This window comes from Allobosea sp. FW305-C-101 (assembly GCF_058783685.1).
The window spans coordinates 504658-616774 of the sequence record NZ_JBYSYT010000001.1; the positions used below are offsets into that span (position 1 = coordinate 504658).

At 66.6% G+C, this 112117-nt stretch carries 102 protein-coding genes, 3 tRNA genes, 1 pseudogene and 2 riboswitches (2 of these 108 running past the window's edge); of the genes and pseudogenes, 46 read left to right on the plus strand and 60 right to left on the minus strand.

Annotation, left to right across the window (positions count from 1 at the left end; genetic code table 11):
• Both AC3WMA_RS02375 and AC3WMA_RS02380 read left to right on the plus strand, forming a co-directional pair.
• A protein-coding gene (locus tag AC3WMA_RS02375; protein ID WP_492283802.1) for an ABC transporter ATP-binding protein crosses the window boundary here: on the plus strand, positions 1 to 316 show its 3' portion. 422 nt of this gene lie to the left of the window's left edge; 316 of the gene's 738 nt are visible here — the last part of the coding sequence; the start codon falls outside the window, past its left edge; its stop codon occupies positions 314 to 316.
• A 77-nt stretch (positions 317 to 393) separates the two neighbouring features.
• Positions 394 to 1518 carry a zinc-dependent alcohol dehydrogenase family protein gene (locus AC3WMA_RS02380; protein WP_492283803.1) on the plus strand — a complete coding sequence of 375 codons (1125 nt, stop codon included), beginning with the start codon at positions 394 to 396 and terminating at the stop codon, positions 1516 to 1518.
• On the opposite strand, the gene AC3WMA_RS02385 is transcribed toward AC3WMA_RS02380, so the two are convergent.
• Entirely contained in the window at positions 1508 to 2707 is a 1200-nt protein-coding gene (locus AC3WMA_RS02385) for an MFS transporter (RefSeq protein ID WP_492284727.1), read from the minus strand. The genes AC3WMA_RS02380 and AC3WMA_RS02385 overlap by 11 nt on opposite strands.
• 48 nt (positions 2708 to 2755) lie before the next feature.
• Between AC3WMA_RS02385 and AC3WMA_RS02390 the strand changes: the two genes are divergently transcribed.
• The 3 genes from AC3WMA_RS02390 (at position 2756) to AC3WMA_RS02400 (ending at position 5457) form a co-directional block, all read left to right on the plus strand.
• Positions 2756 to 3283: an Lrp/AsnC family transcriptional regulator gene (locus tag AC3WMA_RS02390; protein ID WP_492283804.1), complete on the plus strand. Its 528-nt coding sequence runs from the start codon at positions 2756 to 2758 to the stop codon at positions 3281 to 3283.
• Between the two features lie 177 nt (positions 3284 to 3460).
• Positions 3461 to 4606: a CaiB/BaiF CoA transferase family protein gene (locus tag AC3WMA_RS02395; protein ID WP_492283805.1), complete on the plus strand. Its 1146-nt coding sequence runs from the start codon at positions 3461 to 3463 to the stop codon at positions 4604 to 4606.
• Positions 4603 to 5457: an HTD2 family dehydratase gene (locus tag AC3WMA_RS02400; RefSeq protein ID WP_492283806.1), complete on the plus strand. Its 855-nt coding sequence runs from the start codon at positions 4603 to 4605 to the stop codon at positions 5455 to 5457. Before AC3WMA_RS02395 ends, AC3WMA_RS02400 begins: the two co-directional genes overlap by 4 nt.
• Before the next feature lie 4 nt (positions 5458 to 5461).
• Here AC3WMA_RS02400 and AC3WMA_RS02405 read toward each other — a convergent pair whose 3' ends face one another.
• On the minus strand, positions 5462 to 6088 hold the full coding sequence (locus tag AC3WMA_RS02405; protein WP_492283807.1) for a glutathione S-transferase family protein: 627 nt from the start codon (positions 6086 to 6088) through the stop codon (positions 5462 to 5464).
• 115 nt (positions 6089 to 6203) lie between these two features.
• Here AC3WMA_RS02405 and AC3WMA_RS02410 point away from each other — a divergent pair, with 115 nt between their 5' ends.
• The 4 genes from AC3WMA_RS02410 (at position 6204) to AC3WMA_RS02425 (ending at position 12224) form a co-directional block, all read left to right on the plus strand.
• Positions 6204 to 8159, plus strand: a complete 1956-nt coding sequence (locus AC3WMA_RS02410; RefSeq protein ID WP_492283808.1) for a bifunctional 2',3'-cyclic-nucleotide 2'-phosphodiesterase/3'-nucleotidase — start codon at positions 6204 to 6206, stop codon at positions 8157 to 8159.
• Positions 8160 to 8320: 161 nt separating this feature from the next.
• Entirely contained in the window at positions 8321 to 10231 is a 1911-nt protein-coding gene (locus AC3WMA_RS02415) for a putative bifunctional diguanylate cyclase/phosphodiesterase (protein WP_492283809.1), read from the plus strand.
• A gap of 50 nt (positions 10232 to 10281) precedes the next feature.
• Positions 10282 to 11322: an aspartate carbamoyltransferase gene (locus tag AC3WMA_RS02420; protein ID WP_492283810.1), complete on the plus strand. Its 1041-nt coding sequence runs from the start codon at positions 10282 to 10284 to the stop codon at positions 11320 to 11322.
• The gene (locus AC3WMA_RS02425; protein WP_492283811.1) at positions 11319 to 12224 is read left to right on the plus strand and encodes a DMT family transporter; all 906 of its coding nucleotides are present in this window, start codon (positions 11319 to 11321) and stop codon (positions 12222 to 12224) included. Before AC3WMA_RS02420 ends, AC3WMA_RS02425 begins: the two co-directional genes overlap by 4 nt.
• A 10-nt stretch (positions 12225 to 12234) precedes the next feature.
• Here the strand turns inward: AC3WMA_RS02425 and AC3WMA_RS02430 are convergent, their stop codons facing one another.
• Positions 12235 to 12972, minus strand: coding sequence for an SIMPL domain-containing protein (locus AC3WMA_RS02430; protein WP_492283812.1), 738 nt, complete (start codon positions 12970 to 12972; stop codon positions 12235 to 12237).
• Between the two features lie 287 nt (positions 12973 to 13259).
• Between AC3WMA_RS02430 and AC3WMA_RS02435 the strand changes: the two genes are divergently transcribed.
• Both AC3WMA_RS02435 and AC3WMA_RS02440 read left to right on the plus strand, forming a co-directional pair.
• A complete protein-coding gene (locus AC3WMA_RS02435) occupies positions 13260 to 13508 on the plus strand; it encodes a hypothetical protein (protein ID WP_492283813.1) in 249 nt (82 codons plus the stop codon).
• A 73-nt stretch (positions 13509 to 13581) separates the two neighbouring features.
• The gene (locus AC3WMA_RS02440) at positions 13582 to 13917 is read left to right on the plus strand and encodes a DUF6968 family protein (protein WP_492283814.1); all 336 of its coding nucleotides are present in this window, start codon (positions 13582 to 13584) and stop codon (positions 13915 to 13917) included.
• Between the two features lie 3 nt (positions 13918 to 13920).
• Here AC3WMA_RS02440 and AC3WMA_RS02445 read toward each other — a convergent pair whose 3' ends face one another.
• From AC3WMA_RS02445 to AC3WMA_RS02455, 3 genes are all read right to left on the minus strand, one after another.
• Positions 13921 to 15597 carry an acyl-CoA dehydrogenase family protein gene (locus AC3WMA_RS02445; RefSeq protein ID WP_492283815.1) on the minus strand — a complete coding sequence of 559 codons (1677 nt, stop codon included), beginning with the start codon at positions 15595 to 15597 and terminating at the stop codon, positions 13921 to 13923.
• Positions 15598 to 15677: 80 nt separating this feature from the next.
• Positions 15678 to 16559 carry a DMT family transporter gene (locus AC3WMA_RS02450; protein WP_492283816.1) on the minus strand — a complete coding sequence of 294 codons (882 nt, stop codon included), beginning with the start codon at positions 16557 to 16559 and terminating at the stop codon, positions 15678 to 15680.
• Between the two features lie 102 nt (positions 16560 to 16661).
• Positions 16662 to 17321: a glutathione S-transferase family protein gene (locus tag AC3WMA_RS02455; RefSeq protein ID WP_492283817.1), complete on the minus strand. Its 660-nt coding sequence runs from the start codon at positions 17319 to 17321 to the stop codon at positions 16662 to 16664.
• 218 nt (positions 17322 to 17539) lie between these two features.
• On the opposite strand from AC3WMA_RS02455, the gene AC3WMA_RS02460 reads away from it, so the two are divergent.
• Positions 17540 to 19087, plus strand: a complete 1548-nt coding sequence (locus AC3WMA_RS02460; protein WP_492283818.1) for a methyl-accepting chemotaxis protein — start codon at positions 17540 to 17542, stop codon at positions 19085 to 19087.
• Between the two features lie 15 nt (positions 19088 to 19102).
• Here the strand turns inward: AC3WMA_RS02460 and ccrA are convergent, their stop codons facing one another.
• A complete protein-coding gene (gene ccrA / locus AC3WMA_RS02465) occupies positions 19103 to 20374 on the minus strand; it encodes a crotonyl-CoA carboxylase/reductase (RefSeq protein WP_492283819.1) in 1272 nt (423 codons plus the stop codon).
• A 301-nt stretch (positions 20375 to 20675) separates the two neighbouring features.
• On the opposite strand from ccrA, the gene AC3WMA_RS02470 reads away from it, so the two are divergent.
• On the plus strand, positions 20676 to 20978 hold the full coding sequence (locus AC3WMA_RS02470) for a hypothetical protein (RefSeq protein WP_492283820.1): 303 nt from the start codon (positions 20676 to 20678) through the stop codon (positions 20976 to 20978).
• A 3-nt stretch (positions 20979 to 20981) separates the two neighbouring features.
• Here the strand turns inward: AC3WMA_RS02470 and AC3WMA_RS02475 are convergent, their stop codons facing one another.
• Positions 20982 to 21914 (minus strand): PLP-dependent cysteine synthase family protein, encoded by a 933-nt coding sequence (locus AC3WMA_RS02475; RefSeq protein WP_492283821.1) that lies wholly within the window; start codon positions 21912 to 21914, stop codon positions 20982 to 20984.
• Positions 21915 to 22018: 104 nt separating this feature from the next.
• Between AC3WMA_RS02475 and AC3WMA_RS02480 the strand changes: the two genes are divergently transcribed.
• On the plus strand, positions 22019 to 22438 hold the full coding sequence (locus AC3WMA_RS02480) for a MarR family winged helix-turn-helix transcriptional regulator (protein ID WP_492283822.1): 420 nt from the start codon (positions 22019 to 22021) through the stop codon (positions 22436 to 22438).
• Positions 22439 to 22441: 3 nt separating this feature from the next.
• On the opposite strand, the gene ubiG is transcribed toward AC3WMA_RS02480, so the two are convergent.
• The gene (gene ubiG / locus AC3WMA_RS02485) at positions 22442 to 23203 is read right to left on the minus strand and encodes a bifunctional 2-polyprenyl-6-hydroxyphenol methylase/3-demethylubiquinol 3-O-methyltransferase UbiG (RefSeq protein ID WP_492283823.1); all 762 of its coding nucleotides are present in this window, start codon (positions 23201 to 23203) and stop codon (positions 22442 to 22444) included.
• Between the two features lie 133 nt (positions 23204 to 23336).
• On the opposite strand from ubiG, the gene AC3WMA_RS02490 reads away from it, so the two are divergent.
• Positions 23337 to 24575, plus strand: coding sequence for an aspartate kinase (locus AC3WMA_RS02490; protein ID WP_492283824.1), 1239 nt, complete (start codon positions 23337 to 23339; stop codon positions 24573 to 24575).
• A 126-nt stretch (positions 24576 to 24701) separates the two neighbouring features.
• Here the strand turns inward: AC3WMA_RS02490 and AC3WMA_RS02495 are convergent, their stop codons facing one another.
• From AC3WMA_RS02495 to AC3WMA_RS02510, 4 genes are all read right to left on the minus strand, one after another.
• Complete coding sequence (locus AC3WMA_RS02495) at positions 24702 to 27836, minus strand: efflux RND transporter permease subunit (protein ID WP_492283825.1); 3135 nt, start codon at positions 27834 to 27836, stop codon at positions 24702 to 24704.
• Entirely contained in the window at positions 27833 to 29026 is a 1194-nt protein-coding gene (locus AC3WMA_RS02500; protein ID WP_492283826.1) for an efflux RND transporter periplasmic adaptor subunit, read from the minus strand. The genes AC3WMA_RS02495 and AC3WMA_RS02500 overlap by 4 nt, the downstream gene beginning before the upstream one ends.
• A gap of 15 nt (positions 29027 to 29041) precedes the next feature.
• On the minus strand, positions 29042 to 29512 hold the full coding sequence (locus AC3WMA_RS02505) for a MarR family winged helix-turn-helix transcriptional regulator (protein ID WP_492283827.1): 471 nt from the start codon (positions 29510 to 29512) through the stop codon (positions 29042 to 29044).
• 107 nt (positions 29513 to 29619) lie between these two features.
• Entirely contained in the window at positions 29620 to 30411 is a 792-nt protein-coding gene (locus AC3WMA_RS02510) for an enoyl-CoA hydratase/isomerase family protein (protein WP_492283828.1), read from the minus strand.
• 174 nt (positions 30412 to 30585) lie between these two features.
• Here AC3WMA_RS02510 and AC3WMA_RS02515 point away from each other — a divergent pair, with 174 nt between their 5' ends.
• The 3 genes from AC3WMA_RS02515 to AC3WMA_RS02525 all read left to right on the plus strand — a co-directional run bounded on the left by AC3WMA_RS02515 (position 30586) and on the right by AC3WMA_RS02525 (position 33722).
• Positions 30586 to 31677 carry an NADH:flavin oxidoreductase/NADH oxidase gene (locus AC3WMA_RS02515; protein ID WP_492283829.1) on the plus strand — a complete coding sequence of 364 codons (1092 nt, stop codon included), beginning with the start codon at positions 30586 to 30588 and terminating at the stop codon, positions 31675 to 31677.
• A gap of 102 nt (positions 31678 to 31779) precedes the next feature.
• Entirely contained in the window at positions 31780 to 33273 is a 1494-nt protein-coding gene (locus AC3WMA_RS02520; RefSeq protein WP_492283830.1) for a carboxypeptidase M32, read from the plus strand.
• Positions 33274 to 33407: 134 nt separating this feature from the next.
• Positions 33408 to 33722, plus strand: coding sequence for an Rdx family protein (locus AC3WMA_RS02525; RefSeq protein ID WP_492283831.1), 315 nt, complete (start codon positions 33408 to 33410; stop codon positions 33720 to 33722).
• Between the two features lie 165 nt (positions 33723 to 33887).
• Here AC3WMA_RS02525 and AC3WMA_RS02530 read toward each other — a convergent pair whose 3' ends face one another.
• From AC3WMA_RS02530 to thiO, 4 genes are read right to left on the minus strand one after another with little or no spacing between them, the layout of a single operon-like run.
• Entirely contained in the window at positions 33888 to 34496 is a 609-nt protein-coding gene (locus AC3WMA_RS02530; RefSeq protein ID WP_492283832.1) for a thiamine phosphate synthase, read from the minus strand.
• Between the two features lie 14 nt (positions 34497 to 34510).
• Complete coding sequence (locus tag AC3WMA_RS02535) at positions 34511 to 35281, minus strand: thiazole synthase (protein WP_492283833.1); 771 nt, start codon at positions 35279 to 35281, stop codon at positions 34511 to 34513.
• A 1-nt stretch (position 35282) separates the two neighbouring features.
• On the minus strand, positions 35283 to 35480 hold the full coding sequence (gene thiS, locus AC3WMA_RS02540) for a sulfur carrier protein ThiS (protein ID WP_492283834.1): 198 nt from the start codon (positions 35478 to 35480) through the stop codon (positions 35283 to 35285).
• Complete coding sequence (gene thiO / locus AC3WMA_RS02545; protein ID WP_492284728.1) at positions 35464 to 36459, minus strand: glycine oxidase ThiO; 996 nt, start codon at positions 36457 to 36459, stop codon at positions 35464 to 35466. Before thiO ends, thiS begins: the two co-directional genes overlap by 17 nt.
• Before the next feature lie 78 nt (positions 36460 to 36537).
• Positions 36538 to 36639: riboswitch (TPP riboswitch) on the minus strand.
• A 208-nt stretch (positions 36640 to 36847) separates the two neighbouring features.
• Here thiO and AC3WMA_RS02550 point away from each other — a divergent pair.
• Positions 36848 to 36938 (plus strand) — tRNA-Ser (locus AC3WMA_RS02550).
• A gap of 94 nt (positions 36939 to 37032) precedes the next feature.
• Here AC3WMA_RS02550 and AC3WMA_RS02555 read toward each other — a convergent pair.
• The 3 genes from AC3WMA_RS02555 to AC3WMA_RS02565 all read right to left on the minus strand — a co-directional run bounded on the left by AC3WMA_RS02555 (position 37033) and on the right by AC3WMA_RS02565 (position 39304).
• The gene (locus AC3WMA_RS02555; protein WP_492283835.1) at positions 37033 to 37380 is read right to left on the minus strand and encodes a hypothetical protein; all 348 of its coding nucleotides are present in this window, start codon (positions 37378 to 37380) and stop codon (positions 37033 to 37035) included.
• Between the two features lie 62 nt (positions 37381 to 37442).
• Positions 37443 to 37955, minus strand: coding sequence for an amino acid ABC transporter permease (locus tag AC3WMA_RS02560; protein ID WP_492283836.1), 513 nt, complete (start codon positions 37953 to 37955; stop codon positions 37443 to 37445).
• A gap of 59 nt (positions 37956 to 38014) precedes the next feature.
• A complete protein-coding gene (locus tag AC3WMA_RS02565; RefSeq protein WP_492283837.1) occupies positions 38015 to 39304 on the minus strand; it encodes a hypothetical protein in 1290 nt (429 codons plus the stop codon).
• Positions 39305 to 39484: 180 nt separating this feature from the next.
• Between AC3WMA_RS02565 and AC3WMA_RS02570 the strand changes: the two genes are divergently transcribed.
• The gene (locus tag AC3WMA_RS02570) at positions 39485 to 40366 is read left to right on the plus strand and encodes a LysR substrate-binding domain-containing protein (RefSeq protein ID WP_492283838.1); all 882 of its coding nucleotides are present in this window, start codon (positions 39485 to 39487) and stop codon (positions 40364 to 40366) included.
• Positions 40367 to 40382: 16 nt separating this feature from the next.
• Here the strand turns inward: AC3WMA_RS02570 and AC3WMA_RS02575 are convergent, their stop codons facing one another.
• From AC3WMA_RS02575 to AC3WMA_RS02590, 4 genes are read right to left on the minus strand one after another with little or no spacing between them, the layout of a single operon-like run.
• Positions 40383 to 41813: a S41 family peptidase gene (locus AC3WMA_RS02575; RefSeq protein ID WP_492283839.1), complete on the minus strand. Its 1431-nt coding sequence runs from the start codon at positions 41811 to 41813 to the stop codon at positions 40383 to 40385.
• A gap of 48 nt (positions 41814 to 41861) precedes the next feature.
• Complete coding sequence (locus AC3WMA_RS02580; protein WP_492283840.1) at positions 41862 to 42764, minus strand: ABC transporter permease; 903 nt, start codon at positions 42762 to 42764, stop codon at positions 41862 to 41864.
• Positions 42757 to 43683: an ABC transporter permease gene (locus AC3WMA_RS02585; RefSeq protein WP_492283841.1), complete on the minus strand. Its 927-nt coding sequence runs from the start codon at positions 43681 to 43683 to the stop codon at positions 42757 to 42759. Before AC3WMA_RS02585 ends, AC3WMA_RS02580 begins: the two co-directional genes overlap by 8 nt.
• A 40-nt stretch (positions 43684 to 43723) precedes the next feature.
• Complete coding sequence (locus AC3WMA_RS02590; protein WP_492283842.1) at positions 43724 to 45355, minus strand: peptide ABC transporter substrate-binding protein; 1632 nt, start codon at positions 45353 to 45355, stop codon at positions 43724 to 43726.
• Positions 45356 to 45648: 293 nt separating this feature from the next.
• On the opposite strand from AC3WMA_RS02590, the gene AC3WMA_RS02595 reads away from it, so the two are divergent.
• From AC3WMA_RS02595 to ltaE, 4 genes are all read left to right on the plus strand, one after another.
• Positions 45649 to 47121 carry a protein adenylyltransferase SelO gene (locus tag AC3WMA_RS02595; protein ID WP_492283843.1) on the plus strand — a complete coding sequence of 491 codons (1473 nt, stop codon included), beginning with the start codon at positions 45649 to 45651 and terminating at the stop codon, positions 47119 to 47121.
• Complete coding sequence (locus tag AC3WMA_RS02600; RefSeq protein WP_492284729.1) at positions 47118 to 47780, plus strand: alpha/beta hydrolase family protein; 663 nt, start codon at positions 47118 to 47120, stop codon at positions 47778 to 47780. The genes AC3WMA_RS02595 and AC3WMA_RS02600 overlap by 4 nt, the downstream gene beginning before the upstream one ends.
• Positions 47781 to 47885: 105 nt before the next feature.
• Entirely contained in the window at positions 47886 to 49265 is a 1380-nt protein-coding gene (locus AC3WMA_RS02605) for an L-serine ammonia-lyase (protein ID WP_492283844.1), read from the plus strand.
• Between the two features lie 79 nt (positions 49266 to 49344).
• Positions 49345 to 50376 (plus strand): low-specificity L-threonine aldolase, encoded by a 1032-nt coding sequence (ltaE, locus tag AC3WMA_RS02610; protein ID WP_492283845.1) that lies wholly within the window; start codon positions 49345 to 49347, stop codon positions 50374 to 50376.
• A 10-nt stretch (positions 50377 to 50386) separates the two neighbouring features.
• Here the strand turns inward: ltaE and AC3WMA_RS02615 are convergent, their stop codons facing one another.
• The 9 genes from AC3WMA_RS02615 to AC3WMA_RS02655 all read right to left on the minus strand — a co-directional run bounded on the left by AC3WMA_RS02615 (position 50387) and on the right by AC3WMA_RS02655 (position 61036).
• Positions 50387 to 51181 carry an ABC transporter ATP-binding protein gene (locus AC3WMA_RS02615; RefSeq protein ID WP_492283846.1) on the minus strand — a complete coding sequence of 265 codons (795 nt, stop codon included), beginning with the start codon at positions 51179 to 51181 and terminating at the stop codon, positions 50387 to 50389.
• On the minus strand, positions 51178 to 52221 hold the full coding sequence (locus AC3WMA_RS02620) for a FecCD family ABC transporter permease (RefSeq protein ID WP_492283847.1): 1044 nt from the start codon (positions 52219 to 52221) through the stop codon (positions 51178 to 51180). Before AC3WMA_RS02620 ends, AC3WMA_RS02615 begins: the two co-directional genes overlap by 4 nt.
• Positions 52218 to 53252: an ABC transporter substrate-binding protein gene (locus AC3WMA_RS02625; RefSeq protein WP_492284730.1), complete on the minus strand. Its 1035-nt coding sequence runs from the start codon at positions 53250 to 53252 to the stop codon at positions 52218 to 52220. Before AC3WMA_RS02625 ends, AC3WMA_RS02620 begins: the two co-directional genes overlap by 4 nt.
• Before the next feature lie 211 nt (positions 53253 to 53463).
• A riboswitch (cobalamin riboswitch) is annotated at positions 53464 to 53675 on the minus strand.
• 35 nt (positions 53676 to 53710) lie between these two features.
• Entirely contained in the window at positions 53711 to 54889 is a 1179-nt protein-coding gene (locus tag AC3WMA_RS02630; RefSeq protein ID WP_492283848.1) for a mandelate racemase/muconate lactonizing enzyme family protein, read from the minus strand.
• Between the two features lie 11 nt (positions 54890 to 54900).
• Positions 54901 to 56388: a M81 family metallopeptidase gene (locus AC3WMA_RS02635; RefSeq protein ID WP_492283849.1), complete on the minus strand. Its 1488-nt coding sequence runs from the start codon at positions 56386 to 56388 to the stop codon at positions 54901 to 54903.
• A 17-nt stretch (positions 56389 to 56405) separates the two neighbouring features.
• Entirely contained in the window at positions 56406 to 57254 is an 849-nt protein-coding gene (locus tag AC3WMA_RS02640; RefSeq protein WP_492283850.1) for an ABC transporter permease, read from the minus strand.
• A complete protein-coding gene (locus tag AC3WMA_RS02645) occupies positions 57254 to 58198 on the minus strand; it encodes an ABC transporter permease (RefSeq protein ID WP_492283851.1) in 945 nt (314 codons plus the stop codon). The genes AC3WMA_RS02640 and AC3WMA_RS02645 overlap by 1 nt, the downstream gene beginning before the upstream one ends.
• A 210-nt stretch (positions 58199 to 58408) precedes the next feature.
• On the minus strand, positions 58409 to 59947 hold the full coding sequence (locus AC3WMA_RS02650; RefSeq protein ID WP_492283852.1) for an ABC transporter substrate-binding protein: 1539 nt from the start codon (positions 59945 to 59947) through the stop codon (positions 58409 to 58411).
• 57 nt (positions 59948 to 60004) lie between these two features.
• Positions 60005 to 61036 carry a succinylglutamate desuccinylase/aspartoacylase family protein gene (locus AC3WMA_RS02655; RefSeq protein ID WP_492283853.1) on the minus strand — a complete coding sequence of 344 codons (1032 nt, stop codon included), beginning with the start codon at positions 61034 to 61036 and terminating at the stop codon, positions 60005 to 60007.
• 79 nt (positions 61037 to 61115) lie between these two features.
• Here AC3WMA_RS02655 and AC3WMA_RS02660 point away from each other — a divergent pair, with 79 nt between their 5' ends.
• Both AC3WMA_RS02660 and AC3WMA_RS02665 read left to right on the plus strand, forming a co-directional pair.
• The gene (locus AC3WMA_RS02660; RefSeq protein ID WP_492283854.1) at positions 61116 to 61874 is read left to right on the plus strand and encodes a GntR family transcriptional regulator; all 759 of its coding nucleotides are present in this window, start codon (positions 61116 to 61118) and stop codon (positions 61872 to 61874) included.
• The gene (locus tag AC3WMA_RS02665; protein ID WP_492283855.1) at positions 61871 to 63067 is read left to right on the plus strand and encodes a mandelate racemase/muconate lactonizing enzyme family protein; all 1197 of its coding nucleotides are present in this window, start codon (positions 61871 to 61873) and stop codon (positions 63065 to 63067) included. Before AC3WMA_RS02660 ends, AC3WMA_RS02665 begins: the two co-directional genes overlap by 4 nt.
• 7 nt (positions 63068 to 63074) lie before the next feature.
• Here the strand turns inward: AC3WMA_RS02665 and AC3WMA_RS02670 are convergent, their stop codons facing one another.
• Together AC3WMA_RS02670 and AC3WMA_RS02675 are read right to left on the minus strand one after the other, a co-directional pair.
• Complete coding sequence (locus AC3WMA_RS02670; RefSeq protein ID WP_492283856.1) at positions 63075 to 64442, minus strand: sigma-54-dependent transcriptional regulator; 1368 nt, start codon at positions 64440 to 64442, stop codon at positions 63075 to 63077.
• Entirely contained in the window at positions 64439 to 66259 is a 1821-nt protein-coding gene (locus tag AC3WMA_RS02675) for a sensor histidine kinase (RefSeq protein WP_492283857.1), read from the minus strand. The genes AC3WMA_RS02670 and AC3WMA_RS02675 overlap by 4 nt, the downstream gene beginning before the upstream one ends.
• A 216-nt stretch (positions 66260 to 66475) precedes the next feature.
• On the opposite strand from AC3WMA_RS02675, the gene AC3WMA_RS02680 reads away from it, so the two are divergent.
• Positions 66476 to 67801, plus strand: coding sequence for a dicarboxylate/amino acid:cation symporter (locus AC3WMA_RS02680; protein WP_492284731.1), 1326 nt, complete (start codon positions 66476 to 66478; stop codon positions 67799 to 67801).
• A 245-nt stretch (positions 67802 to 68046) separates the two neighbouring features.
• Here the strand turns inward: AC3WMA_RS02680 and AC3WMA_RS02685 are convergent, their stop codons facing one another.
• The 8 genes from AC3WMA_RS02685 to AC3WMA_RS02720 form a co-directional block, all read right to left on the minus strand.
• Positions 68047 to 69246: a mandelate racemase/muconate lactonizing enzyme family protein gene (locus AC3WMA_RS02685; RefSeq protein ID WP_492283858.1), complete on the minus strand. Its 1200-nt coding sequence runs from the start codon at positions 69244 to 69246 to the stop codon at positions 68047 to 68049.
• A 70-nt stretch (positions 69247 to 69316) separates the two neighbouring features.
• Complete coding sequence (locus AC3WMA_RS02690; protein ID WP_492283859.1) at positions 69317 to 70081, minus strand: SDR family oxidoreductase; 765 nt, start codon at positions 70079 to 70081, stop codon at positions 69317 to 69319.
• Between the two features lie 11 nt (positions 70082 to 70092).
• Complete coding sequence (locus AC3WMA_RS02695; RefSeq protein WP_492283860.1) at positions 70093 to 70842, minus strand: FadR/GntR family transcriptional regulator; 750 nt, start codon at positions 70840 to 70842, stop codon at positions 70093 to 70095.
• Positions 70843 to 71167: 325 nt separating this feature from the next.
• Positions 71168 to 73459, minus strand: a complete 2292-nt coding sequence (locus tag AC3WMA_RS02700) for a glycoside hydrolase family 31 protein (protein ID WP_492283861.1) — start codon at positions 73457 to 73459, stop codon at positions 71168 to 71170.
• 20 nt (positions 73460 to 73479) lie between these two features.
• The gene (locus tag AC3WMA_RS02705; protein ID WP_492283862.1) at positions 73480 to 74547 is read right to left on the minus strand and encodes an ABC transporter ATP-binding protein; all 1068 of its coding nucleotides are present in this window, start codon (positions 74545 to 74547) and stop codon (positions 73480 to 73482) included.
• Positions 74547 to 75599, minus strand: a complete 1053-nt coding sequence (locus tag AC3WMA_RS02710) for a carbohydrate ABC transporter permease (RefSeq protein WP_492283863.1) — start codon at positions 75597 to 75599, stop codon at positions 74547 to 74549. The genes AC3WMA_RS02705 and AC3WMA_RS02710 overlap by 1 nt, the downstream gene beginning before the upstream one ends.
• A complete protein-coding gene (locus tag AC3WMA_RS02715) occupies positions 75596 to 76618 on the minus strand; it encodes a carbohydrate ABC transporter permease (protein ID WP_492283864.1) in 1023 nt (340 codons plus the stop codon). Before AC3WMA_RS02715 ends, AC3WMA_RS02710 begins: the two co-directional genes overlap by 4 nt.
• Positions 76619 to 76623: 5 nt before the next feature.
• Positions 76624 to 77901 carry an ABC transporter substrate-binding protein gene (locus AC3WMA_RS02720; protein ID WP_492283865.1) on the minus strand — a complete coding sequence of 426 codons (1278 nt, stop codon included), beginning with the start codon at positions 77899 to 77901 and terminating at the stop codon, positions 76624 to 76626.
• A gap of 144 nt (positions 77902 to 78045) precedes the next feature.
• On the opposite strand from AC3WMA_RS02720, the gene AC3WMA_RS02725 reads away from it, so the two are divergent.
• The 11 genes and pseudogenes from AC3WMA_RS02725 to AC3WMA_RS02775 all read left to right on the plus strand — a co-directional run bounded on the left by AC3WMA_RS02725 (position 78046) and on the right by AC3WMA_RS02775 (position 89978).
• Entirely contained in the window at positions 78046 to 79107 is a 1062-nt protein-coding gene (locus tag AC3WMA_RS02725; protein WP_492283866.1) for a LacI family DNA-binding transcriptional regulator, read from the plus strand.
• A 158-nt stretch (positions 79108 to 79265) separates the two neighbouring features.
• Entirely contained in the window at positions 79266 to 82349 is a 3084-nt protein-coding gene (gene fdnG / locus AC3WMA_RS02730) for a formate dehydrogenase-N subunit alpha (RefSeq protein ID WP_492283867.1), read from the plus strand.
• A 10-nt stretch (positions 82350 to 82359) separates the two neighbouring features.
• Positions 82360 to 83280, plus strand: a complete 921-nt coding sequence (gene fdxH, locus AC3WMA_RS02735; protein ID WP_492283868.1) for a formate dehydrogenase subunit beta — start codon at positions 82360 to 82362, stop codon at positions 83278 to 83280.
• A complete protein-coding gene (locus tag AC3WMA_RS02740; protein ID WP_492283869.1) occupies positions 83264 to 83959 on the plus strand; it encodes a formate dehydrogenase subunit gamma in 696 nt (231 codons plus the stop codon). The genes fdxH and AC3WMA_RS02740 overlap by 17 nt, the downstream gene beginning before the upstream one ends.
• Positions 83960 to 84026: 67 nt before the next feature.
• Positions 84027 to 84947, plus strand: coding sequence for a formate dehydrogenase accessory protein FdhE (gene fdhE, locus AC3WMA_RS02745; protein WP_492283870.1), 921 nt, complete (start codon positions 84027 to 84029; stop codon positions 84945 to 84947).
• A 25-nt stretch (positions 84948 to 84972) separates the two neighbouring features.
• Entirely contained in the window at positions 84973 to 86379 is a 1407-nt protein-coding gene (gene selA / locus AC3WMA_RS02750) for an L-seryl-tRNA(Sec) selenium transferase (RefSeq protein WP_492283871.1), read from the plus strand.
• The gene (locus tag AC3WMA_RS02755) at positions 86366 to 87115 is read left to right on the plus strand and encodes a tetratricopeptide repeat protein (protein WP_492283872.1); all 750 of its coding nucleotides are present in this window, start codon (positions 86366 to 86368) and stop codon (positions 87113 to 87115) included. Before selA ends, AC3WMA_RS02755 begins: the two co-directional genes overlap by 14 nt.
• Positions 87112 to 88926 (plus strand): annotated as a pseudogene (selB, locus tag AC3WMA_RS02760) (selenocysteine-specific translation elongation factor); the annotation flags it as partial. The gene AC3WMA_RS02755 and the pseudogene selB, both read left to right, overlap by 4 nt.
• Before the next feature lie 105 nt (positions 88927 to 89031).
• A tRNA-Sec gene (locus AC3WMA_RS02765) sits at positions 89032 to 89127 on the plus strand.
• Between the two features lie 16 nt (positions 89128 to 89143).
• On the plus strand, positions 89144 to 89608 hold the full coding sequence (locus tag AC3WMA_RS02770) for a hypothetical protein (protein ID WP_492283873.1): 465 nt from the start codon (positions 89144 to 89146) through the stop codon (positions 89606 to 89608).
• Positions 89595 to 89978, plus strand: coding sequence for a hypothetical protein (locus tag AC3WMA_RS02775; RefSeq protein WP_492283874.1), 384 nt, complete (start codon positions 89595 to 89597; stop codon positions 89976 to 89978). The genes AC3WMA_RS02770 and AC3WMA_RS02775 overlap by 14 nt, the downstream gene beginning before the upstream one ends.
• Before the next feature lie 6 nt (positions 89979 to 89984).
• Here the strand turns inward: AC3WMA_RS02775 and selD are convergent, their stop codons facing one another.
• Complete coding sequence (selD, locus tag AC3WMA_RS02780) at positions 89985 to 91058, minus strand: selenide, water dikinase SelD (RefSeq protein ID WP_492283875.1); 1074 nt, start codon at positions 91056 to 91058, stop codon at positions 89985 to 89987.
• Between the two features lie 349 nt (positions 91059 to 91407).
• On the opposite strand from selD, the gene AC3WMA_RS02785 reads away from it, so the two are divergent.
• Entirely contained in the window at positions 91408 to 91734 is a 327-nt protein-coding gene (locus tag AC3WMA_RS02785) for a hypothetical protein (protein WP_492283876.1), read from the plus strand.
• 160 nt (positions 91735 to 91894) lie between these two features.
• A tRNA-Phe gene (locus AC3WMA_RS02790) sits at positions 91895 to 91970 on the plus strand.
• Between the two features lie 75 nt (positions 91971 to 92045).
• Here AC3WMA_RS02790 and AC3WMA_RS02795 read toward each other — a convergent pair.
• The 6 genes from AC3WMA_RS02795 to AC3WMA_RS02820 all read right to left on the minus strand — a co-directional run bounded on the left by AC3WMA_RS02795 (position 92046) and on the right by AC3WMA_RS02820 (position 97005).
• A complete protein-coding gene (locus AC3WMA_RS02795; protein WP_492283877.1) occupies positions 92046 to 93326 on the minus strand; it encodes an NAD(P)/FAD-dependent oxidoreductase in 1281 nt (426 codons plus the stop codon).
• Positions 93323 to 94129 carry a family 1 encapsulin nanocompartment shell protein gene (locus tag AC3WMA_RS02800; RefSeq protein WP_492283878.1) on the minus strand — a complete coding sequence of 269 codons (807 nt, stop codon included), beginning with the start codon at positions 94127 to 94129 and terminating at the stop codon, positions 93323 to 93325. The genes AC3WMA_RS02795 and AC3WMA_RS02800 overlap by 4 nt, the downstream gene beginning before the upstream one ends.
• Positions 94122 to 95174 carry a Dyp-type peroxidase gene (locus tag AC3WMA_RS02805; protein WP_492283879.1) on the minus strand — a complete coding sequence of 351 codons (1053 nt, stop codon included), beginning with the start codon at positions 95172 to 95174 and terminating at the stop codon, positions 94122 to 94124. The genes AC3WMA_RS02800 and AC3WMA_RS02805 overlap by 8 nt, the downstream gene beginning before the upstream one ends.
• A gap of 119 nt (positions 95175 to 95293) precedes the next feature.
• Positions 95294 to 95500, minus strand: coding sequence for a DNA gyrase inhibitor YacG (gene yacG, locus AC3WMA_RS02810; RefSeq protein ID WP_492283880.1), 207 nt, complete (start codon positions 95498 to 95500; stop codon positions 95294 to 95296).
• The gene (locus tag AC3WMA_RS02815) at positions 95493 to 96314 is read right to left on the minus strand and encodes an SDR family NAD(P)-dependent oxidoreductase (protein WP_492283881.1); all 822 of its coding nucleotides are present in this window, start codon (positions 96312 to 96314) and stop codon (positions 95493 to 95495) included. Before AC3WMA_RS02815 ends, yacG begins: the two co-directional genes overlap by 8 nt.
• An 82-nt stretch (positions 96315 to 96396) precedes the next feature.
• Positions 96397 to 97005, minus strand: coding sequence for a Maf-like protein (locus AC3WMA_RS02820; protein WP_492283882.1), 609 nt, complete (start codon positions 97003 to 97005; stop codon positions 96397 to 96399).
• Between the two features lie 297 nt (positions 97006 to 97302).
• Here AC3WMA_RS02820 and AC3WMA_RS02825 point away from each other — a divergent pair, with 297 nt between their 5' ends.
• Positions 97303 to 97686 carry a hypothetical protein gene (locus tag AC3WMA_RS02825; protein WP_492283883.1) on the plus strand — a complete coding sequence of 128 codons (384 nt, stop codon included), beginning with the start codon at positions 97303 to 97305 and terminating at the stop codon, positions 97684 to 97686.
• Between the two features lie 15 nt (positions 97687 to 97701).
• Here the strand turns inward: AC3WMA_RS02825 and AC3WMA_RS02830 are convergent, their stop codons facing one another.
• The 4 genes from AC3WMA_RS02830 to AC3WMA_RS02845 form a co-directional block, all read right to left on the minus strand.
• Positions 97702 to 98544 carry a CDP-alcohol phosphatidyltransferase family protein gene (locus AC3WMA_RS02830; RefSeq protein ID WP_492283884.1) on the minus strand — a complete coding sequence of 281 codons (843 nt, stop codon included), beginning with the start codon at positions 98542 to 98544 and terminating at the stop codon, positions 97702 to 97704.
• A gap of 246 nt (positions 98545 to 98790) precedes the next feature.
• Positions 98791 to 99540: a phosphatidylserine decarboxylase gene (locus tag AC3WMA_RS02835; RefSeq protein WP_492283885.1), complete on the minus strand. Its 750-nt coding sequence runs from the start codon at positions 99538 to 99540 to the stop codon at positions 98791 to 98793.
• A gap of 112 nt (positions 99541 to 99652) precedes the next feature.
• Positions 99653 to 100144, minus strand: coding sequence for a hypothetical protein (locus AC3WMA_RS02840; protein WP_492283886.1), 492 nt, complete (start codon positions 100142 to 100144; stop codon positions 99653 to 99655).
• 204 nt (positions 100145 to 100348) lie between these two features.
• On the minus strand, positions 100349 to 102298 hold the full coding sequence (locus AC3WMA_RS02845) for an ABCB family ABC transporter ATP-binding protein/permease (protein WP_492283887.1): 1950 nt from the start codon (positions 102296 to 102298) through the stop codon (positions 100349 to 100351).
• 137 nt (positions 102299 to 102435) lie between these two features.
• Here AC3WMA_RS02845 and AC3WMA_RS02850 point away from each other — a divergent pair, with 137 nt between their 5' ends.
• Positions 102436 to 102774, plus strand: coding sequence for a hypothetical protein (locus AC3WMA_RS02850; RefSeq protein ID WP_492283888.1), 339 nt, complete (start codon positions 102436 to 102438; stop codon positions 102772 to 102774).
• 131 nt (positions 102775 to 102905) lie between these two features.
• Here AC3WMA_RS02850 and cimA read toward each other — a convergent pair whose 3' ends face one another.
• A complete protein-coding gene (cimA, locus tag AC3WMA_RS02855; protein ID WP_492283889.1) occupies positions 102906 to 104504 on the minus strand; it encodes a citramalate synthase in 1599 nt (532 codons plus the stop codon).
• Between the two features lie 103 nt (positions 104505 to 104607).
• Entirely contained in the window at positions 104608 to 106152 is a 1545-nt protein-coding gene (gene cysS, locus AC3WMA_RS02860; protein WP_492283890.1) for a cysteine--tRNA ligase, read from the minus strand.
• A 329-nt stretch (positions 106153 to 106481) separates the two neighbouring features.
• Here cysS and AC3WMA_RS02865 point away from each other — a divergent pair, with 329 nt between their 5' ends.
• Positions 106482 to 106811, plus strand: a complete 330-nt coding sequence (locus AC3WMA_RS02865) for a hypothetical protein (protein ID WP_492283891.1) — start codon at positions 106482 to 106484, stop codon at positions 106809 to 106811.
• A 106-nt stretch (positions 106812 to 106917) separates the two neighbouring features.
• Here the strand turns inward: AC3WMA_RS02865 and AC3WMA_RS02870 are convergent, their stop codons facing one another.
• Positions 106918 to 107433, minus strand: coding sequence for a CreA family protein (locus tag AC3WMA_RS02870; protein ID WP_492283892.1), 516 nt, complete (start codon positions 107431 to 107433; stop codon positions 106918 to 106920).
• A 101-nt stretch (positions 107434 to 107534) separates the two neighbouring features.
• On the opposite strand from AC3WMA_RS02870, the gene AC3WMA_RS02875 reads away from it, so the two are divergent.
• Positions 107535 to 108107 (plus strand): GNAT family N-acetyltransferase, encoded by a 573-nt coding sequence (locus AC3WMA_RS02875; protein ID WP_492283893.1) that lies wholly within the window; start codon positions 107535 to 107537, stop codon positions 108105 to 108107.
• Here the strand turns inward: AC3WMA_RS02875 and AC3WMA_RS02880 are convergent.
• On the minus strand, positions 108088 to 108621 hold the full coding sequence (locus tag AC3WMA_RS02880) for a hypothetical protein (RefSeq protein WP_492283894.1): 534 nt from the start codon (positions 108619 to 108621) through the stop codon (positions 108088 to 108090). The two genes, AC3WMA_RS02875 and AC3WMA_RS02880, sit on opposite strands and share 20 nt — an antisense overlap.
• 95 nt (positions 108622 to 108716) lie before the next feature.
• On the minus strand, positions 108717 to 109727 hold the full coding sequence (locus AC3WMA_RS02885; RefSeq protein WP_492283895.1) for a fumarylacetoacetate hydrolase family protein: 1011 nt from the start codon (positions 109725 to 109727) through the stop codon (positions 108717 to 108719).
• Between the two features lie 70 nt (positions 109728 to 109797).
• Between AC3WMA_RS02885 and AC3WMA_RS02890 the strand changes: the two genes are divergently transcribed.
• Together AC3WMA_RS02890 and AC3WMA_RS02895 are read left to right on the plus strand one after the other, a co-directional pair.
• Positions 109798 to 110883: a TRAP transporter substrate-binding protein gene (locus tag AC3WMA_RS02890; RefSeq protein WP_492283896.1), complete on the plus strand. Its 1086-nt coding sequence runs from the start codon at positions 109798 to 109800 to the stop codon at positions 110881 to 110883.
• A gap of 20 nt (positions 110884 to 110903) precedes the next feature.
• Positions 110904 to 111401: a MarR family winged helix-turn-helix transcriptional regulator gene (locus AC3WMA_RS02895; RefSeq protein ID WP_492283897.1), complete on the plus strand. Its 498-nt coding sequence runs from the start codon at positions 110904 to 110906 to the stop codon at positions 111399 to 111401.
• Positions 111402 to 111532: 131 nt separating this feature from the next.
• Here the strand turns inward: AC3WMA_RS02895 and AC3WMA_RS02900 are convergent, their stop codons facing one another.
• Positions 111533 to 112117, minus strand: the 3' portion of a protein-coding gene (locus AC3WMA_RS02900) for a phosphoribosylaminoimidazolesuccinocarboxamide synthase (protein WP_492283898.1). Its footprint extends 366 nt past the window's final position; only the last 585 of its 951 coding nucleotides appear in the window; its start codon lies off the right edge, out of view; it ends in the stop codon at positions 111533 to 111535.

Below are 112117 nucleotides of genomic sequence, written 5' to 3' on the forward strand. Positions count from 1 at the left end.
CGGCGGCGAGCAGAAGCAGCTAGAAATCGTGCGCGGCCTGCTGCTCGACCCCAAGCTCGTGCTGATCGACGAACCCTCGATCGGTCTCTCGCCGCTGATGGTGCAGGAGACCTTCGGCATCCTGAAGGAGTTGCGCGCCAAGGGCGTCTCGATCCTGATGGTCGAGCAGAACGCGCGGTCGGCGCTGGAGATTTCCGACGAAGGGCTGGTGCTCGAACTCGGCCGCACCCGCATGCAGGGGCCGGCGGCAGAGATCCTCGCCGATCCGCGCATCGGCCAGCTCTTCCTCGGCGGCACGCTGACCGACGCGGCCTGACGGCGCACGCGTCAGGCTTTGACAGCGGCGCCCTCTCCTGTCGGGATAGCGGCGGATACCGAGACCGGAGCCCAGCCATGAAGATTCGCGCCGCCGTCCTGAACGCCAGCCCGGTTGCGGCGCCCTATGCGCAAAGCCGCCCACTGCGGATCGAGGAGCTGGAACTCGCCCCGCCCGGCCGCGACGAGGTTCTGGTCAGGGTCCGCGCCGCGGGCCTGTGCCATTCCGACCTCTCGGTGATCGACGGCAACCGCCCGCGCCCGGTGCCGATGGTGCTTGGGCACGAGGCGGCCGGCGAGGTCGTCGAGACCGGCGAAGGCGTCGACGATCTCAAGCCCGGCGACCGCGTGGTGATGGTGTTCGTGCCGTCCTGCGGCCATTGCGCGCCCTGCGCCGAGGGCCGCCCTGCCCTCTGCGAACCCGGCAATGCCGCCAACGGGCGCGGCGAGATGCTCGGCGGCGGGCGGCGGCTCTCCGTCCAGGGCCAGCCGGTGCATCATCATATCGGCGTCTCCGCCTTCGCCGAGCATGCGGTGATCTCCCGCCGTTCGCTGGTCAAGATCGAGGCCGATATTCCGCATGAGATCGCGGCCCTGTTCGGCTGCGCCGTGCTGACCGGCGTCGGTGCCGCCGTGAACACGGCGCGGATCAAGGCCGGCGAGACGGTCGCGGTGGTCGGGCTCGGTGGCGTTGGTCTCTCGGCCCTGCTCGGCGCGATCGCCTGCGGCGCTTCGCGCGTCATCGCCGTCGATCTCGCGCAGGACAAGCTCGACCTGGCGCTGGCGCTCGGCGCGACCGATGCCTTCAAGGCCGATACACCGGATGCAGTCGAGGCGATCAGGCAGGCGACCAAAGGCGGCGTCGATCACGGGCTTGAGATGGCGGGCTCAGTCAGGGCGCTCGACCTCGCCTACCAGATCACACGGCGCGGCGGCACGACGACGACGGCCGGCCTCGCCAACCCCGCCCATACGCTGTCGCTTTCGCCGGTCAGGCTGGTCGCCGAAGAGCGGACGCTGAAGGGCTCCTATGTCGGCTCCTGCGTGCCCTCGCGCGACATCCCGCGCTTCATCGAGCTCTACCAGCGTGGCCGGTTGGCGGTCGACAAGCTCTGGACCAGCTCCGGCAGCCTCGATGAGATCAACGAAGGCTTCGACGCGCTGCACGAAGGCCGCACAATCCGCCACATCGTCAGGATGTGACGCGGGGCGCGGTCCTCGGGCGGGCAAGGCTCGCCGAGAGCGCGGCCAGCAGCATCAACGCGGCCGCCGCGATTGGCAGGACGGCGAATTCGGTCGCCGTGTAGAGCGCGCCGAACGCGGCCGTGCCGGCGAAGAGCGCGAGATAGGTCACGCCGCTGTTGAGACCCATGACAGCGCCGCGACGAGCGGGATCGAGCGCGCCGAGGCGCATGATCAGCACGTTCAGCCCGAAATGATTGGCGAGACCCCAGAGGAAAACCGCAGCAAGCGTCAGGACATAGCTGCCGCTGGCGGCGCCCATGCCGAGATAGACGCAACCGACGGCGAGGAACATCGCCGGCAGGTAGCGCCCAGCATCGAAGCGGTCGATCAGGCCGTCGAGAAAGGCGGCCGCGCCGAAGCCGAGGCCATAGGTCAGTGCGAGCAGGCCGTTGGCGCTGAGCGGAAGGCCGAGCCCACGGTGCAGATGGTCGCCGATATAGGCGTAGACGCCATAGAATGAGGCCATGAAGCCAGCGCAGGCGATCAGGAGCGGCGCGACGCCCGGCACGCGCAACGCTGCCAGCGGCGATGAGCTTGTGGTTCTTGCTGGCGCGCCTTGCAACTTCATCACCTGCGCAACCAAAAGCGCGAGCGCGCTGGCGGCAGCGGCAAATCCGTAGACGAAGCGCCAGCCGATGCTGTCGGCCAGCACCGCCGAGAGCGAGACACCGGCGACCATGCTGAGCGTCCAGCCGGAGAGCACGATGCCGATCGTATCGCTCTCGCGCCCAGCCGGCGCGACGGCGGCAGCGAGCGTATAGATCGAGGGCAGCGCCACGCCCGCTGCAAGACCAGCCACGAACTGGGCGCCCACCAGCATCGGCAGAATGGGTGCAGCGGCACTCGCTGCGAGAGCCAAGGTGAAGAATGCCAGCGCCATGCGCAGCGTCGCACCCGCGCCGAAGCGGTCGATCAGGCGCCCGAGCAGGATCGCCGCGAGCGCCGTGCCGATGCCGAAGGCGCCCGAGGCCGTCATCACGGCCGGCGTGCCCCGACCGAAGCTTTCCGCGACCTGCGGCGCTATCGGCCCGAGCACCAGGGAATTCGAGCCGATGACACAGATGCACAGGCACAGCGCATAGGCTGCGGCCGGAATGCGGGCGGTCGGCAAGGCTGCAGCGGAAGAGGGTTGATTGATGTTCGGCATGAGGAAAGAATGGCCGAACATCATTCAGCTTCAACCGGATTCACGGCGATGGATCAAAAAACAGATGGCGTTCGGCGCGAACGCGCGGCGGAACGCTCGCTCGATGCGATGGACCGAAAGCTGTTAGGCGTTCTGGTCGAGGATGCGACGGAGAGCTATGCGCGGATCGGCGAGAAGGTCGGGCTCTCGCCGCCGGCCGCGCATGAGCGGATCAAGCGGCTCAAGCAATCCGGCGCGATCCGGCAGGTCGCGGCCCTGATCGAGCCGGCCGCCACCGGCAAGACCCTGCTTGCCTTCGTGCATGTCGACACCACCGGCTGGGGCAAGACGCCCGCTTTGATGGCGGTGAAGGAGCATCCGGAGGTCGAGGAAATCCACTCCGTCGCCGGCGATACCTGCATGCTGCTGAAGGTCAGGACCACGGATACGCATGCGCTCGAGGGCCTGCTCGGGCGGCTCTACGACACGCCCGGCGTCAAGGCGACGCGCAGCTATGTCGTGCTCTCGACCTATCTGGAGCGACCGGTGCAGCCCGGCATCACGGCAAGCTGGCCGAAGCCGGCTGCGGCGGGATAGCCCGATTGAATTTGATCCGTTCGGTCAAAGGCATAGCGCCCGCTCATCACATTTTGATTCAGGCGGCTTTCGCGGCTCTGGAATGGCACTCCACCTCCATCACGGGCGCATGGCAGCTGCGATTTGACTCGGCCGCGCCGGGGCGCTCTTCCTCTCCCGGCCATCTGGGGAATGCCGATGTCGAATGCGCTGGAAGGTATCGTCGTGGTCGCGCTGGAGCAGGCGGTGGCCGCTCCGGTCGCGAGCTGCAAGCTGGCCGATGCTGGCGCGCGCGTCATCAAGCTGGAGCGGCCGGAGGGTGACTTCGCGCGCGGCTATGACGGTTTCGCCAAGGGCCAGTCCTCCTATTTCGTCTGGATCAACCGGGGCAAGGAATCCTGCCGGGTCGACCTGCGCCAACCTGACGACCTCGCGCTGGTCGAGGCGATGATCGCGTCGGCGGATATCTTCATCCAGAACCTCGCGCCCGGCGCGGCCAACCGCCTTGGGCTCGGCAGCGCGACGCTCCGGCAACGCCATCCCCGCCTCATCACCTGCGACATTTCCGGCTATGCGCCGGGCACGCCGCATGAGCGGCGCAAGGCCTATGACCTGCTGATCCAAGCGGAATCGGGCCTCTCCGCCATCACCGGCACCGCGGATTCCGGCCCCTCGCGCATCGGCGTCTCGATCGCCGATATCGCCACCGGACAGGCGGCCTATGCCGCGATCCTCGAAGCGCTCTTGAGGCGGGCGCGTACCGGCGAGGGCTCGGCGATCGCGCTCTCGCTATTCGACACGCTCGCCGAGCTGATGAACGTGCCCTATCTGACGCGCCGTTATGGCGGCATCGAGCCGGCGCGGGTCGGGCTCGCCCACCCCTCGATCGCGCCTTATGGCGTGTTCTCGCTCCTCGACGGCGAGGTCCTGGTCTCGATCCAAAGCGAGCGAGAATGGCAGGTCTTCGCCCGCGACGTGCTGGAAAGCCCCGAACTGGCTGATGATCCGCGCTTTACCTCCAACGTATTGCGGATGAAGGAGCGCGCCCTGCTCGATGGCGAGGTGCAGGCGCGGCTCGGCCGGCGCCGCTTCGTCGACGTCGCGGCTGCGCTCGACCGGCACGCCATCGCCTATGGGACAGTCTCCACCGTCGGCGGGCTGATCGACCATCCGGCGGCGACCGCCCTGCCCGTCCCAACACCGAATGGTCCGGTCGAGGTGCTGGCACCTTCGGTCGTCGTCGATGGCCAACGCGTCGCGATGCGGCCCGTGCCAGCGCTCGGTCAGCACGACGCAGCTTTGCGCGCCGAATTCGCCCGCCAGACCGAGGAACGCCCATCATGAGCATCGACATCGCCAAGCTCGCGACCTGGACGGGCAGGACCGAAGAGGCGCAGGACATCGTCACGCCGCGGCTGGTGCAGAGCTTCGCCGCCACCTTCGGCCGCCACCTCGCGCCTCATGGCTCGGGAGAGGCACCGTTGGCACTGCACTGGTGCCTGGCCCCGCCGATCTCGGATATCGAGGCTTGCGGTCCGGATGGTCACGCCGCCAAGGGCGAGTTCCTGCCGCCGGTGCCCCTGCCGCGGCGGATGTGGGCTGGCGGGCGAATCGAGACGCTGGCGCCCCTGCGCGAGGGCGACCATGTCACGCGGCATTCCCGGATCGGTGACATCGCCTACAAGGAGGGGCGCAGCGGCCCGCTCTGCTTCGTTGCCGTGCATCATGAATACGCGACCGAGCGCGGCGTCGCGCTGCGCGAGCGGCACGACATCGTCTATCGTGAGGCGGCGCTGCCCAGCGCATCCCCAGCCGGAGCGCCGGGGCCCGCCGCCGATGGTGAGCCTGCCGATCTCGTCTGGGAGGTCGAAGGCAGTCCGCTGCTGCTGTTCCGCTATTCGGCGCTGACCTTCAACGGCCATCGCATCCACTACGATGTCCCCTATGCGACGGGGACGGAAGGCTATGCGGGCCTTGTGGTTCACGGACCAATCCAGGCGACATTGATCGCCAATATCATCGCGACGCTGACGGAAGGGGCGCCGATCCGGCTCGACTATCGGGGCCTGAGCCCGCTCATTGCCGGCGACATCTTCCGGGTGAAGGCGAAGCGGCAGGCCGATGGCGGCGTTCGGGGCTGGACGGAAGGCGTGGATGGCCGCATGCGCATGGAGGGCTTCCACCGCCCGGCGTGAGTCCTCAAGCCGGCGCAATGAAAGGCTGGGATATCTCGTCGAAGACAGCAAGCGCTTCCAACCCTGCGGCGTGAGCGGCAAGCGCCGGGATCGCAGCGGCATCGACCAGTCCCGGATGCGCCTCGGTGATGAAGCGCAGCGCCACCGCCGCCGCGATATCGGCATGGCCCAGCGTCTCGCCGAACCAATAGGGCGTGGTGCGGCCGGCGCGGTCACGTTCGAGCGCGGCGAGCGCCGACGATATCTGGCCGCGGCAGCGCTCCGCCCAGACTGCCGAGACCTGCTCGTGCAGCCGCAGTTCGTAGAACAGGCTGACCGCCTTCTCGGCCGCGCCCATCGCGAGCGCGAGGACGGAGAGGATCTGGCGCCGCAGCGGACCGCTGCGCGGGCAAAGCGCGCGTTCCGGCCCGACGAGATCGTCGAGCGCATCGATCATACCGGCGCTGTCGATGAGCACCTCGCCATCGTCGAGCACCAGGGTCGGCACCCGCATCAGCGGGTTGAAGGCGCGGACCTTCTCGCCATCGGAGAAAACGGACCACGGGCGATGCTCGAAAGGCAGGCCGTAGAGCGCGAGCGTGATGCCGACGCGGCGCACGAAGGGCGAATCATACTGGCCGATCAGGATCATCGCGCGCTCTCCGTTCACCATCTTCCGAATAGGCAGCAAGCAGACCATCTTCCCGGTGTCACGGCCGCGCCGCAATGCTAACGTCCTGTCCCGGCAAGGATAGTGGGAGCCGGGCATGGCACAGGATCATCGTCTCAACCGTCGCGAGACGCTCAAGGCCGGAGCCGCGATCGCCGCCTCTGCCGCACTCTCGGGAACGGCGGCCGCGCAAGCCCCGGCAAAGCTGAAGCTGCGCGTGCTCGAAACCACCGATCTTCACGTCCACGTCGTGCCCTACGACTATTTCCGCGACGGCGGCGACGACACGGTCGGCCTCGCCAAGACCGCGAGCCTGATCAAGGCGGCGCAGGCGGATGCGAAGAACAGCCTGCTCTTCGACAACGGCGACTTCCTGCAGGGCTCCTCACTCGGCGACTACATCGCCTACAAGAAGGGGCTGAAGGCCGGCGATACCCACCCGATGCTCGCCGCGATGAACGCCCTGCCCTATCTCTGCGGCACGCTCGGCAATCACGAGTTCAACTACGGACTGGAGTTCCTCGACCATGGCCTCGCCAAGGCGGAATTCCCGATGGTCTGCGCCAATGTCGAGCGCGTCGGCGGCGGCGCGCTGGTCGATGCCTGGCGGCTGTTCGAGCAGAGCTTCGAGGACGAGGCCGGCAACAGGCATGTGCTGCAGATCGGCATGATCGGCTTCGTGCCGCCGCAGATCATGCAGTGGGACAAGGGCAACCTCGAAGGCAAGATCGTCGCGACCGACATCGTCGATGCGGCCGAAAAGCACATGCCCGACCTGCGCGACGCCCAGCCCGACCTCGTCATCGCGCTCTGCCATTCGGGCATCGCGGGCGGCCAGCGGCGCGGCATGGAGGAGAACGCGGCGCTGCATCTCTCGAAGGTCGAGGGTATCGACGTCATCCTGACCGGCCACCAGCACCTGGTCTTTCCCGGCGGCAAATCCTTCGACGGCATTGCCGGCGTCGACAACGTCAAGGGCTCGCTGAACGGGAAGCCTGCCTGCCAGCCCGGCTTCTGGGGCTCGCATCTCGGCATCGTCGACCTCGAGCTGGAGAAGCGCGGCGATCGCTGGAAGATCGCCGATTTCAAGGTCGAGGCGAAGCCGATCTACGAACGCACGCCCGATCGCAAGATCGTGCCGAAAGCTGCCGCGGAACCTGCGATCCTGGCCGCTGTGAAGGCCGACCACGAGGCGACGCTCGCCTATATGCGCGAGCCGGTCGGCAGCACGGCCGCGCCGATCAATTCCTATTTCGCGCTGGTGGCGGACGATCCTTCCATCCAGATCGTCGCCGAGGCGCAGATCGCCTATGCCAAGCCGCTGATGGCGCAGACGCGCTGGAAGAACCTGCCGATCCTGTCGGCTGCCGCGCCCTTCAAGTCCGGCGGACGCTCCGGCCCGTCCTTCTACACCGACATTCCCGCCGGCCCGTTGGCGCTGAAGAACATCGCCGACATCTATCTCTACCCGAATACGGTGCAGATCGTGAAAGTCAGCGGCTCTGACGTAAAGGAATGGCTGGAGCGCGCCGCCGGCATCTTCAACCGTATCGACCCGACCAAGAGCGGCGAGCAGCCGCTGATCAACCCCGCCTTCCCTGCCTTCAATTTCGATGTGATCGACGGCGTGACTTACCGGATCGATGTCACTCAAGGATCTCGCTACGACAATGACGGCAGGCTGGTCGCCCCCGATGCGCACCGCATCCTCGACCTCGCCTTTGCCGGCGAGCCGATCGACGAAAAGGCGGAATTCCTCATCGTCACCAATAATTACCGCGCGTCCGGCGGCGGCAATTTCCCGGGCACGAAGACGACGGTGGTGCTGGAGGCGCCCGATCTCAACCGCGACGTGATCGTGCGCCATATCCTCGGCCAGAAGACGATCGACCCGAAGGCGGACGGCAATTGGGCGCTCGCGCCGTTGCCGGCCGGCGTCCATGCGACCTTCCTGACCTCGCCGGCAGCAACGGGCAAACTGCCCGAGGGACTGAAGGCCGAACCGGCCGGCGATGGCCCTGAAGGTTTCGCCAAGTACCGGCTGCGTGGCTGACTGCGCGGCATCGGCCGTGAATCATAATTTGTCGGCGAAACCTCCGAAGCGACATACAGTTCTTTAATAGATTTTTAGCGAGAATAGAGGGTACGCCGCGTAAATCAGACATAACGACGGGACGGCTGATGATCGTCGACGTTCACGAGAACGATACTTCGATGAAATCCGAGCTTGTGGCCGCGCTCTATGCCACGCCCGGGACGATCTTCATCGGCACCGTCACGGTTGCCGCGGTGCTGGCTGCGAGCGCGCTCCTGACGGGCGGCGACGTGGTTTTTTACGCGATGGCTGCGATCATGATCGCGATCGGCGTGTTCCGCTACCTGTCGCATCGCTACTACAAGGCCATCCATCTCGCTTCCGCCAGCGAGAGCCAGATCAGCACGCTGGAAAATCTCGCCATGGCCGGTGCCTGGTCGACCGCCGCCCTGATCTCGGCCTTCGGCAGCTATGCGATCCTGCGCTACACCTACGAGCCCGTCGCCGCTCTCGCGATCGCCCAGACGATCGGCTATCTCGCCGGCATCTCCGGGCGCAACAGCTCGCGGCCGGTGATCACCCGCGTGCAGGTGCTGGCAGCGGCGATGCCATTCACGCTGGCTCTGCTCTGGACGCGCGATCCCGCCTATCTGGTGATCGGCCTTTCGGTCCTGCTCACCACGGTCCTGACCTTCTCCAGCGCCCAGGTCATCCACCAGATCTTCCTCGCCCGGCTGCGCACGATGCGCGAGCTGGAGCATCTGGCCGTCAACGACACCATCACCAGCCTCTACAACCGCCGTGGCTTCATGCGCGAAATCCGGCAGATGGCCGCATCCGGCCGGGCGGTGACGCTGATCTCGATCGATATCGACCGCTTCAAGAGCATCAATGACAGCCTTGGCCACGATATCGGCGATGCGCTGCTGCAGGGCTTCAGCGAGACGCTGATCGCCGAGCTCGGCATCGGCGATATCGCGGCGCGCACCGGTGGCGACGAGTTCATGGTCGCGACATCGCGCGATGCCGAAGGCGCGAGCGCGCTTGCCGCCCGCCTCGTCATGATGCTCGCCGGCCAGCGCGTCATCGGCGGGCGCCACATCACCGCGACCGCCAGCATGGGCATCGCGCCCGCCGGCTGCGCCGCCTCGATCGACGAGGCCCTGAAATGCGTCGACATTGCCCTCTACCGGGCCAAGCTCGACGGGAGGAACCGCTTCGTCATGTATACCGACGCGATCCGCAACGAGCATGAAGACGGCGTGGCGCTCGAAACCGAGCTGCGCGACGCCATCCGCCGCGGCGAGTTCGAGCTGCATTTCCAGCCGATCTACAACCCGCGCTCCGGCACCGCGACCATGGCCGAGGCGCTGCTGCGCTGGCGGCACCCGCGCCGCGGCATGGTCAGCCCCGAGATATTCATCCCGCTGGCCGAGCGGACCGGGCTCATCACCGTGCTCGGCTCCTGGGTGCTCGGCGAGGCGATCCGCTCGGCCCTGTCCTGGCCGCGCAGCGTCGGCGTCAGCGTCAACGTCTCGGCCCGCCAGTTCGACCATGGCCATGACATCGTCGGGGTCGTCGAGGCGCTATTGCGCATGAGCGGCATCGAGCCCCAGCGCCTGACGATCGAGATCACCGAGAGCTCGCTGATCGACGATCCCGACCATGTCGTCTCCCGCCTCGTGGCGCTGCGCGCACTCGGCGTGCGGATCGCGCTCGACGATTTCGGCACGGGCTATTCCTCGCTCAGCTATCTCGCGCATCTGCCGATCGACACGATCAAGATCGACCAGGCCTTCACCCAAGAGATCGGCACCTCGCGCAAGGCGGATTCGCTGATGAACGCGATCGCCCAGCTCGCGCATGACCTGAAGCTGCGCCTGATCGTCGAGGGCGTGGAGACGCAGGAGCAGCTCACGGTCATCGAAAAGCACGCCGTCCACGGCATTCAGGGCTATATCTTCGCCCGGCCGATGACAGCGGCCGATTTGCTGCCCATGATCGGCAACCGTGTTCCCACGGGGCGGATGGGGTCGGCGCGTTCGCGCTCCGGCTCGCGCAAGCCGGGCCGCTTCAGTCAGGTTGCCTGATACGCCCCGGACGCAGACGACCGCGCGAGCCGGAGGCCTAGAGGCTGCTGATGCAACGCCCGAACTATCCAAGCGGGAAGGATCTGCTGAGCGCCGATGCCGTGTCGCGCTTCGACCTCGACGACATCATCGAACGCGCCGAGCGGCATCTGCACGAGGAAGAACTGGAGAAAGCCGGCCTGCCCCTGCCCGAGCAGCCGCCGGCCCCGCGCCGCCGTCCGAAGGTGATCGCCACCCTGTTCGACCAGCGCAGCACGCGCACCCGCCTCGGCTTCCAGACGGCGGCCGCGCGGCTCGGCCACCAGTCGATCGACGCCTATGACACCGATCGCAGCCGCATGGGCACCGCCACCGGCGAGTCGATCGAAGACCACATCCACACGGTCGAGCTCTATAGCGACCTGCTGATCGTGCGCTCGCACCTCGAAGACATGCCCTATCGCGTCGGGCGCCTGAGCTACCTGCCGGTGATCAATGCCGGCAACGGCGCCGACGAGCATCCGACCCAGGCCCTCGTCGATATCTTCGCGATCCGGCAGATGCGGGGCCCGCTCGAGACTCTCAGCATCGCGCTGTCGAGCGATTCGCGGGCGCGCTTCGCGATCTCCTTCGTGAAGATGCTGCGCCTCTCCCCGCCCAAGCGCTTCACGCTGTGCTGCCTGCCGGATGTGCCGATCAATCCGGCAATGCGCGAGGCGATGACCGTGCTTGCCGATCTCGGCACCCAGGTCGGCCTCGTGCACGACATCCGCCACACGCTCGACCATGATGTCCTCAGCATCCAGATGCAGGACATGAGCAAATTCGCCCACGCCTCGCTCGGCAACGAAGCGGTCGACAAGGAAAAAGAGAGCGAGCCCTTCACCCTGACTGCCCGCAAGGTCCTCGACGCCCGTTCAGATACGTTGATCCTCAACCCTCTTCCGCGCTTCTCGGAGCTCGATACCTCATGCGACAGCCTCCCGAACGCAGGCTATTTCCGCCAGGTCCAGCTGTCCGTGCCGATGCGAATGGCCATCCTGGAGCGCATGTTGCTGGGAATTCCCTGGACGGGGCAGGCCGAGGGTTTCCGATCTTCCTCGGGTGGATGAGCGCCTATCTCGCGTCCTATCTCGCGATCGCCGTCTCCATCCGCCTGCTCTCCGGCTATCTCACCGTCATCGAGATCGGGCTGCTGCGCTCGGTCGGCAGCCTCGCCATCGCCGGTGCGGCCGTCTGGGCCGGTGAGCCCGAACAGCGCCGCAATGTCCTGCCACCGAAGCTGCGCGAGGATGTCGCCCGCAGCGTCCTGCATCTCGCCGGTTCGCTCGCCCTGATCTGGAGCCTGGCGCATCTGCCACTCGCGCTGGTGACCACCATCGAGTTCTCGGGCCCGCTCTTCGCAGCCGTGCTGCTCTTCCTGGCCCTGCGCCGACGCCCGGGCACCGTTGCGACAGTCGGGCTCGCCGTGCTAGCGACCGGGATCGGGCTCCTGGTGTTCAAGCTGAACGCCGTCCCTAACCGCGACCTCGCCATCGCCATCGGCGCCGTCGCGATGCTGACCACCACCAACCTGATGCTGGCGCGGCTGGCGGCACAGCGCAGCACGCTCTCGATCGTGCTGCTGATGCACGCGATCCAGCTGCCGCTCTACCTGCTGCTCTGGCTCTTCGTACCGGAACAGTGGTCGCCGCCGTCGCAACCTTACCGGCTGGCCTTCGCGCTGCCCGAGCTTGCGGTGATCGGCGGTGCGGTGCTCGCGCTCATCGTCGGCGGCTTCGTCTCGCAGGCGGCGCTCGCCAATGCCTCGCGCCACGCTTCGCCGCTACAGCTTTGCAGCGCCGACACGCTGCGCGTGCCGCTAATCACGCTCGCGGCCTATCTGCTGCTGGCGGAGTTGCCGCCGACAGAGCTTTGGCTCCCGGGGCTCTGGGTGCTCTGCGGCGTCGTCATCACCAGCCTGCCGGTTTCGGTGGCTGCGAAGCTGCGCCCGGAACGAGCCGGGCGCGCTTGAGACCAGATTCTCAGGGCGTGATCTCGAAGATCACGTTGACCTGCGTCCGGTAGGTATTCTCGCCGCTGGCCAGCGGCACGGCCGCATCGCTGGCGGCCATGCGCACGGCGCCGCCATAGGGCATCGGGCGCGCCATGATCGACTGCTCCTCGATCGAGAGAATCTTGCCGAGCTTGACATCGGCCGCTTCGGCCAGGGTCTTCGCGCGCGCCACCGCATCGGCGACCGCGCGCTTGCGCGCCTCGGTCAGCGTCGGCTTCATGTCGTCCTTGACGAAGGCGATGCCGCCGCCCTGGTTGACGCCGAGCCCGACCGCCTTGTCGAGGATGCCGCCGGCGTCCGCGAGATTGCGGACCCGGACGGTCAGCGCGTTGCTGACGCTGTAGCCAGCGATCTTCGGCTCGCCGCTGCGGTCCTTGGTCGGCTGGGCATAGCGCGGCTGGATGCTGAGGCCCGAGGTCTGGAGGTCGCGCTCGGCGACGCCGGCTTCCTTCAGCGCGGCCAGCACCTGCTTCATCGCTTCATTATTCGCCGTCAGAGCCGCCCGCGCCGTCTCGGCCTCACGCAGGACGGTGAGGTTCAGGATCGCCATGTCCGGCGCGACATTCACCTCGCCCTCCCCGGTCACGCTGATGCGCGGGCTGGGCTGCGACGGGCTTTGCTGGGCTGCAGCGGGGACGGACAGCAAGGCCGCCGCGCCGACGAGCACGGTTCCGGCCAGAGCAAAGGCAAGGCGATTCGACATCATGACTCCTGCAGATTCTGCGGCAAACGGCCGTCACGATGCCAAAGCGCCCGATGATGTCGAAATTATCACGGAATGGCCCGCCGCTTGGAGTTGGTAGGTCCAGAGTTTTACTGGCTGATGGATAAGCAGGCCAACTTATCCCCGGAACCTTCTGTCACGGTAACAAGATCGCCTCCACGGAGACGATACCGGAAATGACATTGCATCCTCATCTCAGAAGAGAGGCACGACCGGGAAGCCCACACCAGTTATCTGATTCCAGCTCGCTTCGATCGACCGGCCGACAGATGATCGCCCTGCTCGATCGCATGGCTGCCCTCATCGGAGAAATGAAATTCAATCCCGAACAGCCTCGATCGCCAGCAGGAACTCCAGAGGGCGGGCAATGGGTCGGGAACTCGGAGTCGGGCTTGGCGGGAGACATTCCAGCCGCCGCTATTGCAGCAAGCGGCGGCTCCCTGTTGAAGGAACGATGCGAAGCCCAGTTCGATCGCGACATCTTTCAGTGCCGAATGGTCGGCTCGCAATCATGCTAAGATCAAGCTTATCAACGTTATTCTGCCTGTCTCGCCCGGCGGCAAATTCCACCATTCAACTATTGAGACTGACATGATTATCGTCAATCGCTCACTAACATATAAAACCTCCACCGCCAACATCGATATTCCAATCATTGTTTATCTCCCTCAACGCGGAGAACACGACTGGAATTGTGCCTACGATATAGCTTGGCCGGATGAAAAACGCCGCGGATTCGGCTATGGTATTGATTCAACTCAAGCGCTTCTCCTTGCTCTGCACGCGATCGGCACAGACATCTATACGAGCGACTACCACCAGTCGGGGCAGCTTTATTGGGAGAAGCCGGGCCGCGGTTACGGCTTCCCCGTACCGTCGATAATTCGTGATCTGCTCATCGGCGACGATGCCCGCTTCTACGGCTGAGGCTTACTCCTCGACGAGCCGGCGCGCGATCACTTGCGCCTGGATCTCGGCCGCGCCCTCGAAGATGTTGAGGATGCGGGCGTCGCAGAGCACGCGGCTCACCGGATATTCCAGTGCGAAACCGTTGCCGCCATGGATCTGCAGGGCATTGTCGGCTGCGGCCCAGGCGACGCGGGCGCCCAAGAGCTTGGCCATGCCAGCCTCGAGGTCGCAGCGACGGTCGGCATCCTTCTCGCGGGCGGCGAAATAGGTGAGCTGGCGGGCAATCAGGATCTCGGCCGCCATCATCGCGAGCTTGTCGGCGACGCGCGGGAAGGCGATCAGCGGCTTGCCGAACTGGATGCGCTCCTGCGCATAGCGCAGCCCGAGATCGAAGGCCGATTGCGCCACGCCGATGGCGCGGGCCGCCGTTTGAATGCGCGCCGCCTCGAAGGTCTGCATGAGCTGCTTGAAGCCCTGGCCGGGCACGCCGCCGAGCAGGTTTTCGCCCTTAACCTCGAAGCCGTCGAAAGCGAGCTCATATTCCTTCATGCCGCGATAGCCGAGCACCTCGATCTCGCCGCCTGTAAGACCCTCGACCGGAAACGGATCGGCATCGCTGCCGCGCGGCTTCTCGGCGATCAGCATCGAGAGGCCCTTGTAGCCGGGCTCGGACGGATCGGTGCGCACCAGCAGCGTCATGATGTCGGCGCGGACGGGATGGGTGATCCAGGTCTTGTTGCCATGGACCTTCCAGACATCGCCCTCCTTCACCGCCTTGGTGCGCAGTGAGGCGAGGTCGGAGCCGGTATTGGGCTCGGTGAAGACGGCGGTGGGCAGAACCTCGCCCGAGGCGATCTTCGGCAGCCAATGCTCCTTCTGCGCGTCGGTACCGCCGCAGAGGATGAGCTCGGCCGCGATCTCCGAACGGGTGCCAAGCGAGCCGACGCCGATATAGCCGCGCGACAGCTCCTCCGAGACGACGCACATGGAGACCTTCGACAGGCCCATGCCGCCGAACTCCTCGGGGATGGTCAGGCCGAAGACGCCGAGCTCGGCCATCTTCTCGACCACCGGCATCGGGATGTACTCGTTCTCCAGATGCCATTCATGGGCATGCGGCGTCACCTCGGCGGCGCAGAAGCGGCGCATCTCCGAGCGAATCGCCTCAAGCGTCTCGTCGAGGCCGGTATCGCCGATGCTGGCGGCACCCTGGTCCTGGCTGAAGAGCGCGACGAAGCGGCTGCGGTTTTCCGGCGTGTTGCCGTCGGCGATCAGGGCATCGACAGCGTCCGAGCAGGCGGCGGCGACCGCCTTCTGCGACAGGCCCAGCGCCGGCAGGCGGAGGATCTCGCCCTGGCTCATCGGAATGCCACCGAAGATCTGGGCGGCGTATTCGCCGGCGCCGATGCGCAAGGCATAGTCCTCGACGGCGCCGTAGCGATCCTCGGCGCGGAGACGCTCGCCATAGGCGGCCAGTTCGCGCAGGGCCGTGACATAGGTCGCAAGCCAGGACAGGCCATGGGCCGCGTGCTGCTCGGCTTCCAGCCGGGCCGACGAGATGCGGCCGTCGACGAGAACCTTCTGCCGCACTGCGGCAACGGCTTCCTGAAACAGCGTCTCCAAACCGGGGAGCGCTGCCGCGATCAGTTCGACTGCATCCGCACGATGCTCAGCCTTTGCGGCCGTATTGGCGTTCATGGTCTTCGACCCTCCCTTTGTTGCGACGCAGCATAAGGGGAGATCGCGGCAAACCGAAACCCTCCTTTTTGGGGAGGCGCCTATTTGCGGCTGGCGAGCACGACGCCGAGGATCGTCACGGCCATGCCGCCGATCTGAAGCGGGGTCAGCGTTTCCCCGAAGAGCAGCCAGGCCTCGACCGCGACGAGCGCCGGAACGAGATAGAGGAAGGTGACGATGCGCGAAACCTCGCCGCGCCTGAGCATGTAGAAATACAGCCCGATGCCGCCGAGCGAGAGCACGATGGCTGACCATGCCAGCACCAGCCACATGGTCAGGTTCCACTCGATCCGCATCGGCTCGAACGCATAGGCGAAGGGCAGCACGACGAGGCAGGCCGCGACATACTGGATCGCCGTCACCGTGCGCAGGTCACCGGTGGAGAGACGGGCCTTCTGGTAGAAGGAGCCGAAGGTCACCGAGAACATGCCGATCACATTGATCAGGATCGGGCCGAGGATGCCCCAGAGCGCAGCGGGTTCGACGCCAGCCAGTTGCGGCTGCAGCACCAAGGCGATGCCGACGAAGCCACAGATGATGCCGAGCCAGCGGATCGGGGAAATGCGCTCCCCTAGCAGCGCTGGCGCGAACAGTGCCGTCAGCACCGGCTGCAGCCCGGCGATAAGGCCGGAAATGCCGGCCGGCAGGCCATGGCGCACCGCCCACCAGACGCCGCCGAGATAGATGCCATGCAGCAGGATGCCGGAGATGACGGCATCGCGCAGCGCGCGCGAGCCGCGCGGCCAGGGCGCGCCCGTGGCCAGCGCCAGCACCGTAACGATGAGTGCCGCGCTGGCGAAGCGCACGACCAGGAAGGTCAGGGCATCGGCATAGCGGGCCGAATACCCGGCGACCACCCAGCCCGAGGACCAGAGGAAGGTGAAGACCAGCGGGATCGCGCGCAGGATGAAAGGCGAGGACATCGGAACCTGAAACCGCCGGACCTGATCGTCTCTAGCCCCGATACGCAGCGCCTGACAGCGCAGGAACGCGCCCTGCCCATACTTCCGCCGGGGAGACGCACCTCAATCGCGGCCGGGCGCGCCCGGGGGAAACAGCTTGCGGAAGGGCCTGGCCTCGTCGACGGCGCGCGCAAAGGACGACCGCGCCAACAAGCGAGACCGGTAGGCGCGCAGGTTCCCGAAGCCGGCCTCGATCTCGTGGACCCAGTCGGCATAGAACAGCGAGGGCGCCGCCGCGCAATCGGCAAGGCCGAAATCGTCGCCGCAGGCCCAGCGCCGGCCAGCGAGCGCCCCGTCCAGCCAGCGATAGGCATCCCCCAGCTTCTCGCGCGCCTTAGCGACGCCATAGGGATCGCGCTCCCCGGCCGGGCGCAGATGGTCGAAGACGACCGCCTGCATCGGCGTCATCACGTAGTTGTCGAAGACGCGGTCCATCATCCGCACGCCAAGCGCCTGCTTCGCATCGGCCGGCACCAGCCGGGTCGCCCCCGGATGGAACAGGTCGAGATGCTCGATGATCACGCTCGACTCGAAGACAGGCGTCTCGCCATCGACGAGCACCGGCATTTTCTTGAGCGGCCAAAGCCTGGCCCATTCGGCCCCGGCCTCAGGGTCCTCGGGGCCGAGTTGGCGATAGGTGAAGGGCGTCGCGTTCTCGTAGAGCGCCACCAGCACTTTCTGACAATACGACGAGAACGGATGGGCATAGAGCGTGAGCGACACGGGTTCCCTCCTGCGTGTGGCTGAACGATCCCCTGCATAAGATAACCGATTGCATTTCGCAATCGGACTTACCTTTTCCTCACGACCGCCTCTAAGCGAGCAGAGCCGCCGACGCGCGCGCCGCAATCGTTAACGAAATCCGAAGCACCCCCTTCCGCATCGTCAACCAATCCTCAATGCGGCCGGCGCAATGTCGCCTGCGACCAACGTTTGTGACGATGCCCAGCGATTCTCCCCCTCTTCCTGCCGAAGGCGCCGAACTGCTCGACAGCGAGCATGAAGGCTTCGCCACCTTCGCACGCAATGCGCTGGCCTCGGCCATCCTGAACTTTGCCGCCGTGGTCGCCGTCGCGGCCATACTGTGGCGCCCGGACCGCGTGCCCGTCCTGATCGGCTGGGTTACGGTCACGCTGGCCTACTCGCTGTCGATGGGGCTCGATCTCGCCGCCTGGCGCAACCGCCTGCATGAGCGCTCGCCCTGGCCGATGCGGATCGTGCATCTGCGCGCGCCTGTTCTCGGGTTGATCTGGGGCGTGCTGCCCTGGATCGCCGGCCCGACCACCGATCCCCGCGAGAATATCGCGATCGGCCTCGTCATCACCGGCATGATCGCGAGCGGCATGACCCGCTTCGTCGTCGTGCCGCGCGCGGCGCTGATCTATGGCATCACGCTCGGCGCGACCTGCACTCTCGCCTTCGCCCAGCATTCCCTAGAGACCGCAGCGACGGCCGCAGTGCTGCTCGCGCTCTATCTCGTATTCATGACCCGGCACGTCACGGCCTATGGCGCGACGCTGGCGGACGCCGTGCGCGGCCGCAATGCCGCGATCGAAAGCAGCCGGGAGCGCGCCCGGCTCCAGCAAGACGCCCTGGCGGAACGCGACGAGACGAGCCGGCGGCATCAGGAATTGATGGAAGTCGTCGCGGCTTTCCGCCAGTCGATGGCAGGCTTCCAGGACGTGGTGAGGCGCGAGACCCGGGGCATCGCGGCCAGCACGGCCTCGCTCTCCGGCGCAGCCGAAACCACCGCGAACCAGGCTGGAGCCGCCCGCAGCGCCGCCGCGAGCGCCACTGGCGAGATCGACGCCATCGCCGCCGGCACCGGCCATCTCAACGACGCGATCGCCCTGATCGGCGAGCGGACCTATCGCGCCGGCGCTGTGATCAGCGATACCGTCTCGATCAGCGCGACGGCGATGACCGACATCGCCCAACTCTCGGCGGTGATGCTGGGCATCACCGGTATCGTCGAAATGATCCAGGCCATCGCCGGGCGCACCAACCTGCTCGCCCTCAACGCGACGATCGAGGCGGCGCGTGCCGGCGAGGCCGGGCGCGGCTTCTCCGTCGTCGCCGCCGAGGTCAAGGGTCTCGCCGCGCAGACAGCCGAGGCCAGCAACGAGATCATCGCCCGGATCGGCGCGATCGGTGCGTCGGCCGGGAATGTCACGCGCTCGATCGAAGCGATCCGCCAGGCCGTCCTCGATGTCGACGACGTCACGCATGCGATCGTCTCGGCCGTCGAGGAGCAGCGGGCCTCGACCGCCGCGATGGCGAGCAATATCGATTCTGCGGCGGACCACAGCCGCCAGGCGACCGAACGCGTCGAAGAAGCTTACAACGCGGTGGGCGAGACCAAGGCCGAGATCGGGAAGGCCCGCCAGGCGGCCGAGGTGATGGCCGAGGTGGCCGGATCGCTTGCCACCTCGGTCGACGACTTCCTGCGCCGCATGGAAGCGGCGAATGCCGGCGGGCGCGCCGCCTGAGCGGCTTGAACCGCCTCAGCCCGTCAGAGCCTCCGCCACGTCCTCATAGGTCCTGAGGCCCGTGCGCGGGGCATAGACCAGCACGGACATGTTGCCCGGCGCATGCTCGTTCTTCCACATCTTGTGATGGGCGAGCGGGATCTTGTCCCAGGGGAAGACCTCGGACATGCAAGGGTCGATGCGCCGGTCGATGACGAACTGGTTGGCGGCGCTGGCCTGCTTGAGATGGGCGAAATGCGAGCCCTGCACGCGCTTCTGCCGCATCCAGACATAGCGGGCGTCGAAGGTGATGTTGAAGCCCGAGGTTCCCGCGCAGAACACCACCATCCCGCCGCGCTTGGCGACCAGGCAGGAGACCGGGAAGGTCGCCTCGCCCGGATGCTCGAAGACGATGTCGACATCCTTCTTGCCGGTGATGTCCCAGATCGCCTTGCCGAACTTGCGGGCCTCCTTGGTCCACTCGTTGTACTCGGGCGAGTTGACCTTGGGCATCTGGCCCCAGCAGTTGAAATCCTTGCGGTTGATCACGCCCTTGGCGCCGAGGCTCAGCACGTAGTCGCGTTTGGTCTCGTCGGAGATCACGCCGATGGCGTTGGCGCCGGAGGCCGCGCAGAGCTGCACGCCGAAGACGCCGAGGCCGCCGGACGCGCCCCAGACGAGGACGTTGTCGCCGGGCTTGATGGTGTGAGGGGCATGGCCGAACAGCATGCGATAGGCGGTGGCCAGCGTCAGCGTGTAGCAGGCGGCCTCCTCCCAGGCGAGGTGCTTGGGCTTGTGCATCAGCTGGCGCGACTGCACCCGACAGAACTGGGCGAAGGAGCCGTCCGGCGTCTCGTAGCCCCAGATGCGCTGGGTGGACGAGAACATCGGGTCGCCGCCATTGCACTCCTCGTCGTCGCCATCATCCTGGTTGCAGTGGACGATGACCTCGTCGCCGACCTTCCAGCGCTTCACCTTGGAGCCGACCGCCCAGACGATGCCCGAGGCATCGGAGCCGGCGACGTGGAACGGTGCCTTGTGGACGTCGAAGGGCGAGATCGGCTGGCCGAGGCCGGCCCAGATGCCGTTGTAGTTGACGCCGCCGGCCATCACGAGGAGCAGCACCTCCTCCTCGCCGATCGACCAGGTCGGCACGACCTCGACCTGAAAGCTCTCCTGCGGCGCTCCATGGCGCTCGCGCCGGATCGCCCAGGCGTACATCTTCTCCGGGACATGGCCGAGCGGCGGCAGTTCATCGAGCTCGTAGAGATCCTTGAGCGGCTTCACGGCGGCCTGCGACTTGGACATGGTCGTCTCCCCTGCTCTCTCTTCCGTCGTTGCCCGGCCCGGAGCTCTGCCTCGGACTGGGACGCCGATCATGCACCATATGTTGCGCTGCGCCATTAACCTAAGGAATCACACCGCAGCGCAAAACCCCCTCTTTCCAACGCTTGCGCTTTCTTCATCGTTTGCCACGATGCTGATGGCCTGCGCGACGCTCGCGCATCGGACCGAATGCCTACATTCAGTCCGATGCTTCGGGTTTCTGATTTTGCATCGGCCCGAAAACCGCTCCCCATTTTTCGGGCCGATGCTCTAAGGAGAAACGATGCCCGGTCTGCTGAAGATGATCGGCGTGCCCGACATGCCCATGCTGTCCGTGTTCCTGCTCGTCACGATGATCGTGCTCGGCGCGATGCTGCTCGGCTGGTTCGCCGATGTTCTGCTCAAAGATGCCGGCTTCGGCGTGATGCTCAATACCGGCATTGTGCTGCTCGGCGCCTTCGCCGGGGCCTGGCTCTGGCACCGCTACGGCATCCCGACGCGCTTTCCGGCCGAGGCGGTGCGGGCCGCCATCGCGACGGGCTCCGGCCTGCTGCTGCTGATCGGACTGGCGGTCATCCGCCCCTGAGCGTCAGACGTCGAGCCTCGCGCCGAAGCTGTTCAGGTATTTCATCCCGGTATCGCACATCAGCGTGACAATGGTCGCGCCGGGGCCGAGGCGCTCGGCCAGGCGCAATGCGGCCGTGACATTGCCGCCGGTCGAGGTGCCCGCAAACAGCCCCTCCTCCCGCGCCAGACGCAACGCCATCGCCGTCGCCTCATCCGTCGAGACCGGCTCGATGGCGTCGACGAGATCGGCCCGCCAGAGCGGTACGACATAGCCGGCGCCGATGCCGTCGATCTTGTGCGCGCCGGTCGGGCCGCCCGACAGCACCGCGGATTCGGCCGGCTCGACCGCCATCAGCACGACCTTGGGGTCGTGCCTGAGCAAGGCTTCCCCCGTCCCGCGCAGGGAGGCAGCCGTGCCGACGCTCTGGACAAAGCCGCAGATGCGACCACCGGTCTGCTCCCAGATCTCGTCCGCCAGCCGGTCATAGGCCGCGAGCTGGTCGGTATTGCGCATCTGGTCGGTCCAGAACGCCCCAGTCCCGGCCGCGATGACGCGGGCCGCCTCGATCATGTCCTTCGTCAGCTTCTCGGTCATGCGGCCGGATTCGCTGGGGATGATCGTCAGCTCGGCCCCGAGCAGGCGCATATGGGTCAGCTTCTCGCGAGCGAAGGCATCCGACGTAACGATGTGCAGGCGGTAGCCCTTCACCGCGCAGACCTGCGCGAGCGAAACGCCGGTGCTGCCGCCGGTGTATTCGACGACGCTGCCACCGGGCTTGAGCCGCCCATCGCGCTCAGCCGCCTCGATCATCGCCAGGGCCATCCGGTCCTTCATGCTGCCGGTCGGGTTCTCGCTCTCGATCTTCAGGAGGACGCGCGCGCCATTCGCCGGCACGATCCGGCGCAGCGGCAGGAGCGTGGTGCCGCCGATACGGCTCAGGATGTCGATGGGCATGGCGGATTCCCGGAAGGTAATTAGATGTATATGCAATTATTGTATCTACATGTAAATTCCGATTCGCCATGAACAGACAGAGCGGATTGCGGGACGACGTACGGATGCTGGCCGCCAGCTGCCCCGGCTTGGCCATCCGGCAAGCTGCGCGGCGGGTCACGCAGTTCTATGAAGATGCGTTGCAGGACAGCGGATTAAGCGTCGCGCAACTCGGCCTCATGGCGCTGATCGCGACGAGCGCGGACGACCGCATGGCTGCGCTGGCGGCGCGCGCCGGACTCGACCCCTCGACGCTGTCCCGGAACCTGAGAGGGCTGGAACGCGACGGGCTGATCGAGATCGCGTCGGTGGAGAAGGATCTGCGCCGGCGCGCCGTCTGGCTGACGGAGAGCGGGCTCAGGCGCCTTCAAGAAGCCTTGCCGGCCTGGAAGGCCACCCAGGCCCGGATCACGGAAATCTTCCCGGCCGATCTGCTGCAACGGATCACCGCCGCAAGCGAAAAGCTCGCCGGGCAGAACGATTGAGCGTCAGGCCTGACCGCCCCGGCTGGCGGCGAGCATGTAGTTCACATCCATGTCGCGCGAAGCGCTCCAGCGGCCGGTCAGCGGGTTGAAGACCACGCCGGTCTGCGTGCCGATCGTAAAGCCGTTGCCTTTGATGGCGCCGCCGAGTTCGGCCGGGGTCACGAACTTTTCCCAGTCATGCGTGCCCTTCGGCAGCCAGCGCAGCACGTATTCCGCGCCGACGATGGCGAGCGCGTAGGATTTCAGCGTGCGGTTGAGCGTCGCCATCACCAGCAGGCCGTCCGGCTTCACCGCCGCGCAGCAGGCGGCGACGAAGGCCTCGACATCGGCGACATGCTCGACCACCTCCATCGCCAGCACGATGTCGAAGCGCTTGCCGGCTTCGACCACTGCCTCGATCGTCTCCTCGCGATAGTCGATCGAAAGCCCGCTCTTCTCGGCGTGGGCGCGCGCGACCGCGATATTGGTCGGGGCCGGATCGAGGCCGGTGACCTCCGCGCCCAGCCGCGCGAGCGGCTCCGAAAGCACGCCGCCGCCGCAGCCGATGTCGACGAGGCTCAGGCCACCGAGCGCCCGCATCGTCTTCGGATCCCGCCCGAAATGGGCGCAGGCCTCGTCGCGGACATAGGCCAGCCGGACCGGATTGAACTTGTGCAGGACGGCCATGGGCCCCTTCGGGTCCCACCAGTCACGGGCGATCGCATCGAAGCGGGCGACCTCGGCCGGGTCGATCGTCGAGCCTGTGCGCTGGGTCGCAGCCGCCATGAACCGGTCCTTCGCTTATGCGATGCCGCATTGACACCGCGCCTGTCGCCCGTCATCTACACCCGCCCCGCCGCAAGTGCGAGGGCGAGTTTTCGACCCGGCCCCGGCCGGGACAGCTATCGAAAAGACCGTCATGGCCCGTCTGGTGATGAAATTCGGCGGCACCTCTGTCGCCACTGTCGAGCGGATCAAGAACGCGGCGCGCCACGTCAAACGCGAGTTCGACGCCGGCCACGAGGTCGCGGTCGTGGTTTCCGCGATGTCGGGCAAGACCAACGAGCTCGTCGGCTGGTGCAAGGAAGCAGCCCCGATGTTCGATCAGGCCGAGTACGACACCGTCGTCGCCTCGGGCGAGCAGGTCACTTCCGGGCTGATGGCGATCGTCCTCCAGGAGATGGGCATGCCGGCGCGCTCCTGGCAGGGCTGGCAGATCCCGCTTTACGGCTCCGACGCGCATGGCTCTGCCCGGATCGAGAGCGTCGACGGCGCCGGTATCCTCGCGGGCTTCGACCGCAACCGCGAGATCGCGGTCTGCTCCGGTTTCCAGGGCATGAACCCGCGCACGCATCGCATCGTCACGCTCGGTCGCGGCGGCTCGGACACCAGCGCGGTCGCGCTCGCGGCCGGCCTCAAGGCCGATCGCTGCGACATCTACACCGATGTCGACGGCGTCTACACCACCGATCCGCGCGTGGTGCCGAAGGCCCGGCGCATGGACAAGGTCTCCTTCGAGGAAATGCTCGAAATGGCCTCGCTCGGCTCCAAGGTGCTGCAGGTGCGCTCGGTCGAGATCGCCATGACCCAGCGCGTGCCGACCTATGTGCGCTCCTCCTTCGACGACCCCGACAATCCCAATCCTGGCACCCTCATCTGCGACGAGGACGACATCGTGGAACAGCAGATCGTCACCGGCATCGCCTTCTCCCGGGACGAAGCCCAGATCACCCTCCGCCGCGTGGCCGACAAGCCCGGCGTCGCCGCGGCGATCTTCGGCCCGCTCGCCGATGCCAATATCAATGTCGACATGATCATCCAGGTCGTCTCGGACGACCAGGCGACGACCGACATCACCTTCACCGTGCCGACGGCCGATTACGAGCGCGCCAGGACGCTGCTCGAGAGCAAGCACGACACGATCTCCTACCAGGAGATCCAGGGCGCGACGGACGTTGTGAAGATCTCGGCGATCGGCGTCGGCATGCGCTCGCATGCGGGCGTCGCGGCGCGCGCCTTCCGGGCGCTGGCCGAGAAGGGCATCAACATCCGCGCGATCACCACCTCCGAGATCAAGTTCTCGGTGCTGATCGACTCGGCCTATACCGAGCTTGCGGTGCGCACGCTGCACTCGCTGTATGGGCTCGACGCGGCCTGAGGCTAAGTTCAGGCGTCATGCTCGGGCTTGACCCGAGCATCTCCCGCCGCGAAGGCTCCCGAGCCTCGCCTTCCTGAGATTCTCGGGTCTGCGCTTCGCTCAGCCCGAGAATGACGGAGCAGCGCATCACTCCGCCGGATGCGTGACCGGCGGCGGCGCCTGCTTCGTCCCGCGGATAGAACCGCCGAGCTTCACCAGCCCTTCCGAGAGCCTGTCCATGTAGAGGAACAGGACGGGCGTGATGAACAGCGTCAGCACCTGCGAGATCATCAGGCCGCCGACCACGGCGATGCCGAGCGGCTGACGCAATTCGGCGCTGGCGCCGGCACCGAGCGCGATCGGCAAGGTGCCCATCAGCGCGGCCAGCGTCGTCATCAGGATCGGCCGGAAGCGCATCACGCAAGCCTGGTGGATCGCCTCCTGCGCCGATTGGCCCTCGCGCCGGAGCACCAGCGCCACGTCGATCATCATGATCGCGTTCTTCTTGACGATGCCGATCAGCATCAGAAGCCCGATGATGGCAATGACCGAGAGCTCGAGGTCGAAGAGTCTCAATGCGCCGAGCGCCCCGACCGCCGCCGATGGCAGGCCGGTCAGGATGGTCAGCGGGTGGATGAAGCTCTCGTAGAGGATGCCGAGCACGATATAGATCGTCAGGATCGCGCCGGCGATCAGCAAGCCCTGGTTGGCGAGCGAATCCTGGAAGGTCTTGGCCGTGCCGGCAAGCGTGGTCGAGATCGACCGGGGCAAGCCGAGTTCGTCCTTGATCGCCGCGATGCGATTGACGCTGTCGCCGAGCGCGACGCCGGCCGGCAGGTTGTAGGAGATCGTCACCGCCGGAAGCTGGCCGAGCTGGTTGACGGTGAGCTGGCCGGCCGTGCGCTCGATCCGGGCGATGGCGCCGAGCGGCACCAGCGTGCCGGATTTGGTGCGGACGCGGATGGCGTTCAGGCGCTCCGGCGTCCAGTGCTCGTTCGGATTGAACTCGACGACGACATTGTAGCTGTCGCCGGCGGTGTAGATCGTCGAGACTTGCCGAACTCCGAAGCCGGAATAGAGCGTCGCGCGCAGGATGTCGGAACCGATGCCGAGCGCATTGGCCTTGTCGCGATCGACCACGACCGTCGCCTGCAGGGCGTTGTCCTGCAGGTCGGTCGTGACGTCGACGAAGGCCGAGCGGTCGCGGCTCATCGCGTCGGCAAGGCGCACCGCCCAACCGTTCATCTGCTGCTGGTCGAGCCCCTGCACGACGAGCTGGTACTGGCTCTTCGAGGAACGAGCGCCGATGCGCAGGTTCTGCACGGGTGTCATATAGGTGCTGATGCCCGCGACCTGAGCGAGATCGCGCCTGAGCGAGGCCAGCACGGCGTCAATCTTAGGCCGCTCGTCGAGCGGCTTCAGTTCGACGAAAAGGCGGCCGGCATTGAGCGCGCTGCCACCGCCGCCATTGCCGCCGACGGTCGAGGCGACATGCGCGACATAAGGCGACTTGCGGAAGACCTCGGCGACCTCGGCCTGCAATTTCTGCATCGCGTCGAAGGAGATGTCCTGCCGCGCCTCGGTCGAGACCTGGAGCTGGCCGATATCCTCCTGCGGGAAGAAGCCCTTCGGCGCGCTCTGGAGCAGCCAAACGCTGCCGGCCATGGTCAGGAAGAAGGCGATGAGCATCAGCGGCTGGAAGCGCAGGCAGAATTTCAGGCCAGCATCATAGCCAGCAAGCAGCTTGTCGAAGCCCTTCTCCAGCCAGCGGCCGAGCGCGTTCTCCTGATGATGCTCGGAATAGCCGGAAAGCAAGCGCGAGCAGAGCATCGGCGTCAGCGTCAGCGAGACGAAGGCGGAAGCGAGGATCGAGACCGTCACCACCACCGCGAACTCGTTGAAGATGCGGCCGATGACGCCGCCCATCAGCAGCACGGGGATGAAGACCGCGACCAGCGAGAGCGAGATCGAGATGATGGTGAAGCCGATCTCGCCAGCGCCCTTGAGCGCGGCGTCGTAGGCCGAGAGGCCGTCCTCCTCCATGTGGCGGACGATGTTCTCGAGCATGACGATGGCGTCGTCGACGACGAGGCCGACCGAGAGCGTGAGCCCCAACAGCGAGATGTTGTCGATCGAGAAGTTGAGCAGGTACATCACCGCCAGCGTGGCGATGATCGAGATCGGCACGGCGACCGCCGGGATGAAGGTCGCGGCGACCCGGCGCAGGAAGACGAAGATCACCATCACCACGAGCGCGATGGTGAGCAGCAGCGTGAACTGCACGTCCTCCACCGCCTGGCGGATCGAGGTCGAGCGGTCGTTCAGCAGCGAGAGGGAGGCTGCCGCCGGCAACTGGTCCTCGAAGGCCGGGATCATCGCCTTGACGCGGTCGACCACCTCGACGGTGTTGGCATCGGGCTGGCGCTGCACGGCAAGCACGATCGCGGGCATGCCGTCATAGGTGCTGCGGGTCTGGGTGTTCTCGACGGAATCGATCACCTTGGCGACGTCGCCGAGCCGGACCGGCTTGCCAGAGCGCGTGGTGATGATGACGTGGGCGAACTGGGCGGCATCGGCGAGCTGCGTCTTTGCCTGGATGGTGAGCTGCTGTGCCGAGTTCTGGATCGTGCCGACCGGCGTATTGGCGTTGGTCGCGGTGATCGCCTGCTGCAACTCGTCGAGGCCGATGCCGCGTGCGGCGAGCGCCGTCGGGTCGATCTGGATGCGCACCGCATATTTCTGGCTGCCCCAGATCAGCACCTGCGCGACGCCGTCCACGGTCGAGAGCGCCGGCGAGATCACCTGCTGGGCGAAGGCGTCGAGCTGCGACAGCGGCACGACATCGCTCTTCAGCGCCATCAGGATGATCGGCGCATCGGCCGGGTTCACCTTGCGGTAGCTCGGCTGCGTCGTCATCTCGATCGGCAATTGCCGCTGGGTGCGGGCGATCGCGGCCTGGACGTCGGCGGCCGCCGCGTCGATATCGCGGTTCAGCACGAACTGGATCGCGATCGAGGTCGAGCCCTGCGAATTGGTGGTCGAGATCGAATCGATGCCGGCGATGGTGGCGAACTGCTTGATCAAGGGCGTCGCGACCGAGGTCGCCATGGTGTCTGGCGAGGCGCCAGGCAATTGCGCTGAGACGTTGACGACCGGGAACTCGGCGCGCGGCAAGGCCGCGACCGGCAGGAAGCGCCAGGCGAAGAGCCCCGCCAGCACCAGCGAGACCGACATCAGAATGGTCGCGACGGGGTGGCGGATGCAGAAACCGGAGACATTCATGAGCGTGCGCCCTCCGCAACCGGCGTCGCCTGCGCCGGCTTCTCGCCGGTGGCCGCGCGCTCGCGCACCTTGGTGCCCTGCTTCAGCCGCATCTGGCCGTCGGTGACGACGCGCTCGCCCGGCGCGATGCCCTCGGTCACCGCCGTACGCTCGCCATCGCTGAGCGCGACCTTGATCTGGCGGAGATCGACGGTGGAATCCGGTTTCACGACGAAGACATAGGGCCCCTTCTGGCCGGTCTGGACAGCGACGGTCGGGATCACCGCGACACCCGTCAGGGTCTCAGGAATGATCTCGACATCGACATATTGCCCGGGCCAAAGGCTGAGGTCGTCATTGGCGAAGGCGGCCTTGGCGGTGATCGTGCCGGAGGTGATGTCGACGGTGGAATCGACGAAGTTGAGCTTGCCCTCGGCTGCGGTGCGGGCGGCGTTCGGCACCCGCGCGGTCACCGGCACAGGCTTCGCGGCCGCCAGCGCTCCTTGCAGGGTCGGCAATTCGCTCTCCGGCATCGCGAAGGAGACGCGCAGCGGCTTCATCTGGGTGATGGTCAGGAGGCCGGTGCCGCTGCTGTTGGCGCTGGCATTGACGAGATTGCCCGGCGTGACCTGCACCGTGCCGATGCGCCCGTCGATCGGCGCGGTGATGCGGGTGTAGCTCAGCTTGAGGCGATCGGCGTCGAGCGTCGCGTGGTCGCCCTGAATGCTGGCGGCGGAGCTGCGCTCATCGGCCGTCGCCTGATCGACCTGTGCCTGCGTTCCGGCATTGCGGGCGAAGAGCTGCTTGTAACGATCGAGATCGGCGAGGTTGCGGGTATGGGTGGCCTCGTCGCGGGCCAGCATCGCCTCGTCCTTGGCGATCTGGGCCTTGATGTCGCGATCGTCGAGGGTGAAGAGCAGGTCGCCGGCCTTGACGAACTGCCCGTCGGTGACGTGCTGAGCCATGATCTGGCTGTCGATGCGCGAGCGCACAAGCACGCTCGCCGGCGTCTCGACGAAGCCGATCGCGTGCTTGCGCACCGGGAAATCGGCCTGGATCGCGGCCGCCGTGACGACCGCGACCGGAGCCCCCTCACCGCGCCCGCCGCGGGCCGTATGCGCGACCTCAGGCGAGCGCGAATGCCAATACCAGGCTCCGCCGGCTGCAAGGCCGATGGCAACGACGCCGATGATCAATCCTGAACGCTTCATCTGATGTCCATTCGCTCAGGCTGCGTCGTCGGCGGAGGCCGGCGCCTTGTCTTCGGATCGGGCGCGAATCTGCTCGCGGATCGTCGAGAGCGTGCCGAGCGCCGACAGGATCGCGTCCTCCTCGGCCTCTCCGAGAATCTCGTCGGCGATCTCGGTGCGGACGGCATCGAGCTCGTCGACCAGCGTCCGCCCCTCCGGGGTGAGGAAGAGCCGATAGGCGCGGCGGTCGGCAGGGTCCTCGCGGCGCTCGATCAGGTTCTGGCTCTGCAGGCGGTCAAGGAGGCGCGCGAGCGAGATCGGCTGGAGGTCCATCTGCTCGGCGAGCGCAGCCTGGTTCAGCCCCTCCTGACGCCTGAGGCGGGACATCACCCCCCATTGCGCTCGCGTCGTGCCGTGCTGGCGGGCGCGCTGCTCGACATAGGTCCGGAGCAGCCGCGAGGTTTCAACGAGCTGGAAAACCAATTCCCGCCGCAAAGGTCGCTTCATTCGCAGGCCTCCAAATCGTAAGCCTGCTTATCATATGTCCGATTACGGCATTTTCAGGAGCGGATTGTGCGGCGCACGCAAAGGTGAACAGGCGCCGTAGCCGCCCATCACCCACCGGTGAAGGCCGCCGGCCGCTTTTCCAGAAAGGCCGTCACGCCCTCGCGGAAATCGGCGGTCGCCGTCGTCTCGCGGAAGGCGTCGCGCTCTGCGTCGAGATGATCAGCGAGATCGGCGTCCGGAGCTTCCGCCAGCAAGGTGCGGATGCGGCCATAGGCGCCGGTCGGCCCCGCCGCGAGCTTGCGGGCCATTGCCAAGGCCTCGTCGCGCGCCTGGGCGGCCGGCACGACGCGGTTGACGAGGCCGATTTTTAGCGCCTCCTCGGCCCCGAACACATCAGCAAGCAGCGCGATCTCGCGTGCCTTGCGCTGGCCGACGAGGCGGGCAAGCCGGTAGGTGCCGCCGAGATCGGAGGTCGCGCCGATCCGGGAATAGGCCATGGTGAAGCGGGCATCATCGGCCGCGACCGCGAGATCGCAAGCGAGTGCGAGGCTGAAGCCGCCGCCCGCGACCGCTCCATGCAGGCAGGCGACAGAGGGCTGCGGCAAGGCGTCGAGCAAGCGCAGCGCCTCGTGCATCGGTGCCATGATCGCCTCGATACCGGCCGCGACATCGCTGCCGGCGAGAAACTGCGAGATATCGCCCCCGACGCAGAAGGAGCGGCCATTGCCCTGCAGCAGGATGGCGCGCACATCGCCGCTGGCCGCAATCACCTTCACCTGTGCGAGGAAGCGCTCCGCCATCGGCGCATCGATGGCGTTGAGCTGCGCCGGCCGATTGAGCGTCAGAATCGCGACGCCACCGTCACGGGTGAGCTGAACCGAATCGGATGCGTCGGCCATGGCGGTCTCCGGGAGCAGGGGCTGTCCTCCCGAGGCTAGCACCGGGATCGCCGGCCTCGCGAGGTGCATCTGCACGCATCGGGCATCGCGTTTGCGCGAGGGCCACTGGCCTTGGCCACGCGGCGGCTTCTAGACTGCGCGGGAAACCTGCCCCTTCCGAGACCCCATCCCGCCATGAGCCAGCTCTTCAGCCCCTATCAGCTTGGCAGCCTCACGCTCGCCAACCGTATCGTCATCGCCCCGATGTGCCAGTATTCGGCGCAGGACGGCTGCGCCAGCGACTGGCACACCATCCATCTCGGCCATCTCGCTTTGTCCGGCGCCGGCCTCCTGATCATCGAGGCGACGGCCGTCGAGCCGGATGGCCGGATCAGCCCGTTCGATCTCGGTCTCTGGTCCGACGAGACCGAAGCGGCGCTCGGCAAAGCGCTCGATTCCGCCCGGCGCTGGTCAGACATGCCGATCGCGATCCAGCTCGCCCATGCCGGCCGCAAGGCCTCCGTCGCGCAGCCCTGGAAAGGTGGCGGCCAGCTCGGCCTCGACCAGGGCGGCTGGACGGTCGAGGGGCCGTCCGAGCTCGGCTTCGAAAACTACCCGCGGCCGCCGCGCGCCCTCACCGGGGATGACATCGCCCGCCTGATCGAGGCCTTCGCGGATTCGGCCCGCCGGGCCGTGCGGCTCGGCTTCGCCGCGATCGAACTTCATGGCGCGCATGGCTACCTGATGCACCAGTTCCTCTCGCCGTTCTCGAACAGGCGCGAGGATGAGTATGGCGGCTCGCTGGAGAACCGCATGCGCTTCCCGCTCGCGGTTCTCGATGCGGTACGGGCGGTGGTGCCGGCGGGCTACCCGGTCGGTTTCCGCATTTCCGGCACGGACTGGGTCGAGGGTGGCTGGGATATCGAGCAGAGCATCGCCTTCGCCGCGGCGGCCAAGGCGCGCGGCGCCGACTTCATCGACATGTCCGGCGGCGGGCTGTCGGCGACGCAGAAGATCCCGCTCGGGCCGAGCTATCAGGTGCCACTGGCACGCGCGGTGAAGCAGGCGACCGGCATCACCACCATGGCGGTCGGCCTCATCACCGAGGCCGAGCAGGCCGAGGCGATCATCGGCACGGGCGAGGCCGATTTCGTCGCGCTGGCACGCGGCATCCTCTACAACCCGCGGTGGCCCTGGCACGCGGCGGCTCAGCTCGGCGCCACCGTCAAGGCGCCGAACCAGTATCTGCGCTCGCAGCCGCGGCAGTATTCCAAGCTGTTCGCCTGAAGCGCACGCCATCGTCGTTCCGGCCCGGCGCTGCTGACGCGGCTTGTCCGGGCCGGCGAAAACACTTCAATTGCGCCGCCCACTCCCACACCAGAGAGCTGCATGACCGCCTATTCCGACCTCTCCGCCCATTTCGGCCGCATCGCCGCGCTGTCGAACGCCATCGGCATCCTGCAATGGGACAACGATGTGATGATGCCGAAAGGCGCTGCCGAGACGCGGGCCGAAAGCATGGCGCTGCTGCGCGTCATGCGCCACGGCCTCTCGACCGATGCCCGCATCGGTGACTGGCTCGGCGCGGCCGAGAGCGACAGCAGCCTCGGCGCCTGGGAAAAGGCGAACCTGCGCGAGATCCGCCGCGTCTGGACGGTCGATACCGCCCTGCCCTCCGAGCTGGTGGAAGCGTCGAGCAAGGCGATCTCGGCCTGCGATATGCGCTGGCGTCAGGCGCGGGCCGATGCCGATTTCGCCGGACTCCTGCCCTATCTCGCCGAGGTTCTGAACCTGCAGCGCCAGATCGGCCGGGCCAAGGGCGAGAAGCTCGGCCTCTCCGCCTATGACGCGCTGCTCAACGATTACGAGCCCGATGGCCGCTCCGCCAAGATCGATGCGCTGTTCGACGATCTCGCTGCCTTCCTGCCGGCCTTCACGCAAGAGGCGATGGCGGTGCAGGCGCGCCGCCCGGCCCTGGCAGCGCTGGGAGGCCCTTTCGCGACCGAGACGCAGCGCGCGCTCGGCCTCAAGTTCATGGCGGCGCTGGGCTATGATTTCGAGCGCGGCCGCCTCGACATCTCGACCCATCCGTTCTGCGGCGGCGCCGACAACGACGTCCGCATCACCACGCGCTATGACGAGGCCGATTTCACCAAGGCGCTGATGGGCGTGCTGCACGAGACTGGCCACGCGCTTTACGAGCAGGGCCGGCCGCAGAGCTATCTCAACCAGCCGGTCGGCGCCGCGCGCGGCATGAGCCTGCATGAGAGCCAGTCGCTCCTGATGGAGATGCAGGCCTGCCGCTCGCGTCAGTTCCTCACTTACGCCGCGCCGCTGATGCGGGAGAGCTTCGGCGGTACGGGACCGGCCTGGGAGAGCGAGGCACTATGGCATCGCTATACCCGCGTGGAGCCCGGCTTCATCCGCGTCGATGCCGACGAGGTCACGTATCCCGCCCATGTCATCCTGCGCTACCGGCTGGAAAAGGCGCTGATCGCCGACGAGATGCCGCTCGCGGAGCTGCCCACCGCCTGGAATGCCGGGATGAAGTCCCTGCTCGGCGTCACCGTACCCAATGACCGGCTCGGCTGCCTGCAGGACATCCACTGGCCGTCCGGCGGCTGGGGCTATTTCCCGACCTATACGCTGGGCGCGATGACCGCGGCCCAGATCTTCGATGCCGCCTGCAAGGCGGAAAGCGCGATCCTGCCCGGCATCGGCAAGGGCGATTTCAACCCGCTGGTCGGCTGGCTGCGCGCCAATATCCACGACAAGGGCTCGCTGCTCCCGACCGACGACCTGCTGACCGAAGCGACCGGCCGGCCGCTCGACGCAGCCGTGTTCAAGGCTCACCTGCGCAGGCGCTATATCGACGAGGCGTGAGGGTCTTCATTTTATTTAGTTGAAACAAAAACTTAGCTCATAACTGGCGGCTGATCGGCCATGCAGCTTTCGGGCTTGCATCACAGCGCCCGAAGCGGGATGTCGGAGACGACCTCCCGCTTCGGTGACCGATCATGACCCAGAACAAGCCCGCCCCCCGCATCGCCATCACCTATTGCTCGCTATGCAACTGGATGCTGCGCTCCGCCTGGCTCGGGCAGGAGCTGCTCTCGACCTTCGGGCAGGATCTCGGCGAGGTCGCTCTGATCCCGCGCACCGGCGGCATCTTCCAGATCCATTACGACGGCGAGCTGATCTGGGACCGCAAGGCCGATGGCGGCTTCCCGGATTCCAAGGTGCTGAAGCAGCGCGTGCGCGACCGGCTCGACCCCGAGCGCAGCCTCGGCCATGTCGACGGGCACACGATGTCAGCCGAGGCGGAGAGCTGAGCTTCATACACCTCGCCGTCATCCCGGCCGCAGCGAAGCGGAGCGCCGGGATCCATCGTCGGGCTCCGCGCTCTACGATGGATCCCGGATCGGCGCGGCTTCGCCGCTTGTCCGGGATGACGGAGGGGTTCGATATCAAGCCTGGAAGCGCAGCCGTGCGCCCTCTCAGGCCGCGCGCTTCCGCGTCGCCGCGATCCAGGCCCTTAGCCGGCCCTCGGGATTGGCGTTCAGCGTGATGTCGGTCACAGCCGCAACGATGTCCGCGCCGGCCTCGAAGACGCCCGGCGCCCGTTCCAGCGAGATGCCGCCGATGCCGACCAGCGGCAGCTCGCCGATGCGGCGCTTCCATTCGCCGAGCCGCTCCAGTCCCTGCGGACCGAAGCGCATTGCTTTAAGGATCGTCGGATAGACCGGGCCGAGCGCGACATAATCGGGCTTCGCCGCCAGCGCCCGCTCCAGCTCGGGCTCGTCATGGCTGCTGATGCCGAGCTTCAGGCCCGCCTTGCGGATCCCATCGAGATCGGCGTCGTCGAGATCCTCCTGGCCGAGATGGATGAAGTCGCAGCCCTCGGCGATGGCGAGCTTCCAGTAGTCGTTGACGACGAGCACGCAACCGGCCGCGGCACAGAGCGTCTTCGCCCGGGCTATCTCGCGCGCGACCTCGGTCTCCGGGCGATCCTTGACGCGCAACTGCACCAGCTTCACGCCGAGCGGCAGCATCCGCTCCAGCCAATCGGCGCTGTCGAAGATGGGATAGAACGGATCGAACTTCATGCGGCAGCAATCTTTCAGGCGAGGAAGGCTTTGCCCATGACGGGCGTGGAGGGAGCGGCCATGTCGCGCGCCTCGATCGGCTGCGCGGCGAAAGCCTGACGGCCGGCGCGGATGGCAAGCGCGAAGGCTTCCGCCATCGCGGCGGGATCGCCAGCCTTGGCGACGGCGGTGTTGAGCAGGATGCCGTCATAGCCCAGCTCCATCGCCTGCGCGGCATGAGAGGGCAGGCCGATGCCGGCATCGACGACGAGGGGCACATCCGGGAAATGCTGGCGCATGCTGCGCAGGCCATAAGGGTTGTTGAGCCCCCTGCCCGATCCGATCGGCGCGCCCCAGGGCATCAAGACCTCGCAGCCGGCATCGAGCAAGCGCCCGCCGACGACGAGGTCCTCGGTCGTGTACGGGAACACCTTGAAGCCGTCGTCAGTGAGGATGCGGGCAGCCTCGACCAGCGCGATTACGTCCGGCTGGAGCGTGTCGTCCTCGCCGATCACCTCGAGCTTGATCCAGTCGGTGCCGAAGACCTCGCGCGCCATTTGAGCGGTGGTCACGGCCTCCTTGACGGTGTGGCAGCCGGCCGTGTTCGGCAGAACCTTGACGCCGAGCTCGCGGATCAACGCCCAGAAGGCCTGTCCGGCACCACCGGAGGATTCCCGGCGCAGCGACACGGTGACGACCTCGGCGCCGGAGCGCTTCACCGCCTCGGCCAGGATGGCGGGCGACGGGTATTGCGCGGTGCCCAGAAAGAGCGGGTTCTCTGGCTCGAAACCATAGAAGGACGCCATCTCAGCCTCCCTGCATCGGTGCGACGATCTCGATGTGGTCGCCCTCGCTTAAGGCCGTCTCGGCGCGCTTGCGGGCCGGCACGAAATCGCCATTCAGCGCGGTCGCGACGATGCGGCCGGCAAAGCCCAGCTCGGCCAGCGCCTCGGCCAAGGTCTTCGCGGCAACGGTCTGAGGCGCGCCGTTAAGCAGCAAGGTCATGCAGCATCTCCGGTGTGGATTGCGGGTTCAGCGCGGCCTCGGCTGCCATCCGCGCCATGGCGGGGCTGAGCAGGAAGCCGTGGCGATAGAGCCCGTTGACATGGATCACCCGACCACGACGCGTCAGCCGCGGCAGGTTGTCGGGAAAGGCCGGGCGGGCATCAGTGCCGATCTCGACCACCTCGGCTTCAGCGAAGGCCGGATGCAGCGCATAAGCTGCGCCGAGCAGTTCCAGCATGGCGCGGGCGGAGATGCGGCGGCGCTCGCCGCTCTCGATCATGGTCGCGCCGACCATGAAGAGCCCGTCGCCGCGCGGGACGATGTAGAGCGGGATGCGCGGATGGAGCAGCCGGACCGGCCGCGACAGGCTGATATCGTCGCTGCGCAGCAGCAGCATCTCGCCTTTGACCCCGCGTAGATCCGGCAGGACGTCGCGGGCCGCCAATCCCCGGCAATCGAGCACGATATCGGCATCGAGATCGGCCGGCTCCGCGGCGCTGTCGAATTGAATGACGGCACCGTTCGCGACAAGACGCTCGGCGAGCACAAAGATGGCTCTACGGGGGTCGAGATGCCCTTCGCCCGCGAAGAACAGCCCGCGCGAAAAAAGCCCGGCGAGATCGGGCTCCAGCCCGGCGATGGCTTCGCCGTCGATCTCCTCGAACTGGATGGTGCGCTGCCCGAAACGACGCAGCTCCGAACGATCGCGACTGGGCGCCACAACAAGCGTGCCATTGCGCACGACACCGCCGGCATAGCGCTCCCACCAATCGGCCGCCTGCTGACCAAGCCGGATCACCGGTTCCTCGGCACTCTCGCCCTCGCACCAGGGCGCGAGCATGCCCCCGGCATACCAGGAGCAAGCCTCGGCGCCGACGCGCGGGCCGCGCTCATGGATGGTTACCTGTACGCCGCGCGCCAGCAGTTCCGTCGCGCAGGCTAAACCGACGACGCCGGCGCCGACCACCGCGACATTCAGGCCCGACTGAAGGCGTTGCGCCGTCATGCTCTTCCCTGCTCCCGGAAAGGCAGCGGCCTGGGGCACGAGCAAGACATCTGCGAGCCGAAGACCGTTCCCTTCGCCGGCATTACCCGGATCAGGTACGATGGGTTGGCGCGGAACACGCCTCTCAGCCTTTCGGCACCCCAACGGACAGGTTCAATCTAGTGGCTGGCCAGCGGAGGAGCAAGGCAAGCCGACGCAGGGCTCGACTGTGTGCTGTGCTGGTTGCTGCGGGGGTCCCCAGAGCACTCCCTTCACACGGGAGTGCTCTGGGGTTGGCTTGGACACATGCACAGGCTGCGCAAAGGAAATTGCCGGCGAGACTTGTCAAACGCCTCGGCAATCGGGCATAGAGCCTCTCGCCGGAGACGTGGCCGAGAGGCTGAAGGCACTCGTTTGCTAAATGAGCATACCCCACAAGGGTATCGAGGGTTCGAATCCCTCCGTCTCCGCCACTTTTTCCTTCGATTTTCCAATCGCTTGGATTGGGCACGAAAGCGATCTCGCAAAAGAAGCGCGAGCGCTTTTGCGCAGCGCTCGCGAATCTCCTCAGCCTTTCGGCAGCGGCATGAACCGCACCTGTCCAGCGAGTGCGTTGGCGTGGCTTCTCAAGCTGGGGATACCGGGCCTGAAAGGCCACGGATGATCGTGACTTCGCCCGTTTCGACGGAATTGCCACAGTCGGTGAGCGCGCGGAAATACCGATGCCATGTCGATGGGGCTCGCTGCGCGGTCAGGCCGCCGCCCTGTCACAAACGGCACGGCCTGGAAGAGCGCGACATAGACCCTGGCGAAAAGCTGCAGGGCCTTGTTGCCGGAAACGGCGAGGATCGCGAGCCCGGTGCCGCCGACGATGACGCCGGCAATGGCGACCAACGTGACTTGCAGCGTGACCAAGACACCCGCGCCGATCACGCCCCCTGGCGGCCAAGATACTGTCCCAGTCGAGCGCCAACATCTCAGGCCCCCATCATGCCCGGAAGCCGGATGCGCCGCTGGACCCCTTCCATCAGGCGCAGGATGGCGACGTTCAGCGCCATATAGGCGAGCGTCACCACGATGAAGGATTCATAGGGTTGCGCGGTGAAATCGACGAGCTGCCGCGCCTGGCCGCTGAGTTCGAGCAGCCCGATCGTCGAAGCGACCGCGGAATTCTTCGAGATGATCAGAAACTCGGAGGTCAGCGGCGGCAGGATGCGCCGGAAGCATTGCGGCAGCAGCACGTGGCGGAATGCCGGGACCAGCCGGAAACCGAGTGCCTGCGCGGCCCGGAGCTGGCCGGGCGGCAGGGCGGCGAGCCCGGCGCGGACCTGCTCGCAGATGCGCGCGCCGGTGAAGAAGCCGAGCGCCAGCACGGAGACGACGAAGACCTGGGTGCTCGGCGTGATGCTCTTGATCCAGTCGCCGACCGTCGTGGGCAAGACCTCCGGCATGACGAAAAACCAGATGAAGAACTGAACGATCAGCGGCACGTTGCGGCAGCACCCAGGCAAGTCGATAGCATCGTCTTCATGTCGATGATCCTCCCTCGCTAAGAACTGACGATCGACGAGACGTCGATCACGTACATCTGCCGCTCATGCTCGTGCATCGAATCGATGCAGACGCGGCGGCCGTCCTGGCTCCAGCGCGGATGGAGATCGCAACGGTTCTCCTTGGTCAGCGCGGGATCGGTGTAGAAGCTGCCGATGTCGTGACGGACGCCCCTGGCGATGTCGTAGAGGATCAGAATCCGCTCGTTGCTGGCGGGGTCGGGGTAGGTGTCGGTCAGGAGCCAGCGCTGGTCGACCGGCGAATAGGTCATGTGACCGTTCTCGGTCAGCACGCCCCGGCCGATGACGGACACGCCGACCGGCTCCGCATCGGCGTAGAGATGGTAGTGGATCGAGCCGGCATGCGGCCCCCAGACGATGATGTGGCCGTCGTCGCGCCAGAGCGGATGGGAAATCTGGTACTCGGACTTCTCGTAATCGAAGGTGCCGACCGCGCCCGGGTCGAAATCATCCTGCAATTGCGGCAGCGGGTGGTCCGAGCATTCCAGCAGCCGGATATTGCCGCCGTCGGGGTCCATCGTGATCAGTCGATGGAGGAAGCAGGTCTCGTCCTCGACGCGCTCGGTCCAGCGATGCAGGAAGAGGATGCGGCTGGAGAACGGGTTGATCTCGATATGGCTGACCCAGTGGATCGCCTTGTCCATGGACGGGCGCTGATCCAGGGCCTTGAGATCGGCATAGCTGACGAGCAGCCGGGTCTCGCCGGTCTCGATGTCGAGCCGGTGGATGCCGTCATCGGCCGGGCAGAGCGGCAGGTCGGTGCGGCGGCCGGCAAGCCCGACATAGCCGATGGTGCGGTGGGTGACGTAGAGCCGCTCGTAATCGACGGTCAGCGCGTAACGGCCATTGGGAGCCGCCACATAGATCGGCGTGTCGAGGTCCCGCGAGCTGCCGCTGGCGAGATCGAAGATGACCGAGCCGAAGCCGGGATAGAGCCCCCTGCCGTGACGGGTGCGGACATTGTAGATCAGCCGTTCGCTGCGGGCCGCATCGAGCCATTGCAGCTGGGCGCCCATCTGCCAGTTCCAGGCGGTCGTCCGCCCGCACGGGTGGAAGGCGCCGTCACCGGCCAGGTCGAAATGGCCGACTTCGGCGGCGCTGTCCGGCATCAGCTCGAAGTCGCGCGCCGCGACACGATGGCCGAGCAGCAGACGATCGCCGGCGCCCCAGTTGGTCTTGTCGTAATAGCCGAAGAAGTGATGGCCGGGGCCGCCCCCGACCCGGTGGGTCGGGCAGCTTCGCGCGATCGGTTGAACCAGGCTGTGCATCGCCGCCACTTGTGCTTTCGAGATCCGGGCGGAGCTGCCCGCAGCGGTTCCGTCATCCGAAAACGGTGAGGAACAGGCCGCGAAGCTAATTCCTCAAGGGGATGAAAAAAAATTCTTTCTTAGAACATCCGTATGCAGAAATGATATACAGCAGGCGCCGTCGACACTGAGAGGACCGTCATGGGCAGGCCGTTGAATTTCCAGCAGATCCAGGTCTTCAAGACGGTGATGGAAACCGGCACGACGACCAAGGCCGCGATCGCGCTCAACACGACCCAGCCCTCGATCAGCCGCAAGCTCGCCGACCTGCAACAGGCCGCCGGGCTGCAGCTCTTCGAATTGCATCACGGAAGGCTGCGCCCGACCCGCGAAGGGCGGCATCTCTACCAATCGGTCCGCAAGCATTTCGAGGGGTTGGAGAAGATCGAGACCGTGGTCGGCATCCTCCGGAAATCCGGTGCGGGGGTGCTGCGCATCGGCAGCACCCCGACGCTCGCCACGGGCCTGCTGCCGAAGGTGATCGACCGCTTCATGCAGCGCTTCCCCGGCACCTTCATCAACCTGCAGACGGAGGCGACCCCGCAGCTCGAAGAGCATCTGCGTCAGGAGCTGGTCGATATCGCTCTCACCACCGGGACGATGGACACGGCCTTGTTTCAGTGCACGACGATCGCCCGGTCGAAGGCGGTCTGCATCGTGCCCCACGAGCACGAACTCGCCGGCCTGCCCTCGGTCGATCTCGACATGCTCCAGCGCTACCGGCTGATCCTGCTCAACGATTCCGACAATATCGTCATCCGCATGCGCGAATTGCTGGCCGTGGGCGGCTATCCCGAGGATGTCGCGGTGGAGACCAACTCGTCGATCACCATCTGCGCGCTGGTCGCTGCCGGCGTCGGGATCGGCGTCGTCAACCCCTATGTCGCCAACACGTTTGCCGGACAGTTCGCGATCAAGGACCTCAACCCGCCGATCCCGGTCGAGGTGTTGCTGGCGCAATCGATCACGATGGCGCCGTCGATGCTGACCAAGGCCTTTTCCGAGATGCTGGCTTCGCCCTAAGCGCCTCGACGAAAGTTCAGGCTCCGCGCCGCGCCATCGCCAGGGCGCGGTCGAGGATCGTGTCGGTCTCGCCCAGCCAATCCGACATCCGTGCTTCCATGAACAGATCGGGGGCAATGCCGAAGCCGTCATACATCTCGCCGGTCTTCTGGAAGGAGGCCATCGTCGAGAGGCGCACCCGGATGCCGCTGTTCGGCAGCAGGAAGGGAATGCTGTTGCCGCTGCGCCCGTTGCTCGCCGAGCCGACCAGCGTGACGTTTCGCCAGCCCTTGAAGGTCGAGACGAAGATGTCCCCGGCGCTGCCGACACCCCAGTCCATCAGGAGATAGACCGGCCGGTCGTAATGCGGCTTGCCGGGCAAGGCGCGAAGCACGCCGTAATACCAGTCGGTGAAATCCCCCTCGGGCACCTGCCATTGCGGATGGAAGCCGGTCAGCAGAGCTTCCAGAGCGGCCTTCTCATCGGCGGGGCGGCTCGAGTCGGCACGGAAGAACATGGCCTTGTCGTCGACCTTGAGCAGGTCGATCAGGGTCTGGACTGGCGTATCGGCCGGCGCTCTCAACCTCGCGACGTTGTGGATGTAAGGACCGTCCTCCGGCGTCATGAAATAGGGAAAGAGCGCCGACAAGCATTCGCGCGTGCCGCCGCCGCATTGCCTTGCGTCGATGATCAGGGAGTCCGTATCGCGCAGCGGTGCCATCAGCGCGTCGATGCGGGCGGCAAGCGCGCTGTCGCTCTGGGAGTAGATGCGGAGATAGCCGATATTCCCCAGCCGGACGCCGCTTTCGTTCGACAGCGGCAGCAGTGGCCCGGACGCCACCAGCGCCTCCGCGACCGGGATCATGACGGTCCTGGCCGAGCGGTTGGCCGCATCGCAGAGCTCGACGGCGATGGTCGGCTCATCCGGTAGCCCGAGTTCGGAACGCAGGTAACCGATATGGCGCAGCAGCCGCAGGCTGCGGACGAGACGCTGCGAGCGGGAGGCGTATGGCCCGCTCGCGATGTCGCCGGCTCGCTCCAGCCAACAGAAGAACGGCAGGCCATCGATCGACCGGACAAAAGGATGGTCCGCATCGAGCAGGACCCGTGCCTGCGGATCATAGGCGAAGGCCCGGTCGTTCTCGATGCCGATCGCGAAGGGGCTATAGCCGCCCGGCAGGGCCTGCATCCAGTCGACGACCTGGGCGTGGGAATCCCCGAGATGCTGGACGAGCTTCTGGACCTGCAGCGCGAGATTGCGGACCGAGACCTCGTCCGGCAGCTGCTCGCTCATCACCGCGATGGCGCGCTCATAGGGATAGGCCACGGCGGACACATAGGAGTGGCGGTCCCGAATGATGTCATGCAGCGCCTCCAGATCGGCCTGCGCCTCCCTGCGCGTGACGACCGTGTCGCTGGGGCCGCCTGCGAAGAGCTGGTTGTTCAGGAAGGATGCGAACGGGTTCATGACAGCCAATTGCCTTGGTGGTCGGGATCGTTGCTCAACCGGACAGCATCAGCGCGAGCGGGGATCGAAGGCGCGCCGGACGGCTTCGCCGAGCAGCACCAGCGCCAGCACGGTGACGGTCAGCACGAGGCTGGGGAAGAGCAGCATGTGCGGCGCACTGGCGAGATAGGGCTGAGCGTCGCTGATCGCGGTGCCCCATGAGATCACCGGCGGCTGCAAGCCCAGGCCGAGATAGGACAGGGTCGCTTCGGTGCCGACATAGCCGCCGAGCGACAGCGTCGCGAGAACGAGCAAGGGCGCGACCGAATTCGGCAGCACATGGCGCAGCGCAATCCGCAGGCTGCTTGCCCCCGCGGCGCGAGCGGCATCAACATATTCCGCGTTGCGGGTTTGCAGGACGCTCGCGCGCATCAACCGCGCCTCCGTGGCCCAGCCGAGCAGCGACAGCACCAGAGCGAGGCGCAGCACGCCGCTGCCCGAGCTGCCCAGCGTGGCGAGGATGACGATCGCTCCGAGCAGGGTCGGCAGGCCTAGGACGACATCGGTGACGCGCGAGATGACGGCATCGACCACGCCGCCCTTCAGGCCGGCGACCAGCCCCAGCATCCCGCCGATGAACGTGCTCCCCAGCGTCGCCAGAAGCGCCACGGACAGGGAGGCGCGAGCGCCATGGACCGTCCGCGCGAACACGTCGCAGCCCTGGATGTCGAAGCCGAACCAGCTTCCGTAGACAGGCGGCTTGCGCGAGTTCAGCAGGATGCAGCGCTGCGGATCGACCGAGGTGAAGAGGCCGGGCGCGATCGCCATCGCGACAAGGACCAGAAGGACCACGAGCGAGATCCAGACCAGGGGCGAGCGGGCGAGCTGCGCCAGTGCCTCTCCGGTGAGAGAGCGGCTGGGCCGGTGCGGCTCTGTTCCGGCGGGCGGAGCAGCCTGAAGAAGATCAGTCATAGCGGATCCGGGGGTCCAGCACGGCGTAGGAGAGGTCGACGAGGAGATTGATGAACAGGTAGGCGACGACGACCACGGTGACGGCGCCGACGATGGTGATGCCGTCATGGCTGCGGATCGACTGGACGATCAGCCCGCCAACGCCGCTGATGTTGAAGACGCCTTCGACGACGACGGCGCCAGCGAGCAAGCCGCCGATATCCTTCCCGATATAGGTCACGGCCGGGATCAGGCTGTTGCGCAGGGCATGCACGATGACGATGCGCGCTTCGCCGAGTCCCTTGGCCCGGGCCGTGCGGACATAGTCGCTCTGCATGGTCTCGATTACGGCCGAGCGCGTCAGGCGGGAGAGCGTGACCTGATGCGCCAGCGCCAGGACGATCGCCGGCAGCAGGAGCTCGAAGAAGCTCGTCGGATCGCTTACCGTCACCGGGAACCAGCCGAGCCGGACACCGAACACGAGCTGCGCCAGGTTTGCGACGACGAAACTGGGAAAGGCGATGATGCCCAGCCCCAGCATCATGGTCGCGGTATCGAATGTCTTGCCCGGCCGCAGCGCCGCGACGACGCCGATGGTGATGCCGAGCACGACCTCGATCAGCACGGCGAGCAGCGCCAGCCGCACCGTCGCGGGAAAGGCCGCGACGAGCTGCTCCGAGACGTCCCGTCCCGTGAACGAACGGCCGAGATCGCCGCGCGCGAGATCGCCGAGATAATAGCCGTAGCGCACGATCAGCGGGCGATCGAGCTTGAACTCCTCGGTCGCCGCCGCAACGAAGGCGTCCGGGCATTCCCGGTCGCCGCATTTGCCGGCGAGCGGATCCCCCGGCATGCCCCAGGCCAGGAAGAAGACCACGAAGGTCGTGCCCAGGAACACCGGGATGAATTGCAGGAGGCGGCGCAGGATATAGCCCGTCATGTCGTCGCTCGCGTTTCTCGGCCGTGGCGGATGCCGCGCATCAGTCCTTCAGCGACAGCGCCGAGTAGTCGATGCGGCCATTGGCGTAGAGCGTGACGGAGCGGACCTTCGGCGAGTGGCCGACGGTCATGGCCGGATTCCACAGCGGCACGCGCGGCATCTCCGCCGCCAGAAGCCGCTCGGCCTCCTGATAGGTCTTGATCGCAGCCGCCGAATCTTCCTTCGCGGCCTTGTCCATCAGCGCATCGAAGGCCACGCTCTCATAGGCGCCGCGGTTGGACGTGCCGTCCTTCGAGTAGAGCGGGATCAGGGCATTGTCGATCGAGGGGTAGTCCATCGTCCAGTTGGACGGGAACGGCCCATCGGCCTTGCCGGAGCGGGTATAGGATCGGAAGGTCGCGTTGTCGGACAGCGCCGAGGTCACGCAGGTGATGCCACGCGTGTTCTGGATGCTGTTGCAGACCGCATCCATCGCGGATTTCACCTCGCTGTCGCCGGCATAGTAGAGCTTGACGTCGCCCTTGTAGCCGCCGGCCTTGGCCAGCAATTCCTTGGCCTTGGCGGGATCGAAGCTGCAATACGCACCGCAGGCGCCGGGCTGGTAGCCCTCGACGCCGGGCGGTACCCAGCCCGTGGCGGGCTGCCCGATGCCGTTGAAGAGGATGTCGACGATCGCCTTGCGGTCGATCGCCATCGACAGCGCCTGCCGGACCGCCGGCTTGAGCAATTGCGGGTTGGCGTCGGTATAGGGCATGCCCAGCGCCTGGATGTTGGCGCGCGGCTGAACGACGATGCGCCCACGCAAGTCGCGCTTCCAGAGGTCGGCGACGAGCTTGGAGGCCGGGATGTCGCGCAGCAGATCGAGATTGCCGGCGACCAGATCGTTATAGGCCGCTTCGCGGCTCGTGTAGATCTTGAGATCGATGCCCTTGATCGAGGGCTTGGCCGGCCCGGTATAGCCAGCGAAAGCCGCGAGCTTGTAGCCTGAATCCGGGGAACCGGAGACAAGCTGGAACGGCCCGGCCCCGATCGGCTTGCGGCCGAAGGCGGCGGGGTCCGCAAAGAACGAATCCGGCATCGGATAGAAGGCCTTGTAGCTGAGCTGGGCCTTGAAGACCGGCACCGGATTCTTCAGCTCGACCTGGAATTCATGGTCACTGATGATCCTGAGCCCGCTCATCCGGTTGGTCGCGGGAGCCGGCGGCTTCTCGCCTTTCGGCGCCTTGGGATTGAGGGCTTCATAGCCGACGACGATGGAGAACCAGTCGTTGTTCGACTGGCCATTGGGGCCATAGGCGGCCCAGTTCCAGGCATCCACGAAGTTCCTGGCGAGAACCTCGGTGCCGTCGTGGAACTTGCGCCCTTTATGGAGCTTGATCGTCCAGGTCTTGTTGTCGGCGGTGGTCACCGCCTCAGCGAGATCCTCGATGATCGCGCCGGTCTTCGCATCGTTCGTGACGAGCCCGGCCAGGATCGGCTGCAGGATGTCGGAGCCGCAGCTCTCGGTCGTATTGGTCGGGATCAGCGGACCAGCCGGCGTGCAGGCCGAAACGGAAACCCAGCCGCGCTGCGACATCTGCGCGTGGCCGGTGGAGATGCTCGCCACCATGACGCCGCACACCGCCGCGAACTGCAAAGCGGCGACGCCAATCGAAAAGCGGGTCTGTTTCATGGGTTCCTCCCAGGAATGCGGATCGGCAACGCGCAGCGCGACGTCCAGCGGCGTGCCCGATGCCTCCGGTGACGGCGACTTCAGGCGCGCGGCCGGCCTGTAGGGCGCAAGGCCCCTGCCGGCAGATCCAAGGATAGAGCCTGGAGGAAATACGGAAAATTCTTTTGCAGAACGTCGCTATGCAGAAATGATATATATTAAACGATGCCACCCCAGGGCTTGCCCCTCGCGGCTCACCGATCGCCCAAGCTCCGCCGTGTTGCGCCTTGGCCAGCCGGGTATATCTATGGCCGATGGTCGCGATCCCCTTCGACAATTCCTATGCGCGCCTGCCTGAGCGCTTCTACGCCACGGTCGCCCCGACACCGGTTCCGGCGCCGCGGCTCTTGCGGCTGAACGAGCCGCTGGCAGCGCAGCTCGGGCTTGACGCAGGCTGGCTGAACAGTCCCGACGGCGTGGCGATGCTGGCCGGCAATGACGTGCCGGCGGGCGCCGCCTCGATCGCAACGGCCTATGCCGGACACCAGTTCGGCGGGTTCAGCCCGCAACTCGGCGACGGGCGCGCCATTCTGCTCGGCGAGCTCGTCGACCGGGACGGCCGGCGTCACGATCTCCAGCTCAAGGGCGCGGGCCCGACGCCGTTCTCGCGCCGGGGCGATGGCCGCGCCGCGCTCGGCCCGGTGCTGCGCGAGTATATCGTCAGCGAGGCGATGGCGGTGCTCGGCGTGCCGACGACGCGCGCGCTGGCCGCCGTCCTGACAGGCGATTCCGTCCGGCGCGAGACCTTGCTACCCGGTGCCGTGCTGACTCGCGTCGCCTCCAGCCATATCCGGATCGGCACCTTCCAGTTCTTCGCCGCGCGCGGCGATCACGAAGCCCTGCGCCTGCTCGCCGACCATGTCATCATCAGGCATTATCCGGCCTGCGCCGGCGACGGGCGCCATCTCGCCCTGCTGGAGGCGGTGATCGCCGCGCAGGCCGCGCTGATCGCGCAATGGATGACGATCGGCTTCATCCACGGCGTGATGAACACCGACAACATGTCGATTGCCGGCGAGACCATCGATTACGGCCCCTGCGCCTTCATGGACACCTATCACCCGACGACCGTGTTCTCCTCGATCGACGAGCGCGGCCGCTATGCCTATGCCAACCAGCCGCCGATCGCCCGCTGGAACCTCACCCGCTTCGCCGAGACGCTGCTGCCGCTGCAGGACGAGGACATCGACAAGGCCGTGCCGATCGCGCAAGGAGCGCTCGACCGATTCGATCCCCAGTTCCAGGCGCATCTGATCGCGGGCTTCCGCCGAAAGCTCGGTCTTGCGAGCGAGGAAGCGGAGGATGTCGATCTCATCAGGACGCTGCTCGAGGCGATGCAGCAGGGCGAAGCCGATTTCACGCTGGTCTTCCGCCGCCTCAGCGAGGCTGCCGGTCCAGCGGGCAATGCCGATGCCTGCCGTAGCCTCTTCGGCAATCCCTCGGCCTTCGACGCCTGGGAAAACCGGTGGCGCCAGCGCCTGCTGCGGGAGGCTGCATCAGCCGAGACGCGGCGGGATGCGATGCTGCGGACCAATCCTCTGTTCATCCCGCGGAACCACCAGGTCGAGGCTGTGATCGAGGCAGCCGTCGAGCGCGATGATCTCGCGCCGTTCGAAACCCTTCTCGAAGTGCTCTCCCGGCCCTTCGACGATCAGCCCGGCCGTGAAGACTATGCGCGGCCGCCCGCCCTGCATGAGCGCGTGCTGGCGACGTTCTGCGGGACCTGAAGCCGATGTTTCTGTTCAATGGCCCTGACAGAGCCGATGTGACCATTCTCCTGGCGCACGGAGCCGGTGCGCCGATGGATTCGGCATCGATGACGGCGGCCGCCGAGGCGCTGGCTGGCGCCGGCTTTCGCGTCGCCCGCTTCGAGTTCGACTATATGGCGGCGAGACGAACCGGAACGGGACGCACACCCCCGCCAAAGGCCGAGAAGCTCAATCCGCAATACCTCGCCGCGATCGAGGCGCTCGGTGCCAAGGGCACGCTCGTCATCGGCGGCAAGTCGATGGGCGGGCGCGTCGCCAGCATGGTGGCCGATTCCCTGTTCGAGGCCGGACGGGTCCAGGGCCTGCTCTGCCTCGGCTATCCCTTCCACCCGCCCGGCAAGCCCGGGCAATTGCGAACCGCGCATCTCGTCGATCTCAGGACACCCGCCTTGATCGTGCAGGGCACGCGGGACGAGTTCGGTACGCGCGACGAGGTCTCGACCTATGCGCTTTCGCCGGCGATCGAGCTGCTCTGGCTGGAAGATGGCGACCACGACCTGAAGCCGCGCAAGCGCGTATCCGGCTTTTCGGCCGCCGATCATCTCGAGACCATGGCGAAGGCCGTCTTCGGCTGGGCCGGACATTCCCTTTCGCCGCCCGTCATGCCATCGGAATAGGCGATGGCCTGCGCGCGGACGGAGGCGATCCAAAGCGTGACGGCGTGACGATTTCCCTCTGGGCTTCGCGCCGGACACATAAAGCAAGTTCGACAGGGGGTAGGAATGTTCCTGAGCGTATTCGACGTCTTCAAGATCGGCATCGGCCCGTCGTCCTCGCACACGATGGGGCCGATGACGGCGGCAGGACATTTCCTTGAGCTGCTGCGCCAGGCCCCGTCGCGCGATCGCGCCGCGGCGGTCCGCGCGACGCTCTACGGCTCGCTCGCCTTCACCGGAAAGGGCCATGCCACCGATCGCGCCGTGGCGCTCGGCCTGCTCGGCTGGACGCCGGCCGCCTTCGATTTCGACGCGGCTGAGCGTGGGCTCGACGAACTCGGCCGCAGCCATCTCCTGCGGCATGACGGCCTGCCGCCGCTGGTCTTCGACCCCGCGACGGACATCGTCTTCGATTACGGGCCGCCCCTGCCCGGCCATGCCAATGGGCTCGTCTTCAGCGCCCGCGATTCCGCCGGTACGGAAATTCTGTCCGAGACCTATTACTCGATCGGCGGCGGCTTCGTGGTGACGGCACAGGAGCGCGAGGCGCCGGCCGCCGCTACGGAAGCCGCATCCTGGCCCTACCCGTTCGCCAATGCGGCGGCGATGCTACGCATGGCCCGGGAAAGCGGCCTCTCCATCGCGGAGATGAAGCGCGCCAACGAAATCCATCGCCTGTCTCAGGAAGAGGTCGATAGCGGCCTCGCCCGGCTCTGGTCGGTGATGAACGACTGCATCGAGCGCGGCATGAGCCAGGAGGGTGAATTGCCTGGCGGCCTGCGCGTGCGGCGCCGGGCGGCGCTCATCCACCAGCAACTGGCAGCCGAAAAGCTCGCCAACCGCGCCCAGCCGCACGCCTCGACGGATTGGCTGAGCGTCTACGCCATGGCTGTGAACGAGGAGAACGCGGCCGGCGGCCGGGTCGTGACCTCTCCGACAAACGGAGCGGCCGGCGTCGTGCCGGCCGTCCTGCGCTATTATCTCGACCATTGCGTCGGCGCGGAGCCGGAGAAGGTCGCCGATTTCCTGCTGACGGCGGCGGCGATCGGCGGACTGATCAAGCACAATGCCTCGATTTCCGGGGCCGAGGCCGGCTGCCAGGGCGAGGTCGGCTCCGCCGCCGCCATGGCCGCGGCCGGGCTCTGCGCGGTGCTCGGCGGCTCGCCCGCCCAGATCGAGAACGCGGCCGAGATCGCGCTGGAGCACCATCTCGGCATGACATGCGACCCTGCGGCCGGTCTCGTCCAGGTGCCTTGCATCGAGCGCAACGGCATCGGCGCGATCAAGGCGGTAGCGGCCGCGTCGCTGGCGCTGCGCGGCGACGGCTCGCATTTCATGCCGCTGGACAATTGCATCGAGGCGATGCGCCAGACCGGCGAGGCCATGAACGAGCGTTTCAAGGAAACCAGCCTCGGCGGGCTCGCGGTCAACCTGCCGGAATGCTGAGCCCTCCCCCGTCAATTTTGCATGATGGCTCGGGCGAGTGCCGGGTAGTGTGGCCACACAGCCCGCAAGGATCGGATCGATGATCGTGGATGATTTCCGCTCGGATACGGTGACGCGCCCCGGCGACGGGATGCGCGCCGCCATGGCGGCGGCGGAGGTCGGCGACGCTGTCTATGACGATTGCCAGACGACGAAGCGGCTGGAAGCCATGACCGCCGAGCGGCTCGGCAAGGAAGCGGCCCTCTTCTTCCCGACCGGCACGCAGGCCAATCTCGCCGGGCTGATGGCCCATTGCGAGCGTGGCGAGGAATATATCGTCGGCCAGATGGCCCATACCTATCGGCTGGAAGGTGGCGGCGCGGCGGTCCTCGGTTCGATCCAGCCGCAGCCCCTGCCCAACGAGCCGGACGGCACGATCGCGCTCGAGGCCATCGCCAATGCGATCAAGCCGAACGATTTCCATTTCGCGATGACGCGCCTGCTGGCGCTGGAGAACACGTTCAACGGCCTTGTCCTACCGGACGCCTATCTGGAAGCCGCGACCGGGCTTGCCCGTTCGCGTGGGCTCGCCACCCATCTCGACGGCGCCCGCCTGATGAACGCGGCAGCGGCGAGCAATCGCGATGCAGCCTGGATCGCCGGGCAGTTCGACACGGTGTCGCTCTGCCTGTCCAAGGGCCTCGGCGCGCCAATCGGGTCGATATTGGTCGGCCCGAAGGATTTCATCGCGAAGGCCCGCCGCATCCGCAAGATGCTGGGCGGCGGCATGCGCCAGACCGGCGTGATCGCGGCAGCAGCGATCTATGCGCTGGAGCATAACGTCAACCGACTCGCCGAGGATCATCAGCGTGCTGCGTCGCTCGCCGAGGTGCTAGGGCTTTTCCCCGCGCTTGGCGCGGGACCGGCTCGCACGAACATGGTGTTCATGGCGCCGAAGACGCTTGATACCGCAGCGTTTGCTGCATTCCTGCGCGAGCGCGGCATCGCCGTCAGCGGGCGTTACGGCACTTTGCGCTGGGTCACCCATCTCGATGTGAACGACGCCTCCGTCGCGCGCGTCGCCGAAGCCTGCGAACGCTTCTTCGACAAGCGGCAGGCGGCCGCGGAGTAGAGGCCCGGCCTCAATCGCTTCCGGGCGCAGCCTTCCTCGGCTCGGCCTCGATCAGGTATTCGATGTGACGGCGGCCTGAGTCTCCCAAGCGGATCGAGACCGCGACACCGAAGATGCGCTGGATCGCCTCGGCCGTCAGGACCTCCTCCGGCGCGCCGGCCGCCTGAAGCCTCCCATCATGCAGCAGCGCGATCTCGTCGCAGAACATGGCGGCGAGGTTGAGATCGTGCAGCGCCATGATGCAGGTGATGCCGAGGCGGCGGACCAGGCTCAGGATCGAGAGCTGGTGCTGGATATCGAGATGATTGGTCGGCTCGTCGAGGATCAGCTCGCTCGGCTCCTGCGCGAGCGCGCGGGCGATATGGACGCGCTGGCGCTCTCCGCCCGAGAGCGTATGCCAGAACTGATCGTGCCGCTCGGTCAGCCCAACCCGCGCCAGCGCCTCGTTGACGGCGGCTTCGTCGGCGTCGTTCCAGGAGGCAAGCGCTGCGCGATGCGGCGTTCGGCCGAGCCGGACGACGTCGCAGACGGAGAGCTGGATCTCGGTCGTCGCCTGCTGCTCGACGAAGGCGAGGCGGCGGGCGAGCTCGCGGCGCGGCACGGCGGCGATGTCATTTCCGTCGAGCGTGACGACGCCGCTCGCGACATTGCGCAGGCGGCAGAGCAATCGGAGCAGGCTCGACTTGCCGGAGCCGTTCGGGCCGATCAGGCCGAGCACCCGGCCGGGCGCCGCCTCCAGCGTCACGCCATCGACGATCATGCGGCCGCCGGCGCCCCAGCGGACCTCGCGAGTGGCGAGCGTCATGCCGGCCTCCGGGCACGATAGAGGATCAGAGCGAAGACCGGGGCGCCGAAGAGCGCGGTGACCACGCCGATCGGCAGGATCTGTTGGGGTATCAGGATGCGGGAGAGGATATCCGCGAGGATCATGAAGATCGCGCCGATGACGAGGCAGGCCGGCAGCAGGCGGGCATGGCCGGAGCCGACGAGGAAGCGCGCGGCATGGGGAATGATCAGGCCGACGAAGCCGACCGTGCCGACGATCGAGACCATCACCGCCGTCATCACCGCCGTGGTCGCGAAGAGCACAACCTTCACCCGCGTCACCGCGACGCCGAGCGAGGCGGCTGCATCGACGCCGAAGGCGAACGCGTCCAGCACCTTGGCGTGGAGCATGCAGATGCCGAAGCCGATGAAGGCAACCGGCGCCGCCATCCAGAGATCGGGCCAGCGCACGCCGCCGAAGTTGCCGAGCAGCCAGAACATCACGCCGCGCGCCTGCTCGGCACTGGCGAGCGTGGTCACGATCGTCGCGGTTGCCGCGTTGAAGAGCTGAGAGGTGGCGACGCCGGCCAGGATGACGCGGTCGCTCGCCCCACCCGCCCCCGCCGCCAGCAAGGCGACGACGACGAGCGCGGCGCAGGAGCCGATGAAGGCGCCGGCCGATACCGAGAGCACCGCGCCGCCGATGCTGATGCCGAGGATCAGTACCGCGACGGCGCCGGTCGAGGCGCCGGCCGAGATGCCGAGGATATAGGGCTCGGCCAAGGGATTGCGCAGCAGCGCCTGCAGGATCGCGCCCGACAGGGCGAGCGCGCCGCCGCAGAGCCCCGCCATCAGCGCGCGGCTCAGGCGATAATCGAAGATCACGCCCTGCTGGATCGCGCTGACCGGGAAGTCGAGATCGAACAGCCCGTTGCCGAGCGCCTTCAGGGCCGTGTCCAGCGGGATGCGCATCTCGCCGATCGTCACCGCCAGCGCGACCGATAAGGTCAGCGCCAGCAGCGAGGCCAGCGCGATGCCGATCCGCGCCGGCCAGTTCGGCCCATGGGCGGCGTGGCTCAACGCGAGAGCCCGAAGCCCGCGATCGCCTTGGCGAGGGTCTCGATGCCGTCGACCGTGTCGAGCCCGGCGCGGGTCGCGCCCACATCCAGGATGACGACGCGGTTGTTCCTGACCGCATCGAGCTTGCTGGCGACCGGGTCGGTCTTCAGGAATTCCAGCTTCTTCTCGATATCGTCGGCCGGAAAGCGGCGGCGATCCATCTTGACGGTGACGATCACCGCCGGGTTGGCAGCGGCGATGCTCTCCCAGCCGACCAGAGGCCATTCCTCGTTGGTCGAGATGATGTTGCGGGCGCCGAGCTTCGACAGGATATAGGCGGGCACGCCGTTCTTGCCGGCCATGAAGCCGTCGCCCTTGATGTCCTTGCTGGAGAACCAGACGACGACCGGCACGTCCTGCGCCTTGAGCTTGGCGACCTGCTCGACCGCCTTCTCCTCGCGGGCCTTGAGTTCGGCGACGAGCGTCTCGGCCCGGTCGGCTACGTCGAAGATCGCGCCGAATTCGCGGATGTTGCGATAGACCAGCTCCATCGTGAACATCTGGGTGCGCACCCCGTCGCCGGCACCGGAATTGTCCTTGCCGACGCAATCGGTCGGCGAGACGTAAGCCGGCACCTTCACCTTGGCGAACTGGTCGCGCTTGCCGACGATGCCGTTGGGCCCGACATGCCATTCGAACATCGCCGTGACGAGATCGGGCTCCTGCGCCAGCACCGCCTCAAAGCTCGGATCGTTGTCGGCGAGACGCTTCACCTTGGCGTTGACCGCCTCATAGGGCTTGGCCACAGGCGAGAACCAGACCGCCGTGCCGACGACGCGGTCGCCGAGGCCCAGCGCATAAAGAATTTCCGTCTGGGTCTGGCCGATCGCGACGACGCGCTTGGGCGCGGCGTTGAAGGTGATCGTCTCGCGGCAATTCTCCAGCGTCAGCGGATATTTGGTGGGCGCCGCATTGGCCGTGCCGGTGGCGAGAGCGCCCAATAGAGCAACGGCCGAGAGGCTAAACAGGTTAAACGGGCGCGCAACCGGCATCGAGGCCATCCGAAATGTAACAATGTTGCATTTCTGATAGAGTGCGCGGCAGGCGGCCGTCAAGCCGCCCTGAACGGCCTGCGTGGTGGTCTTCGTGAACATGGACTTCATCGCTCCCCGAGATGACAGCCGGGGCAGCTTGGGCATGTGGGACGGGAAGGCGGCACAAGGCCGCCATCGACACACAGCTCCGGAACACCCCGTCCGAAAGACGTCTTCGACGACCGGGGCAGGTCTCCTGGCTCGCGGGTCGATGCCGCTTCCGCCCGGCCTTCCCGGCGCATCAGGCGCCAGTGGACGATGGACGGAAAGCTCGCCGCTTACAGTTGCGGGGGCAGCCTCGGCTTTGGCGCGGGTCGCGCCTCACCGAATTCCCTCTTAGCTCCGGGAGCAACCCGGAGAACCTCGATCGGCGCACACCCTATAAGGGCGTGGCGCTGCGTCAAGCAGACATCGCGTCAGAGACTCGGCGTACTGTAGAGCCGCTTGCCGCCGACCGAGATCTCGACCTCCTGCAGATAGCTGCGCAGCGCCGTGGTCGCGACATCGATGCCGAGGCCGGGTACATCAGGCGCCGCGACCTGCCCGTTCGCGTTGCGCTCCAGATGATTGGCGGAGATCGCGGTCGCGAGCGGCTTCGGCATCGCCGGATATTCGCAGATTTCGTGCTCGGCCAAGCCCGCATAGGGCTGGAGCGAGGCGGAGAGCGCCAGATGCGAGGTGAAGGTGTGGTTGACGAAGGTCACACCCTTGGCGACCGCATAATCCGCCACCGCCTTGGACGGGCCGATGCCGCCGATCCGGCCGCAATCGATCTGGACATAGCCGATGCCGCCATAGTCGATGAGCTGCCGCGCCATCGACTCGTTATGGGCGCCCTCCCCGCCGGCCAAACGGACCTTGGGGCTGCGCTGGGCAAGAGCGCCATAGGCTTCGAGCGCGCTGGCGTGGAAGGGCTCCTCGAACCAGAGCACGTTGGCCTTTTCCATCGCCGGCAAGCGGGCGGCGGCGCGCGCGACATCCTCGATGAAGATCTGTCCGGTATCGACGAGCAGGATGCCGTCCTGCCCCAAACCCTCGCGGGCAGCGACGAAATGCTCGGCATCGGCCTCGACGCTGCCACGACCGATCGGCCCCCAGCCGAACTTCGCGGCGCGGAAGCTGCGGCTGCGGGCATCGCGAGCGCGTTCGAGGGTTTCCTGCGCCGTGTCGCCAAAGAGGACCGAGGCATAGGGCGTCTTGGGATGGCTCTTGGCGTAGCCGAGCAGGCGCCAGACCGGCTCGGATCGCATCTTCCCGAGGATATCCCACAGCGCCATCTCGACGCCGGAAAAGGTATGCGGCGCCTGCAGCAGGTCCATCGAGTTATAAGCGACGGCCGCGGCGATGCGGGCGATGTCCTCCGGGCTTTCCAGATTCTGCCCGAGCACGGAATCGGCGACAGGCCGGCAGACGCCATGCGACATCGGGCAGATGAAGGCGGCGATGGAGGGCAGCGGCGCCGCCTCGCATTCGCCCCAGCCGACATGGCCGCCAGCCGCGACCCTGACCAGCAAGGCATCCTGGCTGCCATCGGCCTCGTCGGTGACGACGGGCATGGCGAGATAGAAGAAATCGACGGCCTCGATCCTGGGCACGGGTCTTCTCCTTACAGTTCGTAGATCGTGGCGCGAGGCGCGAAGGTGACGCCCTCGTCGAGCGGATAGATCGGCCGGGCGCAGATGGTGTGGCCCAGGCTCTTCAGATTGGCGGAGGTCGCGCCGGGCGCGTCGATGTTGAAGTTCCGCGCGCACCACTGGTCGAACATGTGGAACTCGGTGTGGGGCGACTTCACCACGATCAGGTCGAAATCGGTCGGGTCAATGCCGTTGGCATAGTACATCGCCCGGTCGAACAGGCTGACCGAGCGGCTCATCACGACGACGGTGACATTGTCCCGGGTCAGAACCGCGGTCGGCCCGGCGCTAAGCGGCGCCTTCATCGTCTCGAGCGCAGCCTCGCCATCCGAGAGCAGCTTGACCTTGGCGGTCACCCTCATCGGCGGGAAGCGCGCGGGATCGATCGAGCCGCCGAGCGTGACCTCGATCGTCGCGCCGACGCCGGCCTTGTGGGCCGCAGCCGCGGCCGGCGCGTCGACGATCTGGGCCAGCACCCGCTTGCCGTAGCCGGCCTTGCGCAAAGCGGCGAGGATCGCGTTGCTGTCGCCGGAGGCGCCGGACGAGGTGGCGTCGGCGGCATCGGTGAAGATCACCGGGCCGTCGATGCTGCGTGCCTGCGCGATGGCGCGCTCCAGCGGGACGAGCTTGCCCTGCATGCGGAAGCGCAAGGGCCAGAACTCCTCGGCCAGCCGGACCGCCTCGCGTTCGGCGGTCGCCTTGTCGCCATCGGTGAGGATCAGCACCTGCGAGCAGAGCTCGGGCACATCGGTGAAGGGGTTGCCGATCATGATGCCGGCTGCGAGCGCCCGCCCCTCCTCCTCCAGTCGGCGGCATTCGGCGAGCAATTCGCCATAGCAGCCGGTCTTTGTGATGAGCTCGTCACCGCGGACCAAGGCGGGAATGACGACGCGGGCGGCGACGGGCTTGATCCCGCCAGCCATCAGCTTCAGCAGCAATTCGGCGGCGCGGCGCCCGGTATCGGCGAAATCGACATGGGGGTAGGTCCAGTAGATCGCGAAGCCGTCGACGTTGCGGAGCATCCGGTCGGTCAGGATGCCGTGCAGGTCGAGCGAGATGACGATCGGCATGTCCGGCCCGACGCGCTCGCGTAGCTTCTCCAGCAGATAGCCCTCCGGGTCAAGTTCACCATCGGCGCCCATCGCGCCATGCAGCGAGACATAGATGCCGTCGATGCGATCGAGCTTCGCGAAGATCGCGGTGAGGATTTCGTCGGAGAGCGTCTTCCAGCCTTCCGCCGAGAGCGGCCCGGCGCTGCCGGAACGGGCGCAGATCGTCGGCACGATCTCGATATCGGGCCTCGCCTCGAAGACCGCGAGCGCGCCGCCGAGCTCCTGGTTCTGGCCGCGCTGGACGTAGAGGCCGTCACCGTGGTGGATCAGGAAGTTCTCGTAATGCGACGGCAGCGGATTGAAGGAGGAAATCTCCTGCTTGCAGTCGGCGATCAGGATGCGCTTCATCGGGCGGCTCCGGCGGGTCAGAATTTCAGGCGGGGATCGAGCACGTCGCGCAGGCCGTCGCCGAGCAGGTTGAGGCCGAGCACGCAGGCGATGATCGCGAGGCCCGGAAACACCGTGATCCAGGGCGCCTCGCGCATGAAGTCGCGCCCCTGGGCGATGATCGAGCCGAAGGAGGCGGCCGGCGGCGGCGGACCGGCGCCGACGAAGGAGAGCGCGGCTTCCGCCAGCACCGCTATGGCGAAGACATAGGTCAGGCGCACGATCAGCGGGCCGGCGACGTTGCGCAGCACATGCTTGAACAGGATGGTCCATTCGCCGACGCCGATCGAGCGGGCGGCGGCGATATATTCCTGCTCCTTCTCGATGAGGACCGAGGCGCGGACGATGCGGGCCGTATGCGGCGTCGTGGCGATGGCGAGCGCGATCACGACATTGGTCAGCGAGGCGCCGAGCACCGCCGAGACGACCATGGCCAGCACGATCGACGGAAACGCCATCAGCGCGTCCATGATCCGCATGATCGGCTGATCGAGATGATAGAAATAGCCGGCGATGGCGCCGCAGAGCGTGCCGGCGATGCCGGCCAGCACCACGGTGAAGGCGCCGATGGCGAGCGAGATGCGGGCGCCGATCATGACGCGAGAGAGGATGTCGCGGCCGAAATGATCGGTGCCGAACCAGTGCACGGCGCTGGGCTCCGCGAGCCGCGCGCGGACATTGCTCTTGAGCGGGTCGAAGGGCGTGAGCCAGTCGGCGGAGAGCGCGACCGCGACCATGACGAGCACAAGTACGGCCCCGATCACGAAGGAGCGGTTGCGAAAGAGGCGCCCCCAGACGGCGCGGCCAATGAGGGGCGTGCGCTGCATCAGGCCAGCCTCACCCGCGGATCGACCACGGCGTAGAGGATGTCGACGACGAGGTTGATCGCGAGATAGACGACCGCGAGGAAGAGCAGGCCGCCCTGCAGAACCGGAAAGTCGCGCGAGGCAATGGCGCCGACGATCAGGCGGCCGATGCCGGGAATCGAGAAGACCTGCTCGACGATGACCGCGCCGCCGAGCAGAGCGCCTGAGACGATGCCGATGACAGTGAGGATCGGGATCATCGCGTTGGGCAGGGCATGGCGCAGGACAACATGGAGCTTGGCCAGCCCCTTGGCATCGGCGGTGCGGACATAGTCCTGCGAGAGCGTGTCCAGCATCGAGGCGCGCGCCATCCGGGCGATGAAGCCGACCTGCACCAGCCCCAGGGTCAGCGCCGGCAGGATCATGCCGCGCAGCCACTGACCCGGCGATTCCATGAAGGGCGTGAAGCCGCCGCTCGGCAGCCAGCCGAGCGACACCGCGAAGACCAGAACCATGACGAGGCCGAGCCAGAAATCCGGCACCGAAAGCCCGAGCAAGGCCGTGGTCATCACCGCCTGATCGGGCCAGCGGTTGTGATTGACGGCGGCGACGATGCCGGCCGCGACGCCGAAGAATACGGCGAAGGCGAGCGCCAATGCCGCCAGTGAAAGCGTGACCGGCAACCGCTCGATCAGGGCGGCCGTGACCGAGCGGTTGAGCAGGATCGACTGGCCGAGATCGCCGCTGAAGATGCGGCCATACCAGCCGAGCATCTGCTGCGGCAGCGAGAGATCGAGCCCGAGCGCGCTGCGCAGCTTGGCGACCTGCTCGGGCGTCGCCGAGGCGTCGAGAAAGGCCGCGGCCGGATCGCCCGGCACCAGCCAGATCAGCGCAAACGACATCAGCGAGACCAGGACGAGCACGAGAAAGGCGCCCGCGAGCCGGCGGATCAGGAAATGCCCCATGCCGCCCTCCTTTCGAGCGTTAGGCCTTAGGTCTGATAAGTGCGCGTCATCCCGGGCGACCGAAGGGAGACCCGGGATCCATTCCGGAACGCTTCCAGCAAAGGTTCAGGAATGGATCCCGGATCGGCGCCGCTGCGCGGCTTGTCCGGGATGACACAGCTAATATGGCGACGGTCGAAGCCTATGACGGCCGTCATCGACCGCTTGCCCTCAAGGCTCCAGCCAGACGCCCCACATGCGCGGGATGCGATAGGGCTTGAAGTTCTTGAGCTTGGCCGTCGAGGCCTGGAAGATGCCGTAATTGCCGGCCTTCATCGCCACCGCCGCATCGTACATGTGCTTCTGGAAGGCGTCGAAGAGGGCCTTGCGCTTGGCTTCGTCCATCTCGGCGTTGAAGGCAGCGGCGATGCGGTCGATCTCCGGGTCCTTGGCCTGCTGCGAGAGGCCGTTGACCCAGGGCGCCATCACCGAGCCCGGACCTTCATAGGGCTCGATGCCGAAGCCGTGGGTCCAGAAGGTCCAGCCGGTCGGCGTGAAGCCGATCTTCGAGACGGTCGGCCAGTCGGCGACGGAGATGTCCACCTCGACGCCGATCTCCTTCAGCTTCTGCTGGACCAGCGTCGCGGTGTCGACATTGGGGCGCAGATTGTCGGTGATAAAGGTGACCTTGCCGCCCTTGTAGGAGGATTTGGCGAGAAGCTCCTTGGCAAGCTTGACGTCGTTCTTGTTGTACTTGTCGCTGCCGACAGTCGAATGGAATGCGGAGCCGGGATAGAGCCAGCTCGGGTCCATCTGGTAGATATCGGCATAGGAGATCGCCATGATCTCCTCCATGTCGAGCGCCGCCTGGACAGCCAGCCGGAAGTTCACGTCATTGGCCGGAGCCTGGGCCTGGTTGAACTTGATCACTTGCAGGCCGAACGGCACCATCTTGTGGATGGTGAAGCGGTTGTCGGTGCCGAGGCGCTTGGCGGTCGGGCCGTCGACGGTCTCGTTGAACTGGATCTGGCCGGCTTCGAGCGCGGCGCTGCGGGCGCCGCCTTCCGGCATGAAGCGGAAGGTCACCGTATCCAGGAAGGCTTCCTTCTTGCCCGCGAAGCCGTCGCGGCCGGTGCCCTTCGGATTGGGCGCATAGCCGTCATAGCGCGTCAGCTTGACGTGGCTGTCCGGCCTGTACTCGACGAATTTGTAGGGGCCGGTGCCGATGACCTCGATCTTGCCGGCTTCCTTGGCGGCCTCGCTCGCCGGATAGATCGCGATCGGGGCGCGCGGCGAGGAGAGATTGTCGAGGAAGGTCGATTGCGCCTGCTTCAGCGTGACCGTGACCTCGTGCTCGCCGCTCGCCTTGATCGTGTCGATGGCGGCGACCAGCGCCGGTGAGGCTCCGACCTTGCGGTAGCGCTCCAGCGAGGCGACGACATCGGCGGCATCGAGCTTCTTGCCGTTATGAAAGGTCACGTCCTTGCGGATCGGGAAGACATAGGTCTTGCCGTCGGGCGAGACCGTCACGCCCTCGGCCAGCTCCGGCACCGGCTTGGCGTTCTCGTCGCGGGCATAGAGCGTCTCGAAGATATGGAGCGTGACGTTGCGCGAGGCCTGCGCCGAGGTGATCTGCGCATCGAGCGAAGGCGGCGCCTGGCTGATGCCGATGACGACGTCGCCGCCCTTGCGCTGGGCGAGCGCGTTCTGAGCCCCTCCCAGCATGAGCGCGGCCGCGAGGGCGGCGCCGAAAATGATGTGCTTTGCCATGTTCTTGTCCCCTCAGGATTGATGGTCAGGCACGTTGTGGTTCAGGCGTAAGCTTGGTCAGGCGGCGGCGCGCGCCGCGTCGTAATCCTCCATCAGCACCGCAACCGCATCGCCGCGCTGGACGCGGCCCGGGCCGGCGGACATCCAGAGCACCCCGTCGCGGCGGTAGCGCACCTCCAGCGGGTCGCGGTCGATGTCCTCGATGAAATGCAGGTAGCCCGCGAGATCGCCGGCCCGGCAGATGTCGCCGACGACGTTGCGCGGCTCGAACAGTCCCCCAGTCGGCGCGAAGGAATAGCCCGCGGCATCACGCACCATCATGTGGCGGGTGCCGGGCGAGCCGTCGCGCTGCGTCGTGTCGGGCTTTCCGTCCATCAGGCCGCAATGCTTGAGGATATTGGTCAGCGCCCGGTCGGCGATGCGAACGCCCTCGACATTGACCCGCCCCCAGCCGCCGAGCTCGGTGCCGAGCGAGAGGATGCCGCGCCGCTCGACCGAGGAGGTCAGCGTCGCGCCCTCGTCGACGCCCCAGAACACGACATTGTAGGGCGCCCCAAAAGCTGCCGCCGCTGCCATGGTGCGCTCGCGCAGCTTCGCATCGGCGACATAATGCATATTGGTCGAAAGCGCCGAGTCACCGGAATGGCCGGCCGTGTGGAGATCGACGGAGACATTGACCAGCGGCAGCACGACGGTATCGACGAAATGCGCCAGCATCTCCGAGAAGGTGCCGCGCGGATTGCCCGGGAAGCAGCGGTTCATGTCGCGGTTGTCGACCGGCGAGAGCCTAGTATCGTTGAGCACGGCCGGCATGTTAAGCGCCGGGATCATGATCACCCGCCCCTGCACTTTCGCCGGATCAAGGCTGCGGGCGAGGCGCGAGACGGCGATCTGGCCTTCGTACTCGTCGCCATGGACGCCGCCGGTGAAGAGGATCGTCGGGCCGGAGCCGTTCTTCACGCTGATCACGGGGATTTCGACGACGCCCCAGCCGGAGGTGTTGCGCGAGAGCGGCGCGCGCAAATAGCCGGCCTGCCGCCCCGCTGCCTCGAAGTCGATCTCGCACCGAATCCGACTTTCCGACGCCATGGCGAACCCCTCCTCGCTCTTGCGTTTCGTATGATTGTATACGATCATACGACCTGTCAAGCGAGAGGCAGAGAGCCGGATGACGGACACGGGCGAGCAGGTGCGGGCAACTGACAAGGCCATTCAGGAGCGAGCGAAAAGCTCAGGACCCGACTGGCAGCCCTTGCAGCCGCAGACGCTCGTCGACCATGCGATCGAGGCGATCATCGCGGGCGCCGCGGCCGGGCTGATCCTGCCAGGCGACCGGATCGTCGAGGTCGATCTCGCCCGCAAACTCGGGGTCAGCCGCGTGCCGGTGCGCGAGGCGCTGCGCCTGCTCGAAAGCCAGGGTGTCGTGGTCAGCGAGCCTTACAAGGGCATTCGGCTCCGCCCGGTGACGAACGAGCGCGTCTCGGACCTGATCGAGGCGCGGATCGCGCTGGAAGCGAGCGCCGTGGTGCGTGCCGTCGCAGTCGGCCGCAATCGCGGGGCTCATCTCGACGAACTCCGTGCCGCCGTCGCCGAAATGGAGCTGATGGCGGCGCGCGGCAGCGCCTATGGCGTCGCGGTCGCCGATACCGGCTTTCACCGCGCACTCTGCCGGCTCGGCGGCAACAGCGTCACCTTCGACCTGTGGGAGACGCTTGCGCCGCAATGCACGATCATTTTCGGCCTCGCCACCTTCGGCAAGCCGATGGCCGGCGTGGTCGAGGAGCATGTCGACCTGCTCGCGGCCTTCGAGGCCGGCGATATCGCGGTGATCACGCGCACGCTCGACGAGCACATCACCGTCATGAACCACGCGATGGATTACGAGGCCATCGTCGCGCAGCGCCGCAAGGAAAGGGATTTGCCGTGAACGACCAGCCGATCCAGACGCGCGCAGCCGGGCGGACGGCGGGGCTCCCGCCCTTCCGCATCACCCGCATCGAGGCCGCTCCCCTGTTCGGCGAAAGCCCGAAGGGCGGATGGTCGGCCGAGATCCGGCCGGAGGATTCGATCCATGCGCTGATCGCCGTGCATACCGACCAGGGGCTGACCGGCTATGGCAGCGTCTTCACCGATGGCCGGCTCGTGCAGGCGGGCCTCAAGGTGCTGGAGCCGCTCTTTCTCGGCGCCGACGCGCTCTCGCCCGATTTCGTCAGCGAGAAGCTGCACCAGAACACCTTCTGGATGGGGCGCGGCGGCACGTTGACCCATACGATCAGCGGCATCGACATCGCGATGTGGGACATTCTCGGCCAGGCGACGGGTCTCAGCGTCGGGCGCCTGCTCGGTGGGCGCTATCGCGAGCGCGTGCAACCCTATTGCTCGCTGCTGATGGAGGAGCCGGCGGCGATGAAGGACGTCGTCGCGAGCTACCGCGACAAGGGCTTCAGCGCCTTCAAGATCGGCTGGGGGCCGTTCGGCCGGGCGCTCGACGTCAAGCTAGACGAGGCGATCGTGCGCGCGGCGCGCGAGGCGGCGGGCGAGCGCTCGAAGCTCTTCGTCGATGCCGGCGCCAGCGACGCGCTCTGGCCGCATGGGCTGAAATGGGCCAAGCGCACCGCGCAGATGCTGGCGGACTACGAGGTCGGCTGGTTCGAGGAGCCGGTGCGGCCCGACGCCATCGACGATTATCGCGAGTTGCGCCGCTCCTCGCCCGTGCCGATCGCCGGCTGCGAGGTTCTGACCCGGCGCCAGAGCTTCATTCCCTGGCTGACGACCGGCGCGCTCGACATCGTCCAGCCCGACGTCACCAAGGTCGGTGGCATCTCGGAGCAGCGCCGCATCGCCTGGATGGCCTATGATCTCGGCATCAAATATGTCGGCCACGGCTGGAACACGGCGCTCGGCCTCGCCGCCGACCTGCAGATGGCCTCAGCCTTTCCCGATGCCGATCTTGTCGAGTTCATCGGCGGCAGCCCCTATGTCGACGGCATCCTGGCGAAGCCCTTCGCGCTCGATGCCGAGGGTTGGCTGACGATCCCGGACCTGCCGGGGCTCGGCGTCACGATCGATCGCGACAAGCTGGGGCGCTATACGCCGGACCCGCAGGCGCTGTTCGGGTGAGCATCGCCTAATCCACTATCGCATAGGCGGCACGATCGATGCCGTGGCGAGCGAGCTTGTCGTAGAAGGTCTTGCGGGGGATGCCGAGCATCTCCAGCGTCGCGCGGACATCGCCGCGATTGGCTTCCAGTGCCTCGCGGATCAGGTTGGCCTCGATCGCATTGAGGCGATCGGGCAGGCTGGCGACCGGGGCATCGGAGCGGTTCGTGTGCGCCGGCAGGTCGCTGGACAGGCCGAGCGCGACCCGCTCGGCGAAATGGACGAGCTCGCGGACATTGCCGGGCCAGTCGTTCTCGACCAGATGGCGCTCGACGGCCCGATCCAGCGCTGGCACCGGCCGGCGATACTTTTCCGCCGCGCGGGCGAGAAAGCGCGTGAAGAGCAGCGGAATGTCGCGGCGGCGTTCGCGCAGGGGCGGAATGCGCAGCGTCACGACGTTCAGGCGGTAATAGAGATCCTCGCGAAAATCGCGGCGCTGGGCGGGGTCGCCGAGATCGGTCTTGGTCGCGGCCACGACCCTGAGATTGACGCGCCGAAGGTCGTTCGAGCCGAGCGGTGCGATCTCGCGCATCTCCAGAACGCGCAGCAGCTTGACCTGTGCCGAGGGCGGCATGCTCTCCAGCTCGTCGAGGAAGAGCGTACCGCCGCTGGAATGCTCGATGCGGCCGATCCGCTTTTTCTGCGCGCCGGTGAAGGCGCCGGGCTCGTAGCCGAACAGTTCGCTCTCGATGACGCTGTCGGGCAGCGCGCCGCAATTCAGCGCGACGAAGGGCTTGTCGCGGCGGCGGCCGAGCCGGTGCAGCAGGCCGGCGACGACCTCCTTGCCGGTGCCGGTCTCGCCGAGCACGAGCACGTCGACATCGACATCGGCAAGCTCGCGGATGGTCTGGCGCAGACGCGTGATCGCGGCGGTCTCGCCGATCAGCGCCGTCCCCTCCTCGCCCTGCTCGGCCAGCGCCCGCAGACGCCGGTTCTCGAGGACGAGCACGCGCTTTTCGGCTGCGCGCCGGAGCGTCTCGACAAGGCGCTCGCCGGCATAGGGCTTGGCGATGAAGTCATAGGCGCCCTCGCTCATCGCGCCGACGGCAGTGGCGATATCGGCATGGCCGGAGATTATGATCACCGGGATATCGGGATCGAGCGCCCGCAGGCGCCGGAACAGCTCGATCCCGTCCATGCCGGGCATGCGGATATCGGTGACGACGATGCCGGCATAGTCAGGCCCGATCCGCTCCAATGCCGCCTCGCCCGAGGGCAGCGCCACTGCCCGGAAGCCAGCGAGGCTCAGTGCCTGCACATTGGCGTCGCGCAGATCGGGATCGTCGTCGACGAAGGAGACTTCGATCGCGGCGGTGGAGCCCACGGAATCGCTCATGCCGCCGCCCTTTCGAGAGTGATGACGAAGTTGGCGCCGGCGCCAAGGACGCTCGTCGCGGTCAAAGTGCCGCCGAAGGAGACGATCATGTCCTGCGAGATCACCAGCCCGAGGCCGAGCCCCTTGGGCTTCGACGTGCTGAACGGGGTGAAGAGCTGCGCCAGCGCCTGCTCCGACAGGCCCGGGCCGCGATCGGTGATCGCAATCTCGACCCGCTCGTCATTTGGCGTGACCGTGATCGCCAGCGCAGGCTCGCCGCCCTGCCCGCCTTCCATCAGCGCCTCGATCGCATTGCGCAACAGGTTGACGAAGACCTGCTCCAGCTCGATCGGGCGGGCGATGACATGGACCGGCTCCGGCGGAACGGTGACGAGCGGCGTCACGCCGGCCTGACGCAAGGGGCCTTCGAGCAGGGTCAGGGCGCCATCGATGATCGTACCGATCGGGACAGGCGCCAACGGCTCCTTGCTGCGGCGGGCGAAGCCGCGCAAGGCCTCGGTGATCGCGCCGATCCGGTCGGTCAGCGAGACGATGCGGACCAGCGCGCCGTCGGCATCCGCAGGCTCGGCGCGCTTGAGGAAGGTGCGGGCGTTCTCGGCATAGGTCCGTAGCGCCGCGAGCGGCTGGTTGACCTCGTGGGCGACGCCGGCGGTGATCTGGCCGAGCGTCGCCAGGCGGTTAGCCTTGGCCAGTTCCTCGCGGACATTGGACAGGCGCTCCTGCGCACGGGTGCGCTTCGCCATCTCGGCGACGAGGCGTTCATTGGCGCCGGCAAGCTCCGCCGTGCGTTCGACGACGCGCTCCTCCAGCTCGGCCTTGGAGCGGGCATCGGCCTCCTGCCGGACAAGATTGCGCTGGCGGCGATAGAGCGCGAAACCGGCCAGCGCCGCCCCCGGCATGAGCAGCAGCGCCGCCAGCGCCTGCGATTGCGAGCGCCCCGCCGTGATCGCGGCATCGACGGGCTGGAGCACTTCCAGGAGCCAGTCCGTCGTCGCGACGGGCTGGCGGATGCGGATAGAGCGGCCGGCAAAGGCGCCCGTGCCCTGAACCAGATCGCCGCGCTCCTGCAGCGGCAACAGGGTCAGCGGCGCGGTGCCGAACTGGAGCGAATCCCGGATCGCGGCCGCGGTGGCCGGATCGAGCGGCGCCTCGACCCGGAAGCGCCAGTCCTCGACCGTCGAGAGCAGCACGACGCCGCGCTTGTCGACGACATAGGTCTGGCCGCCGAGCGCGCGCCAATCCGCCTCGACGCGGTCGAACTCGGCCTTGACGACGATGATGCCGAGGCTGCGGCCGCTCTCCTCGATCCGCCGGGTGATGTAGAGGCCGGGGCGCTGGCTGACCGTGCCGAGCGCGAATTGCTCGGCCGCGCCATTGGCGACGGCCCCCCTGAAATAGTCGCGGAAGCTGTAGTCGCTGCCGACGAAGCTGGTCGGCTCATTCCAGTTGCTCGCCGCGATCGCGACGCCGTCCGGGCCGAGCAGATAGATCACCGCCGTGCGGGCTTCCTTCGCGATCGCCTCCAGCTTGAGGTCGAGCCCATGGCGGCTGCCGCCGGTCAGGGCCTGCCGCACGTCAGGATCGCGGGCCAGGATGACCGGGAGCGCGCGCTGCTTCTCCAGCTCGCCGCGCAGGATCGCCAGCGCCAGCGTGCCACCATCGGTCGCCCGGCTTTCGGTCGCGGCGACGGCGCGGCTGCGACCGATCTCACCGGCGGCGAAGAGCGAGGCGACGGCCAGCGCCGCCACGACCAGCCCGAAGACCAGCCAGCGCTGCGTCGCGGCACTCTGCCATGGATCGCGCCCGGAACGGCTCATCGCCAAGTCGTTGTGCGGAATTCCGCACAAATCAAGAGGGAGCGTGCGGAATTCCGCTCGTAGCATTCGCAAACTGATTCTACCAGGAATCGCAACCCATTGATTTCGTTTGTCTTCCCTAATTCCGGCCGATTGGCACGCGGGTTGCGAAAGAGGGGTAGCGGTTTCGAACAAAACCAAGACGACCGCCGACCCAAGGAGCAGAACATGGCGACCATGATCGACATCGCGCCCGCTCAGCCGGCGCGCCCGAAGAAGTTTTACCAGCATCTCTATGTGCAGGTGCTGTTCGCCATCGCGGCGGGCATCCTGCTCGGCCATTTCTGGCCGGAACAGGGCGCCGCCCTGAAGCCGCTCGGCGATTCCTTCATCAAGCTGGTGAAGATGATCATCGCGCCGGTGATCTTCCTGACGGTCTCGACCGGCATCGCCGGCATGACCGACATGAAGAAGGTCGGGCGCGTCGCCGGCAAGGCGATGATCTATTTCCTGTGCTTCTCGACGCTGGCGCTGATCGTCGGCCTCGTCATCGGCAACCTGATCCAGCCCGGCGCCGGCCTGCACATCAATCCCGCCAGCCTCGATGCCAAGGCGGTGCAGGGCTACGCCGCCAAGGCGCATGACACCAGCATCGTCGGCTTCCTGCAGAACATCATCCCGGAGACGATCGTCGGCGCCTTCGCCTCGGGCGACATCCTGCAGGTGTTGTTCTTCTCGGTGCTGTTCGGCCTGTCGCTGGCCATGGTCGGCGAGCGCGGCAAGCCGGTGCTCGACTTCCTGCAGGCGCTCTCGACCCCGATCTTCAAGCTGGTGGCGATCCTGATGAAGGCCGCCCCGATCGGTGCCTTCGGCGCGATGGCCTTCACCATCGGCCGCTACGGCATCGGCTCGGTCGCCAATCTCGCCTTCCTGATCCTGACCTTCTACATCACGGCGGCCGTGTTCGTGCTGGTCGTGCTCGGCGCCGTCGCCCGCTATAACGGCTTCTCGATCCTGGCACTGATCCGCTACATCAAGGACGAGATCCTGCTCGTCATCGGTACCTCCTCCTCGGAAGCGGCGCTGCCGAGCCTGATGGAGAAGATGGAAGCCGCCGGCTGCAAGCGCTCCGTCGTCGGCCTGGTCATCCCGACCGGCTATTCCTTCAATCTCGACGGCACCAACATCTACATGACGCTGGCGGCGCTGTTCATCGCGCAGGCGATGGATATCCATCTGCCCCTCGGCGACCAGATCCTGCTGCTGCTCGTCGCGATGCTCTCCTCGAAGGGCGCGGCCGGCATCACCGGAGCGGGCTTCATCACGCTCGCCGCGACGCTCTCCGTCGTCCCGGCCGTGCCGGTCGCCGGCATGGCGCTGATCCTCGGCATCGACCGCTTCATGTCGGAATGCCGCGCGGTGACCAACTTCATCGGCAATGCCGTCGCCACGATCGTGGTGGCGCGCTGGGAAGGCGAGCTCGACGAGAACCGCCTGAAGGCAGCGCTTGCCGGCGAACTGCCGGACTTCCTCGACGAGCCGCTGATGGCCCCGGCCGAGTAATCCCGGCCTGCAACAAGACGAAAGCCGCCGCCGGCATCCCGGCGGCGGCTTTTTTGTTCTAACGTAACTACGGTTGTCATTCCGGGGCTTCGCGAAGCGAAGAACCTGGAACCCACGACTGGCGAGCGGCCTGCAACCCGGTCCCTAAGGTCTCACCCGGTCGTGGGTTCCGGGTTCGCGCCTGTGGCGCGCCCCGGAATGACAAGCGTAGGCGCCAGGCCGCGACGATCAAGCCGCGACAGTCCTCAGAGCGTCGAGCGGCGCACCGTCAGGTCGGAACGCTCGTAGACCGCCGGCAGCAGGTCGACGCCGAGGCCGGGCGCTTCCATCGGGTAGACATAACCGTTCTCGATGCGCGGCATCTCGGTGACCAGCTCCAGATACCAGCCGCGATAGAAGGCGCGCACCGATTCCTGGATCAGCGTGTTCGGCTGGCTGAAGGAGGTATGGACCGCCGCGACGAAGCCGACCGGGCCGATGCAGTCATGCGGTGCGAAGGGGCGGTGCCAGGTCTCGGCGAGCGCGGCGATCTTGCGGCCCTCGGTCAGGCCGCCGGTCCAGCAGAGGTCGACCATCACGACATGGGCGGCGTCGCGCTCCAGCATGTCCTTGTAAGGCCAGCGCGAGCCCAAGGTCTCGCTGGCACAGACCCAGACATCCGTCGAACGCGCGTATTCGGCCAGCGCCTGCGGGGAGTTCATCCGGATCGGGTCCTCGTACCAGGTCGGCTTGTAGGGTTCGAGCACGCGAGCGATCTGCTTGGCGGTCGGCAGGTTCCAGAGCGAGTGGAACTCGACCATGATCTCCATCTTGTCGCCGACCGCCTTGCGAATCTTTTCAAAGGGCTCGACGGCTTTCTTCATCTGCTCGGCGGTGATGTGGAGGCCGTGGTTCTCGATCGCGGCGGGATCGAAGGGCCAGATCTTCATCGCGGTGATGCCCTGCTCCAGCAGGTTCTCGGCCAGCGCATCGGCGCGGTTCATGAAGCCGTCGAGGTCCTCATAGGGGCTGGCCTCGTCGCCCAGGCTCCAGTTCGAGACCGGCTTGATATTGCTGGAGCGAACATAGCGGGTGCCGGCGCAGGTGTTGTAGATGCGCTGCTTGTCGCGGCAGAGCCCGCCCAGCATCTGGTGCACCGGCTGGCCGCAGACCTTGCCGAAATGGTCCCAGAGCGCGATGTCGATCGCCGAGGTCGCACGGGATTCCGCGCCGGTCGAGGACTGTGCCATCGGCAGGTTGGTCATCTCGCGATGCAGTGCCTCGATATGCAGCGGGTTCTTGCCGAGCAGGCGGCCGGCCAGCGTGTCATGGATATGCGCCTCGACCGACCGGGCGCCGTAGAAGGTCTCGCCCAGGCCGATATGGCCGGAATCGGTGTGGACGCGGACCCAGAGCACATTGCCGAATTCCTCGGCGTGCAGGGTTTCGATGGCGGTGATCTTCATGGCGTTTCGTCCTGTTCAATCCGTCGCGAGCAGGCGCGAAGCCCCTCGCCGCTTGTCGGTTATCGGGGGCTCACAGCACCGAGATCATGCCGCCGTCGACATAGATGATCTGGCCGCTGACATAGTCGGACGCCGAGGAGGCGAGATAGACGCAGGTGCCGGCAAGCTCGTCCGGGCGGCCCCAGCGGCGGGCCGGCGTGCGGCCCTTCACCCAGGCGTCAAATGTCGGGTTGTCGATCAGCGCCTGGTTCATGTCGGTCAGCATGTAGCCGGGGCCGATCGCATTGGCCTGGATGCCGAGCTCGCCCCATTCGGCCGCCATGGCCTTGGTCAGCATCTTGATGCCGCCCTTCGCCACCGTGTAGGGCGCGACCGTCGCGCGGGCGAGTTCGCTGGTCAGCGAGCCGATATTGATGACCTTGCCATGGCCGCGCTTGGCCATGCGGCGGGCGGCCTCGCGGCCGACCACGAAGGCGCTGGTCAGGTTGGTGTCGAGCACGCGGCGCCAGTCGGCAGTCTCCAGCTCCAGCATCGGCTTGCGGAACTGGATGCCGGCATTGTTGACGAGGATATCGACCGCGACGCCCTCGGCATCGAGTGCCGCGAAGGCGGCGACGACGGCCTGCTCGTCGGTGACGTCGAAATTCAGGCCGCGTGCCTTGTGGCCGGCCGCATTCATCGCAGTGACCGCCTCGGTGAGGCGCCCGGCATCGGCACCGTTGAGGATGATGCTCGCGCCCGCAGCCGCGAGCCCTTCGGCCATGGCACGGCCGAGCCCGCGCGAGGAACCGGTCACGAGCGCGGTGCGCCCCGAGAGATCGAAGGGAGAGGTCAAGCTCAAGCGTCCTATGTCGGCGTGGATTGGAGGGCCGGATGGGCCGGAATCGTGCCGCCAGCGGCGAGCTGGGCGGCGTAGCGGCGATAGGATTCACCGATATGCTTGCGCATCGCCTCGCCGGAGCCAGCCGGGTCGCGGGCGCGGATACGATCGAGGATCGCGGCATGGTCGGCGCGGCGGATCGCGATGTTCGAATCCTCGCCACGATCCTTGTCGCGCATGCTGCGGATCGAGTTGAGCAGCGGGCTCGACACGAACTGGAGCACGGTCAGGAAGAGCGGGTTATGCGCGGCCGTGGCGATGGCAAGATGCAGCGCGAGGTCATGGGCGGCGCTGTCCTCGCCGGCATCGTCGGCGGCGTTCAATGCGGCCTCGGCCGCTTCCATCCGGGCGAGGTCCTCCGACATATGGCGTAGCGAGGCCAGTTGCGCCGCCTCGACCTCCAGCCCGAGGCGGAATTCCAGGAATTGCAGGATCGACTGCTCGGAAGCCGCGATCTCGGCGCGGCGCAGGCGCAAGGAATCCTGCTGGTTGACGAAGAGCCCGAGCCCGCGCCGGCTTTCGACGATGCCGTCGGCCTTGAGATAGGCGATCGCCTCGCGCACCACCGGCCGGCTGACGCCAAGCTGGCGGGCAAGCTCCGTCTCGGAGGGCAAACGCGCGCCGGGCTGCAAGGCGCCCGAACGGATCGACGTCGCCAGCGCGGTGGCGGCATCGCTGGCGAGATTGGGGCGTGATCCGATGGAAGAGAGCTGCATGGCGGGTTCCTGTCCCTCGCAGCATTGTCATGGTATCAGTTGTCTGACAACCTTACTTCTGTGTTTTGCGGTCATGCCGACGCTGTCGAACCTACCACTGGGGATGGCCCCTTCGTTCCGAGCCGACCTCAAGGCTGGGCTCGTAAGCTACGAGCAGGACTGAGCGGTTCGTAGCCATGGCAAGGCGTCATTCTCGGGCTTGACCCGAGAATCTCTGTGGAATGAGGCGCGGGAGCCTTCTTCGGCAAGAGATGCCCGGGTCAAGCCCGAGCATGACTGCGGTGGCTAGCTCAGGCGTGCGGCCTGCCTGGGAATGCGGCGCAGCCTAGCGAGCAGCCGCCCCATCCGCGATCTGCCGGATCGCGATGCGGTCGAAGAAAGGATCGCGATCCCCCTGCTGGTCAACCGCGATCTCGCCGTCCTTCACGCGGAAGCGGATGACGGTCGCCCCAGTGCCGCGCCAGTCGGCGGTGTCGCCGTCATCCTCGTAGAGCTCGCCGGATGCACCCTCGACGAGTCCGCAGACGAGGACCTCGCGGAGATCGTCGATGCCCTCGGGATTGCCGAGCGGGATCAGCGCGCCGGCGCGGACGAAGACAGGCAGACGGCCGAGCGGAGCCGCAACAGTCACGACCGCGCCACCAGTGAAATGCTTGCCGGTATGCCAATCGTACCAGCCGCCTTCATGGACAGGCAGGTAGACGCTGCGCTCACGCGCGCCCTCCTCCAGCACCGGAGCGACCAGCACGTCCGGACCGAGCATGAAGGCGTCGTCGGTCTTCACGGCGCTCGCATCCTGCGGGAAATCCCAAAGCAGCGGGCGGATCGCCGGGGTACCGTCGCGGCTGGCGCGCCACATCAGCGTGTAGAGATAGGGCATCAGCCGGTAGCGCAACGAAATCGCCTCGCGTACCTGCGGCACCATCTCCGGATACATCCAGGGCAAGTTGACGACGCCGTCATCGTTCCAGGAGTTCATCACCATGCGCGGCCACAGGCTGCAGAACTCATTGAAGCGCACGAAAAGCTCGGGGCCGGGCGTCGGGCCATGGAAGCCGCCGACATCGTGGCCGATCGAGAACATGCCCGACAGGCTCATGTTGAGGCCTTGCGTCAGGTTGTAGCGCAGCGTCTTCCAGGCGGTCTCGTTGTCACCCGACCAGGTCTGGGCATAGCGCGAGATGCCGGCGCAGCCGCCGCGCGTGATCGCATATTGGCGCTTGCCGGGCTGGCGATCGGCCTGCGCTTCATAGGAGAGCTTGGTCATCAGCAGGGCCTGGGCCGGGCGTGCCAGAGACTGCCGGAAGGGGCGGCCATCGCCGTCACAAAGGGCGTCCTCGTCCCAGATCTCGTATTCGTTGTTGTCGTTCCAGACCGTGGTGAAGCCGTAATCAAGCAGCGCGGCCTCGATACCGTCGCGCCACCAGGCCCGGCCCTTCGGGTTGGTGTAGTCGAGATGGAAGCCGAGCCCGTCCCAGAACTGGGCAACGGCCGGCTTGCCGCTATCGCCGTCGCGCACGAGGAAATCGCCGTCGAGCGCCTCCTGCAGGCGCGGGTGGTCGTCGAGCAGGCAGGGCTTGAGATTGGCGACCGTGAAGATGCCGACATCGTTCAGGCGCTGCATCGTCGCCTTCGGGTCCGGGAATTTCTGCCGGTTCCAGTTGAAGGCGTAGCGGCGATGGCCGATCTGCGTATAGCCCGAGCCGAAATGGAACGAGTCGCAGGGGATGCGATGCGTCGTGAGCTTGCCGATGAAATCGCTGATGCGGGCATCGGCATCGGGCGCATCGGCGATCGCCATCGAGGTGACGCCGAAGCCGAAGGACCAGAGCGGCGCGAAAGCCTGCCCGCCGGTCAGCCAGGAGAAGCGCCTGACGACATCCGGCACCGTCGGGCCGGCCATGACGTAATAATCGAGGTCGCCATCGTCGCCTTTCCAGGAGCGGAACAGGCCATGGTAATTGTCGAGCGTGCAGCCGAAATCGACGCTGCCGGTCGAGAGGTTGTCGTAATAGATGCCGTGAGCCCCCACCGGCCCGTCAACGATGAAGAAGGGTAGCATCTTGTAGAGCGGGTCCGACAACTCGGCGTCGAAGCCGCAGGGATCGACGGCGTCGATGGCAAAGCGGCGGCCGGTGCGATCGAGCGGGCCAGCTTTGTCGCCGAGGCCGTAATGGCGCTCGTGATAATCCCGCACCATGAAATGGGCGAGCGCGCCAGTGCGCGGCGAAACCAGATAGGCTTGCGTCGTACGGTCCTGGAGGAAGGGCTTGTCCTCGCCGGCGCGGCGCCAGGCGATGCCGAAGGGCGAGAGCGTGACTTCGGCGCTCAATCCGCCCGCAGCGATGACGACCTTGTCGGCGCCCGCCCGGATATCCGTCTTCGGGCAGGCGAAGCCGTCGAGGCTGTCGCGCGGGCGCCCTTCATAAGGGGGCTCCAACCCGCCCGGCGCGATCGACCAACCGCGGTCGAGCCGGTAGCCGTCCTTCGGCTTCAGCGTGACGCGGCCGATATCGCCTTCGAGGATGCGCACGGTGAGCGCATGGCCGAGCCCGAGATCGAACAGGGCGGCTTCGCCATCGCGGCCGAGATAGCGGCCTTGGCTGAGGGCTTTCATGGAATCTCTCTCGGCAGTCTCTAGGGCCGGATTGCCCGGCCGGCTTCGTCGAACAGGTGCAGGCTCTGCTGCGGGAAGGCGAGCGCGACGCTGTGGCCACGCTCATGCTCGCTCTGGCCGTCGAGCCGGAGCGTGATCTGGGGAAGACCGGCGGCGGTCCCATAAAGGTAGCTCTCGCCGCCGAGCCGCTCGACGAGGTCGATGGCGAGCGGCAGCCCCTGCCCTCCCGGCGCCAGGGCCAGATGCTCGGGACGGATGCCGAGCGTGACCTTGCTGCCGATGGCGAGGCTGCCAGTGGCGCAGGCGACCTCGTGGCCTCCTTCTCCCAGCGCGACCCTGCCCGCAGCCGTCACCCGGCCGGGCAGCAGGTTCATGCGCGGCGAGCCGATGAAGCCGGCGACGAAGAGATTGTCGGGGCGGTTGTAGAGGTCGAGCGGCGTGCCGACCTGCTCGATGCGGCCGCCCTGCAGCACGACGATGCGGTCGGCCAGCGTCATCGCCTCGACCTGATCATGCGTGACGTAGATCATCGTGCCGCCGATCTCGGCATGGAGCGCGGCTAATTCCTTGCGGGTGGCGACGCGCAGTTCGGCATCGAGGTTCGACAGCGGCTCGTCGAACAGGAAGATTTTGGGATCGCGCACGATGGCGCGGCCGATGGCGACGCGCTGGCGCTGGCCACCGGACAAAGCCTTGGGCTTGCGCTCGAGATAGTCGGTGAGGCGGAGCATCGTGGCCGCGCGCTTCACGCGGCGATCGATCTCGTCGCGCTTGAACCCCATATTCTCCAGCGCGAAGGCCATGTTCGCCCGGACGCTCATATGCGGATAGAGCGCATAGGACTGGAACACCATCGCAAGCCCGCGCTCGGAAGCCGGCAGATGCGTGGCATCAGCGCCGTCGATCGCGATCGTGCCGCCGGTGATCTCCTCTAGCCCGGCGATCGAACGCAGCAGGGTCGACTTGCCGCAGCCGGACGGGCCGACGAAGACGACGAACTCGCCATCGGCGACCTCGAGGTCGATGCCGTGCAGCACCGTCGTCGCGCCATAGGCCTTGCGGACGCCGGAGAGGCTCAGTCCCGCCATTATTTCATTCCCGTATTGGCGATGCCGGTGGTGATGAAGCGCTGCAGGAAGACGAAGACGAGCGCGACCGGAAGCAAGGTCACCACGGTCATCGCGAGCAGGTAGTGCCACTGCGTCTGCAACTCGCCCTGGAAGGCGTTGAGGCCGATCTGGAGCGTGTAGGATTCCGTCTTGGTCAGCACGGCAAGCGGCCAAAGGAACTCGTTCCAGCGCCACATGATCGAGAAGATCGCGAGCACGGCCAGCGCCGGCATGGCGAGCGGCATGACGATGCGCCAGTAGATCTGCCACTCCGAGGCCTTGTCCATGCGCGCGGCCTCGATCAGGTCGCGCGGCAGGGTGAGCATGTACTGGCGCAGCAGGAAGACGCCGGTCGGGGTCGCGGCGCCCGGCAGGATCACCGCCCAGAGCGAATTGACAAGGCCGAGCTTGGTGATGACGAGATAGACCGGCACGAGGATGATGGTGATCGGGATCATCAGCGTGCCGATCACCATCAGCATCACCGCCGTCTTGCCTTTGAACTCGTAGATCGAGAGCGCATAGGCCGCCATCGAATTGATGATCAGCGTGATGATCGTCGCGACCAGCGTGACGAAGACCGAATTCCAGAGGAAGCGGGTAAAGGCAAAGCGCTCAAGCGGCTCGGTGTAATTCTCTGTCGCGAGCTTGAACTCTCGGACGGGCGTGCGCTTGTCGATCGGGACACGGATGGTCTCGCCGGGCTTCTCAGGATCGACCATCTGCGCCTGGATGCCGATGCGGCGGACCTGTGCCAGCACACGCTTCGAACCATCGGGCATCTCGACCTCGAAGAGCGGCAGCTTCTGCGCCTGGCCGGGCACCGTCACCTCCTTCTGCGACATCGGCAGCAGCGAGGGCGGGAATTCGAGCAAACCGGCCTGCGTCTTGAACGAGGACAGGCCAAGCCAAAGCACCGGGCCGAACATCAGGACGACGCCGAGCGCGAGATAGGCATAGGCCGCGATATCGGTCCAATGCCAGCGGCCGGGCTTGCGCCGGGCGGTCATCATGCGGCTGGCGAGGCTCATGCGGCCCCCTTGCGGCGGCTCGCCGCGAGCTGGGCCAGCGTCAGCGCGAAGAGCACCACGCCAAGCACGACGGAGGCCGCTGCCGCCAGGCCGAAATTCTGGACCTGATTGGCGAAGGCCGTCTCATAGATGTAGTGCACGATCATCAGCGTCGCCGTGCCCGGCCCGCCGCCGGTCAGCACGAAGACCTCGTCGAAGGTCTGCACTCCCTTGATCAGCGCGAGCACGATCACGACGATCATGTTCGGCCAGAGCAGCGGCAAGGTGATGCGCCAGAACACGCGCCAGCGTGGCGTCGCATCCATCTCCGCGGCCTCGTAGAGATCGGCCGGAATGGCCTGGAGGCCGGCGAGCAGGATCAGCGTATAGAAGCCCATATGGGCCCAGACCGAGACGAAGACGATCCAGAACATCGCCCAGCTCGGATCGACCAGGAACAGGATGCGCTCGCCGCCGAGCGAAGTGATCGCGGCGTTGAGCAGGCCGTCGCGCTGGAGAATCCATTTCCAGGTCAGCGCCACCACGACCGGCGAGAGCAGGACCGGGAAGAAATAGACGGCGCGAAAGAAGCCGCGCGCCCGGATCTTCATGTTGAGGACGATCGCGGTCAGCAGCGAGAACAGCACCATCGCCGTAACCTGAAACACGGTGAAGCGGGCGGTGTTGGAAACGCCGCGCCAGAAATGGTCCTCGCGGCAGGAGGAGGGATCGAGGAAGGAGCCGCAATCGAAGAGATAGCCGTATTGCTGCGCCCCGACGAAAGGCCGCTCGCTCGGGAAGAGCCCTGCCCCGCCCGTCACCGAGAAGACGAAGTTGATGACGAGCGGCAGGAAGACGAAGAGCGAGAAGAAGGCGAGGTTCGGCAGGATGAAGACATAGGCCATCCGCCGCTCGCCGATCAGGCGCTGGAGCGCCCGCATCGGCCCGTCGACGAGGCGCATCAGGAGCGCGAGCGGCGCGGCGAGAAGGCCGGCGGCGCCCGCGCGTTCCCGCTGCGGCTTTGTCTCGGCGGCGGCCATCGGCCTTACTTCTTGCGCTCGGCGATCTGCTGGGCGATGTCGGATTCGATCCGCTTATAAGCCTCGTTGAGCGTGCCCTCGCCCGAGATCGCCTGGCCGAGGCGGCTGATCACCGCGTTGAAGATGACGCGGTTATTGACATAGCCCTGCAGCTTGTAGGCGACCGGCGAGAGCTGCGCGACCTGATCCGAGAAGACCTTGAGCGCGGCCTTGGCCTGCGGGCTGGCATCCTTGTAGTCGAGCCCCTTGGCGGCGATGCCGAGATGGCCGGGCACGAAGAGCGAGCGGGCATAGAACTCGCTCAGCACCGGCTCGCTGGCGAGATAATCCATCACCTTGGCGACGGCTTCCGGGCTCTTGGTCGTCTTGATCGCGACGAGGCCGGCGCCGCCCGGCATGCCCGAGCAATTGCCGGCGCCGCAGGGCGAGGGAACCGCGACCCAGTCGAAGGCATCGCCGACCGTCTTGTCGAACTGGGCGATCTGCCAGGAGCCGGAATGGTAGAGCACCACCTGGGCGTTCTTGAACTCATCATTGGCACCGCGATAGGCCGTGCCGGAGACCGAGCCCCAGAGCTCCTTCTTCATCACGCCGCTCTGGTGCCAGTCATAGACCCGCTTGGCGGCGCGCTTGAAACCGTCGTCGATCACGGCCGGCTCGCCCTTGTCGTCGAAGACCTTGGCGCCCTCCGAGACCGCGACCGAGAAGAAACGGTGACCGGAGCGGTCCATCGCCAGCGGGAACGGCGCCTGCACCTTGGCGGCGACATCCTTCGCGGCCTTGCCCCAATCCTCCCAGGTCGCCTTGGCGCCGGGCATGGCGATGCCCGCCTGCTCGAACAGCGTCTTGTTGACGAAGGGACCGGTGACGGTGAGCTGCGTCATGAAACCGGTGATCGCGCTGGAATCGCCCTCAGGGCGCATCCAGGGCAGGAACGGCCCGAAATTCTTCTCCCAATAGGCGGCGTCCTTGAGATAGGGCCGCAGGTCGAGTGCGTAGCGGGCGATGCCGCCGAGATCGACGACGCGGGCGATGTCCGGCCCCTGCCCCGAGGCAAGCTGGACCGGCAGGTTCTCGGTGATCGCCTTGTAGGGCACCTGGTCGAGCACGACCTTGATGTCCTTGTTCTGGGCCTCGAAGCGCTTGAGCAGGTCCGAGACGGCCTCGCCCTCGTTGCCATCGGAATACCAGGCGATGCGCACCGTCGTCTGGGCGAAAGCCGCGCCGCCCATGGCGAGGCCAGCCGTCAGCGCGAGCGCGGAAATCCAGTGCTTCCCCTGCATCTGCGTTCCATCCCTGTACCGGTCACGGCGCCTCGTCGAGCGCCTTGACAATCACTAAGGCAAACGATTGCCTTACTTGTCAACGGGCAGGCGAACCGGCATGGCTGCATGAAAGCTTTTTGAGCCGGCTTCGGATTCACCGGATTGGCGGGGCACCCTGAGGAGGCCATCACGGCAAAACCCGCAAGACTGCCGAAGGACGGCGTTTCGCTGGCGACGGTCGCACGGGAGACCGGCGTCTCCGTCGCGACCGTCTCGCGCATCGTCAACGGCAAGAGCGGGCGGGCCTCAGCCGAAACGATCGCCCGCGTCGAGCAGGCGATCGCACAGCTCGGCTATCGGCCCAATCCGGTGGGGCGCGCGCTCAAGCGCCGGGCCAGCCGTGTGGTGGCGATGCTGTCGCCCAATCTCGACAATCCCGCGATGGCGGCGATCGCGGTCTCGACCGAAGCAGCGCTGCGCGACGCCGGCTACGTCATGATCCTCTGCGACACCCATGACCGCGCCGACCTGCAGGACGACTACTTGCGCGCGATGCGCGACCAGTTCGTCGCGGGCTACGTCATGGTCAGCGCGGTCGCCAGCGCCGGTCTCGCCGATACACTCGCGCGCGGCGACCCGATGGTCTTCGTCGCACGGCGCAATCCGCTCGGCGGCGGCGCCTATGTCGGCATCGACAACCGCAAGGCCGGCGCCGATGCCGCCGATCACCTCCTGGCGCAGGGCATCAGGCGCCCGGCCGTGCTGATGGCGACGCAGAACGCTTCCAGCACCGCCGAGCGCGCCGAGGGCTTCATCCGCCGCCTCGTCGCGCAGGGCGTGCCTGAGACCGAAATCCGGCAGGCCAGCGCGCCCGGCCTGTCGCATATCGAGATCGGCTACGCAGCCGCGAAAAGCCTGGAGGAGAGCTTCGGCTGGCCTGACGGCGCGCTCTGCGTCAGCGACATGATCGCCTATGGCGCCTATCGCCGCGCCACGGAAGCCGGCATCGCCATCCCCGAACGCAGCACCCTCGTCGGCATCGACGGCAACGCCATCAACCACTGGATCGCGCCCTGGCTGACCTCGATCCGCATTCCCTACGAGAGCTTCGGCCGGCATGTCGTCGCGCAGCTCGCATCGGCCTGGGGCGGCAGCGCGGCCGCCGATATCAACGTGGCCCATGAGCCGCTCCCGGCCGCCCCCGTGCCGGCCCTTCGCGGCTGACCACGTCGCTGCGGCGAACCGCGCAAGGCCGCATCGATCGTAGATCGAAAGTCTAAGAACCCACCTCTCCGGCCACGGGGCCCGCGGCTTGACGCCCCCTGCCTAGAGTTTCACTATTCCAAATTGAACGACGCTTCGTCGTCGCCTGGGAGGTTGAGATGCTGCATGAGCTCTCGCGTCGCCAGTTTCTGAAAGCCGCAGGTGCGGGTGTCGCCGGTTCTGCCGTCGCCGCTCTTGGGTTTGGCGGTGCCGAGGAGGCACTTGCCCAGGCCGTGCGGCCCTTCAAGCTGGCGCGCACCACGGAAACACGAAACACCTGTCCGTACTGTTCCGTCGCCTGCGGCGTCATCATGTACAGCCTGGGCGACAAGTCGAAGAACGCCCATCCGGCGATCATCCATATCGAGGGCGACCCGGACCATCCGACCAATCGCGGCACGCTCTGCCCGAAGGGCTCCGCCCTCCTCGACTTCGTCCATTCCGAGACGCGCACCAAGGTCCCGCAATATCGCGGCCCGGGCGAGAAGGCCTTCCGCCAGATCAGCTGGAACGAGGCGCTCGACCGCATTGCGCGATTGATGAAGGATGATCGCGACAAGAACTTCATCGCCAAGAACCAGGACGGCGTCACGGTCAACCGCTGGCTGACCACGGGCTTCCTGGCCGCTTCGGCCACCACCAACGAGACGGCCTTCCTGACCTACAAGGTCGTGCGAAGCACCGGGATATTGGCGTTCGACAACCAGGCGCGCGTTTGACACGGACCGACGGTGGCCAGTCTGGCCCCAACATTCGGTCGCGGTGCGATGACCAACTCCTGGACGGACATCAAGAACACCGACCTCGTCATCATCATGGGCGGCAATGCCGCCGAAGCGCATCCGTGCGGCTTCAAATGGGTCACTGAGGCGAAAGCCCAGCGTGGCGCCAAGCTGATCGTCGTCGATCCGCGCTTCACGCGCTCGGCCTCGGTCGCGGATTTCTATGCGCCGATCCGGCAAGGCACCGACATCGCCTTCCTGCTCGGGGCGATGAAGTACTGCATCGACAACGACAAGATCCAGCACGACTACGTGCGCGCCTTCACCAACGCGCCCTATATCGTGAAGGAGGGCTTCGGCTATCAGGACGGCCTGTTCACCGGCTATGACGAAGCCAAGCGCGACTACGACCGTTCGAGCTGGGAATACGAGCTCGGGCCGGACGGCTATGTCCAGATCGACGAGACGCTGCAGCACCCGCGCTCGGTCTACCAACTCCTTAAGAAGCACATCGCGGCCTATACGCCGGAGATGGTCGAGCGCATCTGCGGCACGCCGAAGGACAAGTTCCTGGCGATCTGCAAGATGATCTCGGAGACCTCCGCGCGCGACAAGGTCATGACCTCGATGTACGCGCTCGGCTGGACGCAGCATTCCAAGGGCTCGCAGAACATCCGCTCGATGGCGATGCTGCAATTGCTGCTCGGCAATATCGGCGTGCGCGGCGGCGGCATGAACGCGCTGCGCGGGCACTCCAACATCCAGGGCCTGACCGATATCGGCCTGATGTCGAACCTGATCCCGGGCTATCTCACGCTGGGAACCGACAGGGAGGTCGATTTCCAGACCTACATGTCGACGCGCGGCTTCAAGCCGCTGCGGCCGAACCAGATGAGCTACTGGCAGAACTACAAGAAGTTCATGGTGAGCTTCCTGAAGTCGATGTGGGGGAAGGCCGCAACGCCGGAAAACGACTTCGCCTACCAGTGGCTGCCGAAGCTCGACGTGCCCGGCTACGACATGCTCCGGTACTTCGACATGATGCACCAGGGCAAGGTGAACGGCTATTTCTGCCAGGGCTTCAACCCGCTGCTCTCCCTGTCCAATCGCGGCAAGGTCTCGGCGTCGCTGTCGAAGCTGAAATTCCTGGTGGTGATGGACCCGCTGCAGACCGAGACGGCGCGGTTCTGGAAGGACGAGGGCGTCCATAACGACGTCAAGCCTGAGTCGATCCAGACCGAGGTCTTCGAGCTGCCGACGACCTGCTTCGCCGAGGACGAGGGCTCGCTGGTCAATTCCGGCCGCTGGCTGCAATGGCATTGGCCGGGGCAGGAACCTCCGGGCGAAGCCAAGGCCGACACCTGGATCATGGCGCAGATCTACCAGCGCCTGCGCGCCCTCTATGAAAAGGAAGGCGGCGCCTTCCCGGACGCGATCCTCAATCTCCACTGGCCCTATCGCCTGCCGGACGACCCGCAGCCGGACGAGATGGCCAAGGAGATGAACGGCTATGTCGTCTCGACGGTGACCGACCCGGTCGATCCGACCAAGGTCCTGCTGGAGAGGGGCAAGCAGGTCGATACTTTCGGGCAGTTGCGTGACGACGGCTCGACGGCCTGCGGCTGCTGGATCTATGCCGGCAGCTGGACCGAGCGGGGCAACATGATGGCCCGGCGCGACACCAGCGACCCGGCCAATACCGGCGCCTATTCCAACTGGGCCTTCTCCTGGCCAGCCAACCGGCGCATCCTCTACAACCGCGCCTCGGCCGATATCGACGGCAAGCCCTGGGATCCCAAGCGCAAGCTGATCGAATGGAACGGCGCGGCCTGGACCGGCTACGACGTGCCGGATATCGCGGTCACCGCCAAACCGCAGGATGTCGGCCCGTTCATCATGAACCCCGAGGGAACGGCGCGGCTGTTCTCGCGCGGCATGATGAAGGACGGCCCCTTCCCGGCCCATTACGAGCCGTTCGAAAGCCCAGTCGCCAACGTCATGGCGCCCAAGATTCGCGGCAACCCCGCCGCGCGCATCTTCAAGGACGACCTCGCCGCGCTCGGGACCTCCGACAAGTTCCCCTATGCGGCGACCTCCTACCGCCTGACCGAGCACTTCCATTACTGGACCAAGCATGTCTGGGTGAATGCGGTGCTCCAGCCGGAGTTCTTCGTCGAGATCAGCGAGCAGCTGGCCGCGGAGAAGAACATCCAGAAGGGCGGCTGGGTGAAGGTCTCCTCGGCCCGCGGCGCGGTCTATGCCAAGGCGGTGGTGACCAAGCGCATCAAGCCGCTGATCTGCGACGGCAAGACCGTCCATGTCGTCGGCATCCCGCTCCACTGGGGCTTCACCGGTGCGGCGCGCAAGGGCTTCGGCCCCAACAGCCTCACCCCGTTCGTCGGCGACGCCAACATCGAGACGCCCGAGTTCAAGGCGTTCCTGGTGAATGTCGAGCCGTCCAACGGTCCAGCGACGAGCTAGGGAGGGTCCAATGGCAGGATTGCAAAGTCAGGACTTCGCCCGCATCTCGGCGACCACCTTCAGGCCGCCGGATGTCCGCCACGACTTCGAGGTGGCGAAGCTCATCGACGTCTCCAAATGCATCGGCTGCAAGGCATGCCAGGCGGCATGCCTCGAGTGGAACAACCTGCGTGAGGAAGTCGGGATCAACCGGGGCGTCTACGACAACCCGCACGACCTGACGGAGAACACCTGGACGCTGATGCGGTTCACCGAATGGGAGAACCCGGACAGCGGCAATCTCGAATGGCTGATCCGCAAGGACGGCTGCATGCATTGCGCCGACCCGGGCTGCCTCAAGGCCTGCCCCTCGCCGGGCGCGATCGTGCAGTACAATAACGGCATCGTCGACTTCGTCTCGGAGAACTGCATCGGCTGCGGCTATTGCGTGAAGGGCTGTCCTTTCAACATCCCGCGCATCAGCAAGGCCGACCACAAGGCCTATAAGTGCACGCTCTGCTCGGACCGGGTCTCGGTCGGCCAGGCGCCGGCCTGCGCCAAGGCCTGCCCGACCGGCGCGATCGTGTTCGGCACCAAGCAGGCCATGCTCGACCATGCCCAGGGCCGCATCGCCGACCTGAAGTCGCGCGGCTTCAAGAATGCCGGGATCTACGACCCGCCCGGCGTCGGCGGCACGCATGTGATGTATGTCCTGCATCACGCCGACAAGCCGCAGCTCTATGCCAACCTGCCGAACAATCCGCGGATCAGCCAGGTCGTCGAGCTCTGGAAGGGGCTGACCAAATATGCCGGCATGGCGGTCGTGGGTTTCGCCGCCGCCTTCGCCTTCGTCCATGCGACGGTGGCGCGACGCAACGATGTCAGCCGCGCGGAGGATCGCGAGGCCGAGCATCTGATCGACGAGGAGGCATCCCGTGGCCGTCAGGCGTGAAGAGGAGCGCACGACCGTCGACCGCTATCCCGGCCGCGTGCGCGTCAATCACTGGGTCACCGCGATCTCGCTGATCCTGCTCACGCTGAGCGGGGCCGCGCTGTTCCACCCGTCGCTGTTCTTCCTGTCGAGCCTGTTCGGCGGCGGCTCCAACACGCGGGCACTGCATCCCTGGCTCGGCGTCGTCCTGCTCGCGAGCTTCGCGATCCTGTTCGTCCAGATGGTGAAGTACAATTTCTGGACGAAGGCCGACACCAAATGGATGGGCCATATCGGCGAGGTGATGTCGGGCCGCGAGGAGAACCTGCCCGAGATCGGCAAGTACAACGGCGCGCAGAAGATCGTCTTCTGGCTGATGACGCTGCTCATCATCGTCCTGTTCGGGACGGGCATCATGATCTGGTACGAGTATTTCGGCGCGAGCTTCACCATCGATCAGCAGCGCCTCGGCCATATCGTGCATGCGCTGGCGGCGGTCGCCATGCTGCTCGTCGTCATCGTCCATATCTATGCCGGCTTCTATGTCCGTGGCACGATCAGCGCCATGACCGAGGGCAAGGTGACGGGCGGCTGGGCCTTCCGCCATCACCGGCTCTGGCTGCGGCAGGAAGCGCGCGAGGGCGTGATCGACGAGCGCCAGACGCCGCCGCGCCGCCATAGCCCCGGCCCGGCCGAATGAATTCGCCTGCGGCGCGGTCCAAGGCCACGCCGCCTCCCGTGACCCGTGCGGTTCGAGAGGATGCCAAATGAGTGACGATCCGGGCTACGCCGCCCTCGAAGAGGTCGGCATTGCCGAACGCGACAAGCCGCCTTTCGTGCGCCTGCCCGAACCCGCGACGCTGTTCGACCGGCGGGCGGCGCGGTTCGCCGCGCTCGCGCCCGGCCATCAGCTCGAAGCCTATCTCGCCTTCCTCGGCGGGGTGAGCCAGGCGCAGGCGACGCTGTCGGCAGCGATCAGCGCCCCCGACATGCCCTCCCCCGGCGACCTCAGGATGCGCGCCGGCAATGCCATGCCACTGCTGCCGCGCGAAGAGCTTGCGACCGACGCCGCCGTTTCCGAGGCCTTCGACCGGCTCGCGACGCTGCTCGCCGATGTCGCCATGCCGGACCTGGCTCGTGAGGCCCTCGCCCGTGCTGCCGCGGCGGCGCCGGAGGCGCGGCAAGCGATGTTCGCCGCTGTGCTCGCCGATGCCGTGCCGGTGGAAGCCGTGGCCGAGCATATCTTCGCCGCCGCTGCCCTGCAGGTTGTCGCGGCGGGGCGCAGCGCCCTGCTTGATCCCACCCTGCCCCAGCCGGTCGCCGATGGCGTCTGCCCGTGCTGCGGCGGGCCGCCGGTCGCGAGCGCGGTGGTCGCCGATCTCCATGTCGAGGGCGTGCGCTATGTCCAGTGCTCGCTCTGCGCAGCACAATGGAACCATGTCCGGGTCAAATGCGTCTCCTGCGGCTCGACCAAGGGCATCGCCTATCAGGAGATCGAAGGGATCGCCGACACGATCAAGGCCGAGACCTGCGACGAGTGCCGGACCTATGTGAAGATCCTGAACCGGCGCAAGGCGCCCGAGCTGGAGGCCGTGGCCGACGATGTCGCGAGCCTGGGGCTCGACCTCTTGGTGACGGAAGCCGGCTGGCGGCGCGCAGGGGTGAACCCATTCCTGCTCGGATATTGATCAAGCGTCTCCCGGAGGGAGCCTGATGAACAAGCCCGAACTTGTCCGTCCGCCATCGGTCGATACGGTGCTGCGCAGCGCCAATGGCGAATTCGCCATCGCGCGCCATGGACGGGCGGCAGCGACCGACGCGATCCGGCAGGCGGTCGAGCGGTTGCGCACCGATGGCCAACCGGCGGCCGCCTCGGTCGAGCAGGTCGGCCGCATGGCGCTGGACCGGCTTGAAGAGCGTGAGCGACCCTCGCAGCGTCCGGTGATCAACCTGACCGGCACGGTGCTGCACACCAATCTCGGCCGCGCTCTGCTGGCCGAGGAGGCGATCGAGGCCGTGGTCGCGGCCATGCGCGCGCCGACCAATCTCGAATATGTAGTCGAGGCGGGACAGCGCGGCGAGCGCGACGCGCATGTCCGCGATCTCGTCCGCGAACTGACCGGGGCCGAGGACGCGATCCTCGTCAACAACAACGCCTCGGCCGTGCTGCTCGTGCTCAACACGCTCGCCAGAGGGCGTGAGGCGATCGTCTCGCGCGGCGAATTGATCGAGATCGGCGGCGCCTTCCGCATGCCGGACATCATGGCGAGGGCCGGCGCGACCTTGCGCGAGATCGGCACCACCAACCGCACGCATCTCAAGGACTATGCCGAGGCGATCGGCCCCGAAACCGGTCTAGTGATGAAGGTCCACACCTCGAATTACGTGGTGCAGGGCTTCACCGCCGAGGTCGAGCCGGCGGAGCTCGCCAAGCTCTCGCGCCAGCACGACTTGCCCTTCGTCGACGATCTCGGCTCGGGCACATTGATCGATCTCTCGCGATGGGGGCTGCGCAAGGAGAAGACCGTCCAGGATGCCCTGAAAGGCGGCGCCGATCTCGTCACCTTCTCCGGCGACAAATTGCTCGGCGGCCCGCAGGCCGGCATTGTCGCCGGCCGGAAGGATTTGATCGCGAAACTGGCGAAAAACCCGCTGAAGCGAGCGCTACGTCTCGACAAGCTCCGGCTCGCGGCGCTGGAAGCCACGCTCCGGCTCTATCGCGATCCCGATCGATTGGCACAGCGCCTGCCGACGCTCAGGCTGTTCACGCGGACGGCTGCAGACCTGCGCGCGTTGGCGGAACGCCTTCAGCCGAAGGTCACCGCAGCGGTCGGACCGGGCTGGGTCGTCGAGATCATCGACTGCGCCAGCCAGATCGGCTCCGGAGCCCTGCCGCTGGAGACGCTGCCGAGCGCGGGGCTTGCGCTGCGCCCGGCGGGCAAGGCGGCCGGCTCCGCCGTCGAGAAGCTGGCGGCTACCTTCCGCGCCGTGCCGGTACCGGTGATCGGGCGGATCGCGCAGGGGGCGCTCGTCTTCGACCTGCGCTGCCTGGAGGACGAGGCACTGTTCGCGGGCCAGCTCGACGCCCTGAAATCCGGATCGCCCGATGCGCTGGCTTGAGCGCCTTTTCGGCCGGAACGAAGCCGCCGATGACGATGTCGCCGCCAAGATGGCCGCCGCCGCGGCGGCCGTCGAACGCGGCGACCACGCGGCCGCGCTCGCGCTCTGGGGACCGCTCGCCCATGCCGGCATCGGACGGGCGCAGAACAATATCGGCGCCTGTTTCGCCGAGGGGCTCGGCGTCGCGCGCGATCCGGCCCTGGCTCTGCGCTGGCTTAACCTGTCAGCCGAAAGCGGCGACCCGGTCGGCCAGCGCAATCTCGCGGCCCTGCATTTCAAGGGCGAAAGCGTCGAGCAGAGCGATGCCGAGGCGATGCGGCTCTATCGGCTCGCCGCCGAGCAGGGCGACGCCCCGGCGCAGGACATGCTCTCCTGGATGCTGCTGGAAGGCGGAGACCCTGCCGACCGCGCCGAGGCCCTGCGCTGGGCACAGGCCGCGGCGGAGGCCGGCATCGCCACCAGCATGACCCGGCTCGGGATGATGCATCACGATGCGCTCGGCGTGGATCGCGACGCCAAGGCGGCCACACAATGGTGGCAGCGCGGCATGGCGGCCGGCGACCCGGATTCCGAGGCCATGCTCGGCGCCGCGACCTTGCTCGGCCAGGGCGTGTCGCCGGATGCTGAACGGGCGCTTGCCTTGCTGCTCTCGGCCGAAGGCAAGGGCAGCCCGCTCGCCGCGCCTTTCATCAAGGCCGCGCGCGCAGCCGTCTCTCCCGCAGAGACGGCGCCATGATCATCGGCACCGCCGGCCATATCGACCATGGCAAGACCTCGCTGGTCCGGCGATTGACCGGCGTCGATACCGACCGATTGAAGGAGGAGAAGGCGCGCGGCATCTCGATCGCGCTCGGCTTCGCCTATTGGCCGCAGGCTGATGGCTCGGTCGTCGGCTTCATCGATGTGCCCGGCCATGAGAAATTCGTGCACACGATGCTGGCCGGCGCCGCCGGCATCGACCTCCTGCTGCTCGTCGTCGCCGCCGATGACGGCGTGATGCAGCAGACGCGCGAGCATGTCGCCATCGCCCGCCTGCTCGGCATCGACGAGGCCGTCGTCGCGGTGACCAAGGCCGATCTGGTCGATGCGGAGCGGATTGAGGCGGTCGAGGGCGAGATTGCGGCGCTGCTAATGTCAGGCCCGTTCGCCGGGGCGCCGATGCTGCCGGTCTCGACACTGACCGGGGCAGGCTTACCAGAGTTGGCTGCATTGCTCGCGGCGCGGGCTCACGAAAGCCAGGCGCGGCAAGGCGACGGCGCCTTCAGGCTTGCAGTCGATCGCTGCTTCACCTTGCAGGGCGCCGGGACGGTGGTGACGGGAACGGTCCTGTCCGGCAGCGTGGCGATCGGCGACAGCGTCATCGTCTCGCCCGGCGGGCTGCCGGCGCGCGTGCGCTCGATCCATGCGCAGAACCGCCCCGCCGAGCGCGGCATGGCCGGCCAGCGCTGCGCGCTCAATCTCAGCGGCCCCGGCATCACGAAAGACGCGATCCGGCATGGCGACATGGTGGTGACGCCCGCCCTCCATGCTCCCACGACGCGGATCGACGCGGAGGTTTCGCTGCTGCCGGGCGAGAAAGCGCTGACGATGTGGCAGCCTGTGCGACTGCACCATGCCGCGGCCGAAATCGGCGCGCGCGTCGTGCTGCTCGGAGACGAGATCGCTGCCGGCGCGGATGGCCTGATCCAGCTCGTGCTCGACGAGCCGCTCGCCGCTGCCGCGCTCGACCGTTTCGTGCTGCGCGATGCCAGTGCCTCGCGCACGATCGGCGGCGGGCGCTTCCTTGACCTGCACGCGCCGGAACGCCGTCGTCGCAGCCCGGAGCGCCTCGCCCAGCTCACTGCGCTCCGCCAGCCCGATCCTGCGGAAGCGCTGCAGGCCCTGCTCTCGGCGCCGCCTCACCATGCCGATCTCGACGGCTTCGTGCGCGACCGCGCGCTCGGCCCCGGTGCGGCGGGAGATCTGACGACCCGGCTCGGCCTCGTCAGAATCGGCCCGCTCGCGCTGCTCCCCGCGCATTGGCAGGCACTGGCGCAGGCCGCGACCGAAAGGCTCGACACCTTCCATGCCGAACACCCGGACCTGCCGGGCATCGGTCTGGCGCGGTTGCGCTTCGCCATCGCGCCGCGCTGGCCGGCGCCGCTGTTCCGGCAGGCGCTCGTCCGTTTCGAGGATGACGGCGTGCTGGTGCCCGCCGGATCATGGCTCAGGCGGCCCGGCCATGAAGCCCGGCTCCTGCCGGAGGACGAAGCGCTCTGGACCAAGGTCTCGCCGCTGATTGCCGATAGCGAGCGCTTCCGCCCGCCCCGCGTGCGCGATATCGGTCATCTGCTCGGGCGGCCCGAGGAGGAGATCCGGCGCCTGCTGCGGCTCACCGGCCGGCGCGGCGATGTCCATGAGGTCGCGCTCGACCATTTCTTCCTGCGCGACACGCTGGCCGAGATGGTCGGCCTATCAGCCGAGCTTGCGGCGCTGCATCCGGCCGGCTTCAATGCGGCGCAGTTCCGCGACAGGCTCGACAACGGCCGAAAGGTCGCTATCCAGATTCTCGAGTTCTTCGATCGCCATGGCGTCACCATCCGCCGCGGCGACCTGAGACGCATCAACCGGCGGCGGCTCGACCTGTTCGGCCGCCCGCCCGGCTGGAGCGATGGAGGAGAAGCGTCCCCGGTGGGGCGTCCGGACTTCAAATCCGGGAGGGGCCGTCAGACGGTCTCTGGTGGGTTCGACTCCCATTCTCTTCCGCCAGTTCACTGAGGGTCGCATGACGGACGCTGAAACAGCCGCCATCGACCTGATCGCCCGCTTCGAAGAGGCTGCGGAAGCCGCGCGCGAAGCCGAGGATGCCTATCGCCGTGAGGCTGCGATGCGGATCGACACGCTCGCGCAGGCCCGCAGCCGGGCTTTCCGGCGCCTCAACCTGCTGCGCCATGCGAGCACGACCATCGCGGCAGCCGAGGACCCCGGCGAGGCAGTCGCTCGCGCACGGCTCACCGTGGCGCAATCGCTGGGCTGGGACGAGATCGGGCCACGGCAGGACTTGGTTCTGACGCGGCTGACGCCCGTCTTCGAAGCCTTGCAGGCTGCCATGGCCGACGACCGCGACAGCCAGGACGCCGTGCAGGAGGCCCTCGCCACCTTCGAGGACTGGTACGGCGCCGAGACCGGCAGCGACTTCTACGTCCTGTTCGACCGCTACATGCCCGAGACGCCGCGTGTCGACTTCTAGGGGGCTGGGAACCGATTTCGACCGCTGGCTCGGCAAGCTCTTCCGCAAGGGCCCGTTCACGGCACTGATCGTGCTGGTGAAGATCGCCGAGCCCAAGGTCGAACCCTTGCGCTCGACCTTCGTCCATGTCGTCGGCAACGAGATCGACTGGGGCGACATCGTGCTGATGCTGCGCGGTGCCGGCGTCAACTGGGACGGCGCGGCCTTCTTTCCGACCCGCGACGACGATGGCGGGCTCGTGCCGGATGCGACCGCACGCAACCGGCTGCGCGAGCTCGAAGCGGCGCTGCGCGAGGACCGGCTCACCCTCAACAAGGGCGCCTTCTTCGATGTCTGGGGCCGGAACCTCGAAGTGCAGGAGACGCGGTGACGCGTCTCAGCTCACCACGACCTGCGCCGGCCCGGCCTCGACGGAACCGATGATCCGCGCCGCCGGATAGCCGGCAGCCTTGATCTGCGCCAGCACGGCCTCGGCCCGCCCCGCCGCACAGGAGACCAGCAGGCCGCCGGAGGTCTGCGGATCGGTCAGCAGATGGCGCTGCCAGTCCGGCAAACCGGCCGGCAGGACAGCGCCCTCGCCATAACTCGCCCAGTTGCGATGGGAGGCGCCGGTCACCCTGCCCTCCTGCGCGAGACGCTCGGCCTGGGACAGGAACGGCAAATCGGAAAGCCGGAGCTTCAGCGTGACGCCAGAGCCGCGCGCCATTTCGAGGCCGTGGCCGAGAATGCCGAAGCCGGTGACGTCCGTGATCGCGTGAACGGCATCGTCCTGCGCCAACTCGGCGCCGATCCGGTTGAGCAGTGTCGTCGAGGCGATCATCTCGTCATAGGCGGCGGTGGAGAGCTCACCTTTCTTGAAGGCGGCCGAATAGATGCCGACGCCCAGCCCCTTGGTCAGGATCAGTGCGTCGCCGGGCTTTGCGCCGCTGTTGCGGCGCAGGCTCGCAGGCTTGAGCAGGCCGATGACCGCGAGCCCGTAGATCGGCTCGGGCGCGTCGATCGAATGGCCGCCTGCGACCGGAATGCCGGCCTCGGCGCAGATCGAGGCGCCGCCTTTCAGGATCTCGCGTGTCACCTCGATCGGCAATTTGTCGAGTGGCATGCCAAGGATCGCGAGCGCCATGATCGGCTTGCCGCCCATCGCATAGACGTCCGAGATCGCATTGGTCGCGGCGATGCGGCCGAAATCGCGGGGGTCGTCGACGACCGGCATGAAGAAATCGGTGGTCGCGACGACGCAGGTTTCGTCATCGACCTGCCAGACGGCGGCATCGTCACCGGTCTCGATGCCGACGAGAAGCTGGGCGTAAGGGCCGGCGGCCGGATGCCCGGCGAGCAATTGCTGGAGCACGGCAGGCGCCAGCTTGCAGCCGCAGCCGCCGCCATGGGCCAGGCTGGTGAGACGCAGCGGCGCATCCGCCTCCGCCGCGAGCGGCCTCGTCTGGTTCATCGTTGGAAACTCCGGGAGATCGGGACCTGGCAGCTCTGCGGCAAAAACGGGAGCGCTCACGCAAAAGCGTTCATGCCATCGTCCCGGCCGAAATGGACCCCGGCACGCGGGAGCCGCAGCAGCAAGCATGCCCCATCGTTTCCGCATCGGCCGGCGGCGTCAACGCCATGTTTCGCGTAGCGGGCGGTGTCATCGCGCAGGCTTCGAAGAATCAAGCGGGCTTTTGCGCGCCGTCCCGATCCTGGAAAGAAGCGACTAACCAAAGGTCAGGCTTTCCGCTGCCGTCCGTACGCTTCGATGGTAATCTGATCTCTGGCTGACCGGGGCAACCTCCTTTGAAGGAGCGGCGATGGCTGACTGTATCCAGGACCTCCTCGCACGCGACATCGAGACGCTGCGCGTCGACGTGCTCAAGGCCGGCGTTCTCAACGCCAAGGCCCTGCAGGAAAGCGCGGAAATCCATGTCGCGCGCCTCCACGATGTGCTGCGGGCATCGAGCGAGCTGCATGAGGCCTCGTTCCAGGTGATGAACAACGTGATCGGTTTCGCCAGGCTGCTCTACAGTCAGGCTGCGATCGCCGAATCGGAACGCGCGCGCCATGCGGCGCTCACGGCCATCGATCGCCTGGCCGCCGTGCTCGGACACAGCGAGTCGCGGCAGGCGGCGGCGTCCTGAAGCGCTTTCGCACGCTGCCAGGTTGCGGGTGCCTCAATCCACAGGTTCGGAGCCAGTTGACGCCGCGATGAAGAAAGCCGGCTGAAGTGACTGGACAGGCCGAGCGCCTGCCTCTATATCGCCCCCACCAACACGGACGGCCTCGCGCCGCTCCCGGTTCGCCCAGGTAGCTCAGTTGGTAGAGCATGCGACTGAAAATCGCAGTGTCGGCGGTTCGACTCCGTCCCTGGGCACCATTTCCCTGCCAAGCAGCTGATCATACGACCAAGCCCGACCGACTTGCGCGCCCTCTCGGGGCGTCAAGCGATGCTTCATTGCGGCTCGCGTGAACCTGCCGAATCGCGCTGGGTGATGAGCCGGGCGCTGCGGTGGCCGCTGACATAGATCCAGAGCCAGTTGAGCGCGACGGCGAGCCGGTTGCGCAGGCCGATCAGGAAGAAGATGTGGGCGATGCCCCAGATCCACCAGGCCAGGCGCCCGCGCAGCTTGATCCAGCCGAAATCGACGATGGCCGCGCGCTTGCCGATCGTCGCGAGATTGCCGGCATTCCTGTAGGCGAAGGGCGGCGGGGCCGGCTTGCCCCGCAGCCGGGCCTTGATGAGATCGGCGACATAGCGCCCCTGCTGTTTGGCCGCCGGCGCGATGCCGGGCACCGGCTTGCCGTCCGCGCCGGCGACGAAGGCGGTATCGCCGATCACGAAGATATCGGGCTCGCCGGGCGCCGTAAGATCGGGCTCGACACGGACGCGGCCTGCCCGGTCGGCTGGCGTCTCCAACCATTCCGCCGCAGGCGAGGCTGCGACGCCCGCCGCCCACAAGGTGGTCCGCGCCGGCAGGAATTCAGCGCCGAGCATGATTCCGTCCGCACGGCACTCGGAAACCGGCTGCCCCAGCCTGACCTCGACCCCGAGGCGGTTCAGCGCCTGCTCGGCATAGGCCGAGAGGTCCTCGGTGAAGCCGGCCAGGATACGCGGGCCCGCTTCGACCAGGATGACGCGGGCACTGCGGGTGTCGATATTGCGGAAATCGCCGCGCAGCGTGTCATGCGCCAGCTCGGCGATGGTGCCGGCGAGCTCGACGCCGGTCGGCCCCGCGCCGATGATCACGAAGGTGAGCCATTGCGTCCGTCGCTCCGGGTCGGTCTCCCACTCGGCCTGCTCGAAGGCGGAGAGGATGCGCCGCCGGATGCGCGTCGCATCCTCCAGTGTCTTCACGCCCGGCGCATAGGGCTCCCATTCGTCATGGCCGAAATAGGAATGGCGGGCGCCGGTCGCGAGGATCAGCGTGTCGAAGCCGATCGGCCGCTCGTCCTCCAGCAGCACCTGCCTGTTCGCCCGATCGATACCGGTGACCGTGCCGAGCAGCGTCGTGACGTTCTTGTGGCCGCGCAGCAGGAAGCGGATCGGCCAGGCGATCTCGGAGGTCGGCAGCGAGGCGGTCGCGACCTGGTAGAGCAGCGGCTGGAACAGGTGATGGTTGCGCTGGTCGATCATGGTGATCCGGACCGGAGCACCCGCGAGGTTGCGCGCGGCTTCGAGCCCGCCGAAGCCGGCGCCGACGATGACGACGTGATGCTCCGTCCCGGTCGTCATCGGCCCTGCGGCGTCAGCGCGACAGCCGCTTCGGAGGTGAGCATGCGGAAAGTGAAGCTCTCCTGCAGGTAGAGTTCGACCGTCGTCGCCGTGTGAGCGAGATAGCCGATCGAGATATCCTGGCCGAGGTCGAGCTCGAAATCGCCGCCCCGCGTGGTCACGAGAAAGCCGCCCTCGATCGCCGGCGCCCAGATCACCCCACCATCCACGATCCGCTCGAGATGGTGGAAGATCGGATAGCCCTCCTCATTGCCGCCGCAGGCGGCCCGGTAGGCATCCTCGCCCAGTACCAGCGTATAGGGGCCGTTGCAGCCGGCGAGCTTGAGGTCGTTCAGAGCCCTGGCGACCGCCTCGGGGTAATCGTCGAGATCGGCCGGCAGCGGCACCGCAGCGTTGCTGCTGCCCTCGCGGATGCCGGTGATCCCCGCCGCCGCATAGCCCTCGAAGACGGCGCGATCCTCGGCGAAGGCGATCGTCCTGGCTGCATCCTTGACCGGCTGCCAGTCCGAATCGTCCGAGCCGCGCTCGACATCGTCGATCGCCTCGCGCGTCAGCGTGAAGGGCACGCGCAATTCAACCAGGGGCTGGGCTTGGCGCAGCAGCGAGCGGATGCCCTCGGCTGGTGCCTCGATCGGGCGGGTATGGCCGGTCCCGACAGCCGAGAAAGCAGTCCCCTTCGGTCCGTCCACATCGACGACGCGGCGCGCCGCGAGATAGCGCTTCAGCGTGCGCGAGGCTTCCTCCTCGATCTGCGCCCAGGCGGCGTCTGAGATGGGAGCGAGCTCCCGGTGCAGATTATTCATGGCCTGCCTCTTCCTTCAGGGAGCCGATGCCGAGCGAGCCGTCGCCGGGAAATCTGGGTGGAGCTGGTGAGGCCAGACCGGGCGTCGCGGGAGCCTGTGCCCTCTCGGCCTTCTCCGGCGTGACGCCGTCCAGGAAAGTTGCGCTCGGCACGAAGAACAGCGAGCCCGTGACCGCGCGGCTGAAATCGAGCAGCCGGTCGTAATTGCCCGGCGGCGAGCCCACGAACATGTTCTCCAGCATGCGCTCGATCCGGCGCGGCGTACGGGAGTAGCCGATGAAATAGGTGCCGGCCTCGCCTGTTCCAGCCTGGCCGAAGGGCATGTTGTCCCTGAGGATATCGACCGGCTCGCCATCCTCGGTGATGCTGGTCAGGACATTATGGGCATAGGGCTTCTTCACCGCGTCGGGCTGCTCGATATCGGAGAGCTTGTAGCGGCCGACGATGTTCTCCTGTTCCTCGACCGGCACTTTGTCCCAGCGCGCGATGTCGTGCAGGTATTTCTGGACGATGACATAGCTGCCACCCGCGAAGGCAGCGTCCTCGTCGCCGATCAGGGTGGCCGCGGCGGCGTCCGGTCCGGCCGGATTCTCGGTGCCGTCGACGAAACCGATCAGGTCGCGATCGTCGAAATAGCCGAAGCCATGGACTTCATCGACCGTGGTCACGGCGCCCTCGAGCCGCGCCATGATCTGCCGTGCCAGCTCGAAGCAGAGGTCCATCCGGCTGGCGGCACGGATGTGGAACAGCAGGTCGCCCGGCGTCGAGACGGCATGATGCACGCCACGGATCTCGCGGAACGGGTGCAATTCCTTCGGACGCGGCCCGTCGAAAAGCCGATCCCAGGCTTGCGAGCCGATGCCCATCACGCAGGACAGGTTGCCCTCGAGATCGCGGAAGCCGACCGCCCTGAGCAACCCGGACAGGTCGGCGCAGAGACCGCGTACTGCAGCTTCCGCCTCGCTGCCCGGATCGATCGTCACGACCAGGAAGATCGCCGAACGCGTCAGCGTCGCAAATACCGGTTGCGAGACGATGGAGGGCATGCCTGGATCCATGGACGACCGTTCGATAGGCTTGACGCGAACCCGTAGCTGCCCAGTGGCGGGCAGGCGCTCCAGCTTGCACCGACGCGGGGCCGGAACTCAATCCATCTCGCAACGGCTCAGTCCTCGCGCTCTCGCTGCTGCGGCGCGCCCTCTTCCGCCTCATCGACGGGCTCGCCGGGAATGACGTAGCTGCCTTTCAGCCAACGGCCGAGATCGATATCGGCGCAGCGCGACGAGCAGAACGGCTTGAAGCGCGCGACCGCCGGCTTGCCGCAGATCGAGCAGGGCTTTGCGGGCGGCGCGGCGTTTTCAGTGTCAGTCATATTTGAGCGTGATGCCTCCATCGACGACGAGTTCGATACCAGTGACGTAGCGGGCCTCGTCGCTGGCGAGGAAGAGCGCGGCATTGGCCACGTCCCAGGCCTCGCCCATATGCCCCATCGGGACCTGCGCGGCTCGCGCCGCCCACATCGCATCGACGTCGCCCTTGCCGTAGACTGCGGCGAGGCCAGCGGAATGCTCGACCATCGGCGTCTTCATCAGGCCGGGCAGGATGGCGTTCACGCGAACCCTCTGCGGCGCGTATTGCACGGCCGTGGTGCGGGTGAGCTGATTCAGCGCCGCCTTGGTCGCGGAATAGCTGGCATAGGGCACGCCGGTATGGCGGATCGAGGCGATCGACGAGATGTTGATGATCGAACCGCCCTCGCCGGTCTCCTCGAACTGGCGCTGCATCACCGGAATGACATGCTTCATCGCCAGGAAGGCGCCGGTGAGGTTGACCCGGAAGACGCGATCCCAGACCTCCTCGGAGAGATCGACCACGCTGCCGACCTCGGCGATGCCGACATTGTTGTCGAGGATGTCGATGCGGCCATAGCGGCCGAGCGCCTGGCCAACGAGCCCGGCGACCTGTTCCGCCTTCGTCACATCCGCCTGCATGGCGAAGGCCTCGCCGCCCTCGTTGCGGATGATGCCGGCGGTCTCCTCGGCCGCGTCGCGGTTGATGTCGGCGCAGACGACCCTGGCGCCCTCGCGCGCGAAAATCGTCGCCGTCGCCTTGCCATTGCCCCAGCCCGGCCCGATCGACCCCGCCCCGGCCACGATCGCGACCTTGCCGCTCAGACGTCCCGTCATCTCGGCTTCCCTCTCATCGACGTGTTTCCCGGCCGCAAGATCAGCCGCGAGAGGCGATCAGGCAACCCGCATCGGCGCCGTGTCAGGCTGCGTTCATCCAGCCGAAGCGGATGGGGAAGCCTTCGCCGCCCAAGAGGTTGACGGTCTCGTAGAGCGGCAGGCCGACGACGCCGGTATAGGAGCCGACGAGCTTGACGACGAAGGAGCCGGCAATGCCCTGCACGGCATAGCCGCCGGCCTTGCCGCGCCATTCGCCCGAGGCGAGGTAATTCTCGATATCCTCGGTGGAGAGGCGCTTGAAGCGCAGGCGCGTCTCGACGATGCGGTCGCGGATCGTGCCTGAGGGCGTCACCAATGCGACGCCGGTATAGACGCGATGCGCCCGGCCCGAGAGCAGGCGCAAGCAGGCGGCAGCCTCGTCGACGATCTCGGCCTTGGGCAGGATGCGCCGGCCGACGGCGACGACCGTATCGGCGGCGAGGATGTAGCAGCCTTCGAGATCGGCACGGGCCTTGGCGCCCTCGCGCGCGGCCTGCGCCTTCTCGCGCGCCAGGCGGCGAGCGAGGTCGCGCGGGCGTTCACCCTTCAGCGGGGTCTCGTCGAGATCGGCGGGCAGCAAAGCGTCCGGCTTGAGGCCAGCCTGCTCCAGCAGAGCGAGACGACGCGGCGAGGCCGATGCGAGAACGAGCATCGGCCGCCAGCCGGGATGCTTGGGAGTGGAGAAAAGGCTCAACAGGCTGCTCGACAGGATTCCAGGGGCCGGGAAAGATCGGCACCGGATCAGCCTTTAGAGCATTTCCGCAGCCCGATAAATCCATCCCCACCCGTATTGGTTGGCGTATCGTTTTGCGGAACCTGCTCCGGTTCCATGCAAGTGAAGCCTGTGGCTCTGGTATACTAGGCATTGCCAAGCGTTGCGGTTGGCCGCACAGTCCTACCCCCTCGGCGCTCCGCCCCTTGTTGCCGTCGACCTATTGGAGTTTCCCTCATGGCCCGACCGCGCAAATCGACGGGCTCCGCCCTCGCGACCGGGGCGGAGGCGCAGGTTCTCGCGGCCCGCCTGATGTCCATGCATGCCGACGCCGGGCTGACCATCGCGATGCGGATGCCGCTGCTGATGAAGGGGGCCTTCGGCGACAGCCGCGGCCAGCGCGAGGCGACCAAGGCCGTGACGGAGAAGGTTTCGGCCGTGCTCGAGAGCAGCTTTGCCGCCACACAGGCGACGACGGCCTTCTGGTGGGGGCTGGCCCTCAACCCGTTCGGCCAGCTCGATCTAGCGACGGCTGCCGTCAAGGCCGCCGACAGCACGCTGGAGCCCTTCGCCCGGCGCACCCGCGCCAATGCGGCGCGCCTCAGCGGCTACCGCCGCTAAGCTTCAAGCTGACGATCAGCTCTGGCTTTCATTAGCAGGTTCCGTCGCGGGGACCGGCGCCTGCTGCGCATGCTCGCGCTCCAGCTTGCGGTAGCGCGCGACGCTGACCGGAATCAGCGCGAGATAGGCGATCACGACGACCGCCAGCACCTCGAACGTGTAGGCGAAGAGCAGGCCGGCGACGATCACCACCGCGACGAAGATCGGCAGCACCTGGTTGCGCGGAACACGCGTGCCGAGGGTCTTGCCGGCATAGCAAGGGATGCGCGAGATCGTCAGGAAGGCGATGAACAGGATGTAGATGCCGACGAAGAGCGCGCCGTATTCCTGCACGGGCACGCCGATGATGTGGAGATAGACCGGCAGCATCGCGGTGATCGCACCGGCCGGGGCCGGCATGCCGACGAAGAAGTTCTTCTGCCATTCCGGACGATCGGGATCATCAATCATCACATTGAAGCGCGCGAGCCTCAATGCCATGGCACAGGCCAGCGTCAGCACGATGATCCAGCCGAACGACTTCAGGTCGTGCAGGACGAAGATCCAGAGCACGTAGCCGGTGGCGACGCCGAAATTGACGAAATCAGAGAGCGAATCGAGTTCGGCGCCGAAGCGCGAGGTGCCTTTGAGCATGCGAGCAAGGCGGCCGTCGACACCGTCGAGCGCCGCGGCAATCAGGATACAGATCGTCGCGGTCTCCAGCTTGCCTTCGACGATAAGGCGCATCGCGGTCAGGCCGAGGCAGAGCGCCAATAGCGTGATGACGTTCGGCGCCAGCAGCCGGAAGGGAATCGGCTTGAAGCGGGCGCGCTTGGATTCGGCGCGCTCGGGTTCGAAGGGAGGAAACAGGTCGCTCATGTCAGCCGGAATACGCGGTTTTGAGGGCGCAGGCTAGGCGCCCACGCGTGTCATCCCGCACGCGCTGCGGCGCACAGTGCCGCTGCGCAGATGCGGGATCGTCATCAGGAGAAGGCGCTTTTCTCGGCGCCATTCGAGAAGGGAGCTTCTTTCGGGAGGTGGTCCCGTGTCTGCGCAGCGGCATTCGCATGCCGCAGCGCGCACGGGATGACACTGCCCCTCAGAAACGGCCCTTCGAGCGCGCTCTCAGATGTCGCGGAAGCTGCGCGCCACCGGCTCGTTGCCGGTCAGGTCGGCGAGCACGGTCTCGCCGGCGATCGCGGTCTGGCCCTCGCCGACCAGCGGCACGACATGGGACGGCAGGTAGACGTCGACGCGCGAGCCGAAGCGGATCAGGCCGAAACGCTCGCCGGTGCCCAGCACATCGCCTTCCTTGACGAAGGGCACGATGCGCCGCGCGATCAGGCCGGCGATCTGGACGACGCCGACGATGCCCGACTTGGTCTCGATCGCCAGCGCGTTGCGCTCGTTGTCGTCGCTCGCCTTGTCGAGCTCGGCATTGAGGAAGAGGCCGGGCGTATAGGCGATCTTGGCGATGCGGCCGGGCACGGGCGCGCGGTTCACATGGCAGTCGAAGACGTTCATGAAGATCGAGATGCGGGTCATCGGCTCGGCCGGCAACTCAAGCTCCGGCGGCGGCAGCGACTGCGCGATCTGGCTGATGCGGCCGTCGGCCGGCGAAATCACCAGCCCTTCCCGTTGCGGTGTGACGCGGACGGGATCGCGGAAGAAATAGCAGATCCAGATCGTGATGATCGCGCCGATCCAGCCGAAGGGCGACCAGAGATTGGCGAGGATGATCGTCGACACGAGGCCGATCGCGATGAAGACATAGCCCTCCTTGTGGATGGGCACGATCACCTTGCGGACGGAATCGACGAGGGACATGTGGCGGTTTCCGTTGGGCTGCCGGCGCGAGGCGCACGGGAATGACATTGTCGCCGCCGAAGGCCGGCGGCGAGCGTTGCGCTGATTTAGGAGGTTCCGGCGCGAAGGGAAAGCCCCGGTGCGCGCCGGTGGACGGCGCGCGATGTCGCGGCCGGCCCGGTCAGGCTGTCCGCTGTGGCACCTGGACGAAGCGCACCGCCGCCTTCCAGGTCAACAGGGCGAAGACGACGAGCACGATCCCCTGGGCGATGCCGAAGGGCGGCTCGGATTGCGTCGGCGCCAGGGCATGCAGGGCCGGAACCTTGCCGAAGAGCTGCGCGACGAGCACGAAGATCAGCAGGTAGAAGGAGAGCACGGCCATGATCGCGTAGATGCGGCGCCAGCTTCCTTCAAGACGCCGCCCATAGAGCGCGTAGCCGGCGATCGCGACCAGCACGATATGGATCGCGCCGACGACATGGGACGGAAGCACCCCGTTGAACGGGAAGCCGAAGCCGGTCGCGCTGGTGGCGAAGGCCGTGGAGAGGAAGATTCCGGTCCAGCCCGGCCGCGTATGCCCATGCAGCAGGCCCATCGTGACTGGAAACCCGGCGACGATGGCCACAAGGCTCAGCCAGGTGTGGAAACCTACGAATGTGGTCGGATCGAACATGGCAGCCCCCCAGCTTTACCCTGCCGGGGCAGCATGCAGGAAACGGACCGCAGTTGCGAGCAGTTTCAAACTGGTGAAACACGTCATTCTCGGGCGCAGCGAAGCGCAGACCCGAGAATCTCCGGCAGGATGAGGCTCCTGAGCGCACTGGTCATGAGATGCCCGGGTCAAGCCCGGGCATGACGACCTTTGACGGCCCAGCTTCTACGACAATGTCACCCGGACGCTCTCGCCCTCGGCCTCGGTCGCGCGCTGGAGCGTCGCCTTGGCTTCGTCGACCTCTCGCTGGCGGTTCCACATCGCGGCGTAGACGCCGTTCGCCGCCAGCAGGTCGCGGTGGTGGCCGCGCTCGACGATCTGGCCCTTGTCGAGCACGATGATCTCGTCGGCATTGACCACGGTCGAGAGCCGGTGGGCGATGACCAGCGTGGTGCGGCCTTCGCTGACCCGGTCGAGCGCGTCCTGGATCTCCTTCTCCGTGAAGGAATCGAGCGCCGAGGTCGCCTCGTCGAGGACGAGGACCGGCGGGCCCTTCAGGATGGTGCGGGCAATCGCAACGCGCTGCTTCTCGCCGCCGGAAAGCTTCAGGCCGCGCTCGCCGACGGAGGTCGCATAGCCTTCCGGCAGCAGGCGGATGAAGCGGTCGATCTGGGCAAGGCGCGCGGCCTCCTCGACCTCGGCCGTCGTCGCCTCGGGGCGACCGTAGAGGATGTTGTACTCGATGGTGTCGTTGAACAGCACCGTGTCCTGCGGGACCATGCCGATCGCGGCTCGCAGCGAGACCTGCTGGACATCGGCGATCGGCTGGCCGTCGATCAGGATGCGGCCCGCTTGCGGCTCGTAGAAGCGGAAGAGCAGACGCGAGATCGTCGACTTGCCGGCGCCGGACGGGCCGACGATGGCGACGGTCTGCCCCGGCAGGACCTTGAACGAGACGCCGCGCAGGATCGGCCGCTCCGGCACATAGGCGAAATGCACGTCCTCGAACGCGACCTCGCCGGCCGGCACCGCCAGCGGCTGCGCACCAGGCTTGTCCTGGATCTCGGGATCGCGGCCGATCAGCGAGAACATCTGGGCGATGTCGAGCGTCGCCTGCTTGATCTCGCGATAGACCGTGCCCATGAAATTCAGCGGCAGGTAAAGCTGGATCAGCATGGCGTTAATCAGGATGAGGTCACCGACCGTGTTGGTGCCGGCCTGGAAGCCGCGCACTGCCATCACCATCGACAGCGTCAGCCCCACCGCGAAGATCGCGGCCTGGCCGAAGTTCAGCCAGGCGAGCGAGGTGTAGGACTTGATCGAGTTACGCTCGTAGCGCGCCATCGACTGGTCGTAGCGCGCGGTCTCGCGGGCCTCGGCGCCGAAATACTTCACCGTCTCGTAGTTGAGCAGCGAGTCGATCGCCTTGGCATTGGCGTCGGTATCCGACTCGTTCATCGCCGAGCGGATGGCGATGCGCCACTCCGTCGCCTTGATGGTGTAGGTCATATAGGCCGTGACCATCGTGACCAGCACGACGACATAGCGCCAGTCGAACAGGTAGAGCAGCACGGCGATGATCAGCGCGACCTCGATGATCACCGGCACGAGCTGGTTGAGGCCGAGGCGGACCATCTCCTCGATGCCGTTGCGGCCGCGCTCCAGCACGCGGGTGAGCCCGCCCGTCTTTCGCTCCAGATGGAAGCGCAGCGAGAGATGGTGGAGATGGCCGAAGGTCTGCAGCGCGAGCGTTCGCACCGCATGCATGAAGACCGGTGCGAAAATCGCGTCGCGCATCTGGACGAAGGCAGCCGCGCCGACGCGGGCGAGGCCGTAAAGCACCGTCAGGGCCAGCGGCGCGCCAACGAGCCAGGGCAACCATTTCTCAAGGTTCGAATAGGAACCGGCCAGCGCGTCCGTCACCCATTTGAAGGTGAAGGGGACGCCCATCAGCACGAGCCGCCCACACACCATCAGCGCGAAGGCCGCGACGACGCGGCCACGCAGATCGGCACGCTCCGCCGGCCAGAGATAGGGCCAGAGCGCGTGGAAGGTGGCGAAGAAGCCGGACCCGGGCTGGATCACGGCGGAACGGTGAAAGCTCGGCGCCGGGGGCGACGCTGACGGCGCTGACATTTTCAAACGATTCCAGTTAGAGCGCCCATATAGACGCATTCACACGTCGTTGCATGGGAATGTCGTTGCGTGGGGAGCATGCGGCGGGCTGCCCGAAAGCTGCCTTGCCATCGCCCCATCACGGGTATCTGATCCCCAGCAGAGCGCGCGACGCTCGAGATGGGGAAGGAAATATCATGAAGGCTCAACAGCTTGCAGTTGCCGGGACCGGCATTGCCGCCGCGCTCCTCCTCGCCCTGCCCGCCCTGGCGCAGAGTTCCCGGCCGCATCCTCAGATCACGATCACCAACCAGCGCACCGTGCCGCTCAGCAATTTCGCGATCGCGACGCCGGGCGACCAACCGCGCCTCGTCGCCAAGCTCGCCAAGCCGCTGGCGCCCGGCAAGAGCGTCGCGCTCAAGCTCAACAAGCCGCAGGGCTGCGCCTATACGGTGCAGGCACGATTCGAGGACGAAGCCGAGAGCGACGCCGACATGGACCTCTGCAAGGATCGCGTGATCCGGCTGACGGAGTGAGGCTACGTCCTTCTCCCCTCGGGGGAGAAGGTGTCTGCGAAGCAGACGGATGAGGGAAGAATGGCGCCGACGGCCCTCATCCGTCAGCGCTTCGCGCTGCCACCTTCTCCCCCGAGGGGAGAAGGAGAAAATCACGCCGTCGCGCCCGCCTTGACCAGCTTGTACGTGATCGAGTCGACCAGCGCCTGGAACGAGGCGTCTATGATGTTGGCGCTGACGCCGACCGTGGTCCAGCGCTCGCCGGTCTCGTCGCCCGATTCGATCAGCACGCGCGTGACGGCATCGGTGCCGCCCTGGAAGATACGGACCTTGTAGTCCACGAGGCGTAAGCCCCCGATCAGTGACTGGTAGCGGCCGAGATCCTTGCGCAAGGCGATGTCGAGCGCGTTGACCGGGCCGGCATCGCCCTCCGCCGCCGAGATCAGCAGGTCGTCGCCAACCTTCACCTTCACGATCGCCTCGGAGAAGGTGACGAGCTCGCCCAGCGCATTGTAGCGGCGCTCGACATTCACGGCGAAGCGCTCGACCGCGAAATAATCCGGGACTTCGCCGAGGATGCGCTTCACCAGCAGGAAGAAGGACGCGTCGGCGCCCTCGAAAGCGTAGCCCTGCGCCTCCTTGTCCTTGACCTCCTGCAGCACCCGGTTGAGGCGGGGATCGTCGCGGCCGAGCGTGACGCCGATGCGCTCCAGCTCGGCGACGAGGTTCGACTTGCCGCCCTGGTCGGAGATCAGAACCTTGCGGGTGTTGCCGGTCGCTTCCGGCGCGACATGCTCGTAGGTGCGCGGGTCCTTCAGCACGGCCGAGGCGTGAATGCCGGCCTTGGTGGCGAAGGCTGAGGCGCCGACGAAGGGCGCATGCCGGTTCGGGGCACGGTTCAGCATCTCGTCGAGCGCGCGCGAGACGTGGGTCAATTCGCCGAGTTGGTCCTCGCTGACACCGAGTTCGAAACGGTCGCGATAGCGTTCCTTGAGCTTCAGCGCGCCGATCAGCGTGACGAGATTGGCATTGCCGCAGCGCTCGCCCAGACCATTGAGCGTGCCCTGGATCTGGCGGACGCCGGCCTCGACCGCCGCGAGCGAATTGGCGACCGCGCAGCCGCAATCGTCATGGGCGTGGATGCCGAGATGATCGCCAGGTACGATCTTGGCGACCTCGCGCACGATCGCGCCGACCTCGTCGGGCAGCGTGCCGCCATTCGTGTCGCAGAGCACGACCCAGCGGGCGCCAGCCTCATAGGCCGTGCGGGCGCAGGCGAGCGCGTAGTCGGGATTGGCCTTGTAGCCATCGAAGAAATGCTCGCAATCGAGCATCACCTCGCGGCCGGCGGCCTTCGCCACTGCTACGCTCTCGGCGATACCGGCAAGGTTCTCCTCCAGCGAAATCTCGAGCGCGACATGAACATGGTAGTCCCAGGCCTTGGCGACGAAGACGATGGCGTCGGCCTTGGCCTCCAGCAGCGCGGCGATGCCGGGATCGTTGGCGGCCGAGCGCCCTGCCCGCTTGGTCATGCCGAAGGCGGCGAATTTCGCCTGCTTCGTCGCCTTCTGCTCGAAGAAAGCGGTGTCGAGCGGATTGGCGCCGGGGTAGCCGCCCTCGACATAATCGACGCCGAGCCGGTCGAGCAGGCTTGCTACGGCGCGCTTGTCGTCGAGCGAGAAATCGACGCCCGTCGTCTGGGCGCCGTCGCGCAGCGTCGTATCGAAGAGATGGACGCGTGCCGCGCTCATCGCTCGCGCCGAAGCTTGAAGCGAACGACGCGCGGCACGACCATCGCCAGCATGACCAGCTTGATGGCGAAGGAAAGCGAGCCCGCCGGGCGGATCTTCGGGCTCATCGCTTCACCTCCCAGCTGGTCGTGGGCTCGCCGGTCACCGGGTCCTTGCCGTCCTTGAGCGCGATGCCCATCGCCGCGAGCTCGTCGCGGAGGCGATCGGACTCGGCGAAGTTCTTCGCGCGGCGGGCGTCGAGGCGGGCGGCTATGAGAGCCTTTACAGTCTCGGCGTCGATGCGGGTCTGTGCTGACGAGATCGTAGTACCGCCAGCGTCGAGATGCTGGCCGCCCCGATAATTCGTGTTGCGCGCATCTTCAACGAAGGCCTCGAAACCTAGAAGCTCCAGCGCGCCGGCCAGTTCGTCCCTGGCAACCTCGTCGCCTCCCCGCGCGCTCCTTGCGCGAGCCCGCAATGCAGCGAGCGCCGCCGCTCCGTTCAAATCATCGCTCAGGGCCACAACGACATCTGCCGCCGGACGGGATTGCAACGAAGTCGAGAGCAGACGGTGCCACTGTTTCAGCTCGTTCTCCGCCTCCTCCAGCGCCTTCACCGTCCAGTCGATCGGCTGGCGGTAATGGGTCTTGAGCATCGCGAGGCGCAGTACCTCACCCGGCCAGGTCCGGCCGCCGAAGACATCCGTTTCCAGCAGTTCGTTGATGGTGACGAAGTTGCCGAGCGATTTCGACATCTTCTCGCCTTCGACCTGCAGGAAGCCGTTATGCATCCAGATATTGGCCATCAGCGGCTGCCCTTCCGCCCCGCCAAAGGCGCAGCAGGATTGAGTGATCTCGTTCTCGTGGTGCGGGAAGACGAGATCGATGCCGCCGCCATGGATGTCGAAGACGTTCTTCATGGGATCGTCGCAGGCGAGCCCGCCGCCGAAGGGGGTCAGCAGCTTCGCCATCGACATCGCCGAGCACTCGATATGCCAGCCCGGGCGGCCGGGCGTGACGATGCCGGCCGGGGACGGCCAGCCGGGATCGATGCCATCGCGGCTCGGCTTCCACAGCACGAAATCCATCGCGTCGCGCTTATAGGGCGCGACATCGACGCGGGCGCCGGCCAGCATCTCGTCGAGCGAGCGGCGGGCGAGCGTGCCGTATTTCGGAGCCTTCTTGAGATGAGCAACGGCCGGGACGTGGAAGAGCACGTGCTCCTCGGCGACATAGGCGACGCCGCGCGCGATCAGGCGCTCGATGATCGCCTTCATCTCCTCGATATGCTCGGTGGCGCGCGGCTCCGTCGTCGGCCGGAGCGTGCCGAGCGCATCGATATCGGCGTGGAACTGCGCCGTCGTCGTCTCGGTGACCTTGGCGATCGCCTCGTTCAGCGGCAGGCCGGGATAGTCACGCGCCGCGCGGGCGTTGATCTTGTCGTCGACGTCCGTGAGGTTGCGGGCATAGGTGACGTGATCGGCGCCGTAGATATGGCGCAGCAGCCGGTAGAGCACGTCGAAGACGATCACCGGGCGGGCATTGCCGATATGGGCGTAGTCGTAGACCGTCGGGCCGCAGACATACATGCGGACATTCGACGGATCGATCGGCGCGAAGTCCTGCTTCGTCCGCGTCAGCGTGTTGTAGAGCCTCAGGGTCGGCGACATCGGGGCTAAATCCTGGGAAACGAACGGCGAAATACGAAAGGGCGACCTGGCCGCTGGCCGGGGGCGCTTTTGTCGGTTCGTTTTTCAGGACGAGGACGTGAGCAGCCGGCCAGCGAAAGCTAGCGGCAAATAATGCAAGTGCTGTTGATGGCGGCTCGCGTCATGGTCCGACCTGATTGCCTTTCCGCGGGCTTTCCGTCAAGAGGGCGCCCGATTGCTGCATTGCAGCATTGCCTCAAGGTTGCCGCGGTTCACTCAAATTTAACCGGCCGGAACCATCCTCCCGATTCGCGGGTTCTGCGCCCGCAACCCATCAGGAAACAGAATTCATGCGCCGCGCCGTGGCCCTCGTCGGACTGTTCGGGATCGCCGCCGCCGGCATCTCGCTGTCGATCATGCCGACCAGCCGCTCGGTCGCGGCCGCCAACGAGCCCCGCACCTTCCTGATCCCGGCCAGCGACGGCTACGGCGTCGCCGACTGCATCTCGACCAAGGCCGAATGCGGCAAGATCGTCGCCAATGCCTGGTGCGAGTCGCAGGGCTTCGGCAAGGCGGTCGCCTTCGGCGTCGCCAACCGCGAGGACTTCACCGGCTCCGTCACCAAGCAGAGCCCGGCGCAGACGGCCGAGCAGCCGCTCAGCATCACCTGCGGCGAATAATTTTCGTTAGAACGCGCGTCCTATCGGACGCAGGGTGGCGATCCAACTCGTTGGTCTGCGATCAGATTTATCCGAAAGGTGGGATCCACCTTTCGGTCTGATGCCTTCACCGAATCCATTCCGAGCATTTCGGCGGCTCACTCGACGTGCCCCAGGGCATGATCGGGACGGTCGAGGTCGAGTTCTGCGGCGAGCCGTCGATCAGCTTGTCGGTATAGACGAGATAGACCAGCACGTTGCGCTTGGCGTCGCAGCCGCGCACGATCTGCATCTTCTTCCAGATCAGCGAACGGCGCTCGCGGAAGACGACATCGCCCTGCTCCGCCTTCTCCTTGAACTTGATCGGGCCGATCTGGCGGCAGGCGAGCGAGACCTCGGAGACCTCCTCGGCCAGCCCGAACATGCCGGAGACGCCGCCCTTCTCGGGCACGGTGTAATGGCAGGCAACGCCTTCGACGATGGGATCATCAACGCCGTAGACGGCGAGCTTGTCGTTCGGCGTCAGCATCTTCCAGACGGTCGATTTCCTGAAGATCAGGTCTTCCTGCGCCGAGGCCGGCGACAGCATCATTCCCGACAGGGTGAGGGCCAGAGCGGCCAGGACCCAACGACGAAGCAGCATTCCCATTCTCCAGGCGCGTTCCAGCTTGGCGCCGGTCAGGATATGGGAAGCCGAACGGCGCTGCACCAGAGCTTTACGCCGCACACCATCGACTTCGAATCATGACCGGAACGAACCACGCCATGCTGCCGGAACTGGAGAGCGAGAGGCTACTGCTGCGCCCGCGAAGCTTCGCGGATCTCGACGCCATCGTCAGCATGAACGCCGACCCGCAGGTGATGAAGCATATTGCCGCCGTCGGCGACCCCGCGATGAATCGCGATGCCGTCGCGGCACGCAGCTTCAGCCATGTCGGTCGTGGGCTGGGCTACTGGTCCGTGTTCGCGAAGGCCGGGCCCGATGTCTTTCTCGGTTATGTCGGGCTCATTCCGGACGGCGATGCGGCTGAGGACGTTCAGTTGAGCTACCGTTTCATCGTTGCAAGCTGGGGCCGGGGCTATGCACGGGAGGCTGCAGCTTGCCTGCTGCGACATGGCTTCGAGACGCTCGAACTGCCCAGCATCGCCGTCACGACGCATCCGCTCAATCTGGCTTCGCTGCGTCTCGCTGAACGGCTGGGCTTCCAGCCTGCGCCGATGGACCCGACGATCCTGATCGGCGACCCGGCCGTGATCGCCACGCGTTTCCGCTTGACCGGCGAAGCGTGGCGCGGCCTCAACCCGCCAGCGGCTTGAAGACGAGATAGGCCGCGGCGAGCGCGCCGATGACGCCGAGCGCGAACAGGACGAGCTTCAACCGCGTCATCGTGCTGGCGAAGGCGACATTGCCGCCATCGACCTGCGGATAGCGGTCGAGCATGCGCGCCAGCGCGAAATTCTCGGCGACGTCGCAGAGCCCGCCGATGAGCCAGCCGCCACCGCAGAGCGCTGCCACCCACCAGGGTTGGCCCCGCATCGCAAGACCGGCGACGATCAGCGCGCCGACGATCGCATAGGTGAAGGCGCAGGCGACATCGGCCGGCAGCACGCGGTTGCGATAGCGGGAGCGCTTGTCCTCGCCATAGATCGTGAACAGCTTCTCGACATCGGCGACATTGTAGCCGTCCCAGTCGCCCTCCAGCATGCGCGGCACGCCTTGCCGGTTCGACCACAGGCCGACCGCCCAGAACAGCAGCACCACCAGCACCGGCCCCCAGACGAAGAAGGCCAGCGGAATGGCAGTCGAATAGAACGGCACGGTCTCGGTCATGGCGTCTCGGTTCTCGCGTCCCACATCGGCGCTTTGGACGTGACGTTATCCGGCCACCCGGCCGCCGCCAAGACGGGAGGCGGCCGGGAGGTCGATCAGCCTTGCGGCAGGATTTCCTGCTCGATCGTACCGAAGATCGAATGCCCGGTCGCATCCTTCATCTCGATGCGGACGGTGTCGCCGAAGCGCAGGAACGGCGTCTTGGGTCCGCCCTGCCGGATCGTCTCGACCATGCGCTGCTCGGCAATGCAGGCATAGCCCTGCCCGCCTTCCGCCACCGGCCGGCCTGGCCCACCGTCGGCATCGCGATTCGAGACCGTGCCGGCGCCGATGATGGTGCCGGCCGAGAGACGGCGCGTCGCGGCTGCGTGGGCGATCAGCGTGCCGAAATCGAAGGTCATGTCGGTACCGGCATCGGGCTTGCCGAAGAGCGTGCCGTTGACCAGCGCCAGCAGCGACAGATGCAAGCGGCCATCACGCCAGGCGTTGCCCAACTCGTCCGGCGTCACCGCCACCGGCGAATAAGCCGAGGACGGCTTCGACTGAACGAATCCAAAGCCTTTCGCCAATTCGCTGGGAATCCGATTCCGCAAGCTCACGTCATTGACGAGCATGACGAGGCGGATCGCCCCGAGCGCCTCCTCGCGGCTCGCGCCCATCGGCACGTCGCCGGTCACGACCGCGATCTCGGCCTCGAAATCGATGCCGTCCTCCTCGCTGCGGGCCTGCACGGCCTGACGCGGGCCGAGCGAGGCATCGCTGCCGCCCTGATACATCAGCGGATCGGTCCAGAAGCTCTCCGGCATGGTCGCCCCCCTCGCCTTCCGGACGAGATCGACATGGTTCACATAGGCCGAGCCGTCGAGCCACTGATAGGCGCGTGGCAACGGCGCGGCGCAATCGTGCTCGTGGAAGCGGAAAGACGGGACCGAGCCGTGCTCCAGCCCCTCGGCGAGATCGGCGAGGCGCGGCGCATTCCGCTCCCAGTCGTCGAGGGCCGCCTGCAATGTCGGCACGACCGGAAAGGCGTCGGTGGCGCGGGTCAGGTCCCGCGAGACGACGACGAGACGGCCGTCACGGCCATGCGCGAGCGAGGCAAGCTTCATGTCTTTTCATTCCTTCCCGGACGCGCCAATAAGGGCATAAAGGCATAACAATCCCTCGGGAGAAAACCATATGGAACGTCGCAGCTTTTTGAAATCGGGGGCACTGGCCGCCGCCGCGACGACCGTCGCGATGCCGGCGATCGCTCAGTCGCAGCCCGAGGTGAAGTGGCGCCTGACATCGAGCTTCCCGAAGTCGCTCGACACGATTTTCGGCACGGCGCAACAGTTCTCGAAATACGTCTCCGAGGCGACGGACGGCAAGTTCGACATCCAGGTCTTCGCGCCCGGCGAGATCGTGCCCGGCCTGCAGGCGCTCGATGCGGTCTCTTCCGGCACGGTCGAATGCGCGCATTCGCCGACCTATTTCTATATCGGCAAGGACCCGACGCTGGGTCTCGGCACCGGCATCCCCTTCGGCCTCAACGCCCGCCAGCAGCATAGCTGGTGGTATTTCGGCGGCGGCGAGCAGGTGGTGAATGGCGTGCTCGACCGTTTCAACGCCTATTCGATCCCCTGCGGCAATTCCGGCTGCCAGATGGGCGGCTTCTTCCGCAACGAATTGAAGAGCATCGACGACCTCAAGGGCCTGAAGTTCCGCATCGGCGGCATGGGCGGCGCGGTGCTCGCCAAGCTCGGCGTGGTGCCGACGCAGATCGCGCCGGGCGATGTCTATCCGGCGCTGGAGCGCGGCACGATCGACGCGGCCGAGTTCGTCGGCCCCTATGACGACGAGAAGCTCGGCTTCATCCGCGTCGCCAAGTACTACTACTACCCCGGCTGGTGGGAGGGCGGCGCCATGCTGCATCTGATCATCGGCAAGGATGCCTGGAACAAGCTGCCCAAGCACTATCAGGCGATCGTCCAGAACGCCTGCGAGGCGGCCAATAACTGGATGCTGGCGAAGTACGACTTCGTGAATCCGGGCGGGTTGCGCCGGCTGGTGGCGCAGGGCGCGCAATTGCGCGGCTTCCCGCTGCCGGTGATGGAGGCAGCGCTCAAGGCAGCCGAGGAATACTACGCCGAGACCAGCGCCAAGAGCCCGGACTTCAAGAAGGGCTACGATTCGATGGTCGCCTTCCGCGGCGAGAACCTGCTCTGGTGGCAGGTCGCGGAGCTGTCCTACGACTCGTTCATGAACAGGCTGAAGGCGCGCTGAGGCGCGCCTTCCTCACCGTCATGACGAAGAAGCCAACAACCGACACGCAAGACCAGGCGCTCCATCTGGAGCGCTTCCTGCCCTATCGCCTCAATGTCGTCGGCACGCTTGGCGGCCGCGCGCTCGGCCGCATCTATGGCGAGCATTTCGGGATCGGCATCCCGGAATGGCGCGTGGTGGCGCAGCTCGGCGAGTTCGGCAAGCTGACCTCGCGCGACATCGGCGAGCTCGCCCAGATGCACAAGACCAAGGTCTCGCGCGCCGTCGGCGAGCTGGAGAAGCGCGGTCTCGTCTCGCGCTCCGAGAACCGGCAGGACCGGCGCGAATCCTTCGTCACGCTGACCGCCGCGGGCAAGCGCATCTATGACCAGATCGTGCCGCTGGCTCTGGGCTTCGAGGCGCGCTGGATCGAGGGCATCGCGCCCGACGAGCTCAAGGTGTTCGAGCGTGTGCTCTCGACGCTGACCGAGCGCGGCCGGCACCTCGCCGGCAATTATCGCGAGGAAGACGGGGCATAGAGAGCGACCCAGGTCATGGCCGTCATGCTCGGGCTTGACCCGAGCATCTCATGACACGGAGGCTCCTCGCCTCGCCCTGCCTGAGATTCTCGGGTCTGCGCTGCGCTCCGCCCGAGAATGACGAGCCTAGCCTAGAAATACTTCGCCAGATTGCGCCGGATCCGCTGCGCCGGGTCCTCGCCCTTCGACGGGTAAGCGAAGGCGGTTCCCGTGATCGCCTCATAGGCCCTGACATAGACCGCAGAGGTCTCGTCGATCAGCTCCTGCGGGATCGGCGGCAGATCCTGCGTATAGGGATCACAGCGCGCCACGACCCAGTTGCGCACGAAATCCTTGTCGAAGGATTCGGGCTTGCCGCCGGCGGCGAAGCGCTCGGGATAGCTTTCGGCGAACCAGTAGCGGCTCGAATCCGGCGTATGGATCTCGTCGGCCAGCAGGATGTTGCCCTCGGCATCGGTGCCGAACTCGTATTTCGTATCGGCGAGGATCAGGCCGCGCTCAGCCGCGAGCTTCTGGCCACGGGCGAAGAGCGCCAGCGCATAGGCCGAGACGGTATCCCACTGGGCCTGGGTCAGCAGCCCCTCCCCCACGATCTGCGCGGCCGAGAGCGGCTCGTCATGGCCGCCGTCGAAGGCCTTGCTCGTCGGGGTGATGATCGCCTGCGGCAGCGCCTCGTTGTCGCGCAAGCCCTCCGGCAAGGTCATGCCATACATCTC

Excerpts from the sequence above, each read along its gene's own strand:
- AC3WMA_RS02625 (WP_492284730.1), bottom strand. The coding sequence starts at position 53,252 with ATGCCGGTTGCGCGCCCGTTTAACCTGTTTAGCCTCTCGGCCGTTGCT.
- AC3WMA_RS02655 (WP_492283853.1), bottom strand. The coding sequence starts at position 61,036 with ATGGCGTCGGAAAGTCGGATTCGGTGCGAGATCGACTTCGAGGCAGCG.
- fdxH (WP_492283868.1), top strand. The coding sequence starts at position 82,360 with ATGGCAGGATTGCAAAGTCAGGACTTCGCCCGCATCTCGGCGACCACC.
- fdhE (WP_492283870.1), top strand. The coding sequence starts at position 84,027 with ATGAGTGACGATCCGGGCTACGCCGCCCTCGAAGAGGTCGGCATTGCC.
- AC3WMA_RS02875 (WP_492283893.1), top strand. The coding sequence starts at position 107,535 with ATGACCGGAACGAACCACGCCATGCTGCCGGAACTGGAGAGCGAGAGG.
- AC3WMA_RS02880 (WP_492283894.1), bottom strand. The coding sequence starts at position 108,621 with ATGACCGAGACCGTGCCGTTCTATTCGACTGCCATTCCGCTGGCCTTC.
- AC3WMA_RS02835 (WP_492283885.1), bottom strand. The coding sequence starts at position 99,540 with ATGTCATTCCCGTGCGCCTCGCGCCGGCAGCCCAACGGAAACCGCCAC.
- AC3WMA_RS02460 (WP_492283818.1), top strand. The coding sequence starts at position 17,540 with ATGCCCAGCGATTCTCCCCCTCTTCCTGCCGAAGGCGCCGAACTGCTC.
- AC3WMA_RS02585 (WP_492283841.1), bottom strand. The coding sequence starts at position 43,683 with ATGACGGGCTATATCCTGCGCCGCCTCCTGCAATTCATCCCGGTGTTC.
- AC3WMA_RS02395 (WP_492283805.1), top strand. The coding sequence starts at position 3,461 with ATGTCGAATGCGCTGGAAGGTATCGTCGTGGTCGCGCTGGAGCAGGCG.
- AC3WMA_RS02895 (WP_492283897.1), top strand. The coding sequence starts at position 110,904 with ATGACGAAGAAGCCAACAACCGACACGCAAGACCAGGCGCTCCATCTG.
- AC3WMA_RS02420 (WP_492283810.1), top strand. The coding sequence starts at position 10,282 with ATGCAACGCCCGAACTATCCAAGCGGGAAGGATCTGCTGAGCGCCGAT.
- AC3WMA_RS02535 (WP_492283833.1), bottom strand. The coding sequence starts at position 35,281 with ATGGCGTCCTTCTATGGTTTCGAGCCAGAGAACCCGCTCTTTCTGGGC.
- AC3WMA_RS02870 (WP_492283892.1), bottom strand. The coding sequence starts at position 107,433 with ATGCTGCTTCGTCGTTGGGTCCTGGCCGCTCTGGCCCTCACCCTGTCG.
- selA (WP_492283871.1), top strand. The coding sequence starts at position 84,973 with ATGAACAAGCCCGAACTTGTCCGTCCGCCATCGGTCGATACGGTGCTG.
- yacG (WP_492283880.1), bottom strand. The coding sequence starts at position 95,500 with ATGACTGACACTGAAAACGCCGCGCCGCCCGCAAAGCCCTGCTCGATC.
- AC3WMA_RS02670 (WP_492283856.1), bottom strand. The coding sequence starts at position 64,442 with ATGAGCGATTCCGTGGGCTCCACCGCCGCGATCGAAGTCTCCTTCGTC.
- AC3WMA_RS02660 (WP_492283854.1), top strand. The coding sequence starts at position 61,116 with ATGACGGACACGGGCGAGCAGGTGCGGGCAACTGACAAGGCCATTCAG.
- AC3WMA_RS02515 (WP_492283829.1), top strand. The coding sequence starts at position 30,586 with ATGAGCCAGCTCTTCAGCCCCTATCAGCTTGGCAGCCTCACGCTCGCC.
- AC3WMA_RS02890 (WP_492283896.1), top strand. The coding sequence starts at position 109,798 with ATGGAACGTCGCAGCTTTTTGAAATCGGGGGCACTGGCCGCCGCCGCG.
- AC3WMA_RS02840 (WP_492283886.1), bottom strand. The coding sequence starts at position 100,144 with ATGTTCGATCCGACCACATTCGTAGGTTTCCACACCTGGCTGAGCCTT.
- AC3WMA_RS02575 (WP_492283839.1), bottom strand. The coding sequence starts at position 41,813 with ATGAACCCGTTCGCATCCTTCCTGAACAACCAGCTCTTCGCAGGCGGC.
- AC3WMA_RS02695 (WP_492283860.1), bottom strand. The coding sequence starts at position 70,842 with ATGCAGCTCTCTTCCATCGGATCACGCCCCAATCTCGCCAGCGATGCC.
- AC3WMA_RS02445 (WP_492283815.1), bottom strand. The coding sequence starts at position 15,597 with ATGAACGCCAATACGGCCGCAAAGGCTGAGCATCGTGCGGATGCAGTC.
- AC3WMA_RS02450 (WP_492283816.1), bottom strand. The coding sequence starts at position 16,559 with ATGTCCTCGCCTTTCATCCTGCGCGCGATCCCGCTGGTCTTCACCTTC.
- AC3WMA_RS02400 (WP_492283806.1), top strand. The coding sequence starts at position 4,603 with ATGAGCATCGACATCGCCAAGCTCGCGACCTGGACGGGCAGGACCGAA.
- AC3WMA_RS02715 (WP_492283864.1), bottom strand. The coding sequence starts at position 76,618 with ATGGCCGCCGCCGAGACAAAGCCGCAGCGGGAACGCGCGGGCGCCGCC.
- AC3WMA_RS02885 (WP_492283895.1), bottom strand. The coding sequence starts at position 109,727 with ATGAAGCTTGCCTCGCTCGCGCATGGCCGTGACGGCCGTCTCGTCGTC.
- AC3WMA_RS02520 (WP_492283830.1), top strand. The coding sequence starts at position 31,780 with ATGACCGCCTATTCCGACCTCTCCGCCCATTTCGGCCGCATCGCCGCG.
- AC3WMA_RS02590 (WP_492283842.1), bottom strand. The coding sequence starts at position 45,355 with ATGAAACAGACCCGCTTTTCGATTGGCGTCGCCGCTTTGCAGTTCGCG.
- AC3WMA_RS02385 (WP_492284727.1), bottom strand. The coding sequence starts at position 2,707 with ATGCCGAACATCAATCAACCCTCTTCCGCTGCAGCCTTGCCGACCGCC.
- AC3WMA_RS02570 (WP_492283838.1), top strand. The coding sequence starts at position 39,485 with ATGGGCAGGCCGTTGAATTTCCAGCAGATCCAGGTCTTCAAGACGGTG.
- AC3WMA_RS02635 (WP_492283849.1), bottom strand. The coding sequence starts at position 56,388 with ATGAAGCGCATCCTGATCGCCGACTGCAAGCAGGAGATTTCCTCCTTC.
- AC3WMA_RS02525 (WP_492283831.1), top strand. The coding sequence starts at position 33,408 with ATGACCCAGAACAAGCCCGCCCCCCGCATCGCCATCACCTATTGCTCG.
- AC3WMA_RS02430 (WP_492283812.1), bottom strand. The coding sequence starts at position 12,972 with ATGATGTCGAATCGCCTTGCCTTTGCTCTGGCCGGAACCGTGCTCGTC.
- AC3WMA_RS02850 (WP_492283888.1), top strand. The coding sequence starts at position 102,436 with ATGAAGGCTCAACAGCTTGCAGTTGCCGGGACCGGCATTGCCGCCGCG.
- AC3WMA_RS02505 (WP_492283827.1), bottom strand. The coding sequence starts at position 29,512 with ATGAAGCGACCTTTGCGGCGGGAATTGGTTTTCCAGCTCGTTGAAACC.
- thiS (WP_492283834.1), bottom strand. The coding sequence starts at position 35,480 with ATGACCTTGCTGCTTAACGGCGCGCCTCAGACCGTTGCCGCGAAGACC.
- AC3WMA_RS02440 (WP_492283814.1), top strand. The coding sequence starts at position 13,582 with ATGATTATCGTCAATCGCTCACTAACATATAAAACCTCCACCGCCAAC.
- AC3WMA_RS02710 (WP_492283863.1), bottom strand. The coding sequence starts at position 75,599 with ATGAGCCTCGCCAGCCGCATGATGACCGCCCGGCGCAAGCCCGGCCGC.
- ccrA (WP_492283819.1), bottom strand. The coding sequence starts at position 20,374 with ATGTCCAAGTCGCAGGCCGCCGTGAAGCCGCTCAAGGATCTCTACGAG.
- AC3WMA_RS02595 (WP_492283843.1), top strand. The coding sequence starts at position 45,649 with ATGGTCGCGATCCCCTTCGACAATTCCTATGCGCGCCTGCCTGAGCGC.
- AC3WMA_RS02565 (WP_492283837.1), bottom strand. The coding sequence starts at position 39,304 with ATGCACAGCCTGGTTCAACCGATCGCGCGAAGCTGCCCGACCCACCGG.
- ubiG (WP_492283823.1), bottom strand. The coding sequence starts at position 23,203 with ATGGCGGCTGCGACCCAGCGCACAGGCTCGACGATCGACCCGGCCGAG.
- AC3WMA_RS02770 (WP_492283873.1), top strand. The coding sequence starts at position 89,144 with ATGACGGACGCTGAAACAGCCGCCATCGACCTGATCGCCCGCTTCGAA.
- AC3WMA_RS02815 (WP_492283881.1), bottom strand. The coding sequence starts at position 96,314 with ATGACGGGACGTCTGAGCGGCAAGGTCGCGATCGTGGCCGGGGCGGGG.
- selD (WP_492283875.1), bottom strand. The coding sequence starts at position 91,058 with ATGAACCAGACGAGGCCGCTCGCGGCGGAGGCGGATGCGCCGCTGCGT.
- AC3WMA_RS02705 (WP_492283862.1), bottom strand. The coding sequence starts at position 74,547 with ATGGCGGGACTGAGCCTCTCCGGCGTCCGCAAGGCCTATGGCGCGACG.
- AC3WMA_RS02845 (WP_492283887.1), bottom strand. The coding sequence starts at position 102,298 with ATGCGTCTATATGGGCGCTCTAACTGGAATCGTTTGAAAATGTCAGCG.
- AC3WMA_RS02495 (WP_492283825.1), bottom strand. The coding sequence starts at position 27,836 with ATGAATGTCTCCGGTTTCTGCATCCGCCACCCCGTCGCGACCATTCTG.
- AC3WMA_RS02680 (WP_492284731.1), top strand. The coding sequence starts at position 66,476 with ATGATCGACATCGCGCCCGCTCAGCCGGCGCGCCCGAAGAAGTTTTAC.
- cimA (WP_492283889.1), bottom strand. The coding sequence starts at position 104,504 with ATGAGCGCGGCACGCGTCCATCTCTTCGATACGACGCTGCGCGACGGC.
- AC3WMA_RS02480 (WP_492283822.1), top strand. The coding sequence starts at position 22,019 with ATGCTGGCCGCCAGCTGCCCCGGCTTGGCCATCCGGCAAGCTGCGCGG.
- AC3WMA_RS02650 (WP_492283852.1), bottom strand. The coding sequence starts at position 59,947 with ATGGCAAAGCACATCATTTTCGGCGCCGCCCTCGCGGCCGCGCTCATG.
- AC3WMA_RS02865 (WP_492283891.1), top strand. The coding sequence starts at position 106,482 with ATGCGCCGCGCCGTGGCCCTCGTCGGACTGTTCGGGATCGCCGCCGCC.
- AC3WMA_RS02490 (WP_492283824.1), top strand. The coding sequence starts at position 23,337 with ATGGCCCGTCTGGTGATGAAATTCGGCGGCACCTCTGTCGCCACTGTC.
- ltaE (WP_492283845.1), top strand. The coding sequence starts at position 49,345 with ATGATCGTGGATGATTTCCGCTCGGATACGGTGACGCGCCCCGGCGAC.
- AC3WMA_RS02685 (WP_492283858.1), bottom strand. The coding sequence starts at position 69,246 with ATGAAGATCACCGCCATCGAAACCCTGCACGCCGAGGAATTCGGCAAT.
- AC3WMA_RS02470 (WP_492283820.1), top strand. The coding sequence starts at position 20,676 with ATGCCCGGTCTGCTGAAGATGATCGGCGTGCCCGACATGCCCATGCTG.
- AC3WMA_RS02615 (WP_492283846.1), bottom strand. The coding sequence starts at position 51,181 with ATGACGCTCGCCACTCGCGAGGTCCGCTGGGGCGCCGGCGGCCGCATG.
- AC3WMA_RS02580 (WP_492283840.1), bottom strand. The coding sequence starts at position 42,764 with ATGACTGATCTTCTTCAGGCTGCTCCGCCCGCCGGAACAGAGCCGCAC.
- AC3WMA_RS02530 (WP_492283832.1), bottom strand. The coding sequence starts at position 34,496 with ATGAAGTTCGATCCGTTCTATCCCATCTTCGACAGCGCCGATTGGCTG.
- AC3WMA_RS02720 (WP_492283865.1), bottom strand. The coding sequence starts at position 77,901 with ATGCAGGGGAAGCACTGGATTTCCGCGCTCGCGCTGACGGCTGGCCTC.
- AC3WMA_RS02830 (WP_492283884.1), bottom strand. The coding sequence starts at position 98,544 with ATGAGCGACCTGTTTCCTCCCTTCGAACCCGAGCGCGCCGAATCCAAG.
- AC3WMA_RS02785 (WP_492283876.1), top strand. The coding sequence starts at position 91,408 with ATGGCTGACTGTATCCAGGACCTCCTCGCACGCGACATCGAGACGCTG.
- AC3WMA_RS02410 (WP_492283808.1), top strand. The coding sequence starts at position 6,204 with ATGGCACAGGATCATCGTCTCAACCGTCGCGAGACGCTCAAGGCCGGA.
- AC3WMA_RS02510 (WP_492283828.1), bottom strand. The coding sequence starts at position 30,411 with ATGGCCGACGCATCCGATTCGGTTCAGCTCACCCGTGACGGTGGCGTC.
- AC3WMA_RS02475 (WP_492283821.1), bottom strand. The coding sequence starts at position 21,914 with ATGCCCATCGACATCCTGAGCCGTATCGGCGGCACCACGCTCCTGCCG.
- AC3WMA_RS02645 (WP_492283851.1), bottom strand. The coding sequence starts at position 58,198 with ATGGGGCATTTCCTGATCCGCCGGCTCGCGGGCGCCTTTCTCGTGCTC.
- cysS (WP_492283890.1), bottom strand. The coding sequence starts at position 106,152 with ATGTCGCCGACCCTGAGGCTCTACAACACGCTGACGCGGACGAAGCAG.
- AC3WMA_RS02825 (WP_492283883.1), top strand. The coding sequence starts at position 97,303 with ATGGCCCGACCGCGCAAATCGACGGGCTCCGCCCTCGCGACCGGGGCG.
- AC3WMA_RS02700 (WP_492283861.1), bottom strand. The coding sequence starts at position 73,459 with ATGAAAGCCCTCAGCCAAGGCCGCTATCTCGGCCGCGATGGCGAAGCC.
- AC3WMA_RS02800 (WP_492283878.1), bottom strand. The coding sequence starts at position 94,129 with ATGAATAATCTGCACCGGGAGCTCGCTCCCATCTCAGACGCCGCCTGG.
- AC3WMA_RS02405 (WP_492283807.1), bottom strand. The coding sequence starts at position 6,088 with ATGATCCTGATCGGCCAGTATGATTCGCCCTTCGTGCGCCGCGTCGGC.
- AC3WMA_RS02675 (WP_492283857.1), bottom strand. The coding sequence starts at position 66,259 with ATGAGCCGTTCCGGGCGCGATCCATGGCAGAGTGCCGCGACGCAGCGC.
- AC3WMA_RS02755 (WP_492283872.1), top strand. The coding sequence starts at position 86,366 with ATGCGCTGGCTTGAGCGCCTTTTCGGCCGGAACGAAGCCGCCGATGAC.
- AC3WMA_RS02500 (WP_492283826.1), bottom strand. The coding sequence starts at position 29,026 with ATGAAGCGTTCAGGATTGATCATCGGCGTCGTTGCCATCGGCCTTGCA.
- AC3WMA_RS02380 (WP_492283803.1), top strand. The coding sequence starts at position 394 with ATGAAGATTCGCGCCGCCGTCCTGAACGCCAGCCCGGTTGCGGCGCCC.
- AC3WMA_RS02640 (WP_492283850.1), bottom strand. The coding sequence starts at position 57,254 with ATGCAGCGCACGCCCCTCATTGGCCGCGCCGTCTGGGGGCGCCTCTTT.
- AC3WMA_RS02805 (WP_492283879.1), bottom strand. The coding sequence starts at position 95,174 with ATGCCCTCCATCGTCTCGCAACCGGTATTTGCGACGCTGACGCGTTCG.
- AC3WMA_RS02415 (WP_492283809.1), top strand. The coding sequence starts at position 8,321 with ATGAAATCCGAGCTTGTGGCCGCGCTCTATGCCACGCCCGGGACGATC.
- AC3WMA_RS02795 (WP_492283877.1), bottom strand. The coding sequence starts at position 93,326 with ATGACGACCGGGACGGAGCATCACGTCGTCATCGTCGGCGCCGGCTTC.
- AC3WMA_RS02390 (WP_492283804.1), top strand. The coding sequence starts at position 2,756 with ATGGATCAAAAAACAGATGGCGTTCGGCGCGAACGCGCGGCGGAACGC.
- AC3WMA_RS02435 (WP_492283813.1), top strand. The coding sequence starts at position 13,260 with ATGATCGCCCTGCTCGATCGCATGGCTGCCCTCATCGGAGAAATGAAA.
- AC3WMA_RS02425 (WP_492283811.1), top strand. The coding sequence starts at position 11,319 with ATGAGCGCCTATCTCGCGTCCTATCTCGCGATCGCCGTCTCCATCCGC.
- AC3WMA_RS02605 (WP_492283844.1), top strand. The coding sequence starts at position 47,886 with ATGTTCCTGAGCGTATTCGACGTCTTCAAGATCGGCATCGGCCCGTCG.
- AC3WMA_RS02820 (WP_492283882.1), bottom strand. The coding sequence starts at position 97,005 with ATGCTCGTTCTCGCATCGGCCTCGCCGCGTCGTCTCGCTCTGCTGGAG.